The organism is Jeotgalibaca sp. MA1X17-3, assembly GCF_021513155.1.
In the GTDB taxonomy this organism is placed as follows: domain Bacteria; phylum Bacillota; class Bacilli; order Lactobacillales; family Aerococcaceae; genus Jeotgalibaca.
On the sequence record NZ_CP090983.1, the window covers coordinates 1950172 to 2065514 of the forward strand.

Below are 115343 nucleotides of genomic sequence, written 5' to 3' on the forward strand. Positions count from 1 at the left end.
CCTGTTTGTTGCGTTTGGTTAACTACAATTTTAGAAGTAGATTGATATTGTGGGACTGTAAGAAATAATGTATATCCTCCTACCAAGATAATACCAAGTAAACTCCAAATTATAATTTTACCCATATGTCTTTTAAAAATTGCAAATATATCACTTAATGAAATTTCTTCTTCCATAATTTCCTCCTGAATATAATTTTTTGAATCAAAAAAATTTAAAACAGAAAACCTACTAATTATAAAATTAGGCTAGACAAATAAATCTACAATTTCTGGTATAGTCAAAATGTAATTTTGCCAAAGAATACGTAAGAGTGACGAACCTTATCGAAGGCAGACCATTGTTAGTACTCGCCACCAGTGTAGTTGTATCTTTGGTAGAACTTTTGTTGAAAATGAACATCGTTTTAAAGCATACACGATATCGAAATTAATCTGAATCAATGGTTTGAATTGATTCTTAGACATATATTTAAATCGATAAGTACCGAATATGACATTACCATTTATTTTACTGATCTTAGCGCCCACATTAAATAAAAATTTTATTAGTTTGCTGCCAAAAGAAATGAACTTTAATCAAGAGAACCAAAACTTTATCTCTTTTATTATGAGTAAACGAAATAATATTCCAAGGAAACCTTGGCATAACATTACCACTAAAAAAATTGTCTTTTATTCACTATATAAATTCATAGTTCCCATTTTTTTACTATTGCTTTTACAGAGCCAAACATACCTTTATTTTGAATTAATATTAACTTGTAAAGTAATACATATTTTTTAGATAGTTTTTCCATTTCATCTTTAAAATAATCTAAGTCATCTAACTCAACTGCTTTCTTATATGAAATATGACTCTCAGTTGAGATTTCTTCTCTTAAATCTTGGACTTTTTTTCTTAAGAATGGAATATCATTTGAAGATTGAACTATTGTTAAAGGTCTCCATTTATTAACTTTGTCTTTTTTATATAAACGATATGCTAACTCATCATGTGTATGTCTATAGTGAGATTCTTGTGAACGAAAGATGGTTTCGTTATCAACCTTGTCTAGATTTAGCATTCCAGTTCTAATTCCTTCTTTTATTAAGTCATCAATCCTAGGATTTCTTACCACAACAACATTATTACCTTTACTATCTTGGGTATATTCAGGTAGCCATGCATCTCCTAGAGTAATATCAGCAGTCACATTCATCACATCATCAGTAAAATCTGATGCAATTGGCTTGAAAAAACCTTGTCCCCAATTCTGACCTAAAAGTTCTTTTGTTGGTTTAATTATTGTAACTTCTTTTTCATTAATCATACCCGTTAATTCAACACCATAATTATTAGCAGGTTTATCTAATAGTTTTTTCCTAAAATCTATATGTTTTAGATTACCTGGTTTGATTCCAACTTGCCAGGCTAATGATTCAGAAAACTTACTACTCTTTTGATGTCCACAAATCAACCCAACTGTGAATTTAATTCGCTCTTTAATAACTTTATCTTGTTCAGCTAATAGACGTAAAGCCATGATAAAGCTTGGAATACCTATAACAGCATATTTACCAGGTGTATCTTTTACTATTTTTAATACTTTTGATAATTCAACTGGATAGTATTTTGTTTTTGCTCCTGCTTTAATTTCATCTACTGATCTTGAAATATCATATTGGAACATAATTGGACTGCTTTTATCTGGATTTTTTTTACGTGTATAACACCATCAATTAGTTTTTTATCGAAAAGTTCTTTAAAAATCCAAGTCCCCATTCCCCCGGAACTTGCGTTTTCTCTATAATCCCCTTCATTTACATGCCCAGCATATAATGAGGTATAATATCCTATCCGTTTATCGTAATTTATTTCGTCTATATTCTCATATAATTTCTGAGATATATGTAATTCGTTTACTTCCTCATTTAGATTTGGGGAGACCAATTGAACTAATGGATTAAGCTCATAATCGTCCTTTTGTAATACTCTTTCTTCATACAACCCATATTCGTTAAGGTCCATTTTTATATTGTTATCCACTACTGCACAGATCCCACTAGCTTCGCTAAATACTTTCTTTGCATTAAATTCAGCTACTTTCATTATATCCCCCTATCTTCCTGTATTATCTATCTTTTTTTAATAATTTTTTTATTGGTTTCCCTAATAAATCCTTTTCATATTGATTCATTCCAAAATACCACATTGATATACTAAATATACTTACATAAATTATTCCTAATATTAAAAATAACAAAATACCTTTTATTTCGAAGAAGATATTTATTATTATTCCTATAGTTACAGGAATAGCTAATGCTGGAACAAAACTTAATATTTGTTTCCAAAAATACTTCATGTCTAGTCCAACTTTTACATGATTATACCAATTCATAATAAAACCATTTCCAATAATAAGTGCTACTGCTGTACCAACTGCAGCTCCAATGCCACCATATATCTTGGCTAAGGGAATCGTTAAACCTAAGTTTCCTAAAGCAATGAAAAAATAAACCCACGACCTAAATTGATGCATATTTTTTGCTCGTTGAATTTCTATCCCGATATTCTGAATAAGTGGTATTGTAACTGGAATAATTAAAATTAATACAATTGGGTAAGCACCATCGTAATTAGCACCCGCCCAAAAATTTATAAATGGTCTTCCAAAGAATACTAAGCCACTCGCAATTAACGATAACGCTATAAATTGTAACCTACCAATTCTTGTGAATAATTTTAATAATTCACTATTATCTGAGTTAGCCACTAATCGATGAACTCGAGGAATAAATACACTAGACATTGTAGAAGCAATTGATAAGTAATAAGTATTTAATTGTGCTGCAAGGCCATATAAAGCAACTGATGTTGTCCCATGGAATCTACCTAAAATAAATTTATCTACATTCCAATTAATTTGATCAATAAGTAAATTTATAAAAATAAAGGAAGTGAAGATGGTCATCTCTTTCATTAATTTAAAATCAAAGTTTTTAAAGGAAAATTTCATATGTAATGTATTAATACAGTAAATTGCGTTAATAAATTCAATCACTACATTTAAAAGAGTTGTTGCAATAACCATCCCTACTGATCCATATCCTAATATTAAAAGAGGCAATACTACAAAAGGGTTAGCTATTGTTTTTATCATTTGAACTAGTTTTTGAAATACAAACTTTTCATTAGCAGTTATATGAGAGGTAAATACGATATTAGGAAATGAAACACCCAAATTAATAACTAAAATAAACATTAACATTTTTGCTCTTGATATTTCCGTATTAGTTAATTCAGCTCCAAATATTACTTCAGTATTCAAAGTTAATATAGTTCCCGCAAATACTGCTATTAGACCCAAAAGAGAAAAGATAATCAAAAACATTCCATTCAAATTTTCAATTTTCTCGTTATCTTCTTTGGTTTTATACCTAGAATAGTAGCGCATATAAGCACTCCCGAACCCAAAATTCAGAACCCCTAGATAAGCAACTACTGATGCTACTAAATTATATAACCCGAATTCACTTTGTCCTAATAAACGTAACATTATTGGAGTATATATAATAGATACTAAATAACCCAGACCCATTGAAACATAGGACAAAACTGCTCCAACCTTTAACTCATTAACATACATTTTTTTTTTCAATGTCTTCCACCTTAACTAACTCATATAAGTTTAAATCTATTTAAAAACTTTCCTTTTTTATTCTTCATTCGAATTTTACAAGACCTTAATTTTATTGTCCAACCAAATATAACCTATCTAGTGCTTTTTGTTTTTTGAAATAAAATAAAGTGATAGATGAAAAAAGTAAATATATCAAAAGATAGGTGTGCTCAGTTATAGGATTACCAAAAAAGCCATAAATTAACCAAAATGTCTGCATATACAATGAAGAACTTAATATATATATCATCTTTTTGTCTTTATTTTTAAGCGCATACTTAGTAGTCTTATACGCTAAATAGTAATTAAACATAAATAAAAATAACAGTATTACAGCAAAAAACAATCCTAATTCAGCTAGCATTTGAATATAAATATTATGCATTTGCTGTAATTCATATACACCAAAATTGTTAGAATAAAATGTTGGAACACTATCTATTCCATGCCCAAAAAACGGCTTAATCAAGAACATTTTTATACCCAAAGTATATATTTGGTCTCTTCCTGAGGTATCAATCCCTGTTTCTGCTAGTCCAAATCTGTTTATAGTATCTTGAATTGTTGGTACAAATGGACTTATTATTAAAATAATGGAAATTACAGCTGTAATACTAGTTATAACTTTAAATATATTACTTATCTTATTATTTTCTGTTCTATATTTAACATAAGTTAAGACTATAAAACTCGCAAGATTCGCAAGAATAAATGACCGTTTCAATGTCATTGATAAAGCTAACAAGTATATTATTAGAGCAACTTTTGTCAATACTTTTAAATCTATTTTAGAATAGATACGGCTATACAAGAGCGCAATTCCTATTGAAATTAGAAATGCATTTGGAGCAGTTTGATTAGTTAAACCCGTATGTGCTCCCATTCTAATGAGCCCTTCCATTACAATTTGATTTTCCAAATTAAAAAGTGGGAAAATCAAATTTTTATATATATTAGGAAATAAAAAAGAAAAATAGGTTCCAGAAACAATCACTATTGACCCAAAAAATAAAGTCCTTAAAAAAGTTTCATGCCATGAGTTGACTTTAGATAAAATAACATATATAAACAAAAAGACTAATAAAAATAAACTATACCTATATGCCCTTGTAAAATCATAACTAAATAACATTGAGATTAATGCATAGATAGAAAATAAAATAGGTATAAATATTTCATTCCCGAATTTTTTATCTTTTATTATAACAAAGAGCAGTAACGAACTTAATAAAATCACAAAAAATATTAAATAAGAAAACTGTATTTTATCTGTAGCAAAAACATAGATATTAATAGCTAGTATCACACCAATTATTGACAAGAAATATTCTGATTTTCTTTTCAAATAATCACCTCCATTATTATGTATACTTTTTTTGTGCATAATTATTTTCAAATATATTTTTGTTTCTATTATATCATTGAGTTTTTTTGGTAACTTCTAAGGCTTCATTTAAGAAGTTTAACGATTTTAATCGTTCTTCTTCTAATAGTAATGAAGTATCTGTGTACTCAATATTAAATGCATCTTTATTTGTCTTAATATTTTCAATTTTTCTAGAGTTTAAATTAAATTTATCAAGTAATGTATTAATTCTTGAATACATTGAGAGAGAACTTCCCTCTCTTTCATAAACAATAAAAGGTTTCTGCATTAATATTGCAAATACACAACCATGAAAAGAATCAGTACAAAAAATACTACATGAATTAATATAATCTATAAATTCGCTGGGGCCTGTTTTATAAGTTTCTATATCTCCTACATCCCCTAAATTAATAATATCTAAATTATTTTCTTTAGCAATGTCATTTATTCTTTTTGAATATTGTTTCGGTACTCCACCTAAAAAATATGTGAGTAAATATCCTTTTTCAGGTTTATTATTTGCTCTTTTAGCAATCGATAACCACGTTTCTTTTGTAATCAGTAATGTTGGATCTACTAGTACGGGAGCTGTTTTCCCTGTTAATTCCTTAATAATCTCGGCACCGTCATCTTCTCTAACAGAGATTTTATCAAAGTTCGTAAGCCATTTTTTATAATTACTTTTATATTCGTTTGATAGTTCAGACACTCCAAAACTAGGTGCATAGGATACCCTTTTGTTTTTTTCTGTAAATAGTAAGAAATAAAGTGATGTAACCTCTCTGAAATTAGGATTCCAAACTTGATCACTACCTACTACAAAATAATCATATTTTTCTGACAAGTCATTTGGAATGTTTTTATCAGAAATCGAATAGTTAGTTTCTTTTATATACTTATGTGTAAAATCTTTGAATGTTTTAGTTCTTATATTACCTGAATTTATAACTTTTTTTTTATTTAACTTATTTAAAATTATTTTTTTTAAATACTTAGGCCCTTTTTTTATAATTTTGTACATCTTTAATGGATATGCCATTTGTACTTCTTCATTTTGTGTAGTATTAACTATAGTTTCTACTTCAAAGCCTAAATTTCTTATAACTTCTTGTAGTGCATAGTTTTGTAATCTATTTCCATAATTAAAATATCCATTTAACGTTAATATTGCTACTTTTTTCATGATTCTCTCCTTTTTATTTATTAATTTTTTTAAATAAAATTTTATAATATAAATAAAGATAAATACTCCATTTTCTTTGTATAGCTAATAAAATTATTTTCTTTCTCAATAAATATCCACTTGTATCTACACTCTCAATAATTTTCCTTAACCTTTTATCAGAACACATATTGCTTATTTCTTTTAATTTTAAGATGAATTTTTTGGGATTATTATCACTTACTTCATTTGCAATTGAAGTTAAAAACCCTTCTACGTATCTCATATTTAAACGGAATTCGTACACTTCATCAACTTCATTTTTAATTAAAATATTGCTTATTTTGTTATGAACATCCATTTGCATTTCAAGCATATTTTCCCTATGTTTTCTAATTGCAGAATTATCATTTGTCATATAATGATAATATATCCCCTGATCAATAGATACTTTTTCAGAATCCAAAAAAACTTTTAGACAAAATATCAAATCTTCCATTAGTGGGACATTCTCAGGAAACCTAAAGTAGTATGGCTTAATTTTTTCCCTATCTATCAATAATCTACACGCACTCCCCATTATTGTTTGTGCGTTGCTATTCAAATTTGGTGGACCTATCATATTAGAAATAATTTCATTCATTATTTCATGATTAACTAAAATTTCTTTTTTCGTAGGTAACATTACCTGAATTTTTTTTTGTTTTTCTCTTTTATATAATTGCAAATGCACACATCCGATTTAGTTTTTTCTATTTTACTGTACATTTTTTCATACATTTCCGGTTCTATCCAATCATCAGGATCAATAAAACCAATATATTGACCAGAAGCTAATTCTATTCCTATATTTCTGGCTGAAGAAACTCCACCATTATTTTTGTCTATGACTTTTATTCTAAAATCTTTTTTTTCATATTGTTTACAAATAAATAAACTATTATCTGTAGAACCATCATTCACTAATATAATTTCTATATCCTTTAGTGTTTGATTCATCAGACTTTCAATACTTTTTTTTAGATATTTTTCCACATTATAAACCGGGACTATTATACTTACTTTAATCATTAAAAATCTCCTTTTTTAGTAAAAACTACATCATTTGTGTTTTTTACTATCGTACAAACTAATAGGAGCTTTTATTTTTAAAAGTTTTCGTTTTCTTCCTAAAGTTTGAATTTAAAATAAAATTAAATAATTTCGGATGTATTCGAAATAACATAATTTTTATAAGTAATTGCCTATCACGAACGTTATTATTTTTCATCATACTTGATACTTTTTTGTTTAATCCTGGATATTTTCTTTCTATTTCACTATTTAGTTTTAGAATATTTTTATTTTCCATATTTTGTAAACATGAACTGTAATTTACTAAATAACTTTCAATTAATTTATCATTTCCAAAAATATATGATACCCTATTGTAACCTTTACCATGTTTTTTTAAATATTCTGAAATTCTATACATTGCACTAACTGCATCAAATTTGTTGATATCATAAGAATTTGAAATTGAATCTATTCTACTAGTATAATAAGATAATGTTTTATTTATAAATAAAACATTATCAGATTTTGCTAATGCTTTGATTGAAAACTCTTGATCTTCTCCACTTTTGCAACCCTCTGTATACTTAATTTCATTCTTTTCCAATATTTCTTTTCTATATATTGCACTTCCAGTCCATACGTTTAACGATTTTTCTAATGCTATTTTTTCAATTGCCTTTATGCCACTTATTATAAATGGTTCTTTAATGTGACTATTAAAGTAATTCAAAGTATTCTTCCCTGTATTATTGATTCTATTATATCTCCAACAAAGAACATCCATTCTTGTACTACTTTGATCTATGTAATGATAAAGTGTATCTATAAAATCTTTGCTTACATAGTCATCACCATCTAAAAAGAAAATATATTCCCCTTTTGATTTTAATAAGCCAACATTTCTTGCTTTACTTACCCCTCCATTATTTTGTGTTATGACTAAAAAATTATTAACATTACTTACTTGTAATGTTTTTAGAGCAACTTCTTTAGTGTTATCAATTGAACCATCATCTATAACGATAATTTCGAAGTTATTATTAGTTTGGTTTATTAGCGATTTTAAAGTATTTGATATTTGTTTTTCTAAATTATATGCTGGTATAATAACACTTATCATTTTATATTAAACAACCTTTCATTTACAAAAAATACTTAGTTTTTTGATTACTTCAATTGTAAAATTAAGCTAAACAAATGAATAGGCCATTCGTGGTACACTCAAAATGTATTTCCAAATAAAGAAAACATAGGAGTGATCACGAATGACCCACACCCTTCTTACCATGAATAAACTAGTGATGATAGAGGCTTACTACCCCGTGAAAAACCATATCGACCCTGTTGAAACGTTCCAGAATGACCATCTACAGGAGATCAATTGCTTGAAGAAAGGTCATACAGCTTTGGGATACTACAAACGGTATAAGGAAAGTAAGAAACGTTGCGGAAGACCTAAAATGGTTCTACCACTCGAACAACAGATCTACTATATCAAAGAAAAAGTTGCACAAGGATGGACACCAGATATCACCTTAGTGGAACGTCTATCAAAAGTCATCATCACTTTGAAGCCCAAAGGGCGGAATGCGAACGATATCAAGCATATCTGATATCATGGTTTGAATCAATCCTTAGACATTTATTCAAGTCGATTACGGGAAAAAATCCTCCAATTGGAAATCTATACGGAACCAACATGATCTTGTGCTCTATTTCACTGACTCTAGAACCCCTTCACAGCGAGCATTAAACAAAAAAATTATTGCTCTGCTGCGACAAAACGAATTGCCAAAAGAAATGGGCTTCAATCAAGTGGACCAAGCTTTTGTTACTTCCGTTGAGAATGAACGAAATAAGATCCCACGAAAGCCCTTGGCCTACTAAACACCACTAGAAGTATGCTTGAGTTACCTATATGAGGCCATCATGTCTAGCTTAATTTGACAATTTTTTTGAATCATCCGCCCTTAATTCATCAAGTTTTAAATAATTTTGTACATAAAATTCTGATTGGCTTTTATATTCTTGTGCTCCATTAATTTCAAACTTTTCGAATAAATTCATTTATTCGAAAAGTTTGAGCACTAGATAATTAAGATTATATTCTCCAACCTAGTGTAACCTATTCATATACCTATATCTCTTTATAAATATTTTCTAATTTTTCTTTATAATATTCTTCATTGTTTATTTCCTTAAATTTTTTCAAAGTTTTCTTTGACATTTGTTTATTTAAATCTTCTTTTAAAATAAGATTTATTATTGATTGAGCCAGAAGATTATCGTCATCTGATAAAAAACCAGTTTCATTGTTGGTTATCAAGTCTTTCATCCCATCTGTAGGTGTAGATACAATAGGTATACCTAAAGCCATTGCTTCCAATCCTGCAATAGGTGTTCCTTCAAATCTAGAACAAAATAACATACATTTAGATTGTTTTATTGCTTTATATGGATAAGATAAGCTACCAGTAAAGGTGACTCTATCTGACACTCCTTCTTTTTCGAATATGTTTATCATATTTTGTTTGAGTTCTCCTTCACCAATTATCCCAAAACGTGCATTTTTTATTTTTTTAGAACAATTGAAGCAACCATAGCTACTCTTTGAGGGTTTTTTTGGTTTGATAATCTTCCTAAAAATATGAAATCAAAATTATACTCCTGTAAATCATGAGCCATCAATTTTTGTACACGATTAACGTAAATTATATTTCTTAGTACTATACTTTTTTTTCTATAAACTTCTTATATACAAAATCATCAATACAACCTTCAGATACTGCTATGATTTCTTTTACTTTAAAAGAAGATAGTAAATACAAATTTGCTTTCATAGTTTTTTTCTTCATATCATCTTGGTTTACATGTAATTGTGAAACAAGAGGGATATCTCCTGCAACTAATGAAGATATAAATGTAGCCTTAACATCATGTGCATGAATTATATCAGGATTATATTTTTCAATTACTTTCTTTAACTCTTTTATTGATAACTTATTCGTAGGAATATAATTTATTCCTCTATTGCTTAGCGCATTCTCAATCTCACCCTTTAAAGAACAATAGTACATTTCATATTCACCATCAAACATCATACAAATATCAGCCGCAACATTTTCTGCTCCGGATAATTTTGAAGTATTAAGAACATGTAGAATTTTTTTCACTCAATAGCACCTCTTAAGATATTTTTTTAATACAAACTTATATTCAAAAACAATATTTTGATACCCTGGATAGGCTACACATAGTTGAACAATAAAATTAAGGTTGTCACAAAAAATACTCCTTTCAAAATAGCTATTAAATCTCTATTGTTTATAAATATACTCTAGGCTAGATAAAACACTATTAATAGAAAAAGATTTAATTTTTTTTAGATTGTATTGACTAAACTCTTTTTTTAATTTAGTACTATTTATTAATTCGTTTATACATTTTATATAGTCATTTATATTTCTAGGTTTGATTAAAAAACCACCTTTTTTATTATCAATCAGATCATTATTACCCCTAATATCAGAACAAATGACTGGTAAGCCACTAGCCATAGATTCCATTAGTGCAACAGATAAACCTTCTCTAAATGAGGGAAAGACAAATATATCTGAAACTCTACAAATTTCAGAGATATCTTTTCTTATCCCTATTAAATGTACTTGTTTCTCTACTTCTAAGTCCTTACTTAAATTTATTAAATATTTTTTTAATTGCCCTTCCCCACAAATCACATAATGAATTTTATCATTATTTAACTTTGCTATAGCTCTGATAACAGTCTCATGATTTTTGTTTTCATTTAATTCACCTATAGATAATAAAACTTGTGATTCAAATGGAATACCTAATTCTTCCTTTTTACTTTTCTTGTTAACTATCACTTTTTTAAATTTGTCTATATCAAGTCCTACACCTTTTATATATTCAACATTTTTTGTATTAAATTTCTGCTTAGCAGTTCTATAATCCTCTTTGTTAATAGTTATTAAGGTATCAGTATATCTTGATAACCATTTTTCAACTGGATAATATGTTAACCAGTTCTTAATTGGTGCACCGTTATAAAAATGAAATCCATGGGCTGTGTAAAATACTTTTGTTTGTTTTATATTTTTACATGCCAATCTCACAACGGCAGACGCTACTGGTGTATGAGTATGAACAATATCATATTTTTTTCGACTAGTACTTTCTTCAGTTTATTAAATGCTTTTAAATTATCTTTTTTGATCGGTGACCTACTAAAACTTATATTATGAATTGAACATCCAAGCTCCAATAAACTATGATCAATTTTTTTTTCAATATTGCATGCAATATCTACAGTATGTCCATTTTGAATTAACATCTGAATATGAGGTATTAGAAATGCATTTATAGTGTTTGATAGTGTTGAAACATATAATATTCTCATATATACTCCTATTTCTTAAAAATCTTTACTTCATTAAATTTCATCATATAAATATTGTTTTCATAATTACCTATTACATCTTCATTTACTTTATTATCCAAATTATTAATTATCATATTTGGCACATTTACTCCACACTCATACCCATGTGGATAGCCTCCACCAAAACGAGGATTTACTTCAGAAATATAATATTCATCATCTTTTTTGAAAATATCAATATCTATAATTCCAATAAACCCTGTAACTTCTACAAACTTTTTAATTAAATCAAATAATACTTCATCTTTTATTGAAACTGACTTATCTGTTTCTCCAGCTCGCATTTTAATTTTTTCTTTTGCAAAAATCGAAACTGTTTCCTTGGTTATCATATCAATATATGTATCTGCACCAATCTCAATTCCATCCATAAATTCTTGAATCATTAAATTATCAAATTGCTCGAAGAGAAGTTCGATTTCTTCTTTTGTATTCACTTTACTAATGTTAACACTTGCACTACCTCTCACAGGTTTTACAAAAACAGGATACTCCATATCTCCTAATTCAACATCTTGATAAAATACTTCTTTATCTATATAACTTCGTATAGTTTTAATATTATTTTTTATTAAAAATTCATAGAAATTATATTTATCAAAGCACATCTCAACTAATTCATGATCCGAAACAATAGGCGTTGTTCCTATTGCAAGAAATGCATCTCTGTTTTTTGATAATAAACTTAATTCAGGATCAATTAAGGATAGAACTCCTTTGATATTATTTTCTTTACAAATTTCTAATATAATATCTAGATAATCTTTCTCGTTTATTTTTGGAACAATAAAATACTTATCTGCTTCATAAATTGCTGGAGCAAGCTCACTCGAATCAGTAGCCATAACTTGACCGCTACCTCCTAGTTCTTTTTTAAAGTATTGAACTATTTTATTTCTAGACCCGCAGCTGAGTATTAGTATATTCATAGGTTTAATCATTATTTATTGCCTCCAAATCATCAAAAAATAGTGGTGTTCCACCTGTATGTATAAATAAGATATTCTTTCTTATTATTTGATTTTTCTCTAAATATTTTTTCATCCCCCAAAAACCTTTACCTGTATAAGTCATATCAAGAGGAACCCCATCTTTAACTAATATTTCTCTAATTGTTTTCATTACTTCATCATTAGAAGAACCATAACCATTTATTATATATTCATCGACAAAATCGACAACTTCTAGACCAACTGTTATATTACCTATCGATTTCAAATAGCTATTAACACTATCCAAAACCACCTGACTTCCATTTGGATTTTTCCTTGCATTACTAATCCCTATTATTTTCCTACGATCTTTATTTAATAAGCTACCACAAATAAGCCCGGCTTGTGTTGTTCCTGTACCTGAAGTGTGAAATATATAATCAAATTTTATTTTATTTTCTATTTCATAAGATAAAATTTCTTCAAAAGCGTTTACATAAGCTTTTGTGCCAATATCTCCGTGTCCTCCTCCTTGTATAAAATAAGGTTTATACTTTTTTTCCCGAAGTTTATCTAGTGTACTTTCTATAGTTTCTTTAACATCGGAGATTTTGCAGTTAATAATTTCGGCTCCAAACAAGTCCATCATTTTTCTATTATATGTATTCTCTTTTTTCTCATTTGGTGTAATGATAATACATTTTATCCCTCTAGCAGCTGACATATTTGAAACGATCCTACAATGATTAGAGCTGCTACTTCCATAAGTAACTATGCAATCGCATTTTTTGTTTTCTATATCTTCAAAAAAAAGTTTAGCTTTTCTTACTTTATTGCCACCAAAAGAGAATGGTATTAAGTCATCCCTTTTAATAAATATATCATTATTACTATATTGACCGCTCATTTTTTGAATGGGTGTATTCATAAAGGTATCACCCCTTTTTATTTTCTCTATTAAAATATTCTTCAATAAGCAAAATGTACATAAATATTTCTTCTTTTATTCCATCTGCAGTCAAGTCTTTTTTTAGAAATCCTATTGATTCAAATAATTTTTGTGCTATTTTATTTTCTGCTTCTGTGTATAAATAGACTTCTTTCAATTTAAATTTTTTATAGCTTTCTTCTATTAATAATTTTGAAGCTTTTTTAGAAATGCCCATTCTTTTAAATTTATAATTACCTAATAGAATATAATACTCTGCTTTTTCATTTATATAATCTATATTTAATAATCCTATTAAACCAACAGGCTCACCTTCGTATGTTATTGTGTAATCTATTCTATCTTTTCTATTTTTAATAGTGTCAAACCATATAATCGTTTTATCCTCACGAAGCGGCAAGTCATAATGAAGATACTTATTATTTTCTTTATTATTAACCCATTCTATTTTATATGGAATATCTTCTTTTTTAAATTGTCTTATCTCAATCATAATATTAAACCTCTATTCATTTAAATATATTATATTTAAACATTTTTTGATTCTGTATATATACTTTCTTTTGTAAATATCTTTATTACAGTCTTAAAAAGTATTTTAATATCCAACCAAACATTAAAAGTATCTACATACTTAACATCTAAAGGAATTCTTTCATCCCAGGAGACTGAATTCCTTACTGTAATTTGAGTCAAACCTGTTATACCTGGCTTCATTTCAAACCTTTTTCTTTGGAAATCCGTATATTCTATATATTTATATGGATGATGTAGTACTGGTGGTCTTGGACCCACCAAACTCATATCGCCGATAACTACATTCCATAACTGAGGTAATTCATCTAGACTCGTTGCTCTTAGGAATTTACCTACTTTAGTTATACGATTATCTGTTCCTGTCTTTACAAATAAGCCATCACCAATATTCTCAGCATCTACTATCATTGTTCTAAACTTGAGAATTTCAAATACTTTTCCATCTTTTCCAAGTCGTTTTTGTTTAAAAATTATAGGTCCATCCGAAGTGTACTTTATTAACATAGCAATTATACCGAGTAAAGGTGAGGTTAAAATAATCCCAACTAAACTTCCAAATAAATCTATTATTTTTTTAAAAATCAGATTTAGCTTCAACATAATAAAACATCCTATCTATTTCCATAATGATTTAATTACCATACAAACTCTTCTAAGTTCAACATCTGTCATTTTCGTATCAGAAGGAAGACAAATTCCATTTTCAAATAATTCTTCGGAAACATTTCCACCTACATAATTATATTCATTGAAAAATGGTTGTAAGTGCATTGGCTTCCATACAGGACGAGACTCTATATTTTCAGCTTCTAACGCCTCCATAACATCTAGCGGACGAACTTTTCCATTTAATGTAATGACACTCAACCAATAGTTTGGTTGATCCCATACATTACTTGGCATAAATTCAATCCCTTCTAAATCACTTAATTCTTTTTTATAGAAATCATAAATGTATGTTTTTTTAGCTACTCGATCATCAAGTACTTTAAGTTGTCCTCTACCAATCCCTGCAGCTACATTACTCATACGGTAATTAAATCCAATTTCTTTATGCTCATAGTGTCTTTCTTTTTCTCGTGATTGAGTAGACCAGAAACGAGCTTTGGAGATTCCTTCTTCATCATCTGAAACAAGCATTCCTCCACCAGAAGTCGTTATGATTTTATTTCCATTAAAGGAAAAAATTCCATAATCGCCAAATGTACCTGTATGTTGACCTTTATAAAATGTTCCCAGTGATTCTGCAGCATCTTCAATTACTGGAACGTTATATCGATTACAAATTTCCATAATAGCATCCATATCAGCTGATAATCCATACAGATGTACAACCAGTACGGCTTTTACATCTGGATATTTCTGGAATGCTTCTTCTAGAGCAATGGGATCCATATTCCACGTTTTTGAATCACTATCAATAAACACAGGTGTCGCATGTTGATACATAATTGGATTTGCAGTAGCAGAAAAAGTTAATGTCGGACAAAAAACAATATCTCCTTCTTCAACTCCAACAGCTTTTAAAGCTAAATGAATCGCTGCAGTACCTGAAGATAGTGCTGTGGCATGTTTAGAACCAACTTTTTGTGCAAGTTCAACTTCAAAGTTATCTACGTTTTCTCCTAAAGGAGCAATCCAGTTTGTTTTGAAGGCTTCTTCTACATATTCTTTTTCATAACCTTCATCACTCATATGAGGAGAAGCTAAAAATATTTTATCAACCTTTATTTTTTCTGCCATATTCAAAACTTCCTTCCTTTTATAAGAATCATTCCTTTTTAATTTAAAATGATACTTTCTTTACTATAATTTTATCTATATTGGAATATATCTATACCTATAGTATCTTAACATTACATCATAAAAATATGTATAGAAAATCATAATAAAACACATTTTTTAGAATCTTCTTCACCTTTTTGTGAAATCTATCTAATGAAAACGATATTTTTATTAACGGCACAATAGTTCCTTCACAATTTAGACACAAATACTACTTTTTCAAATTTTTGATTTTATAACCTTTAACAATAATTCCTTATTGGTAGGAAAAGCAGTTCATACTCTACATAAAAACGCTCTTTAGCCTATTGAATGCTAGAGAGTGTTGTTTTTCTCATTAACTCTGTGATGGTTTGAACAACTCCACATTTTTCAAAGAACTTCCTGATTTCTCTTTAAACAAACATCAGAAAATACGATATAGCATTTTTTTTAAGTTCAATAAAAGGTAACATATTTTTAATATACAACTTTCATGGACTTTTATAACAGTTTCCCTGATAGAATTAAAGTTTTTTCTAATTCTATCAGGGAATTAGCTGATTTTTAATACAGTCAAATTTTTGTACATGTAACTCTTTTTTCTACTTCTTGTTTATTTAATCGCTAATGAATATCATGAGCATATATTGTAAGTTATCAATCACTTGTGTGATTAGATAAAAAAGTCTACTAGCGTTTAAGATGAGCCACTTAACTTTGAATAGCACCAGTCATGAGCCAACGTCCTTCTTGCTAGAAAACACTTTTATTATAAAAATATACCTTTATTTTCTGTGCAAAAATAAGAGTGGTAAACCCTCCTTGCTTTGTTTCCAATACGTTTAGGCAATCCAAAGCTGATGAATCTAAAAATAAAATTCAAGAGAAAGATTTAGCGAGTTGTCATAACATTAGCCCAACGACCACATCACGAGTAATTCAAGTCATTTCCTCTCACTTTCAGTTCTTTAAGTTGTTATGAATACTCTTTACTTCACTCCTATCCACGAATGTTTTCTACAGGCTAAAATCATTAGTAATCTGCTTCATGTCTTCCAGCTAATCAGTCACTCTTTGAATCAAACAAGAATGGCATATATAAACCCATTTCGAACATCATCCCTGGAATACTACAAACTCCAGCGATACTGGAATCTTGGATTGAAGAGGGCATCTAGCTAAAGATAAAAAAATACTCTCCAATGGGTCATTGGAAAGCATTCATCATGTAACTATCATTTTTCATCAGATTTTGAAGGAATCAACATAATCTAACGGAAAATATTTTCTTCTTTAAATAGTTGGTTATTACATTTCTATTTCAATTGTTCTAACAACTTTACTGTCTTTTCTACAGAAACCGCATAATCAATTTTTCCATCTTCTTTAATAGAAGATCCAACAATCGCACCGTCTGCATATTTCATTAATTCTTTAATATTTTGATTGTTTACTCCACTACCGATAAGAAGTGGGGTATCTTTTACTAGTTTTTTTAATTCTTTTACTTCTGATGCGGAAGGAGGCTTACCTGTCTCTAAACCAGTCACAATAATTGCATTCGCACCTGCTTTTAATGCTTCATCAATAGATACTTCAATATCTTGTGGAATGACTGTGCGGGACTCTTTGACGTTCACATCTGCAAAAATTTTAACGGATAAATTCATCTCTTTTTTCTTTCTTGTTAATCTAGCTGCCATCGGATGTAAGAACCCCAACGTCATGGCACGTATTTCTACAAATAATTCTGCTCGAATGAAGTCGGCACCACATATTGTTACGACAACCATTTCTTCAATCGAACACATATTATTGGGTGATGCTGGTAAAGCTTTCAAGTGAACCATTCCAATTATTACTTTTTCATTCACTGACTCGCTGCCTGCCTTTATTTAACCGCCTTATTGCCATCCGCTATTTCTCTTAATTGACGAATAAAATGAGCTTGTTCTTCTTTAATTTCTTCTTTTTTAATGACGATACTTCCTAAGAAGGAACCATCCGCACACTTTCATAGACTTCTTGAAGACGTTCGGGTGAATGCACTCCAATACTACAGTAGATATGTTTATTCTCTCCAATGGTTTCTCTGACTACTTCTACATAATCTTCTAGAGTAGGATATACCTTACTGTTGTCTTTTTCGTCTCCAAATGTTTTCATGTATACAAAGCCATTTTCTTCAGAGGCAATCTCTAAATTTTCTTTTAATACTTCTCGTGTCATAAAACTACTACAATATAAGTTCCTTTTTTTAAGTTCTTCTCGGACTTCAGGATATTCTTTTCCGGCAAGAAGAACTTCATTTTCTTCTTTTATTTCAATATATTGTCCAAGCAAGTGTAGCCTATCCAGAGATGATTGTTATCTGTATAAATGGTAGAGAGATTATAAAGTCTTTTGAAATGTATGATTTAAAAGAAGTGACTAGAGGATAAGAAATTGGTTTTCTTACACTTCAATCATAGTTTTTTTATTTTTTCAATTTGCAATCTGATTTCTGTAGATTTTCTTTGCAGGATGATTCTTTTTTCTTTTAGACAAAAAAATCCGCTTATCCCATTCAGAGTTTTGATTTTTTCTCTGTCTACAATAAGCGGAGTATGTTATTTTCTACTTCATCTAATTAATACTATTTCTTTTCTAATTAATTCGTGCAGGTCTGTACTTAGCTTTCATTGCTTCTAGTTCTGTTTTAAACCAGGCTCTTGGATTTGTTGTTTGATTATAGTGCTGAGAACCTGGTATGTGGTAGATTCCACTATTAGATCCTTTTATCGTCCCATTACCCTTTTTATCTACATATAATCTATTTCCATCTCTATAGGCATTAAGAGTAGTACCAGGAGGGTTATTACCTTTTGGCACTAATTTAATCTCGATTCCTTCTAAACGAAAACCAAAAGCAGAAGTGCCTGCTGGCTCTCCATTCTTCGCCCAACCCATCCAACCAAACGTTTGTGCATGCACACGATAATGGATATCGTAGAATTCAGCTAGTCGATCTGTTAGTTTTATCTCAATTGCTTCTAAGCGTTTTGCTTGTCCTTGAGTACCACTTACTTGATTATTGGAAACCCATCCTTGCCATCCATAGCTTTGTACATGAGTCCGATAGGTTACTCCGCCTATCATTTCTGGGTTAGAAATATTTATTTTAATTCCTTCCAATCGTTTTGCTTGCCCTTCTGTTCCAGACATTGCACCATTACTGACTGGCTTTTGCCATCCATAGCTTTGTATATGTGTTGTATAATTTACTTTCATTGGTACTTGAGGTTTTACATATTCCATGTAGGGACGATCGGTTGATCCTGGAGCTGGATATCCTTTTGGAACAATTTCAATTCTAATTGCTTCTAGTCGATAGGCATATCCGGCACTTCCAGCTGGTTCTCCATTCATTGCCCAATCAAGCCACCCAAATTTTTCAGCATGGACTTGATAATAAATATCATGAGTGTAGGCCAAATCACCGGTTAGTTCTATTTTGATTGCTTCCAATCTTTTTGCTTGTCCTTCAGTACCACTCATTTGTCCATCAGATTTAAAATCTTGCCAACCAATCGATTGAATATGTGTTTGATAGGCGATTCCTCCATTAGAAGTGTTCGGTATATTTATTTCAATTGCTTCTAGACGTAAAGCTTGATTACTTGTCCCACTTGTCTCACTATTTGTAACAAAGTTTTGCCAACCTTGTTTCTCCACGTGTGTCCGATATTGCACAGTTACATTCTCATTTGCCAGAGCGACGGAACTATTTAAAAAGAAGAAACTAAAAATAATTCCTAATAAAGAAATATTTTTAATTATTTTTTTCATTTTGATAAATTCCCTCCTTAAGATGATTCTATAATAGCATATACCTTTAAACATTGAATGTATTTTCACAATGTTAGACAGTAGGGTTTCATTTGACTATTCTTTCTTAGTATAATCAAAAATTTTTACATATAACTCATTTTTTGATTTATTTATGAATATATATTGTAAGCTATCAGTCAATCGTGTCATAATCACGTCTTAATCATATCTAGTCTTTTTTGAAAAAGATTTCATTTATTTAGATAATTAATTGGAAATTTTGAATAAATAAAGGCAAACTCAAAATGAGTTTGCCTTTATTTATTTTTCTTTTACATAAGCATTTTTTGTATCACCCGGAGCAGAAGCTCCTTTTTCAACAATTTTGATTTCTATTCCTTCTAGTCTGTATGCTAATCCAGAAGTACCAGCATGCTCTCCGTTTTTAGCCCATCCAAGCCATCCATATTTTTGTGAGTGCACTCGGTAGTAGATATCATATTTTTTTGCTAGTTCTCCAGTTAGTTTAATATCAATCGCTTCTAAACGTTTTGCTTCTCCACTAGTTCCACTCACTTGATTATTCGATTTCCAATCTTGCCATCCATAAGATTGAACATGGGTACGATAAGTTATATCACCAGAAACTTCTGGTTTTGTGATATTAATTTTAATTCCTTCTAAACGTTTCGCTTTACCTTCCGTACCTGACATCTTCCCGTCACTTACTATTTTTTGCCATCCATAAGATTGAACGTGTGTTGAATAGTTAACTTTCATTGGTTCTATGTATTCTTTAAAAGAGTTATTTGTAGAACCAGGTGCTGGATCTCCTTTTGGAAGAACCATAATTTGAATTCCTTCTAAACGGTAGCCAAATCCCGCAGTTCCTGCGGATTCACCATTTTTAGCCCAGTCTAACCAACCAAACTTCTGGGCATGAACTCTATAATAAATGTCATAGTTCTTCTCTAATACTCCAGTTAATTTTAGTTTAATAGCTTCAAGTCGTTTCGCTTGTCCTTCCGTTCCACTAGTTTCTCCATTACTTACCCAATCTTGCCATCCATAAGTTTGTACATGAGTTTGATAGGTAACTCCACTTTCAGATCCATTGACATAAGGAAGAGATATTTGAATTCCTTCAAGTCTTAATGCTTGCCCTTCCGTTCCACTTACTTGTCCGTCCATAGAAAAATAAGATTCCCATCCTCTTTTTTGTATATGCGTTCTATATCCCACGTTTATATCAGTGATATAAACATTGACTTCAATACTTTCACTTAAATTACTATCTTTGACGGCAGCTGTAATTACCGTGTCTCCTCTTTTTAATGCTTTTATATTTCCTTTTGAATCTACTGTAGCAATTTTAGGATTTGATGAAGTCCATATTATTTCTTTTTCAGTCGCATTTTCTGGGTAAACAGTTGCGGTAACTTTTTCTTCAGTTCCTTTGTTTAATGTCAAATAACCAGAATGAGATAGATATAGTTGCTCCGCTTTAATAGGTAACACTTTGACAACAATCTCTTTACTTATATCAGTCTCCTTTACAGTAGCTATAATCTTAGCAGTTCCTTCATTTACCGCAGTAATTTTACCATTGATATCTACAGTAGCTACTTTAGAATCTGAAGATTTCCAAAGAATTTCTTTATCAGTACTAGTGGCAGGTAATATTGTTGCTTTAATAATTTTTTCTTCTTTTATCTTTAAATCTACTAAGTCAGAAGTAGACAACGATATAGATTCAGCTTTAACAGGAAGAACTGTTACTATTACGTCAAAAGGAATATAGTCTTCTTCTGGAACTGTTGAAAATGAATAGTAATTTTTTGCAATCTCATATTTCAAAGTGTAATTGCCAGGCGTTTTTATATCCAATCCTGATTTATCTACTCTATAAACATAAGGTGATTTTATATTTTGAAAAGGTACTTTATAGTCAAATGTCTGATTACCTAATATAGTATGTTCTTTTATTAGTTCTACTGGAAGAATTTGATTCTTAATATTTATTTTAAAATCTATACTATAATTTATTTTCCCAAGTGATCTTTTGATTTGTGGAGCAATAGTATTTTGATAAGAGTCTAGTTTAGTAATAGTAAACTTGCCATCCTCAAAATATCCATTCGCAGTATTAGTTTCTAAACCACCATATGATATTTTACTACCGTCATGTAGTAAGATACCACTTAATTCAAAAGAAAAAGGAACTTCTTTAAGGGGATGTGGAACGTTTATTGCAACCTTTTGATCATCTAACTTGAAGTAAGAAATTTCATTATTTTTTGCGGAATCATAAATTTGAGATAGTGGAGAAAAGTCACTAATATTGTTGCTATTTAGGACAATAGTTTTATTGGTAGTATCATTCATCTCAAAAAAAGTTATCAAAGGACTGATATCAGTAATGTTACTATAACTTATCCAAAGTCTTTTTAATTTTTGAAGGTTAGTTATATGCGATATATCTGAAATAGTTGACCGACTAACTTCAAAAGCAGTTAAATTTTTTAAAAATTGTATTCCTTCAATTGATGAAAGATTTGAATAATTGTTATTAAATTTTTCATCGATTATATTTATTTGTAATAAATCCTCTTTCGTCACATAAGCATCTGAATTATTTATCGGTATGCCTAGTTGTTGCAACTGTTCAGTTATTAGTCGTGCAAAAGAAGGATCAGGAAAAAGTTCTGATAATTTAAATTGTTCCACTAATTTTTCTTTAAAAGTTGTATCGGTGGGTTCTTCAGAAGTATTTTCGTTAAGTAGTTGAGTGGATTCTTCAATGGACTCTTCAGTAAGTATCTCAGTCGATGATTCAACAGATTTTTCAGTTAGTTCTTCAATCGGTGTTTCAGTTATTTCTTCTGCAAATACATGATTATCATTTAAAAATAAAAAACAGCTACATACTCCCAATATAGTTAGTTTTTTCACAATGTTATTCATTTGCTAGCCTTCTCTCTTAATATTATAAATAGATATTACCATGAATAATCTAATATTGTTACATTTATTACATTAAAATACACTTTTCAAGTTTAAGTGTTATTAATAAATAGAACTTAATTATTTATAAGGTTCTAGTCGGTTTCCTTATTACAGATAACTTACTACATTTTTGTTATATGAATCAGAATAATTTTCATAATTATATTTTCTGTTATTTTTATGTCAATTATATATTTTGATTACAATTTTCAATTATATTATATAACTAAGATAGGAGAAGTAGGCATTGGACTTCTGCTCACTCCTCCTATCTTAGTTACTATTTTTTTACTTTTCTCTCATTGGAGTCTGATTCTCCTTCACATAAACACTAGGAGACATGGCATAGCGTTTTTTGAATGCTCGATAGAAGGTTACGTAGTCTTTAAATCCACAACTTTCATGTACTTTTGTAACGGCTTCTCCAGAAAGAATTAGTGCTTTTCCTAGTTCTAGTCTTCGAATGAGAATATATTTATAGATAGATATACTCATCTTTTCTTTGAAAATATGACTGATGTGGTACTTACTTAAGAAAAAGTGATCGGCTATTAAATCTAAAGATAAATCTTCAATGAGATGATCTTTAATATAGTCGGAAATTTGTACATGTAACTCTTTTTCTTCTGTTTCTTGGTTTACTTGGTCCTTTTCATAAACAAGTTTATTTAAACGATAAAACACATCATAGAAAATGGAAGTTTGTTTGATAATATGACCAAATTCCGCATGAAGTTGTTTTTCCATTACTTCAGCAAAAGATTCGATGAAACTCAAGACATCTTTAGGCATTAATTTTATACGATACGTTTGAAGTCTTTCCATGTATTCAAAAATATAATTCATAGTAGAGTCTGCTTCTAATATTTGATTGATAAACTCTTCTTTCAGCCACAACACATATCTTCGATAATTTTTATCTACTTTAATGGTTGCTGCATGAGTAGTGTGAGGAGGAATTACGATAATTTCTCCGTAAAATAAATTATAAATCTCTTCTTCTACTTTATATTCTACATCACCACTCATATAAAATAAGAACTCATAAAAATCATGTTGGTGTTCCTGTACTTGCTTGATTTTATGATCTCCAATATAGGTTAGATAATAGAATGATTCAAAAGAAGATTCATTTTCTATACCGGTTAGCACCGTTTTGTCCATTTATACGCCTTCTTTCGCAAGAAATGTAATGCTTTACACAATTTACGCAATGTTTATCTATTTAACAGTACCGTAGTATTAGAACTAGGTTTTTTATTTGTATGCGCATACAAAGATAAACATGTCTAGATAAATGAAAAAGAAAAAGGTGAATGATATGGATCACTCCGTGAATAGTAGTTCTTCTAATCGTGCTCAATTAAACCGTGCTAAAATTTGGCAAATCGCATTTTTTGCAGCCAATAATCTTGCTACAAACTGTTATGCCGTATTAATGATTTATGTTTCTTATTTTGCAAATGGCGTAGCTGGTTTTGCTATTTCAACCGTTGCTATTTTACTTACTTCCTTACGTATTTTTGATGGAATTACCGATCCAATTGTAGGCGCTCTTATAGACCGTACCAACGGAAAGTTAGGGAAATTCAGACCCTTTATGATTGTAGGAAACTTAATTCTGATGGCGAGTATTTCTTCCCTCTTTTATATTACTCCTACCATTACAAATGGAACAACTCGTTTACTATTTTTCATCATCATTTATATGATTTATGTGGTCGGTTACACGTTACAAACCGCTGTAACAAAAGCTGGACAAAGTGTCTTAACTAGTGATCCAAAACAACGTCCTTTGTTTGCTCTTTTTGATACCTTAATGGTATTAGCCGTATTTGGATTAGTACCTGTCTACGTTTCTACTGTGCTTGCTAAAAAATATGGTGGCTTAGGAACCATCGAACTTTTCCATGATATGGTCCCCAAAGTCATTATTTTCTCAGCTATCTGTACCGTTATTGCTGTGATTGGAATTTGGTCCAAAGACCGAAAAGAATTTTTTGGAACGGGTGTTAATCCAAAAGTAAAAATGAAAGATTACTTAGACGTTATCAAAAAGAACCGTGCATTGCAAATGCTCATCATTGCTGCAACTAGTGACAAACTAGCTCTTGGTGTCGCAACGAACGCTACAGTTGGAATCATGCTTTATGGAATCTTCTTTGGGGACTATGCCCTTGCAGGTCTTCTATCCTTAGCTGGTCTAGTCGGTGGTGTCTTGATTACAATTGTTGGGGTGACGATTGCTAGGAAAATTGACCAAAAAAGAGCCTATGTTACGTTTACTAAATTAGCTTTGACTTGTTATTCGATCATTGCTGTATTGCTGCTTTTCTCTAACCCGGGTGATATTTCTTTTACAAACTTTGGACTGCCAACTATTTTATTCTTAATTTTCTATATTGTTGGATATGGTAGTTACATGGTCGCAGGTAATCTTTCTATTCCGATGATTGCCGATTGTACGGACTACGAGACTTATTTAAGTGGACGCTACATCCCTGGTATGATTGGAACGTTGTTTTCTTTTGTAGATAAATTATTGAACTCCTTGAGTTCTTCTATTGTAGGATTCTCTGTAATCTTAATTGGTTTCAAAATTTTGCCTGACTTAGATACTCCCTTTACAAATAGTATCAAATATTTAGCTATTTTCTTATTCTGTGGATTACCAATCCTTGCATGGATTACTTCTATCATTGCGATGAAACATTATCCATTGGATCAAGAAATGATGGAAAAAGTACAAATCAAGATTCTAGAAACAAAAAAACAAGCGCTTGCTGAGGAGGAACTATGAGAATTAAAAAAAGTTTAAACCAAGATTGGTCGTTTACGAAAGAACAAGCAACGATGGACACACTAAAAGACATCGAAACCTTTGAATCTGTGAAGATTCCCCACACCTGGAATAATCTAGATGGTCAAGATGGTGGTCTAGATTATTATAGAGGAGTTTGCTGGTATAAAAAAGAGTTGGACCTAGGTGAAGAAGCAATAGGTAAACGAGTTTACTTAGAGTTTGAAGGTTCAAATAGTATTACAGATGTATATGTAAATGGTAAAAAAGCAACCCATCATGAAGGTGGATTTTCAACGTTTCGCGTTGAGCTTACTCCATTTTTATTGGAGAATGAAGTAAATGAATTGGCAGTTAGCGTAGATAATCGTGCCAATGATTATATTTATCCTCAAATGGCTGATTTCACTTTCTTTGGTGGAATTTACCGGGCTGTCAACTTGATTCTAGTAGAAGATAGTCATTTTGATTTAGAGTATTATGGTTCAAAAGGAGTCAAAGTTACACCTGATCTAAAGGATCAAACGGCAACGATTAGAACCGAATATTTTGTTACGAATCCAAAAGAAAATCAAACACTCAAATGTACGATTTACACACATGACAATCAAGTCGTTTCAACACAAACGGCTTCTGTATTAGAAAAAGAAATTTCGATTACCGTTGAAAACCCTCATTTATGGAACGGAGTAAAAGATCCTTATTTATATAAAATGGACGTTATATTGAAGTCAAACGACCACGTGTTAGATAATGTTTCTGTAAAGTTTGGAATTCGAAATTTCCACGTAGACCCTGAGCAAGGCTTTTTCTTGAATGGAGAAAGTTATCCCCTTCGAGGAGTTTCTCGTCATCAAGACCGTGAAGATATGGGCTGGGCTCTTACTGGAAAAGAACATAAAGAAGACATGGAGTACATTGCAGAAGTAGGCGCAAACACGATTCGTCTTGCACACTATCAACACGATTCTTATTTCTACGATTTGTGTGATGAATATGGAATGGTCGTATGGGCAGAAATACCATTTATCTCTAGTTTCATGGAAAATGGTTATCAAAATACGATTACTCAAATGAAAGAATTAGTCATTCAAAACGATCATCATCCTTCTATTTGTTTCTGGGGAATTTCCAATGAAATCAGTATGGGTGGAGAGCCAGATATCTTACAGCAGAACTTGAGAGAGCTGAATGACTTGACTCATGAGTTAGACCCAACTCGTCTAACAACCATTGCCAATGCTTCTATGACGAAGTTTGATTCTGAACATAACTTTATTACTGATATCGTTGCTTATAATCATTACTATGGATGGTATGGTGGCTCTGTAGAAGATAATGGGACTTGGTTTGATTCCTATCACGAAAGTAACCCTAATCGAGCAATTGGTTTGTCAGAATACGGAGCAGAAGGAATTCTCGCTTATCACAATCATGATCCGAAAATACGAGACTACTCAGAAGAATATCAAGCCTATTACCATGAACAGATGCTAGAAATGTTTGAAACCAGACCATATATTTGGGCTACTCATGTCTGGAATATGTTTGACTTTGCAGCAGATGGACGTGATGAAGGTGGAGTAAAAGGAAGAAATAATAAAGGACTCATGACCCATGATCGCTCTACGAAAAAAGATTCCTTCTTTGTTTATAAAGCTTATTGGACTACGGAACCTTTTGTACACATTTGTAGCCGTCGCTTTATCGACCGTCCAGAAGAAAACACTCCTGTTAAAGTCTATTCGAACTGTGATTCGGTTACTTTACTAGTCGACAATCAAGAAGTAGATACAGTAACCGCTCATAAAATCTTTGCCTTCCCTACTGTTCCTTTAGCAATGGGAGAAAATACGATTACAGCTATCGGTTATAAGAACGGCGAAGAACAATTTATAGAAAGCATTACTTTAAACCGAGTAACGGAACCGAATCCAGATTATACTGTAAAAGATGAAGCGGAAGGAGAAGGCGCTGATAATTGGTTTGTAGAAAAAGAAGATGGAACCGTTGGCTTTTTCGAATTTCCAGAAGGATTTTTCTCCATTCATGATACGATTGAAGAGATTACCGCTACTGATGAAGGAATGGATTTTATGTTATCTCTTCTGAGTACAACTCCTATCCAAGGAAACCAGAAAGAACTTCTGGATTACTTAAAAGGATATACGGTAAAAGCTCTCTTGAAATTAACAAGTGGCGATGGAGCAAAACCTGAAACACTACTGATGATTAACGAAGCTTTAAATAAATTACCAAAAGCTCCACAGAACAAATAAAATAGTAGGCATTGGTGACTTCAAATCACCAATGCCTATTTTTATACAAAAAAATGCTCTCCAACAGATTGTTGGACAACATTCATAATTTAACGCTATTTGGAAGTCTTCCTATTTATAGATACTTTATTTAGATTTAAAGAAAGTATCAAATCGATCGTTATACCTATAAAACATGTAAACCATCAAGGAAAAATGAGTCAATGAATAATCTTTCGGATAGAATACAGTTGTTCCAACTTTTCCTTTTTTCATTAATTCGAGTGCTTTTTCTTTTTGAGGATTATCAGCTGCATATTTCTTGAATACTCTTGTGGGTACACCTAACCAAAATTTCTGATCATCGTTTCTACGTCCGTATACCGTTCCTGTAAAGGGTGTTTGATACACAAATTCATCTATGATTAGTTTGGCTAAGTTGATACCATTTAACGTAACAAAGAAACTACTTCTTCCTTGACGCAAGTTAATTTCAAACAATTTGAAGCGACCGTCTTTGGGATCATATTTCATATCGATATTAGCAAAGCCCGTATACTGAATATCTTCCAAAAACCGTTTTAAGTTTTGGTATATTTCATCATGATCGTCCGGAAGAATGGCTACATAATTTCCAATAGAGGCTGGGAAAGGATCTTCCAATAAAGGTTGTCCCAAGAACATCATCCGTACCTGATGATTAGAATCCACATAAGCGTTTAACACGCGCATGTTACTATCATCACCGGCAACAAATTCTTGAATGATTAACTCTTTGGTATAGCCCGATTGATAAATACGGTCTACAACCAAATCATATTCTGCTTTACCTTCTATAATATACGCTTTCTTTTTACCTTCAAAATGAATATTCAAATACTCAACGCTATCCGTTGGTTTAATCGCAATAGGAAAATCAAACGGCAAAGGATTCAAGTACGTCTTCTGATCATACATTTCTTTGTCTACAATATACGTTGTCGGATAAGGAAGACCATACTCTTCACAAATATTATAAAAACTAACTTTATCGCTCAATTTTAAAAGAAGATCATGATCAATCGCTGGGAATGAAAACCATTGAGAGAGAGTTTTTTGATATTTAGAAACTAGTTCTGCATAGCTATCCCCACAAGGAATCAACAAGTAGGTTATGTTCGGATCGTTATACCGATTAATCGCAAGGTTGGTAAGAGTTTCAATAAATACCTCTTCTTCATTAAAATCAGGAACAATCTTTACTTTTACGATATGGCTGAATCGAGTTGCAGCTAATTGTTTGGAACCGATGGCTTCACTTTTAATCTTGTACTCTTGATGAAAAGAGCGTGCCATGCCATATGCATTAATGTCACTACCTAATAAAATTGGTATGAACTTTGGGCTGTCTGCCATAGTCAATCATCCACCATTTCTTTTTTTCATTCAAGGTTCTTACATTTCTAATACGAATGAGCCCATTCAATCGTTCGATCTACTAAAGTACTCTGAGCATCTACTATTAAACAAGGTTCGATCATTCCTTCTACATCATATAGAAGAGACAGCTCCGTACAGCCCAAGAGGACTGCTTGACACCCTGCTTCTTTTGTTTGTTGTAGAATATCCAAATATAGTTCCGTATTAAGAAAACCATATTTTTTTACATCTCGATAAATGAGGTTGTTCACCTTTTCTTGCAAAGCACGGTCTGGAATATATACTTCAAATCCGCTCTCTTGTAATTCTTTTTCATAGACGCCTGAACAAATGGTTCCCTCTGTTGCTAGAACGGCTACTTTGCCTTTTTTCATTTTTTTCTTTAATTCTTTCACCGTTTCCCTAGGCATATGCAAAATGGGAATATCAATAGCTGCTTGTAATTCATCATAAAAATAATGAGCCGTATTACAGGCTAAGACGATAAATTGTGGATGTAAAAGTTTCTGTTGTTCCAAATCCTCTAGCAAAAACTGAAGAGGACTTTCTTTTGTAGAATCCATTATATAAGCAGTCCGATCAGGAATAGTCGCATGGTTAAACAACACATAATTCAAATAGTCTTGATCTACATATGCATTGGTTTTTTTATTCAGTTGATGAATAAAACTTTCAGTCGCTAGCGTTCCCATGCCACCTAAAATCGAGAAAAATTTCTTCATCGTTGTCTTCTTCCCTCCCGAAAAACGTAGTCAAAAAAAAGCCAGTTCTCAAAAATTAGACCACAAAATCTAATTTTTTGAGGACCCACTTATCTACCACCCTATATTACTCTTGTTCATTCGCAAATGCCAATAATTCTTCTTCATGATGTCATCTATTTTGGATAAAGAAAAAAAGCTAGAATTTTTGTCCCAGCCCTTTCCCTATTTCTTAACTATTTTCTTAAGCGCGGAATAAGAGGAAGACCCGACGTCCATTCACGATTCATACTCAGATAGTCTACGTTTGTTCGCTCTAGTGTTCGGGTCTAAACGCCTTTTTATTCTGCTTTCTTATTTTATTTAGTCTTGTTCGGTAGTAATAACAGGACCCTCTTTTGTAATCGCAATGGTATGTTCAAACTGACAACTTAAGCCAGCATCTTTTGTGCGGGCCGTCCAACCGTTTTTATCCATTTTTGATTTCCAAGTACCCGTATTTACCATGGGTTCGATTGTAATGGTCATTCCTTCTTTCAAACGAAGACCTCTACCTGCTTCGCCATAATGAGGCACAGACGGACTTTCGTGCATCGTAGGTCCTATTCCATGTCCAATGAATTCACGGACAACAGAAAAGCCTTCTCCTTCTACATAAGTCTGAATGGCATGGCTAATGTCCCCAATTCGATTTCCTGGCATTGCTTGTTCAATTCCTAGGTACAATGCTTTTTTAGTAACGTCCATCAAATGTTTCAACTGGTCATTTGGTTGGCCTACAACATAACTCCAGCAAGAGTCGGCCATAGCGCCTTTGTAATTCACAACGGTATCGACTTTGATCAAGTCACCGTCTTTTAATACTTCATCTTTTAAAGGGAAGCCATGACAAATTTCATCATTGACACTCGTACAAGTCGCAAATTCATATCCTTCAAAACCAATTTGCTCAGGAATTGCGCCTGCCTCTTCAATTCTTTTTTGGACGAAATTATTTATTTCCATCGTTGTGATACCTGGTTTAATAAAGTCTCGTAAAGCTACATGAATATCGGCAAGAATTTTCCCCGATTCTTTCATCGCTTCTATTTCGCGTGGTGATTTTAATGTGATCATCTATTCTATTCCTCCTATAATTAACTCCTTTTTAGTATACTACAACAATCCGCCGAGGACTAGATTAGGAATTAGATCTATTAGAAATGAAACAAAATTTAATAATTCAATGTAACTATATTTTTATTTTGAATAGTAGTATATACTGATACTATCATTGAAAATGGAGTTGAGATAAATGAAGAAAAAGATCAAGAAAAGTTTGGCTGGTTTAAGTATACTTATTTTATTATCGATTGTGAATGTTAGAACAAACTTTCCAGGATGGTTATCTGCTGATTTAAAGCCAGTATCTGTATCAGCTGCTAACACAGAACAACCATTCTTACAATATTCTACACATGTTCAATCATATGGTTGGCAAAAACCTGTAAATAGTGGAACTAGCGGTACGACTGGTAAGGCTAAACGGTTAGAAGGAATTAAAATGGCTATAACAGATACTACCCTTTCTGGATTAATTGAATATCGTACCCATGTTGAAAAATATGGTTGGATGAACTGGAAGAGTAATAACGACTTAAGTGGTACAACAGGTGAATCAAAACGATTAGAAGCAATTGAAATTCGTTTGACAGATGACCTTGCTTCTCAATACGATATCTATTATCGTGTTCATGCAGAAAAATTTGGCTGGCTGGATTGGACTAAAAACGGAGAAGCAGCTGGAACTGCTGGCTATGCTTATCGCTTAGAAGCAATTGAAATGAAACTCATTAAAAAAGGAGAAACAGCTCCTTCTACTAACGGTAACTCTTTTAAAGAATATGTAAAAGTTCCTTCTGTTTCTTATCAAACTCATGTCCAATCTATTGGATGGCAAAAATCTAAAAAAGATGGGCAAATGAGCGGTACATCGGGATTAGCAAAAAGACTAGAAGGGATCAAAATTGGCCTATCTAATACACCTTACACAGGTGGAATTAAATATCGCACACACGTTCAATCATATGGCTGGATGAACTGGGCAAATAATCTTTCTATGAGTGGTACTTCAGGACAAGCAAAACGACTAGAAGCAATCGAAATTCAATTGACTGGTGAAATGGCACAACACTTTGATGTTTACTATCGTGTTCATGCACAATCATTCGGTTGGTTGGGTTGGGCTAAAAATGGTGCCCCCGCAGGAAGTGCTGGCTATTCAAAACGTCTGGAAGGGATAGAAATTAAATTAGTCACAAAAGGTGGCCCTGCTCCAGGAAGTACTTCAAACCAATATAAAGACATAAAAGGAAAAATTGAAAAGAAAACAATAAAAGTAAAAGAAAAAGAAGTGGATTTCAAAGTAACAGAAGAAAAAGACGCTGACTTATTAAAAGATGAAAAAGTTGTTTCCAAAAAAGGAGTAAAAGGTTTCGATACTGTATCCTACCAAGTAACTTATCTAAATGGGAAAGAAACTGAACGGAAAGAGGTTTCTAGAAAAACAACAAAACCAATCAATCAAATTATTAAAGTTGGAACGAAGGTAGCTAGTGTTAAAAATGAAATAAAACAAGAAAATCAATTAGAATTCAAGGTTGTTGAAGAAGACGATGATACTCTTCTAATAGGCAAAACAAAAACTACTCAAGAAGGTAAAAAAGGTTTTGATACAGTTATTTATAATGTTACTTATACGAATGGAAAAGAAACTTCCCGTAAAGAGGTTTCTAGAAAAACAACAAATCCTATCAATCAAATTATAAAAGTTGGAACGATGACTATTACTACAAAAGAAGAAAATAGAAATGAAAATGAAGTAGCTTTTGAAATTATCGAAGAAAAAGATAATACTCTTGAAGTAGGAAAAACTACAATAGTTCAAAAAGGTAAAAATGGTTTTGATACGGTCGTTTATGATGTAACCTATACGAACGGAAAAGAAACGAGCAAAAAAGAAATTACTAGGGTCACGACAGAACCATTAAATCAAATTGTTAAAGTAGGATCAATGGTGATTACTCTAGAACAAGAAATCATGCAGGAAAATGTAGTAGATTTCCAAGTTATTGAAGAAGAGGACAATACATTAGAAACAGGCAAAACAGTTGTTACTCAAGAAGGTCAGAATGGCTTTGATAAAGTAACAATCGAAGTAACTTATAAGAATGGAAAAGAAACAAATCGAAAAGAAATTAGTCGAGAAAAAATAAATCCTATCAATAAAATTTTACGAAAAGGAACTAAAATTCTTGTCGATTCAATTGAAATAAAAAATGTTACAGATACAATTCACATTGGTGATAGCGTACAAATTGAGTCTAAAATACAGCCAGATAACGCTACTGATAAATTAGTAGTATGGAGTTCTTCTAATGAAAATATCGCAACAGTAAATAATCAAGGTCTGGTTTCAACATTAAATATTGGAACTGTAACAATTACTGTGTCTACAAAAGACGGAACAGTTTCTAATTCTATTGTTTTAAATATTTTACCAATTGAAGTAAAATCAATTGCTTTAGATAAAGAAGCAATTACTTTGACTGAAGGTGAAAATTTCACATTCATATCAACTGTTCTTCCAGAAAATGCAACAAATAAATCATTGACATGGACTTCATCAGATGAAAATATAGTAAAAGTGGATCCTTTTGGATTAGTAACAGCCCTTAACGCAGGAGAAGCTACTTTATCAGTTTCATCATATGATGGAAAAATAGTTACTCATGTAAAGGTAACTGTAATTGAACCTACTGTTTCATCTGTCGAAGAAATGGTTGTATACTTAATACAATATGACACTTATACTTTACCAACAATGACACACGCACTAATGAGTAATGATACATATAAAGAAGTTTTTGTTGACTGGAGTACTACTGAAATCGATACAAACACATTAGGTGAAAAAGTTTATACTGGATTAATAGATGGCTACGATAAAGGCTTAATTCTTAAAATAATTGTTTCAGAATATGATCCAAATATCTATACAAATGCGTATTCAGGTATTACTATAAATAATCTTAGCAAGTCTATTTCAATCTCTCTACAAAATAATGGCCAAAAAGAAATACAAATAAATAAAATTGAACTATATGAACGTGGGAAACTCTATTCAACTTATACTCCTGAACGTTTAGAGCAGTCAGGAATCGCAAGTACAGTTCTCTCTGGTCAGAATTGGGGCATTACGATTTCATCTAAATTAGGAGTTTGGATTGATAATAGTTATGTGAAATTTTATATAGAAGCAAATGGTAAAGAGTATACATATGAAAATCATTTAGATAGATAGTATAAATTTACTAAAAAAAGCAAGGAAGTCAAAACAGACTTCCTTGCTTTTACTATTCGCCGATTGTAAAATTAAGCTAGACAAATAAAAGAGCCATTCGTGGTACACTCAAAATGTAATTCCGTCTAAAGAATACATAGGAGTGATCACGAATGACCTACACCCATCTTACCACGGATGAATTAGTGATGATAGAGTCTTACTACCACCAAAATATCAAAGTTTCCGAAATAGCTGCGTATCTAAAACGATCTCGAACACCTATTTACAATGTCATCCATTTTTTGAAAGAAGGCCACACGGCCTTGGAATACTACCAACAATACAAGAGAAACAAGAAGCGTTGCGGACGGCGTAAAATCGTATTGCCAGCGGAACAACAGACCTACATCAAGGAAAAAATTGCACAAGGCTGGACTCCTGATATCATCAAGGGTCGGGAAGAGATGCCGATTGATTGCTCCATGCGGACTCTTTATCGTCGCTTCAAAGAAAAGGTGTTTGATGAAACCACCTTGCCCATGAAGGGAAAGAGAAAACCGAACGGTCATCAAGAACGTCGCGGAAAACAGGCCTTCAAGCGGAATATTGCTGAAAGGAAGGTTGATTACCCGACATTCAAGGAAGAATTCGGCCACATCGAAGGCGATACGATTGTCGGTGCCCACCACAAGAGTGCCGTTATCACCTTAGTGGAACGTCTATCGAAAGTCATCATCACTTTGAAGCCCGAGGGGCGGAAGGCGAACGATATCGAGAAAACGATGAACCAATGGTTTGAATCGATCCCTAGGCATTTATTCAAATCAATCACCTTTGATTGCGGGAAAGAATTCTCCAATTGGAAAGCTTTAAGCAATCAACAGGACATTGCAATCTATTTCGCCGATCCCGGAACGCCTTCACAGCGTGCCTTAAATGAAAACTCCAACGGCTTGTTGCGAAGAGATGGGTTGCCAAAAGAAATGGATTTCAATCAAGTGGACCAAGCCTTCGTCTCTTCCGTTGCGAACAAGCGAAACAATATTCCACGAAAATCTTTAGCATACCGGACGCCACTGGAGGTATTTTTGAGTTACCTAGATGAATCTATTTTGTCTAGCTTAAATTGACAAATCAAAATTTAAAAAAACATCTAGTATCATAAAAAATTATTCTGAATCAAAATTTTAATTCTCTCATAATTTCTTTTAAGCTCTTTATTTTTTTATCTGCCAAATCTTGTTGGAAAGCAAATCGATTATCTTCTTTTGCTAGGACAAACATTTCCGCAGCTTTTCCAGCTTGAATTCAAAGGTAGAATCTTCTACCGCTAAACATTCTTGAGGACGAACCGCTAGTTTTTCGGCACTCTTTAGATAAATTTCTGGATGTGGTTTGGACTGTTCGAACATTTCACCACTTAAAATCGTTTCAAAGTATCCAGTGAGTTCACACTCTTCCAATACACTTTGAATATTTTTGAAAGAAGACGAGGATGCTAAGCCAACTTTGTATTCTTCCTGTTTCAACCAATCTAGAACTTCAAAAATATCTCGGTCTAGGATTTCAGGATAAGGAATGGGTTCGTCTTTGTAGAAGGAATGATAGGCTGTGTCATAGTCATCTTGGATAGACCCTTTCCCCCAAACTTCTTCAATCCATTTCCAAGTGTCTCCACTCGTCAGGCCTACTGTTTTTTTCAATTCTTTTTCATCGGTTTCTACTTCGTAGTGTTCTAGGAAACGTAACAAGCGCTCATAATAAATCGGCTCGGTATCGACAAGAACACCATCCATATCAAAAATTACTGCTTTAATCATTTGCTCCACCTCTTCTTAGTCAGTATTCATAGTTTACCATTTATATTTGAAATTTTATCGAAAAACCGGTTGGAGTTTCTAGTTACTTTTTTTAGGTGTTTCTTTTCCAGAATAATATTCTACAAAAGTAATCGCAGGATGAATATAATAGATTTCTTTTTTTATTTGTTTGATATCTTTATTTTCAGGAACCTGAAGGTAATACCTCACTTGATCTTGTAATTTTACAAAAGAATCCAAGTACTCAACCCGACTGATGATTAGATTATTACGCTTCATAAATGCAAGTAATTCTTCTAGTACATGGTCGCTTTTTTTGAAGGATATATCGAGCTGAACATTATAGAAACGGTTGTTAAGACGCGTTTGGTAATAGGTTACGACATACAGCGTGGTGAAAATAAATAGGGCACTTATGATAGAAAGTAAATAAAAGCCCATTCCAATTGCTAAGCCTACTACCGCAACGGACCAGACCGAAGCCGCAGCTGTTAGTCCCACAATCGTATTTTCCTGATGTAGAATCATTCCCGCACCAATAAAACCCATTCCTGCTAAGGCTTGAGAAGTTAGTCGGGCAATATCAATCCCAAAAAGAAAGGCATGTTCTGGATCACTAATCGCTAACCCGACCATATACTGATTCAATGAAATCTGGATGAGCGCAACGATGGTCATAGATAGCGCCACTAGAATATGAGTTCGTAAACCCGCTCCAGCTTGACGCCTATTTGGTTCATAGCCTAAGAAAATACCAATGATAAGAGCTAAACCAAGTCGAGTAAAAATAGTTACTATAGTCAATAGAATTCCTCATTTCGTATTTGATTTGGGTTTAAGTTTGATAGTGCAGCATGTATCATATCATGAAGCAGTTTTTTAACCCATTTTAAGCTTTTATTGTTTATTTGAGGGTTTGCATCAAGTGGAAGCAGTTTTTTCTTCTACTTGATGCGTATCGGCGCTTGCGTATCAAGTGGATGCAGTTTTTTTCTTCTACTTGATGTGTATCAGCGTTTACGTATCAAGTGAGCGTGGTTTTTTCTTTTACTTGATGCGTATAGGCGTTTACGTATCAAGTAGGTACCAATTTATACCTATTCTACTAAAAAGCCCTTTTCCAAAGAAAAAAGGGCTTCATTATGTACTTATTTGTTTTGAATTTTTTCCAGGTATGACTCCCCATGTTGTGGAGCTTCTACTTGGAAGTATTCTGCTGCAGTTGCGGCGGTATCGGACATGTTATCGCGTATGCCAACTTCTTGTCCTTCCATTCCTTTTCGATAAATTAGCAACGGTACATATTCACGGGTATGCTGGCTATGACCAATCGTAGGATCATTTCCATGATCGGCGGTGACAATGAGAATATCTTCTTCATTTAAAAGAGGAATTAATTCTTTGATTCGTTTATCACTTACTTCTAAGCGGTCTGCATAACGATCCACATTTTCAGCATGACCCGCTAAATCGGTTTCTTGAATATTTAAACAGAAAAAGCCAGTATCTATTTTCTTTACTTGAGAAATTAAGCTATCGAATAGATCATCACTATCTACTCCTAAGAAAACATGTGGACTAGTAGTTTGTACGATGTCCCCTACTTTTCCAACTAAGGTAACGGATATATTTTCATGGTCTAGTATCGTAGGAATCTGGACTTCAGGATCAATGCCATACCCTAAATGAATCACTTGGTATCCAGTATTGTAGACACCGGACTCCGGAGCATCCACTCCAGCAAATTTATTTTCTTTCACTTTACGAGCATTCAATAAATCATTTAAATCGATTTCTTCTCCACCAAATGCAATCACACGAGAGACTTTTACGACTTCTCGGACTGCTTTCCCTAGTTTCTTTACTTCTTCAAAAGGCATCAGATCGAGGCAGGCAGATACATTGAAAACTTGTCCCAAGTCAGTTTCTAAGTTATCTCCTACCGTTGCGGAGTCATTTACTACTAAAATTTTTGGTTCGTCTTCTGCTCCTTCTTTGCGAACCTCATATCCTTTTTCTTTTAAGTGACGTTCTACTTCCTCAATCATGTCATTAAAAGCTTGGTTAAGTGGGATAGGTGGGGTTGTTCCCATTATTTCTTGGTGTCCTAAAAAAGAATCTGCACCTTGGTGTCCTAGGTTTGCTTTTCCCCAATTAGCTTTGGGAGAATATTTCAACCGGTCTGTTTCTTGACCGATGGTATTCATCAAACCTAGTTCTACTAAGGTATCGATCTTGATATCTGGTTTTCTTTCGATGATATGGAAAGCAGTATTACTGCCTCTATCAGCAGGTCTTACTTCTGGAACGTCTTCCATTGCTCCCACTCCAAAGCTATCTAGTACAATTACAATATATCTTCCCACACTGCTCATCCTCTCAAGTATTTCCCTTGACTATCATAAATCCCCATTATTTCTGGTTTACCTGCTTGGATTCCTCTTACAAGAGCTACCTCACTTCTTGTTACAAAAATCTGAGTGCGTAATGCCATAATGGCTGTTGCTCCTATTGGCTCTTCTTCATTTACTTCTAAGTAATAATCAATATTTTCTTCTGGCAAAGATTTCATAGTAGACTGCCAGCGTTTGCCTTTTTGGTCAAATAGAACATATTTTAAATTCCCACGGCGATACAATCCGCCCCCATACAAGTACGCATGTCCTTTAAAGTTATGAGAAACTTCACTGACATATACGTAAGCTGGGATTTCTGGTAAATCTTTTTCTGCATGCATAGGGGTTGTTCCAGTTAATGCATGCCCCGGCTCCCCTTGCGTTCCTTTTAATTCATTGATAAATGGTAACGTATATACAGAAGTTGTGGAAGGCATATTCAATTCCTTTGCTGGAAAACCAGCGTCCAGTAATAGATTTTGTGCTTTTAAAATCGTATCTGCATTATTTGTTTTTTCCAATATATCTTTTTTTGTATTTTGAAGGAAACAAGGAAATGAAGTTGCTCCAGCAATTTCAATATGGTCCAGTTCTTTAAAGGCATCAAAATACTCAGGCAGCTCCTTTAACTCAAACCCTCCATATTGCCCTGGATACAACGCATCCCCTTCATCGACTACACGGACTAATATTTTTTGGGTAATTGCTAATTCTTTTGCTGCTTGATTAATTTCTTTCAACTTATCTAGAGAATAAATGGTTATATATTCAGTGCCATATTCCATAATTTCTTTTAGTAAATGACTCGGAATCTGCACCAAATGACCTACGTTTCCTAATGGAATATGATTGGCCATCATCGTTTTCGCTTCACGAAAATCTACGACGACTGCTGCTGGAAATCCAGTTTTAATTAGTAATTTTGCTAAATCAGGATTTCGTCCAATTTGTTTAAGCATAAAGTACAATTCTATTCCTTGTTTGTCGGCTTCATCCAAAATAAGACGAGCATTTTTCAAAATAGCATCTACATCTAATACATACGTATCCGGTTGAATTTCTCCTGATTGATGCAGTTGAACAGCTGTATTAATTAGATTCGGATTTCGTTCTTTTGTTTTCTGCATAAACATAGGGTATCACTTCCCTTTCTTGTTTTGAAGGAGCGTTACCAAATGTAGATAAAAGTAATCATCTTCATTTTTGGGGAAATCTACATTAATTTTCTCAGATAATTGCTTCCATACGGAAACAGCTTTTTCATATTCTATTGCTGCTTCAATTTCTTGTTTAATCATTGGATCTACAGAATCTACTTGTTCCTCATCTTTCCGTTGACGAGAAGTCGCCATCGCTAAATGAGTAATAAACGTATCTGCTTCATCTTCTTCTGTGATGACATTTTCTTGCTTCAAATAATTCAACGCTACTTGCATATCTTCGTATGTGGTCTCATCAATAACATCATTTTCTTTTAAAATGGTTAACTTTTCTTGAATCATCTAAATTCTCCTTTGTTCACGTGTTTTAATACCGTGGGGTCATTTGTCCATTTTTAACTTGTGATTGAATATCACGAATTTGTTTTGTATCTAATGTGCGTTTTAAAGTGGAAGAAACGAGCGTATTATCTTTTTGACAAATAATAACTGCTTCACTCATTTCTCGATGATGGTTCTTGACTGGTAATTCAATAAAGTACACATCTTCTAAACGTTTATCGATAATTTCATCATAGTTCCAAACTCCTGCGTCGATTTGTGATTCACGCAAACCATAAATTAATTGATTACTCGGCAAATCAACCTTTTCAACATCAAAACCTTCAATGATTTCATTGGTTAACAGCTTATGATCTAATGAATCCGTATCAATTCCTACTCGTAGTCCATCTTTCATTACTTGTTCAACACCTTGACGGAAAAGTAAGACATGACGAGATAAGTACGTTTGTTCACCAAACTGCATAATTACTTTAATCGCTCGGCCTTTATCGATTTCATGCTGTGCTGCGAATCGTGAGACAACCGCAAAGTCAAAAACCCCTTCTTCAACTGCACGAATTCGTTCTTCCGATCCACGTATATAAGCCAAATTTAATTTAATATTTTTATCGCGAAAAGCAGTATACAATCCTGTAGCTAATCCTTCATATAATCGGGAATAGGGTAAAGGCATCGTTGCAGAAAGTTGACTAGACGAAATATATTCTTGTAGAACTTGATGGTTGATCATTTTCAGAAAGGTTCCCAAATGTCCTTTACTTTCTGTTTCGATTGCTTGTTCTTCTTTAAGAAACTTTAATGCATTTTGTACCGTTCCTCTGGATAGTAAAAAAGTCGTTTGAAAGTCACTAATATTCGGCATACGGTCGCCTGTTTTTAATTGATAGAGTTCGTTAGCAATCTGTTCAATTGCCAATCCTTTTTTTGGTAAAAGTATTTGTTCATTTTTTTATCTACTTTCGTTTAAATTACACTTCCATCGCTTGTTTGAGAATTCGTATAATGGTATCTGCTCCAGCACGCATAGGATTGATACGAATCGTATTAGTCTCTACATCAGGAATAGCAGCACGGAACGTTCCGGATACTCGGTAGAACATCGGTACGATTTCATATTTTGATTCTGCTCCAACTGGATTGGGTGCAGCTCCTAATTTTTCGGCCTGTTCCAGCACTTTCTGTGCAATGGGCTCATTAAAGGTTACTAAAATAACTTTTGATTGTGCATTCGCAATAAAGGCTTTTTGGATACCGGGTACTTCCCCTTCATTCAAACGAGTAAATACTTCATCTGTAACTTTTGCAGACAAGGCAAGTGCTACTGGAGCATAGGTCATTCCACGTAATACATCTAGTGCTTCGAATCCTTGTACTTGTAGCCCGCCGGAATAATTTTCTTTACGAAGAAGGTCGATGTACTTCTGATCTCCTACAATGCACCCGACTCCTTCTGGTCCTAATACTTTAAACGTCGAGAAGCAAGAAAGGTTTGCTCCTTGCTCGCAGCCAATTTTAGGAATTTTCATAACGGCATAATTATCATCCGTAATGATGGGTCGATTGGGTGCAAATGTTTTAATGCATTGAATAACAGCTTGACTATCATAGGAATCATCTGGTTTCTGTCTCGTTAATTGAACTAAAGCACCATCAATTGTTTCGTTTTCTAATACTTTTTGTAACGCTTCTAAATCATTGAAATTGGCAACAACCGTCTGAATCCCTAACATATCTAACGTTACTTGTGTGGTTGGATAAACAGGTGCTTCATGAACTAATAAAGTTGCATTTCTTGGCAAAGCTGCATGTATGGCCAAACGAATTGCCATCGTTCCGGCTCCTCTAATGAGCATCGCCGCTTCCGCATCAAAAAATTGAGCGAGTACTTTTTCTACTTTGTGCGTAGTGATCGGTTGATTGTAACCAGGGACGACACCTAAGTCTCCTCGAGTTAAAATATCTTTTCCTTCAAAGACTTGCGTGATGGCATCCACTAAGCCAAATTGTTTTTCTGTTGCTTCTTCTACGGTAATGCTCTTTAATGGATAAGTTTTCATTTAGTCAGATACCTCCTATTTAATAAGATGGATAAAATGTACGAGGATTGTCGACTAACATTTTTTGGATAAACTCTTCTGATAGTCCACCTTCACGTAGCAAGGGAATAAAGGAGTCTAGTAAGAAACTGTAGCCTAATCCATCTTTATACTCCAAATGTGATCGACGAGTAATATCCATTGAAAGGAAAACTCTATCGGTGTAGCCTGCTTTTTCGATTGCTTTTAACATCTCTAAACGAGTTGCATCGGGCATATAGTTTTCTTTTCCAACCGTATCAAATTCTACGTAAACTCCTTCTTTTAAAAGGTCCAATACATATTGCGTATCTCCGGTAAGATCAACATGACCAATAACAATTTTAGAAAGATCTGCACCTTGTTCTTTAAAAAATTCAACTTGTTCTTTTCCATACGTACCTAGTGTCGTATGAGTAGTGATTGGAACTCCTGTTTCTTTTTGAGCGAAGACTGCAGCTTCAAAAACTTTACGTTCTCGTTCAGTCATTTCATTTTTACTCGTTCCAATTTCACCAATAAGTTCCGCCTTAATAGACGTTCCATCGATTCCTTTTTGGATATCGTCCATCATCATCTGTGCTAATTCTTCTACAGACTTTTCATAAATGTATTCTGGCAAGAATTTATCTTGATACCATCCGGTTGATTGTAAAATATTCATTCCAGAAGCTTCTGCTACTCGTTGTACATATTCAGGATTGCGTTTCATCCCTCGTACGGTAACATCAACCACGTTTCGAACACCTTTTTCGTATAACTTCTTGTATTCTTTAACGGTTTCCTCAAAACAGTTTAGATTGGTATCTTCGGTATGTTTTAAGGAAGAGAGATCGATTGTTGTATGCTCATGTGCATAGGTGATTCCTTCAACTAGAGGCATTTTATCCATTCCTTTCTCTGTGTTAAAAAGGGAAGGTGCCAAACCATTATGGTCTAGCACCTCTGTTTAATTTTTAAACGACTGGGGCAAATAGTCCCAGCACATAAAGAATATTTACAATAATTCCTAATGCGATTGCGGCAACAGGTCCAACTGCCATATCTACTAATGGTTTCTTAGCAGTACGGTTCATCAGATAAGCTCCGAACACCCAGAAGAATCCAATTCCAGGAGCAATTTGTTCACTTGCCATCGCTCCACCTACTAGAAGAGCAATTTCTAAGACACGATTCATCGCGGTACGGATATGTTCACCCATGTCACGAACTCCAGGGAAACGATCCAATCCTTTTGCAGCTGCATTCAATAAGTTTACTTCAATAAACATAATCACTGCACCAGCTAGGAAAGCAAAGATAGGATTTCCGTGCAACAAAATTCCAGCAACATAAACAAAAGTTGTTCCAGCTGGACTGTATACACCGGTAACAATAGCAGTAGAGAATACTAATGGAATAAAACCAATTCCTCTAGCAAAAGCAGCAAGTGCTGCTTCTCCAAATTTACCTTCACTTAATAGATTCAAGGATATTGGGTCACCAGCAATAATCGTTAAACTGGTTGCAGCAGCAACTAGTCCACCTGCAACAGAAAGAATAATCCAGTTTTTCTTAATACGAGTAACCCGTTCAACGAAAATACTAACTAAGTTTTGATTGTCGTCGGATTGACCTTTCACTTGGACTGCAAAGATAAGCATGAAGATCATTCCTACTAGAAGAGCCATTCCTTCTGCAGATAAAGTAAAAGAAGTTTGTTCGTTTAATTGGAATGTTCCGAAACGTTTTACAATAAATAATACCAATGTACTGGTTGCTAATGTGATCGCACCTTTGTTAAATCCATGTTGATACGCAACAGCAACTGCTGGGAACACTGCAAATCCAATAACGATTGGGGTTCCAACTGCTCCAAGAGCACCTAATACATCAACTGGTAACATTGCGAATAAGTCAACCACTGCTTGTAAGCCTAATGTTAATGCGATACCATAAACGGCACCGATGACTCCGGCTATGATCATTCCTTTTTTACCATCTGGAGTCCATGTACCAATAATATCGGTCATCAATAATAAACTATGAACTAAAATAATACTTGCTCCAATGGAAACCGGAATACCAAATCCGATTACCAATCCAAAGCTGACTGCGAAACTGGTTGCTGCCAATTCTTTTTTACTAATGACCCCATCTAAGTATTCTGGCATAACGGGACGGAGGCCATCGTTAAATACAGCAATCCCCGTATTTGATAAGATAGCAGCGAGAGCACCTAATGCCCCTACAACAACTAATTGTATAATATCCAAACTCACTCACTCCTTAATATTATAATATTATGATAATTTCAATAACTCATCCATTAGAATTGGAATTACATTTTCTTTGTGTTGTGCAGTAAATCCAAATGCAATTTTTCCTGAAGTAACTTGCTCCCGAATTTCTTCTTCTGCCATAATTTTTCCTGGCATAGAAACCGTTGCCGTTTTCGGTCTACCTACAAGTGCGATTGCCATCGCTAAAGCACCGCCGCCTCCTGTATTACAAGCGCCAAAGTAATAATCAGCTGTACCATTTTTAAGTGCCATCGCTGCTTCCAAATCACTTTTGGTTTCAATCTCGAATTTCCCTTGTGCATACTTCTCTACTAATTCTGCAACTTCTTTTTTGTCAATCTGGCCGCCTACTACAATTTTTTTCATTTTTTTCCTTCCTTTCTTTCTTTTTCAAACGTACCAATGTACATTTTTTTGTATATTGGCATATATTGAAAACCTTTTCTTATAAGTAAGTTTACCCCATGTATTTTTAGATTGCAAGGGTTTTCTAAAAAAAATAAAAAAGTGTCAGTATAGGTCCTCTATTTTTCTGACACTTCTTATGCTAATTTTTTATTTTTTTATCGATTCGTATACTTTATTGGATATATCTTGAGATAACTGCCCCGTACTAGCATAGGAGCTATCTTCTTTTTGTCCGTTATTTTGTTTATTGGTTAATATAATAATTTGTACGTTATATTCTGGATCAAAGATTACTTGAGTTCCCGTAAAACCAGTATGGCTAAACGTTTGGTCAGAATGTTGGTCACCCATGTACCACTCTTTATTCAATTCCCATCCATATCCTTGTTCGAATCGTTGTGGGCTAATAAATGTTTGGAGAACTTCTTGACTATATAGTTCTACATCTTCATAAGTTCCTCCATTTAACATGGTCTGTCCTAAAACCGCTAAATCCTTAGCAGTAGAAAATAATCCTGCATGACCAGCAATTCCTTCATTTGCGTAGAAACCATTTCCATCATTTATTTCACCAACTAATGTATACTCTCTCCAGCCATCAAACATTTCTGGATCTTCTTCTACTGTATAGCCGAACTCATCATCTTCAATCATTTTATACTCGTAAGGATTTCCCCATGACGTTGCGGCAATCGGTTGCTCTGTATTATCGGCAGCATTGAATAAAGTATCTTCCATTTGAAGCGGACCATAAATTTCATCTTGTAAATATTCATCTAAACGTTTATCTGTAACACTTTCTAAAATAAAGGCTAGAGTCATAAAACTGAAATCACTATATTTTCGGTCTGTTCCAGTTTCATATTCTAGAGGTAAATCATTAATGTAGTCCAGTACTTCTTCTCGATTTTTCGCAGTTAGATAAGTAGGTTCCCATGGCGTCAATCCCGATGTGTGAGTCAGTAAATCGGCAACCGTAACCTCTTCTTTTCCATTTTTACTAAAATCAGGTAAATACATAGCTACTTGATCGTCTACAGATATTTCACCTTCAGAAACTAATTTCATAATACCTTGCGTAGTTGCCATTACTTTTGTAACAGATGCTAAATCAAATATTGTATCTGTTGTCATTTCAATTGGTTCATTTAGTTCTTCACCCATGTCATATTTTTGAGCATACCCATAGGCCGTTTCTTTTACAATCATATTATCTTTTGCAATAAGTACGACTGCTCCTGGAATAATTTTTTCTTCCATAGCAGCTTCAACAATTTGATCAATTTCAGCAAGTGTTTCTTCATCCATATTTGCTTCTTCAGCTGAGCCGTCTTTCAATTGGTTATCAGCCACTTGTTCTTCTGAAGATTGACTCTCCATCACTGAACTTTCTGTGGAAGAATTTTCTATTATAGAACTTTGTGATTCACTGTCCGTTTGATCTGTCGTTTGACATCCCGTTAGGAATACTGCCCCTGCAAGAATTGCTCCTGTTGCCATTCTTAATTTCATATTTTATCTTCCTTTCTATTTGTACATGATTACGTATCAATATACAATATTTTATATATTGATGCATAAACTATGTTCTATAATTTATACTAAAGTATATAAAATTCGATTGCAAGGGTTTACATCTATTTGACAAAACCTCATTAAAAGTTGATAGTGGGTTATAAGATAAATAGAGAGGTGAAAAATATGGAACCCAGTGAATGGATTAACGTGGCAAATCAAACCTTTATTGCTATGAAAAACCCTTACGAAAGTGTAGAAAAAGTATATCCTCGTGCATTAGAAAAGTATTCAGTGGGAAGTCGTTACATGGGCGTAAAAAACAAAGTTCAAATTCCACGTCATTTGATTGAACAATTAGAAACCTTTGGCTATATCCTCCATACATTGGATAAGGCTAGTATGGGAGGTCGAGCTATTGATGTATCCTTAACCAATCCAATAAGTGGTCGCCCAATGACCGGTTCATCTAGTGGAACAGCTATCAATGTTCTATTAGGAATCAATGATTTAGGGATTGGTACAGATGGGGGCGGCTCAGTACTCGCACCTGCGATGGCAGTCCAACTATTCGGATTTATTTGCCCGATCATTGAACAAGAACATTTGGAAAATTTTTCCTCAACCTCAACCGATGGAATTGGTTTTCACGCTTCTATCGGATTTATGAGTCGAGAATTTGAAGTTATTTTACATGCAATTCAGTGTGTTCTTCCATTGGAAGATACAAAAACCATTGCTTCCCCTAGGATTTTTGCAACAGGTTCTTTTGATGATTTAGATGTAGCAGAAAATGTAAAAGTCGTTCAGACTCCTAACCTATTTGGCGAACGCGAGCCTCTTATTGATTTCTTGAAAGAAAATTTACCACAGTGTGACTTCTTGATTTCCAAAGAAGGTCCTGCAGATTTTCTAGGTTTTGGTGATACTGTGCTAGGGCATTTAGGCAATGAAGCTACCCGTTTACAACAGTCCTCTGGAAAAGGTCTGATTCGTGTCGCGAATATGGTTGATGCTACTGCGCTCGTCGTACCAACAAAAGATTTCGCTTGTGGATATGTACTCCTTTGCGAATCAACCTTACCAAAAGTGAAAGCGATGCTGGAATTTGCAAAAACAATTGCCCTTCCTCAAGATCCTCTATTGAAAAAATATTTTCAAAATATAGAGAATTACTTTCCTGATGAATTTATTTAATAGTGACATTTGCGAGTGAAGTTCGTTTAGATTTTTTTCTACTTGATAAGTAAATTTACTAGTATACATAAAAGAGAATGGGATAAAAGGCGTTTAAACCCGAACACTGGAGTGAATCAACGGAGGATGGTCGCAGACCATCTGAGGATAATTCGCGAAGTGGACGTCGGGTCTGCCTAGGTATATTTTCTAGCCATAGAAAAAAGCCTCCTTCAAAGTAGTTTACTTTTTACAGTGTCTACTTTGAAGGGGGCTTATCACTTTGTCCCAACCTCTTCTTTGTACATTTACATAGTAATTTCGTCGCTATTAGTGACTTTCATGAATATCAACAAGGAAACGACAGTGAAAAGAGTTAAAATGGTAGATAATGCTGCGGCAATCCCATAGTTCCCACGAATAACTTCCGTATAGATGGCAACAGTCATGGTTCGGGTACGCACATTATACAAGAGAATCGAAGTGGAAAGTTCGCTAAGCATTGTGATCCAGCTAAGGATTGCACCGGAAATAATTCCAGTCATCATCATCGGAACTGTTATCCGAAAGAATGTATTGACCTGTCCGCTTCCCAAGCTAGCTGCAGCTTCTTCTATTGAAGGCGATATTTGCATAAGCGCCGCAACAGAGGAACGAATCGTATATGGTAAGCGACGAACTGCTAATGAAATAATTAGAATCGATGCTGTCCCAGTAATGGCGAGCACACCACTTCCCCCTATACCTGTGTTAAAGGAGGTTAAGAAAGCAATCCCCATTACCGTTCCCGGTACAATATAGGGAATCATACTGAGAGAATCGATTGCATTCGTAACTGGATTGCGTTTTCGTACTGCTAAATAAGAAATAAAAATAGCAAAAATTACGACTACAACCATTGCTAACAAAGGGATACGAATTGTGTTGAAAATAGCTGATCCCATTCGAGTAAAGGCTTCACGGTAACTATTTAATGAATAACCTGGTTGGAATACCATTCCTTTCGTATTTAAGAAAGAAGTATAAATTAAGTATCCTTGGGGTAGAATCGCTAAGAATACGATGCCATAAGTAACTAGGTATACTATTATTTTTTTCAATCCGCTAATTGGTTTCACCACAACTGGATGCAAAGAGCTCATCGTTACTGACTGTCTTCGTGAAACGGAACGCTGAATTAAAAATATAATCAAAGCAATAAAAATAGCAATAATAGCTAACGCGGACGCAAAGGCAGCATCTCCCCCTACCTCACTCATGAATTCTGAGTAAATCAATACCGGGAAGGTTCGATATCCTTCTCCAATTAGCATTGGTGTCCCAAAATCGGAAAAGGCACGCATAAATACAAGTAAGGCTCCAGCTAAAATAGTTGGTACTAGTAAAGGGAAAATCACTTTAAAAAAACGATTCAACCCTGTACTCCCCATACTTTCAGCTGCTTCTAGTATAGAATTATCGATATTGCGGAATGCCCCATTTACATAAAGAAAAATTAGTGGAAATAACTGTAGAGTGAAAACCAAAGTAATTCCAGTGAACCCATAAATATCAGGCATTTGGAAACCAAATGCATTACTTATAAAACGGGTGATCACTCCATTTCTTCCCAATAATAAAATCCACGAATAGGCTCCAATAAAGGGTGCTGACATAGAAGCAATAATAATGAGGATTCGTAATACCTTTTTCCCTTTAAAATCGAACATTGCAAAAAAGTATGCCAACAAAATTCCTAATACTAATGAAAAGATAGTAGCAGTCATCGAAACTTTAAAACTATTCCAAAGTGTATCTGAATAATAACTTTTAGAAAAAAAAGTAATAAAGTTTTCAAAGCTAATTCCCTGTTCGGTCATAATAGCTTGGCGTAAAACATTTCCTACCGGATAAACGAGAAAAATCAGATAAGTAAATAAAATAAACAAAGAGGAGCTATTCCAAAGATTCAAGTTCCATTTCTTTTTGTTCACTCCGTCACCCCCTGTAGGTTCCTCGTCCCATCAGCGGTAAATACATTAATTTTTTGCGTATTAATATTCAAATAAATTTCATCACCTGGGTTAAGATTGACATGGAAGGTTGATTCTTCACTAAATTGAACTCGTTCTCCAGAATCCAAATGTAAATAGTACTCGGTATTTTGCCCTAAATAAATACTGTCCAAAATTTCTGCATGAATATCACCTTTTTCATGTACACGGACAAATTCTTCTGGACGAATACTGATACGAATATCTTGTTCTGGCTCATCCTTTAACGCTGGGAAAGGAATTTTATATCCAGTTGGTAGTTGAAGATGCGTCACACCATTTTCTTTTACTAACTTTCCATCCAACATATTCGTACGACCAATAAAAGTCGCTACAAATTCATTGCTTGGACGATGGTATAACTCTTTCGGATTTCCAATTTGTTGAATTTCGCCTTTAAGCATTACAGCTATTTTATCGGAAATAGCCATTGCTTCTTCCTGGTCATGGGTTACATAAACAGTAGTGATACCAACTTCTCTTTGGATTTCGCGAATAGCTTGTCGCATTTCTACACGCAACTTTGCATCCAAATTACTCAGCGGTTCATCCATTAACAAAACATCTGGATTAATAGCTAATGCTCTTGCAAGAGCAACCCGTTGTTGCTGACCTCCACTAAGTTTATCTGGTTTTCGATCTTGATATTCATCAATTTGCATTAATTGTAAATACTTGTCTGCATTGATTTTAATACTATCTTTAGATAATTTTCGTTGTTTTAATCCAAATTCAACATTATCTCGAACGGTTAGATGTGGGAAAATAGCATAGTTTTGAAAAACCATTCCAATATTTCGTTTACTGGGATCTTTATCATTAATTCTGGTTTCATTGAAATAAAAATCTCCACCTTCTATGGTGTTAAACCCTGCTATCATACGCAGCAGGGTTGTTTTTCCACATCCAGATGGTCCCAAAAGAGTAAAAAGAGTTCCATCTGGGATTGTAACAGATAAATCAGCAATAACTGGTTGGCCGTAATATTCTTTTCGGGCATGTTTAATGATAATTTCACTCATATGACTACCACCTACCTATCTATTGGATTCGATGTCTACAAAAACATCCGTGTAGTGATCTACAATTTTTTGTTTATTTTCAATCACATAGTCCATATCTTCTTCCAGTATCTTAATATCATCTAATGGTTTCATATTTTCACTCGTTTCAGCATCTTTACGTACCGGTCTATTCGTCGTTGTTGTTCCCAATACATTTTGGATATCTTCAGAAATAACAAAATCAACAAATAATTTAGCATTTTCCATATTCTCAGCATCCTTGATAACAGCAATGCTTGCTGGTAAGAACACGGTTCCTTCTTCTGGATACACAATTTCTACATTTGCCCCATCATTTAACAGCTTAACTGTTGGATCTTCATAAGAAAGACCTACTGTCATTTCTCCATCCGCTACTGTTTTGTAAACATTACTGGAGCTTGAACTAATTTTTCCATCAACTAAAGTGAAAACGTCTTTTACATAATCCCAGGCTTCGTCACTCTCATATCCACCTTTTGCAGCTAACATATTCGTTAGTTGTGCAAATGCACTCGAGGAATTTGCTGGATCAGCCGTAGCAATCTTTCCTTTTAATTCAGGATTCAACAAGTCTTCATAACTTTTAATTTCAATATCTCCAATTAAATCTGGGTTTACGACAATCACACTACCATCAATCGTATATGGTGTGTAAAAACCAGTTGTATTTTGATATTCAGTTACTAACGCATCGTTCTCTTCAGGAGTATATTCTTCAAATAATTCTGTACTTTGTGCATATTGAGAATACGCACCTCCAAAAATAATATCTGCTATAGGAGCATTTTTTTCACTTTCTAATTTTGTAAACAGTTCGCCTGTTCCTGCTTGGATTAATTCTACTTTAATATCATATTTTTCTTCAAAAGCAGGAATCGTTGCATTTATTAAGCCTTCTGAGTTTGGAGAATAAACGACAAGTGTACTCGATCCAGCAGTAGTATTACCCGTTGAATCTGTATTTGCTTCGTCACCATTCCCACATGCGCCTAAAAATAATAACGTTAATGCTGCAGTCGACAAAACTTTTCTTATTTTACTCATTTAAAATTCCCCCTTACTATTTTCTCTATCTTACCAACAATGACAGCGCATACATATCCGAAAAACAAACATTTTAGGAGAAAATCCTACATTTGAGAAAGATTCATAAATTCACTAGCACTCATATTAATATATTTTTTAAAAACTTGATTAAAATATTTGTAGTCGTTGAAACCACACTGGGTTGCTACTTCATACAACTTCACTTCTTTATTTTTTAACAATTCAATCGATTTTTGGATCCGATATCGGTTTACATAATCATTAAATGTAAGGTGCATGTATTCTTTAAAACGATTGTGCAACAAGGTCGGACTATATCCAATTGTCTGAGCTACATCTTGAAAAATAAATCGTTTGTCATAATTTTGTTCAACGTAGTGGATCATCTGTTGAATGACACCATCTTGAATAGAAGTAATATGTCTACCAATTAATTCAGGGTTCATTTGCGCTTCTGTCTTTTCTTTTTTTCTGTGAAGTGTTGATTGATTTCACATTGTTGCTGGGCTCTTTGGAGAGCTTTTTCAAATTGTTCTGATTCAATCGGCTTTACAATAAACTCACTTACCCCATATTGTATGGCTTTTTGAGCATTAACAAATTCATCATATCCTGAAACAATAATAGCACTGTATGGAAATTCCATTGTTTCTTCAAACATTTGAAAGGCATTTTTGATTGGCATATTAATGTCGGTAATGACAATATCAGGTTGCAATTCTTTAATCTTTTGAATGCCTTCCTGTCCATTAGATGCTTCTCCTACAACTACACAATCCCATTTTTCATAGTTAAATCCATATATCATTCCTTTGCGAATAATGTACTCATCTTCCACAATTAATACCCGATACATAATAGCTACACTCCTATCCTAATCTCTACAATAGTATATTGATTTTGTTTTATCAGATTAAATTTTGTTTTTGGGTACATAAGTTGAATACGCTTCTTACTATTAATTAATCCATGGTGATTACCCATGGGAATATTATTTTGAAGGTTATCATTGATTTGGAAACTTTTTTCCCTCGTCAAATTATCTCCATTATCCTTTACTTGAATCAAGAAAATTCGATCAGTTTCTTTTTTTCCTGAAATCGTAATGTGTAAATCAGTACGTTTTTGAAAGCCGTATTTCAGACTATTTTCAATGAGTGGCATTAAAAATAATTTGGGAACAAAAATTTGTTCACACTCCGTATCTAAATCTATTTTATAATCAAAATGCTCAAATCTAGCTTTATTTATTTCGAGATACTCTTCAATAAAAACAATATCATTTAATAATTTCACTTCTGGATTTTCTTCGTTGATACTATAACGTAATATTTTATTCAGTCGGATAATTAGTTGATTAGCCAAATCTTTGTCGAAATAAAGCGAAGCACGAATGACTTCCAATGTATTGTAAAGAAAATGTGGGTTGAATTGTGCTTCTAGTTTTTTTCTTTCCGCTAACAAATTAGCTTGCAGTAGTGAAATGTTGTTGTGATGCACGGAGGAAAGTTCTTCCAACATCAGATTGATACGTCTTGATACGATTTCAAATTCGTCCTTTGTATGAATATTTAGACGATGCGTGGGATCTTTTCTAATAATTTTCATTTCATTAATTAATTTTTCTAAGGATTTTGCATTTCGTAAAGAAATTCTTTTCGAAAATAAAAAGGCAAATCCAAGCATCATACTAGCAATTAATAGTACAATCATTGTACTAATGGTTAAGAAATACGGATACATCAAACTTTTTTGATAAACCGTTAGCGTAAGAGCCGGTGTGAGGGATGTCGTTTGTGAATAGAATAAATCATTTCTGTATTTAAATTGATTTTCAAACAAGGTGCTCTCTACTCTTCCAAGAGTTCCCGTAATGAAATCAGAAGAGCTGGAGGATAAAACATTATCAAATTTATCAGAAATAACATATTGGCTTTGCGTTTGGTTGAGGTTCGATCGAATTTCCTTACCATTAATAATAGTCACAGCATATCCTTTGGGAACAAATAAATTCCGGATAGGTGTGGTTAAAATTAAGTAGTGTTCCTTGTCATTGTCCATAAAAATTTTTTGAGTAGAATCCATATGTTCTTCTTTCATTTTTTCTGTTATAACCGACAGGAAATTCATAAATATCCCGGAATCGTCCCAATATGGATTACTGCTGAATTCAAGTTGCATATTTTGATTTACAATCATTAATTCACTTTTTAGTTCATTTTTAGAATTAAATGCATAAAAATTAGAATATATGGTAGGATCATTGCTTTTACCATTTAAATAATCTAGATAAATCGTTTCTGCATTATCTTCCATTCGTTTTTCATATTCTTGAAGATTCTCTGTAAACAGTTGTTGAATGTTACTCTCCGTATGATTGAGTTGCATGCGTGTCGTTGTAGTATTTAGCCAATAAAGAATCACACTTAGAATAATAGTAACTAATATAGTCATACCAAATGAATACATAAGGATTTCCTTTTGTAATTTTTTTTGAAATGGTATTTTTTGCATCAACAACCCTCCCTTCCACTCACTTTTGGAGCGCTTACACTTTATTGTTACTTTTAGTTTAGCAGAATTATGGTGTTAAATCACTATACGTTTACCAGTACAAAAATTTATATTTGTGATTTTTTGGAATTTGTTTTTCTCTTTTTAAAATAATACTCCTCATCATGCTGGTTTACTTTTCGAAGAATACGACATGGATTTCCTACTGCTACTACATTGTCCGGTAAATTTTTGGTTACTACGCTTCCAGCACCCACTACGACATTTTCTCCGATCGTGATACCCGGAAGAATGATTGCTCCGGCACCGATCCAGCAATTTTTACCAATATGCACAGCTGCATTATACTGGTATGCTTTCTCACGAAGGTCTGGCAGGATTGGATGCCCGGCAGTAGCAACTACGACATTTGGGCCAAACATTGTATAATCTCCTACATAAATGTGTGTATCATCAACTAGTGTTAGATTAAAATTTGCATAAATATGTTTTCCAAAATGGACATGTTTCCCACCAAAATTGGAATGAAACGGCGGTTCAATATAGCAGCCTTCTCCAATTTCTGCAAACATTTCTTTTAACATCTGTTGTCTTTTATCTTGTTCAGCTGGACGAGTTTGGTTGAAATCGTAAAGGCGGTCCAAGTGCTGTAGTTGTTTTTTCATTAATTCTTCGTCATTCGGTAAGTATAAATCGCCAGTATGCATTTTTTCTTCGTGATTCATGTAAAGGTACCTCCATTTTTTTGTTTTATACTTTTATGATACTACTAATGGGATGAGAATGGATAATTTGTGGAGTGCGTTGGTAATTTTTTGGTTATACTTGATGTGTATATGGCTTTGCGCATCAACTGAGATAACTTTCCAACTGCTACTTGATGCGCATCAAACTAAACCCTACATACACAAAAAACAGAGGGGGAGCCCTCTGTTTTCTTATTCATTACGCTCAGATAGATAGACATAATACTGTGTCCAGGTTGCATTTTGATAAGGGACGGCATATAAACCGACTAAACCGAATGTTAACGCACTGGCAATATTCCATAAGACAAAAGAAAAGTCCATAATGAATAAATCTATTTTATATCCGTACGTCATATCTTGACTTAATTTGATAGCATCTGCAATTCCTATCTCAGGGTCATCTGCTAGGATATAGGGAACCATCGAGTAGGCATACCCTTTAACAACTCCAGGGATGATAAATAAGAACGTCCATAGAACTGTATAAATACCAACGATAATCATAGCAGCAATATCGCGAACCCATTGTGCGTTTCGGAATAGACTATCGGTAGCATTTTGGTAGACACCATCGGTTAAATCAATAGCGACTCTTGTTAAAGGAACCGTTAGAATCAATTGTAAGAGATTTAACCAGCGAACACGAATATCAAAAAAGGAAACTGGATCAAATTCGGATGATACTTGGCTTTGAGAATTTGCATAAGATAAAATAATGGTAATGATTCCTACTAATAACCAGGGGATGTAATTGCGTCGAACGATTTCTTTAGCATTTTGTTTAAGATGGACCCTATTCATTTTTTCACTCCTTTTATCTTTCCTCTTATTGTAGCAAATTATATATGATTTTTATATACCAAAAAAGCACTACAAGGGCTCAGCCTTGTAGTGCTTTACTTTATACGAGTTTAGATTAAATCATTAATGTCTGCGTAGTCTAATCCAAGTGATTCAGCTACACCTTCATTAGTAACTTTATTTTTGTACGTATTGAAACCTGTTAGGATTGTATCGTCTCCTTCAGATGCTTCCAAAATACCCTTGTTCGCAATTTTCACTGCATATGGCAAGGTTGAATTTGTTAAAGCAATCGTAGAAGTTCTTGCTACGGCACCAGGCATATTTGGTACTGCATAATGCAATACGCCATGTTTTAAGTAAACAGGATCATCATGAGTCGTTGTGTGGTCTTCTGTTTCAAAGATTCCACCTTGGTCTACTGCGATATCAACGATAACAGAACCAGCTTCCATTCCTTTTACCATTTCTTCCGTTACAAGAGTTGGAGCTTTACGTCCAGGAATAAGTACCGCACCAATTACGATATCTGCATCTTGAATTGCGTTAGCAATATTTACTTCGTTAGACATCAACGTAATAACTTCATTACCGTATAATTCTTCAATTTCGATTAAAACTTCTGGTTTTACGTCTAGAACAGTTACGTGAGCACCTAAACCAAGTGCAATTTGTAATGCGTTTCTTCCAGAAACTCCGCCACCGATAATAACAACTTTTCCATTTTTAACTCCAGGTACTCCACCAACTAAGACACCTTTACCGCCATATTGGTGTTCAAGGAAATGTGCACCAATTTGTACAGATAAACGTCCAGCAATTGCACTCATTGGGTTTAGCATTGGTAAGTCGCCGGTTTCTCCAACCATTGTTTCATAACCAATTGCTGTTACACCAGAATCAACTAATGCTTTTGTTAGTTCAGGTTCGTTTGCTAAGTGCAAGTATGTGAAGAGGATTAATCCTTCACGGAAAAACTTGAATTCTTGTTCCAGTGGTTCTTTTACTTTAATGACCATATCTGCAGACCATACTTTTTCAGCAGATGGTTCCATTGTTGCACCTGCTTCTATATATGCGCTATCTTCAAAGCCAGCATCTGTTCCTGCGTTCGTTTCAACCATAACATCATGGCCATTTTGAACCAGTAACTCTACTCCTAATGGTGTAATTCCTACACGACTTTCATTATTTTTAACTTCTTTTGGTATACCAATTAACATAAATTTTCCTCCGATTTTTGTTTTCAACTATCCAATTAGCAAATCATTCTGATTTTTCTTTGCAAACACGCTTTGTTCAAAATAAGTATTTTATCAAGTGGCTGCATCCAGACGTCCCGTCGATCTAGTATTCGAAACTTTTACGTCTTATTGCTTGTCCTGGATAACCTAATCATTTTGTACCACAACACTGCTTTACTCATTCTGGATATTTAATATTGATTCAAAAAATTACATGCTTATTCGCAAGTCATTGCATCGGATAATTGTGAATTTAATAACTTTACTTTAATACTATACCATCTTTTGGAAAAAACTCAAAAAATAACCCCTGTTTTTCATTGTTTTTTATCAATAAAAAAGTATATTGATACATATTTATACAATATTTGTCCTTTTCAAAGACGCTTCCATCCTTAGTGTTTACCAATTCCCTATATACTATTAATTTATTATCTTATTTTTCCAAAAATGATGCGAGTGCCTACTATTACAACAGTCACGGTCTCTATTCATCAATCAAAAATCAAAAGATAGAAGCTAAATATCCTTTCAGTCACACTATTTTCACCTATAAAATTGATAACCATTCCTACACTCAAATAATAATGTTGTTTATTTTAATAATTTATCATAAAACACTTAGATTGTAGGAGCTCTAGTCTAGTAAGACTAAAAAATATAAGATAAACAGAATAAAACTGTTTACCTTATACTTAAAGTATCTTAATTCATTGTTGCGTGCCAAAATACCAATCTGGAGATTCCTTGATACTTCCCCATAGTCCATCTGGGATGAGTAGCTGGTCTTTTGAGAGCTCTTCGACTGTCTTTGGTAGATTGGTATCAACTGGGAACGTTGGATGCAGAACAAGGGGTCTTGCGATAGAAACTAAGGGAACAACCTCTAGTGCTTTCGCAATTTTTTCTTCTGTATCTACAGATCCATTGCCAATCAGACAAATTGAATGTTCCAGCCCTTTTTCTATTACCGATACTTTTATCTCTTCATTTTGTATTTCAAATAGATCATTCTGATTAAAATGAATATAATCTACCGTTAATTTGGAAATCTTTTCAGCAAGCCGACAGGTTTCTTGAAAAGTAATTCCATCTGCTGCATTTTCTTCCATAGCTAGTCGAACTCCAATAACGAATGAAGGACTGGCAGTTTTTTCTTTGATTTCGTTTGCTAATTTTAAAAGCGCTTCTAAAAAACGAAATCGTTTTTGTGCGTTTCCTCCCCAAAAATCTTTTCTTCGATTCGTTCGAGGAGATAAAAATTGTTGGACTAAGAAAGGATTTCCCCCATGAATCTCAATTCCATCAAAGCCTGCACGAATGGCACGATGAATTGCCTTTCCAAAATCATTTATGGTTTGCAGAATCTCTGTTTCAGTCAATTCATGATAATGCTTTTCTTTGTCATACCGCTCATCAAAAAAAGTACTAACTGTATAAACGTCCTTTTGACTCGGAAGAAATTGGGTTGCACTTCCTCCATGATAAAGTTGGATAATAGATTTAGCGCCCGTTTCATGAATCTCCTTATTATAGGTTTTTAAATTAGGAATCGCTGCATCATGAGAAATCGTTACATTATGATCATAAGCTTTTCCTTCTTTAGAAACATTCGCAGAACCTAAGATGACTAGTCCCATATTTTGTGCACGTGACTTATAAAATTGAATTTCTTTGTCACTCAACAGACCAATATTGGAGCTGGACATCGTGGAAATAGGTGCAAAAACTAATCGATTACGAAGTTCTAATCCTCCAGGAAATACATAAGCTGTTTCCCACTTTTTCATTTTTTATCCTCCTTTGTTAGGTCCTCTTTAAAGAATACTAAAGGAGCTTTCAGCATACTTTCCCATAGAGGAAGAGGGATTGCTAGATTCTTTTGATCTTTCATTCCCATAGAAGTTTTTATATCATGATTTCCTTGTAAAATTTTCTTTGCCCACAATGGATCTGAAAGGGTAGCATTTCCCACTGAAAATAAAGAAACTATTTCAGAAATTTCTTTTACTTCTTTTGGCGTTTGAATATTTCCACAACCGATAAACGGAATGGATGGTGGAATCACTTGATTTAATTCTTCGATAATATTTAGACCTTCTTGAGACTTTTTCTGGTAATTGCTTAAAGAGATATGTACATAATCTAACGGCAATTTTGCCAGTTCTGTCAATAATATTTTAGTATCTGTCATTCTTATTCCTGGGGTCTCTAACTCTTCAGGTGAAAAACGGTAGCCTAATAAAAAAGGTCGCTTCGCTTTTTCTTTTATCCCCTTCATACAAGCATCCACTACTTCTATCAAAAAGGCCATCCGTTTTATTCTACTGCCCCCCATCTATCTTGTCTTCGATTTGAATGAGCAGAATAGAATTGTTGAAGCAAATAGGTATTAGCCCCATGTAATTCAACACCATCAAAGCCTATTTCTATAGCAGTCTCACAAGCAGCACGAAAGTCTTTTATGGTTTGTTGAATTTCAGTTTCTGTCATAGCTCTAGGATAGGAAGCAAATTTTCGATTGGCAGGTATTCGACTAGGCGCGATTGGTTGCTTTCCTTCAATAAAAGCTGGTTGTGCCAATCTTCCTGCATGATATATTTGTATAACAACCTTTACATTTTTCTCATGTAGCTTCTCTACTAATTTTGTTAAAACAGGAGCGTTTGCAGGGTTATAAATATTCCACCCCCGTTTAAAAGCATTCCCACTTGGAGATACACTGTGAGATCCTAAAATAACTATTCCAAATCCTTCACTTCTTTTTAAAATGAAATCAACGTCTTCCGTAGAAAATCCACCTTTTTCTGTTCCACTATCCGTTGACATAGGAGCAAGCACAAGTCGATTCTCAATGTTCAATCCACAAGGAAATTCTAATGCTTCCTTTATTTTTTCATTTTGCATGCAGTCACTTCCTTTTTTATTAAAAAAGCACAAAAACCAGAGCAAATCTGCCCTGGCTTTTGTACTTGTTCATCCGATGAATTCATCGGCAGGACTAGACTTTTTTATCCGTTCCAATCAGCTGGATAGGTAATATAAATAAAGCGCGCTGTTCCTTCAACTGAAAATTGAATATCAGAGTCTTTAGGAATATACATGATTTCTCCCGGTCCGGCGGTTACTTTTCTGCCATCAATGATAACAGATAAGGTTCCTTCCATCATATAGTCGATTTCGTCGTATCCTAAGTGCCAGTCAAAGGTTGTATCTTTCATAACCATTAACCCTAGCCCTAAGCGTGGACTTTCTTCTACCGTTACTAAATCTCTTGTATAGACTTGATGTTCTGGATTACCGGTATCTAAACGATGTTCTTCTGTTACATCAAACATAGGTAGTTTGATGGACATCACGCCGCTCTCTTTATCAAGATGACGACCGGTATCTCCTCCTCTTGAATATTCTTCTAAAATAACTTCACGAACGAGTCTCTCAATATCATTTCTATTTATATCCTTCATACGAAACCTTCCTTTACGCTACGTCTTCTATTACAGGTTCAGTTTGTTTCATGTTTTTCGTAATAAGAATAGCTACAAGAACTGCAGAAATTCCTCCTGCTAGTTTCCCAACAATCATTGGCATGATAATTTCAGGTGCAACACCGGCAGTAAAGCCTAAGTGATCCCCAATAGCAAAGGATGCTGAAACAGCAAAAGCAATATTAATAACTTTTCCTTTGTTATCCATGTTCTTAACGGTTTGGAACATCGCAATATTATTTGCTAAAGAAGCAATCAATCCTGCTGCAGAAATTTCGTTGATTCCTAATAGATTACCAAATTTCATTAGTGGTTTTTTGAAAAGTTTTGTAATAATTAATACCAATCCATAAGCCCCTGCTAAGGTAATCGCAATACTTCCTACTGTTTCAAAAGCTACTCCTAGAGAGTCTTGATTTTCGAATAATTTGAAGCCTACAAGCCAATCTAAACCACCAACTGCTAAACCAAGTGTTGCAACAGCAACAATCAATTTACCAAACATGGTAAAGCCATTGATCATTTTGCTAGGGAATTTCCATAATCCTAATGCAATCAAAATTGCAACAATAATAATTGGGATTAAGTTTACCAAAATTTTGCCCATACCAATTCCCATCAACAAACCAGATACCATTGCTCCGAATGGGATGGTTACAATTCCACAAAGGATTCCTTGTGCTAAATAAGGACGGTCTTTTATTTCAATCAAACCAAGTCCAACTGGAATAGAAAATACAATCGTTGCTCCCATCATGGATCCTAAGATTCCTCCTGAAAAGAGAACAATTTCTGGATCTACAGTCATCTGTTGAGCCAAGAAGAAACCACCCATATCATTTGCAAGTAACGTACCCGCAAACATCGCTGGATCTGCTCCTACTAGTTCATACAATGGAACAACAATTGGGCTCAGCCAATCAGAAAGTTTTGGTGCTAATACAATGATACCGGCCATGGATAGTGCTAAAGCACCCATTGCCATTAATCCTTCTTCAAATTGTTCACCTAACTGAAACTTATTACCAAATGCTTTATCAAAAGCACCTAAAACCATGATAATAGCCATAATCCAAATAATTATTTCATTAATACTCATGCTTTATATCCCTCATTTCTATTCTATTATTTGTTATTCTTCTTTTGGATATTCAACGGAATCAATGATTCCAACAATGACCATGTCAACAGGTAATGTACGATTTTCAAAAGAAATCCGTGCAGAACTTCCGGTCGTGATGAGCACTTGCTCACCAACACCGGCGCCTACATGGTCTACCGCCACTACTAATTCAGGGCTGACTTCGGTTTCGTTCAATTGTTTTTCTACTAGTAAAAATTTTAAGCCATTTAGTTTTTCATCTTTTCGGGTTGCCCATAGACTTCCTACTACTTTTCCAACAAACATTAGGCATCCCTCTTTTCAATCAAAATGTTTTGATCCTTCAAGTAATCCTTTGCTAAAGCCGTTACAATCATATGAGGGGTTACTTCAAAAATATCTCCTTCATGTAAATTCAAGCTTTGGATGGTTCTTGCCGTAACCAATTGTTTTTTCTTCGGTGGAGTACTCACTTGCTCGTTTCGAGCAGTTACAACATCATTTTGAAAGTATTGAGGTTGAACAAACTTAACGCCCCATTTTTGTAGTTCTAACTTCGCTTTTTCAAAAGAAGGAATCATGCTCTTGGAAATGTGTGATTTCTTTTGCATGTATTCGATTCCTTCTTCCAGAACAATGATCGGTTGCTGTTTTAATAACCGATTTAATATTGCTTCTTCTGTAGGATTATTTGGAGTTAGGTGAGAAAGTCTTGTTAACATAAACAATGGCATTTCTGTTATTACCAAAACTTCTGGAGAATCAAAATCTGTTCCCATTTGGTTTTGGTAACCCCCTTGTTTATAATATCTTACAATGTAGTCCTCTGATTTACCCAGGATCGTAAAAGCCGGTCCTGTTGTAATTTGCGTTTTTGTTTGTGATAACTCATCCATTAAGCGATCAGTGACAAGTTGGATTATTTTTTCAATTTGTTCCATGTCATCAGTCCTTTTTTATGATGCGCCCTTTTGTACCTTTTTTAAATCCACAAGCATTCGCTTCGTCAAAATCAATATGCATAAATGTTTCAAAATGAGGGCTGACACGAATCGTCACATCATCAAAAATCAATGGTCGCTCGCTCATCACTTCCACTTGTACAATTTCTTTATCTTTGACACCTAGTATACTTGCATCTTTATCTTGAACATGAACATGTCTTTTCGCTACGATTAATCCTTTGTCTAATATAACTTGTTTGGTTCCGTTCATAATCATAATTCCTGGAGTCCCGTCAATATCCCCACTATTTCGTAAAGGTGCTTTTACTCCCAATACGTTTACATCTGTGTAAGAAATTTCAACTTGACTGTGACTACGAGCAGGTCCCAATACGATAACGTTATGTAAGACTCCTTTTGAACCAACCAAAGTAACTCGTTCTCTCGAAGCGAATTGACCTGGTTGAGATAGGAATTTAGCTGGGTTTAATTCATATCCTTTTCCAAATAAAGTATCAATATCTTCACGAGAAAGGTGTACATGTCTTCCACTAGCTTCTATCTCAAATGTTTGTTGCATACTGCTTTTAATTTTTTCTGCGACTTCTTCTACTAATTGATCAAATGAAATATTCATTCTCTCCTCCCATTCCCTTCTATTCGATTGATCATCAAGGACCAAATATATTCTGCCATAAATCGACATCTTTCTACTAAACCACAATAGTCATCGAAGAGTAGGTAATTTTGGAAACAAGATGAAGCATACAATTCTAACTCACGAACATCCGTATACAATCCATAAAGCATCAGTACAACTTCTCCATCTGTATACTTCGGAATAAAGGTTCCGGGTGAAAATTGTTCTTTTATCTTATCAAATTGTTTTCCAAATTTTTCTTCATCTATGTGACATTTTTCCCAGTAATTTTCATAAAATATTAATCTACGGAAATCTTCTAATACAGTGACAATCGTGTCCAATTCTGCAGTAAGTTGGATTTCTTTTTTGGTATGACTAAGTTGCTGTCCAAATAGGACTGTGCTCAATAGTTTTTCCAATTTTATATTCCAACTTAATGTAAAGTGATTGTGGGCAACTTCTTGTCCTTGTCGGTTATATGATTTGAGTGAATCTTTCGTTGTATCTATCTGATCAATGGTTTCGTGAGCAGATCCCTCTACTTCTTCCAACAGATTACGATAGATCACTGTAATATCATTCAAATAACTTTTTGCAGAAGGAGTAATAATTGTTCCTGGCTCTAAATGCAACACTTTTGTTTGCTTTAAATCAGTAGTCCGTAGTAATTTTCGGATCGTACTTTCTGTTAAAATTGCCATTTATTCACTTCCTTAGTTAAAGAAAAGGCTGGGACATATTAGATATGCCTCAGCCTTCTATTTTAGGCTCCTGATAAGGACTGAGTGCTCGCTTCTCGATACTTGTTACTTTCTCGGGAACGGCTCATTCCATTTACCGTTACACCTAACGATCATTCTCTAACATTCGATTTGCTGTGTCCTTATTATCCTTCGTACTTAGGTAGAATTGCGTCTACTTCCATATGTGGACGTGGAATTACGTGTACAGAGATTAATTCTCCAACTGCTTCTGCTGCTGCTGCTCCTGCATCTGTTGCTGCTTTAACTGCTCCAACATCTCCACGAACCATTACAGTTACGAGTCCGCCACCGACTTGCTCTTTTCCAACTAACGTTACGTTAGCTGCTTTCACCATTGCGTCTGCTGCCTCTACTGCTGCTACTAATCCTCTAGTTTCGATCATTCCTAATGCGTTTGTACTTGCCATTTTATTTTCCTCCTAATATTTGTTTGTTTTTTTATTTTTGAAGCCATCTGTTAGGTGTTGCTTATTGTAACTTTTCTAGGACACGTTTTACCAATAGATCTACTAACTGATCCTTGTCCATGTCAGTTTCATTGATATCTTTTGAATCTTCTTCAAATACATCTTCTCCTCGAAGGTCCTCTAACTCACGAACTCCCCAAGCAATTCTTCTCATATTGAACAAGTTTTGTGGTCCAATATTGTCAGAAGTAGAACTTCCACCAACTGCTCCACAGCCTAATGTCATTGCTGGGAAAATATTAGTTGTTGCCCCAATTCCACCTAAAGTTGCTGATGTATTTACTAATAAGCGTGAAACTGGTTTACGAAGAGCAAATTCTTTGATCACTGCATCGTCTGTAGAATGGATTGCCATTGTATGTCCGGCACCCTCTTGCATCAAAATCTTAATAGATAAATCGCAAGCAGCTTCCCATGTTTCAGCTGTATAGAATGCTAAGATTGGTCCTAATTTTTCTCTTGAATAAGGTGCATGGAGACCCACACGTGTTTCTTCAGCAATCAACACTCTTGTATTAGCTGGTATCTTAATTTTAGCTAAGTCTGCAATAGTCTGTGGAGTTTGGCTAACAATTTTAGCGTTCATTCTACCATCTGGACGGAGTATGAATTTCTCAAGTTTCTCAGCATCTTCTTTAGGTAGGAAATAAGCTCCTTGCTGTTTAAATTCATCCACAACTTTTTTCTTGCTAACTTCTTCTACAATAATGCTCTGTTCAGATGCACAAATGGTTCCATTATCAAAAGTTTTTGAATCCATAATCTGTTTGACAGCTTTTGGAATATCTGCAGTTCGTTCAATAAATGCTGGGCCATTTCCGGGTCCTACACCAATTGCTGGTGTACCAGAAGAATAGGCTGCACGTACCATCGCAGAACCGCCAGTTGCTAAGATAAGGTTTGTATCTTTATGAGTCATCAATTCATGAGTTGCTTGCATCGTCACTTGAGTAATTACTCCTAAAGTTCCTTCTGGTAAGCCAACTTTTCTTCCTGCTTCATCCATTAAGCGAATCGACTCTCGAATACATTCCAAAGCACTTGGGTGCGGTGAGAATACAATCGAATTTCCTGCTTTTACCGAAATTAACGCTTTATAAATGGCAGTGGAAGTAGGATTTGTAGAAGGGATTAATCCAGCAATCACTCCTACTGGTACAGCAACTTCCATTACTTTTAGTTTTTCATCATGATTGACCATACCAATGGTTTTCATATCTTTAATGGCATTCAAAACATCACGGGAAGCAAAAGCGTTTTTCAAGACTTTATCTTGCCATCTGCCAAACCCTGTTTCTTTTTCTGCCATTTTAGCTAATTTCACACGATTATCATATGCTGCTTTTGCCATGACTTTGACAATCGTATCAATTTCTTCTTGGGATAGCTCTGCTAATTTTTTTGTGCTTCTTTTGCCTTTTTGATGAGATCTCTTGTCTCTTGAATGGACACAAGGTCTTTATCAGTTAGTTTCATTTATCCTCCATCCCTTCCTTTACTAATACACGGATTAATTCTGCTTTATTAGCGTATTTAATTTCTTTTTTCGTTAACGCTTGAATATTCCGCTTGTATGCAAGTGATCGTAAATCTACCACTTTCATCTCTTCTAACTCTTTTTCTTCAGGTACTTCAGGAGGATTTTCTGTATCTTCATTAGTTGAATCTTCTTCAGAATTTTCTTGGCTTTCTTCTTTAGTCGATTCTTCTTTTGACTCATTTTCCTCTTCTTCTACTGATGAATCAACTTCAGCTTCATTATTCTTCACTTCATATTTTTTCATCAACATCCGTTCTACTTGCTCATCCAATCGAGGAATCACATGACTGGATATCAACAAATTCATATCTTTCACTGAATCAACACCTGCTTCCACAGCTGCATATACAGCAGCAACATCACCTAATAATTCTACTGTGGTTAATCCACCAGGAATAGAATAATTTCCCAAAAGCTCAACATTTGCAGCTTTTAAGGCAGCGTCTGCTGCTAAAACAGCTCCTAACATTCCTCGGACTTCGATTAAACCTAACGCTTTATTTGCCATTTATTTCCACCGCCTACTAGTAGCCAGTTGGATTATCAGCTACAAATTGAACTGCTTTTGCGAACGCATCACAAGCTGCATTACAGGCTGATTGAGATCCCGTTAGCAAGGCACCTGCAAAGTTGGTCTCTGTAGGTGGTCCGTAGAAAACACCCATTTGAACATCCGCTGCTTTTAGAGCAGCATCTAATGCATAAAATGCTTCTAATGGAGGTGCAATCAAGTAAGCTACTGCTCCACCTTCAGCAATATTTGCTTCTTTGGAAAGGTGTAACCCCGTGCGGGAAACACAGTGTGCAAAGTAAACAATGGAATCATCTTCATTAGCACTATAGAAACTAGCACCATTTTCGATCACTTCAATCGCTGCATCCAATCCACTGCGAATTTCTGCAGGACTTGGTCCAGCTAAAATCCCAATTACTTCACCAGCTAATTTCGTATTTGCATTTGCTGCACCTGCGTACAAACTTTTTGCGTAAACTACGTCAACTGCTGCTTTTTTTGTTGCTTCATCAAGTGCTACATAAGTTACATCGTCACAATCTGAAGTAATAATTCCTAAACTTTTTTGATTGGGTTCTAGATTTAATTCTTTTGCTAATGCGTCATCTACATTAGGAATAATTTTAACACTTAGAACATTAGAGCCTAGACGATCGTTTTTCATCTGGAATCCTCCTTTATTTTTCTCTTAATTCAAGACCGGACTTCTTCACATCCAACATTTTTTTAATAATGTCAGCTATGTATGCACCCGCTTCAACAGCTGGGGTTCCACCTTGATGAATATTTGAAACAACAGTTCTACGTGATTCTGGCATTCCTACAGTTGGTTTGTATGCTAGATAAGCACTCATTGACTCAGCTGTTACTAATCCTGGACGTTCACCAATCAGTAGACAAACTACTTCTGCGCCAGTAATTTCAGCAATGGCATCTTCTGCTGGTACGCGACAGTGTGTAACAAATAGAATGTCACCAAAGTCTAATCCATGCATTTTCAATCCTTGACGAATAGAAGGGATAATATCTGGAATATTTGCTTCAATTGCTGCAGAACTCAAACCGTCCCCTACTACTACTACTACTTTAGAATTTGGTTTCACTGTATTTTTGATTTTTTGTGTTTCTTCTTCACTAAATTTTCTACCCAAATCAGGACGAGTAATATACGTATCTTTATCGCCACAAAGTGTTTCAGTTTCAACGAAGTTCATTTCCTTAACTAAGTCTTCACTTACATAAGAGAACACGGCATCTTGAGCAGCTGCGTGGTCTGCACGGAAACGAAGTGCTGGTTCTGTTTTATAACGTGTTCCAGCTCTCCATAAGCCTAATCTGGCAGGAGTGAAGGTCTTCATTTTTTTGTAACCTTCTGGATCCTCTGCATTTGGAACTAGAAATTGTTTCCGGATATTTACTTCAGTTATGTCCGGAATAAATCCTTCTTCTATCTCAGAACCTGATTTCATTTCTACTGGTTTTTCTTTTGTTGTTGCAATTGGTGGAGTCGGTACAGTTGGTGCTGCAGCTGGTGACTCTTCTACCATTTCACTTAAAATAGATTTAATCATTTCTTTCAAATTCAATTCTTCCACTAGATTTACCTCCTTTTAGAATATGATTATTTTTGTTTCAAGAATGCTGAAGCATCTCCAGCTCTTTCAGTTAGGCGACCATTTTCACTGAAGCCCATTTTTTCCATCCATTCATCAAACTCTTTTGTAGGACGTAAATCCAACATTTGACGGATCGATGCGGTCTCATGGAATCCAGTTGTTTGATAGTTCAACATAACGTCATCCGCATTAGGAATACCCATGATAAAGTTTACTCCTGCAACAGCAAGTAGAACTGCCAAGTTCTCAGCATCATTTTGATCAGCCTTCATATGGTTTGTGTAACATACGTCCACTCCCATAGAAATTCCACTTAATTTACCCATAAAGTGGTCTTCAAGACCTGCACGGATTACTTGTTGTGAGTCATATAAGTATTCAGGTCCAATAAATCCTACTACTGTATTTACCATGAATGGATCATATTCTTTAGCAAATCCATAACATCTTGCTTCCATTGTTACTTGATCGACATTGTGGTTTGCATCTGAAGATAATTCAGAACCTTGTCCTGTTTCAAAGTACATAACGTTTGGTCCAACTGCTGTACCCATTTTCAAGGCCATATCATTTGCTTCACGAATCATGCTGCCACTAATACCGAAAGCAGTATTGGCTTTTTCAGATCCAGCAATCGATTGGAAAACTAACCCGGTTGGAGCTCCTTGTTCCATTGCTTCCATTTGAGTAGATACGTGTGCTAACACAGTATGCTGTGTTGGGATTTCCCACTCATTCATGAAATCATCAAATTTATGCAAGATACGTTTTACACTTTCTGTCGTATCATCAACTGGGTTTAGACCAATAACGGCATCCCCAATTCCCATGGATAAACCTTCCATAAGTGTTGCCATAATTCCATCCACATCATCTGTTGGGTGATTTGGTTGGAGACGAGCAGAGAATGTTCCTGGCACACCAATGGTTGTATTTGCTGTTTTAGTAACAACAATTTTTTTAGCAGCCATGATTAAATCCATATTCCCCATTATTTTTGCAACTGCAGCAATCATTTCTGCTGTTAGTCCGTTAGAAATTCTATGAATATCATAATTTGTTGTATTTAAATCCAAGAGCCATTCTCTTAAATCAGATACCGTCCAGTTTTTAATTTGTTCAAAAGTACGTAGATTTGTATTATCTACAATAATTCTAGTTACCTCATCCTGTTCATAAGGAACAGCTGGATTATTGAATAAGTCATTTAGTGTTAAATTGGAAAGAACTACTTTAGCAGCTACTCTTTCTTCTGAGTTTTCTGCTCCTACACCTGCTAGTTGATCTCCTGATTTTTCTTCGTTCGCTTTTCCCATAACTTCCATTACCGATTTAAATTCATATGTTCGGCCGAAAAGTTTCGTTTTTAGAATCATTAATATATCCTCCTTTTTATCTAGTTAAATACAAGGGTTTTTACAACAATTGGGAGCACTGAACCGTCCCCAATTGGGTTACCAATGTCAATATAATCACCATTTCTTACATGAATACTATCTATACATACAAACGGATAATCTTTTGGAAGTTGGGCATATAGACTATGACCTAAGGCTTTCGCCATGTCTTCCTTTAGCAAGATAATAAGTGGATCTTTTTTATCAATTACCTTTTGTAATCCTATTATTAATACCCTAGCTAACTCTTGAATATAGAGATAACTTGGATTTCTAGCTCCATCTAATGCCAAACCAATGATTTGTTGTTCGCCTTCCATTTCAAACCAATTTAATTTAGATTCAATTATTTCTGGCAATTTGGACAAATCATCTATGTGTTCCTCTTCTTTTGATAATTTCAATACAGGAATATTTTGAAGGGGTAACACATTGTCTTTATAAGTAATGGTGCTTCCACTGATATCGGTCGTATGAGAACCTGCTCCTACAACGGTTGCACGAATCGTTTCCACACTTGGAATCACTTCAAATTGTTTGTGTAATTTTGAGTCGGCAATTTTTTTGCCTAATAAAATTCCAATATCTCCGTATTTAAAAATATCCTCTTTTATATCTGAGTGGATATAGTCAGCAACTCCACCTGAAAAGGAAATATATTCAATTTTACGATCTGTTTGCAAATCTTTATTGGTAATAAGAAGATCATAATAAGGGCTTTTTTCTCCTACACCCAAACTATTTTCTAAAACTTGAACCATAATAGATAGTAGTTTATTTAAATCAGTCAAGTCTATTTTGCTGTGAAGGCGGAGCTGTAATCCTTCCTTCTTAATAATTTCTGTCAATTTTGGCGAAATATAAGTGATTTCTTCTTGTTTGTTCACTTTGATGAGTCTTCCACCAATATCAAAGCACCCTGTATCCACAATATCTCCATCATGGAAGCAAACCATATTGGTCGTTCCTCCACCAACATCAAAGTTCACAGTGGTTGTATGATAACGAGTAGAATAGGAATGAGTTCCTGCTCCTTTACCCGCGATAATACTTTCTAAATCAGGTCCAGCCGTTGCGACTACAAAATCTCCAGCAAAGCCACTTAGAGCTTCTGCAACAATTCTTGCATTCTCTTTGCGGACCGTCTCACCGGTAATAATAATCGCTCCTGTTTGAATATCTTTTTTGCTAATGTTTGCTTTTTGATACTGCTCTTCTACGAATTTAGTGATTTTCTCACTATCAATTAGGTTATTTTCTAAAATAGGTGTAAAAAGAATATCACTTTTATAAATAACTTTTTTATCCGTAATTGATATCCTTGGAATCGTAAAAGCTGAAGCCATATTTTCGATATACAATTCTGATAAAACCAACTGAGTAGTAGAAGTCCCAATATCAATTCCAACGCTCAGTAACTTTTCTGCCATACCATCACTCCTTTTAAAAAAAGACGCTTAATAGAGGTACCCTAGTGGGTTCCTTATTAAGCGTCTTTGCTTTTCCCATAACTTCATCGTCATGAGTTTTTTTATTTAATTTTTAAAAGCGATTCTGAACCTTGTCCCTTGCGAACTTGAGTCTGTACTAATAATTCCATTTAGTTTACCTTCAACAAAACTAGTCACAATTTGTAACCCTAAATTATGTTGTGAACGTTCTTCAAAATCAAATCCAGAACCATTATCTTCGATAATAATTTGGATTAATTCGTTTTCTTGAGTGATTTCTACTTTTACATGAGCATTCTCTTCTATTGTATCTTCAAAAGCATGATCAAAACAATTCTGGATCAATTCATTTGTTACTAATCCTAGAGTTACTGCTTTATTACTCTCTAAGATGATTGAAGAATCAATTTCACTAGTTAATTGAACCGGTATTCCATTAGGAGATTCCGCATAAAAACGAGTCAAGTTATGTATGATTGCATCCAATACCATTTTCAGCTGTACATCGTCTTCCTTTTGTTTTGATAACAGTTCGTGTGTTGCTGCAATCGAAAGGACTCGATTTACGCTTTCATTTAGTACTTTTTTAGCTTCTGGACTTTCTGCTCTTCTCGCTTGCAGACGTAAGAGTGAAACAACGGTTTGCAAATTGTTTTTTACGCGATGATGAATTTCTTGAATGGTTACTAATTCTGAAATAATACGAGACTCTTTTGCTTTTTTATCACTAATATCTTTCATGATTTGAATAACAATCCCTCTAGATGGAAGATAAATAGTTTTAATTTTAAAATAATAAGCATCAAATTTTATCTCTTTTGACTTGAAATCTTCTGTTTTTCCGAGTGTTCCTAATTCACGGATATGCTCAAACGTTATTAAATCAAGGGCTAAATTATCGTAATGCATTCCATTGATCGCATTTAAATACCCAAAATTTTGATAGTATACATTTGCTGCCTTATTATGATGTTGTAAAAAACCATCTTTATCGAAAATAAGAATTGCATCATCAATATAATTAGTAATAGATTGATCAATGATTTCCATTTCTTCAATCACTGCACTCACTTCTTCATAGGAACGATCTCGATTAGATACCGCAAAATTTGCCTTAATATCATTACTAAGATCTTTTTCAACAATCAAAACAGCAATGGTCTTGTCTTTATATTGAATTGGGTACGTTGTTTGTTTAATCAATAGCCCTTCTTGGGTACGAGCATATAGGCCAATTGAATTTTGCGAAGTTTCTAAAGTACGTAATGGTCCTGGTTCATCTTTCCGATAAGCCGTTCTTCCTACTACTCGTTTTTCATAAATAGAAGAAGTATTGAAAGGTTTTCGATGGCATACTACAATTGCTTCACCCGTAAACACATTTCGTACATCAATAAAAACATCAAATTCATCGAAGGTACGGTTTGTTAATATAATTTGAGCTTGCTTTTCTAAATATTTAATTTCTGTTTGACTGAGCTGGGTATATTTTTCGCAAATTTTTTGAATATCTTCATCATAATGAATGTTACTCATCCAACATCACCATTAATTCAGCTACCTCAATCATTGGTACGCGCTTCTCCATACTAATATTGCGGATTTTCTTGTAAGCTTCTTCTTCAGTGATATTTTCTATTTGCATTAACTTCCCTTTTGCCTTTTCAATCACTTTTCGTTCTTCTAATTTTTGAGTTAATTTTTCTAACTCTTTAGAGAGATTTTGGACTTCTTTTCCTTTTGCCAGAGATAATTCTACCATCGGCAATAAAGATTGCTCATAGAGTGGTTTAACTAAGTAACCTAGCGCTCCAAAGGCTTTTGCTTTTGCAACATATTGTTTATCACTATACGCGGTTAGCAAGATAATTCCCGAGGTTGTTCCTTCTGCAATTATCTTTTTAGAAGCAGTTAAACCATCTAGCATCGGCATTTTAATATCCATAATAACTAAATCTGGTCTTTTTTCTTGACAGATTCGGATGGCTTCAAATCCATCTGATGCTTCCCCAACTACTTCATATCCTGAAGTTTCGAGCATATCTCGTATATCAAGTCTTGTAATTGGTTCATCATCGACTATAACGATTCTTCCATTCATTGTAACACCCCATTGTATTAACTAATTGTCATTTTTACGCGATTGAAGCCTAAGATATCTTCCATCGTTTCTAATACATCTTCCAATGCGACAATGACGGACGAAACATCTCCGGTTATGATTACTGAACCCGAAAACCTATCAACAAATCCTATTTCAATATCGGCTGCTTTTGTAGCAATATCTACTGCGATGATAGATGCTTCACTAGGAGTAATCGTCATAATTCCGATTGCATCTTCTTTCGTATTTACCACACCTAACTTGACATAAATATCAGAATCAGGTTTTGCGATTACGTGTGCAACCGTTATCTGTTTCCCCGGCACATATTCTTGTATAATTCGTTCTGTTTCTACCACCGAGTACTCCTCCTTTGCTTACATCATCAAAATGCATTTTCTAAAATAGATAGTGTATCTTCTACCGTTGGTTCAATAGGATTTGTAATCGTACAACGATCTTTAAGCGCATCTTCGGAAATTTTAAGCTTGTGTTCTTCAAAGGTTGCGCGGTCAATTCCCCAAGCTGAAAAGCTTGTTGGCATATTCATACGTTTTTCTAAGGATGTGATTGCATTCGTTAGACTACGAATCCCCATCCGTGGACTTCCCGCACTTAATCCTAACAGTTTCGCTATCTTCGTATACCTTTTGGCCGTCTCATTGAATGTATTAGAATTATTTCCTATCATACCACTATTATACCGTATTACATGAGGTAATAAAATACCATTCAAGCGTCCGTGAGCAATATGGAAACGTGCGCCAGCAGCATGAGCAATTCCGTGACTAATTCCTAAAGATACTAAATTGAAAGCCATTCCTGCCATGCAAGAAGCGATATGCATTTTTTCTCGTGCTTCCTTATCTTGTCCATCGCGGTAAGCTCTTTCTAGATAATCAAAAACGTAGACAATTGCTTTTTCAGCTAGCATATTGGACATTTCATTTGCTTCTGTAGAGACATATGCTTCAAGAGCATGTGTTAATACATCAATTCCTGTATCGGCTGTTTGTACAGGTGGAAGTCCCATAACGATGGAAACATCCAAAATAGCTTCTGTTGGTAAAATGTCATCACTAATTAAAGGATATTTCACCATTTTTTCAGCATCAGTAATAATAGAAAAATTTGTTACTTCAGAACCCGTTCCACTTGTGGTAGGGATCACGATGAAAGGTATTTTTTCAAAAATTTCACTTTGTAATCCAAAATAAAGAATTGCTTTTGCAGCATCAATAGCCGACCCTCCACCTAAAGCTAGAATCATGGTTGGATGGTATTGTTTTGTTTTTTCTAATCCTGAAACAATCGTGTCGATTGGTGGATCAGGAACAACTTCTGAAAACACCATTGTTTCCACACTTGATGAAAAATGATTCATTACAGTCTCCAGAATTTCTGACTGAGCAATAAACTGATCGGTTACAATCAATACTCTTTCATTTTCAAATTCTTCAAGACGTTTTAGACTATTTTCACCTGTGTATAAAGTAGTTCCAAATCTAATTTTATCCATTTTCAGCCTCCTTCCTACAAAAAAAGCCGCAAGTAATAGAGTATCTATACTGATACTTCTTTACTTACGGCTTCGTCGCTCGTATTTGATTAGCACGCCCTTGTGCTCTAACTACTTCTAAATGTACTATTACAATGGACACTTGTCAATACTTTTTTGAAAAACGCTTGCATGTTTAATCTTTTAGATCTGCTTTTGTGATTTCCGTATGGAAAACTCGTCCACTTCTTTCATATAGCACGTCTTTCACATTCTCTTCTGCATTTGCAACTCTAGCAATAGCAAAGAAATAATCGGAGAGACGATTGATAAATTTTAAAACTTCTCCATTCATATCATTGGTCCATTGGAAACTAACAATTTCCCGTTCTGCTCTTCTGGCAACCGTTCGAGCAAAATGAAGCACGCTAGCTAATTGCGTTCCTCCTGGCAAAATAAATGATTCAACGGTAGGCGGAATTGCTGCATACTCGTCAATTCTACTTTCTAGCCACAACGTCAGCTCTTCATCTACACGATACGGATTTTTCCCATGGGGAGTTGCTAGATCATTTCCACAATCAAATAGATATTGTTGGATGGTCATCAGTTCTTCCTTTAAATCAGAAGAAATTCCATCCACACTTGCAGCCATTCCTACGACACTATTCAATTCGTCTACTGTTCCGTATGCGATAACTCGTTCTGCATCTTTAGCCAGTTTCATTCCGCCGACAACACTGGTGTAGCCTTTGTCACCGGTTCTTGTATATATTTGCATCAGATTGCCTCCTCATTTAAATATTTTATTAGTACGTCCATTCCGATATCTTCTACAGCTGAGACTTTAAATATTTTATTTACTCCAGCTAGTTCTAGACGTTGTTCTGCTTCTTTTATTTGTTTATCATCACATAAATCAATTTGAGTAATAATTCCGATACTAGGCTTCATAAAGTTTTGAGCAAAACCCGGTGAAAAGACTTGTTCTTCTTCCACGCAGTTAGAGACCAAACCAATAATTTCTGCTTCTACTGCCATCATTTGTAAGGCATTATAAAAACGTCGATGTTGAATAAATTCTCCAGGAGTATCGATCATTTGCGGATAAAATTCTACTGCTTGTGTTTTATTATAATGAAGTTCTTTTCCAACTATTTTTTGGCAAAGTGTTGTTTTACCGCATCCAATTGAGCCAATGAACATGATTTTTTTCATTTAGTCACCCTCTTTACTTTAGGTGCGAGTTATTTTTGTAATACTAAACCCCATTAATTTTTCTAAATAATCGATTGACTCTTGCATGGCCATTTCTACTGAGGCAACGTCGCCTAAAATAAAAACTGAACCACTAAATCGATCTACGAAACCAATCTTTATTGCCGCAGCTTTTTTGGCAATATCCACGGCAATAATGGAAACTTCACTCGGAGTGATCGTCATGATTCCGATTGCCTGATAATACTCATCTTGTAATCCCAGTTTATCAAAAATCCGTTTATCAGGACTTGCAATAATATGAGCCAAAGTTACTTGTTTACCGGGAACAGATTCAAATATTTTTCTATCTTTAATTGTCATTTTTTCCGCCCCTCATTTTCAAGATGAAAGCGCAACACACATATTTATAGTATTTCTAAAAAAAAAGAAAGTCAAGACAGGAATAAAAAAACATGAGTCTAGGCGTTTTTTAAACAACAAAAAAGACCGTTTTCCGGTCTTTTTTCTTTGGAAAATATTAGTTGGTTTATTCTAAATTAAACTCTACGAAATCGTCTTCTTGAAGCTCTACATCAGCAGCACCAACCATGGACTCTTCCCCATTGATATCAAATAGCCAATATTTGTTAGCTTCATTATCTTGTTCCTGCCCATTGATTGAAGTTATAAAATCATTGTCTTCTTCAATATCAAAATTAGCTTTCATTGCTTCTAATAAAGTGGTTCCTTCTTCTAATTCTAGACTCTTTGTACCGTCCTCTATTAACTTTCCATCTTCCATTACACTAATCGTTACAGAAATTGCGTTTTCATTCTTTATCGATGAACTTATTTCTATGTTCGACTGAGTTTCTGCTGAATTTGCAGCATTATTTCCTGCATCAGCACAACCTGTTAAAATAAATCCTGCGGCGAATAGTATCCATAGTTTTTTCATAATTTACAACATCCTTATCCTTTTTAATTAATTAAAATATTAGAACTGAATAGGCGTCATTGCCCATTGTTATTCATCATTGAAAAACAGTTCCAATTATACTTGATAGAATTCCTCATTTTGCTAAAAATGAAGCTGTTTTGGGTATAAAAAAAGTCTATGCTCCATTACATAGACTACTACGACACTGTTTTACCTCGAAACAGGATGCGCATGCATGATTAGCAAGCTAAGATAAAGATCTGACTCCATATGTTGCCATATGATTACAGTGGCGGGACCGTCTTGGGATTGAACCAAACTTCCATATCTTAGTTGTCTTAGAATGGTACTTCTATCAATTCCTATAATAGTCCAATCCTTCTTCTTTTGCAAGCTTCTTCTTTTTTATTTTAAATAGAGATATATTTATCATAAAAAAGACAGAGTACATTCTTGGTAATGTACTCTGTCTTTTTATATTTTATTTCTTTATAAATGAGTTCGAAGTCGATCCTGGCGCATTTAAACTCTTTAAAACGAGTCGGACCTCAATACCTTCGAGACGCTTTGCAAGTCCTTCAGTTCCTGCGGATTCGCCATTTTTAGCCCAACCCAACCATCCATAACTTTGTGCATGGACACGATAGTAAACATCATAGTGTTGTGCCATTTCTTCGGTTAGTTTTATTTCAATCCCTTCTAGCCGTAATGCTTTTCCTTGTGTTCCACTCATTTTCCAGTCAGCTTTCCAATCTTGCCAGCCGACTTTTTCTACATGCGTTCTGTACTCAATTCCACCAGTCAAAGATGGATCATAAATATTCATCAAGATTCCTTCTAAACGAAGAGCTTTTCCAGACGTTCCACTCATGACACCGTTAGAAACTACTTTTTGCCATCCTTGTTTTTGTACGTGAGTAGAATAATTAACAATTGGTTTACTCTTTACATAACTTCGTTTGGTATTTTCAGGAGCTTTTTCACCTTTTTTGACTAAAATAATTTCAATTCCTTCTAGTCTTTTAGCTAAACCTTCTGTTCCTGCGGATTCACCATTTTTTGCCCAGTCTAGCCAACCAAAACTTTGTGCATGGACACGGTAATAAAGGTCATACTGTTTGGCAACTTCACCAGTCAAATTCAAACGGATTGCCTCTAAACGTTTTGCTTGCCCTTCTGTTCCACTCATTGTGCCGTCATTTACTTTCGACATCCAACCATATGATTGAACATGGGTTTGATATTCAATTCCACCGCTATAGGGTAGGTTTTCTAAAGACACTTTAATGCCTTCCAAACGTTTGGATTGACCAGTAGTACCAGCCATTTCCCCATTCTCAACTTCTTCTTGCCAACCAATTAATTGGACATGAGTGGAATATGTAACACTCGGTACAAGTGTTGTTACTTTAGTAGATACAGTCTTCATACCTACCTTTGCTGTAATTACAGCGGTTCCCTCTGAAAGAGCTTGGATATTTCCATTTTTATCAACAGAGACCACTTTAGGAGCATCACTGCTCCATATTACATTTTTGTTATCGGTTGTATCAACTGGATCATAAGTAACAACCAGTTTTTCTTTTTTACCTTGAAGAATTGAAAAGTCATTTTTATTTAAAATAATTTCTTGAAGAGGTGCTTTCACGGTTACTTCTATTTTGGAACTTAAAGTTCCTATATTAGCAGTAATGATTGCCTCTCCTGGAGCATGCGCCACCATGTTTCCTTTTTGATCAACTGTAATTACTTTCTCATCGCTACTGTCCCACTCAATCGTATAATCCGGATTGTCTTGAGCCGTTACGGAAGTTTTTAATTGATAGGTTTTCCCTTTATTCATCGTTTTAATTTTGTTACTAATTTCAAAAGTCAGAATTTCGGGATTATTTTACCGTAATCGTTGCTTGTTTTTCTACTGTGGCACCATCAGAGTCAATAATCCGGTAGGTAATAAAGTACGTTCCTCGCTTGGTATAGTCAAGGCCACTGTCATCTACTTCAACTTTTTCTGTAAGGTCGCCATCTTCTAGATCCGTAGCCGTTACATTTTCAAATAAATCAATTTCCTCTCCAATAGAAAACGTTAGATCCTTTACTCCCATTAATTCGGGAGCATGATGAATGACACCAGATGGAGACATAATGTGAGGGTCCACTTCAAAAGACTTCTTAATTGTGTGACCAAAAACAGTTGCCCAGGTTACATCGAAAGTAGTTGCCTTTTGAATTTCAATATCATTCACAATAAAACTTCCGTCAGGGAGAACCTCAACTGGATGACCGTTCACAAACATATCTGCGATAGCCAAAGTATGTCCTGTCATAGTAAGGATACCATCTACCGATTTTACAGGTTCTTCTCCAAATTCAATCGGAATATTTGTTATGACTTCATTTGTAGAGGTAATATTTCCAAAATGATTGTTTCCCAGAACAATCGCTATTCCATTAACAAGTTGGGGATGGTCTTCAAAATAAATGGAATGATTAAATAGTGTTCCTTTACTCGTTACTTCATTTGCATACAAAGCACCCAATACATAAATATCCCCTAAAACCGTAACATTGGATAAAGTAAGTACAGCTTCTGCCCCTATGTAAATATCACCATCAATGGTTTGATCGGTAAGGGAAGCACTTTTGTGAAAGACTACACCAAAATCCGTTATAGAAAAAGGTGTGTCTGTTGTCTGCTCACTACTAAAAGTACTGATTGATTTAGGTTGAATTACTTTAAAATCTAGATTGCTGAAAGGATTGCTTTCATCACTTACAGAAACTCGTACAGATTCTTCTTCATTTAATGCAATTATAATTTCAGAAATTTGCCAATCTCCAGAATAATTAGAGCCTTCTTCTAATAAAAAAGAGCCTTCAAACAGATGAACTCCTTTCTCAGGAATTAACGGTACCTCGGTTTCTATCATTCCATTTTCAAGTATCATATTGATAGAAAGTGCTTCTATATCTTCAGGAAGCTTCCACTCAAATATTACTTCTTCACCCACTAGAAATATATTTGATGAAATTATTAAATCTTGATTTGCTAGTGATTTTAAAAGTTTTTCTTTAACTTTAACTTCTACTTTATTTTCATTCGTTAAGCTAACCTCTTCTGATGGTACATCATCAACTTCTGATGCCCACACTACGAGAGGAGTAAAATAGTTTAAAAATAAAGAAAGTGCTAAAATGCTTTTCATTTTTTTCATTCAATGATCTCCTATTCAAATAATAAGTATATTGCTTCTTTATTTTATACTACTTTTATCTTATTTAATAGACTATTCTAGATTTAATTTAATTATATTTTGGGAAGAAGCTACTGAACTCGAATTTTATAAGTGAGTCAGAAGTAGAAAATACAATAATAAACCACCTCCTAAAAAATAAGAAGTGGTTTATTATACTCTATATCAACAATCCCTCTCGTCGTTGTTGTAATCGATAAGCAATTTCAGGAATATTCGAAATGGCATAATCTGCAATCCTTTCAGCTGAGGCTGTTTTACCTTCTTGATCGATTACTTTTACTCCACCATGAATGGGTTTTGTTTTCCAATACATGGCATATTCAAATTCATCTCGTTCGGCCCAGATGTAAGGGGTTGGTAAAAATCCAGAAGCAAAAATCGTATAAAAACCTTCTGCCGAATAAGGATCTGAAATATGCGTTTCAATTGCTTGCAATAGAATTTGAACATCTTTTACTAGTTTTTTTGTCCGTTCTAGAACATCTTCATTTTGGCTCATATCTTCTATCAAGCCTGCTCTACGTAGTTTTCGATATTCTTGAATAGCATACTGCGTAATTTGTACGCTTTCATTGATGATCGGTGGATTGGCCAAATGAGATGCTTCAGAATAACTTACTACATGAAGAAGCGGTGGACTCTGCTCATTGTGTGGCTCAATGTCATCAACCAAGGCAGAAACAGCTGCTAATTGAATCCTTGCCTGCTCCAAATCAGGTGAAAAATAATCGAGACCGGCTCGTGGTTGAAGCAACCCTCTAAAATTTTCATCTTCTAACTGTTTGACCAATTGAAGGGCCGCTCGTGCTTTGGCTAAATCCTGAACTCCCCACGTATATCGAGGTGTGTTTAACATCACTTGTAAAATAAAAGTGTGTATCCCATTTTTTTTAGCCAACGTAGCAGCAAGCACCGCAGATAATACATAAGTTGTATCGTCGGAACCACGAAAAGCAAAATGATGGGGCGTATTCGGTTCAAATGGTTTTCCTGTTGAAGCAATGTATTGAATGGTTTCAATATGTGCTTTTAGGTTTGCATAAACATCTAGCGGTCCACGGCCATCCATTTTATTAAACCACCATAAAGACAAAGCATGCCAAGCAATATTTAAATGGCTCTCGTAGATCATTGCCATTGGAGTAATATTTTGTGTGCCAGAATACGTTCGCACCAGCATCGGACTCGCTGCTTCAGCAATTTGTCGAAATTCTTCTGGACTATTTACCGGTACTCCTCCCCCATTTGAACGTCCTTCCCACTCTTCTCCAAAATTTGATTGAGACAACTGGGAACTTCCAATGGAAAGAATATCTAGATATTTCGTATCCGCTAAATGTGTACACCAACTTAGAAATTCTTTTACATTTTCCTCTCGGCTAACCATAGAAGAATAGGGACCCACGTGGGCTCGCATAAGTGGTGGAAAACTTTCCGTCATCGTCGCTTGCACTCGTTTCAAAACGGAATCATCCATCGTTCCAAATTCTGGATACGAGGCTCGCTGAACTGGTTGAAAGTCTAGGTAGGCTTTCTTTTTGACTAATTTTTTTCCAAATTGAAGTAAGGCTTCATCGTATTTGCTGCCTTCTTTCATTTCTTTCGGAATCCGTTCTGGTGGTACACCATATTTTTCCAGCGTTTCTTGTGGTGTTTCACTCCCTTGAAAGGTTAAAACGAAACGATCATGCTCTTCTTGAATCATCTGACACGATTTAGGAAGTCCACCAAATGAAACTCCATTGATTGGACCCCCTTGTATCGCGAGCATATGATGGCTTTTTAAGGCATACATTACATATCCCACTAGATGGACGGCTTCATCTTCATCCAACCGATAACTCAATCCGACGTAGGTAACTTTGTTTTCTTTTAACCATTTTATTAATTTTTCTTGATTAGAAGGATAACGAATATCATTCATGATTTGTGATAGTCGAGTATCTCCGGTCAACACCTCATAGCCACAATCGCGTAGCAACTCTGCGGCGGCATTCACCCCCAGTGTATGAGCATCTAAAGATGGTTTCAACAAAGCAAATAGTTCCTTTTCTTTGATAGCCATTAGGCGTCCTCCTTCAATGGATTCATTGTAAATTGAAGCATCGCACGAGGATTGAGTAGTTGTTTATCAATAAGATTATGCAAGTTACGCCCTTCTTTGCGAAAATCAATTTCTAATAGCGCGGAAGCCAGATCAATAATTAAACTGACATGGGTCATTTCCAGTCCTAGTTCTTTTCCTACAGCTTCCAAAGGAACCAACCCTGTTGGGATATCTTCTGTAATATATCGGTGTAGCAAACTTTTTGGACCCAAAATCGTTTCATACGCATCATTATTCTGGATTACTTCATACAAATTTTCACCGGTTAATTTATAGGTACGTTTCATCCAATCCTTGGCAGATTCAACTGGATTGCCTAATACCATTGCTACCAACTGTCTTTCAGCATCCATTTTTTCAATAAAATGGGCAATAGTCGGACTAATCCCTTCTCTGTAATAGTAAAAGGAGTGTGCTTCACTTTCTACCCAACCTGTATTTAATAAAAGGGGAGCACAATGCAGAACCATGCCTACATTTCCAATAGATGTCTCAATCATAGACTCTGCTGGAATAAACTTATCGCGTAAACAGGCTGGTAATTGATTAATTACTAACTGATTTTCTTCTCCAGTAACGGTTGAAAGAAGTACATCATTTTTTAAGGCATACATTTCAACTTCATTACAAGTGATTTTTCGGCACGTATATAAAATGGTTTGGGTTTCAGCAATGAGAGGATGGACACCTGCGTTCACTCGTTTAAATTCATGTTTGAATTCAAGTGCTCCAAAGGTTCGTCCGGGACTTAAGATAATGGTAGTAGTTTTTTTTAATACGAGCGCGATCTGAGTAGCTAATTGTTTGTGAGAAAAAGCGGGAGTGGTTACGAATACTATATCAGGATTTTTTAGTGCTTTTGCAAGATTGGAGGTGACCAAATGAATGGTGGCATCTCCTTCTACGGCTCCTCGACAATGAATAATCGGGTTTTCTAAGAGTCCTTCAATATTTTTACGTGTGCGATTCCATAACGTTACTGTGTTTCCTGACAAAGTAAGATGAGCTGCCATTGCCAAACCGGAATTACCAGCTCCAATAATTGTTATGTTCATCTCGTCACCTTCCATTCTTTTATGATAGCATTTGTTTAAAACAATAGGTTTGATAACGTTTACAACTTTATTTTAACATATACGAGCCCCTTTCTGCTAGGAGCTCGTATCTCGAAAGAAATTCTAATACCGTTGGCGATATTCTTTCAGTAGTTGATCAAACATTTTAATTCCGTTGGCTGCACTTTCAGCATCGGCTGGACTTTTCCCTATTCCTCGTATTTCATCTACAATGGTTTGAATCAACGGCATTGTAATATGTTTTGGAGAATCAAAATCGTACGTCTCTTCTTGCCCTCTCTTGATTAACGTTACGGATTCAACATTCATCCCTGCAAAAACAAGTCGCCCATTCGTTCCGATAATCGTCACTTCATCCAAGAAAACGTCTGCTACATAACTCCACGTTGCCGAACCAATTACGCCATTTTCAAATTGAAAACTCGCAGAAATTGTATCTTCTACAAGGTATAATTCTCCACGATTATCAACAATTCCTTTCATCTCTTGAATATCACCAAAATAAGATGCTAAATAATCTAGGACATGTACTTGTAGATCCAAAGCTTTCCCACCACCAGCTTCTGGTGTTAAACGCCACGGAATGTTTTCTTTTTGCAACTCTTCTTTTTGAGGAGGTTGGAATTGGCGAATTTCAACTAGAATCGGTTTGCCGATTGCTCCATCCTCTAGTAAAGTATGTATTTTTTGGAATTTATCAAGGGCTCGTCGATAGAAACTTACATAAACAGGTAGATTTTTCTCGTTTGCCGCATCGATTATTTGACGGCATTCTTCATAGGTACTAGCCATCGGTTTTTCGATAAAGGGAATTTTCCCAGCTGCAATCACTTGCATCGCATAGTCAAAATGACTGGCCGGAGGAGTTGCGATGTACACTGCCGTAATTTCTGGATCATTCATTATCTTCTCAACAGTGTCATACACAACACCATGTCCATGACGCTCGGTCCAACTTTCAGCTCGTTCTTGGGTTCGATTGTAGACTGCCTTCAAACGAGATCCTTTTGCCTTGTACAAACCGGGACCACTTTTCTTTTCGGTCACATCTCCCGTTCCAATCATTCCCCAAACTACTTCTTTCAAATTCATCCCCCTCTTTCACATTCTTTGCTCCTTCATTATATCATTCCTTTTGCTAGTCCACTCATTTCGTACTGTAAAAGAAGGGAATGTTTGATATACTTTATTTATAGAGTTTTGAGACAGACAGAAAGAAGGATGAATATGGCACAAGCATTGATTGTCTTTGCGAGTCTGACCGGAAATACAGAAGAAATTGCTGATATTACAGCAGAATTATTAGAAGAAAAAGGGGTAGATGTGGACGTAGTCGATTGCGTTCAATCTGATCCGATTGACTTTGAAGGGTATGACTATTGTATTGTCGGAAGTTACACGTATGGTGTGGATGGTGATTTACCTGATGAAATCATGGACTTTTTTGATGAGTTAGAAGAAGTTGATCTTACTGGAAAGGTTTTTGGAGTCGTAGGATCTGGCGATACATTTTATGAACAATTTTGTACAGCTGTAGATGATTTTGAAGTTCAGTTTGCAAAAACGGGTGCAACTAAAGGGGCTACTGGTGTAAAAGTTGATTTAAATGCGGAAGAAGAAGATATAGAAAACTTGAAAAAATTTGTAAATAGTATGGTTGATACACATGCATCCATGACTAATTCATAGCAATCGATTGAGGGGGATGGCCGACATGAAACCAATGATGCTTACACAGCAAGGGGATATGCCGATGGATTTAGGAATGGAATATGAGGTTTTGTTATTGCAACTAGGTTCTTTGTCACGAAAATTTTATTATGCCGAAGAAATTTATAAACTTCAGCAAGAACAATTAGACTTGGCCATTCAACGTCTGGAAAATAAAACCCTCGATTTGGAACGATTACAAAAGGAAACCTTCTCGACCGCTTTATTGAAATTAATTGGTACATTTGATCGAATTGTCAACAAAGAATCCGAAGAAATTATTGGAGCTAAACTGGAATTCGACAAAATATATGCCTTAAAAATTTCCTCTCAACGACGGTTGATGGAATTAGAAAGTGAAATACAAGAAAAGAAATATCGTTTACGCAATATTAAAGAAGATTTGTTACGCCGTAATCCTGATTTAGGTAGTGTTCTTTCTGAAAAGGAAAAAGAAAGTGCCAAAATCCAATACGAATATATGCAAACGGTAGAAGCAGAAAATGCCTGTTATCAGTTATTAGAATCAATTAGTGATATTTTAACAAGCTTGGATACTTCTGAAACCATTATCCGTTGGGATTTAATTAATGAAATCGACTTTTTATTAAAATATGTTAATCGTAGTCAATTGGATGCAGCAGAAGCAATGATTTTGGAAATGGAACGTAAAATTCAAACGTTAGAACGAGAATTGCAAGATTTGAATTTTATTTATGAGGAACAGTATCTAGTACTCTCCTCCGCACGTCCAGCGATTGATGAATTTTTTACTACCATTTTTTCTGAATGGTCTACAAAAGATATTGTCGAAAAAAACATTCAACATTTAAAAGTGCTGGAAGATACCGTCTTTCAAATTATGGAACTGTTAATGCATCGTAAACGTGAGTTAGAAGAAATTTATTTAGGATTACATTAGAAGTCATTTTTATTCTCTATTTTTAAAAGTGTATTTCTATTGTCTCATCCTTTTCCATGTTATAATTAGATTACTACTTCTAATAAAGTAGTTGCATAATTAAATCCCCCAAGATTTAATTGTGTCCCTCAGCCCAGTGCTGGGGGATTTTTTCGTTTGTTTATAATGGGGAAGAAAACTAATAAACCTTTATAATAGAATATAAAAAAGAATGCAACATACTGTTTTATAAGAATGGCATATGGTATGATAGATAAGAATTTAATGAGAAGGAGAGATTTATTTATGGTATTAGAAAACTTTGAAGAAAATCTACAAAAATATGCAAAACTATTGGTTTCAAAAGGAATTAACGTTCAAAAAGGACATACGGTTCTTTTGAATATTGACGTAGAACAAGTACCACTTGCACGTCTGTTAACAAAAGAAGCATATGCTTTAGGAGCTACAGAAGTAATTGTAAAATGGGCAGACGATATCGTTACCCGCGAAAAATATTTACATACTCCTGAAGAACGTTTAACTGATATTCCTCAATATAAGATTGATGAATCTATGGATATGCTAGAAAAGAAAGCAAGCAGGATGTCTGTACGCTCTTCTGATCCAGATGCATTAAATGGCGTAGACAGCAAAAAATTAGGCGCAGTAATGAAAGCCAACAGTATGGCTTTGAAAGAACAGAGAATTGCTACACAAGCTAATAAAGTTTCTTGGACTGTTGCTTCTGCAGCAGGTGCTACTTGGGCTGCGAAAGTATTCCCAGATTTGGAAACAGAAGAAGAACAAGTAGACGCTCTATGGAATGAAATTTTCAAAACTTGTTTAGTATATGAAGATGATCCAATCAAAGCATGGGACGAGCATGAAGCACGCTTGAGGTCTAAGGCTGATGTATTGAATAAAGAACAATTCGATGCTTTGCACTACACAACTCCAGAAGGAACCGACTTGACTGTAGGAATGCCTGAGAATCATATTTGGGACTCCGCTGGTGCAGTGAATGCACAAGGCGAAGAGTTCATCGCAAATATGCCAACAGAAGAAGTATTCTCTGCGCCAGACGGTAGTCGAATTGAGGGGGTTGTTAAATCAACTAAACCATTAAGTTACTCTGGTAATATTATTGATGGCATGACCTTTACTTTCAAAGACGGTAAAGTCACTGATGTTTCTGCTGAACAAGGCGAAGAAGTCTTGAAACACTTGGTAGAAGAAAATGATGGAGCACGTAGCTTAGGTGAAGTTGCTTTGGTACCTCATGAATCTCCAATTTCTCAATCTGGTTTGGTATACTTCAATACTTTATGGGACGAGAATGCGTCCAACCACTTGGCTTTAGGTTCTGCTTACGCATTTAGTGTTCAAGGTGGTACCGAAATGTCTCAAGAAGAGTTGGCTGAAGCTGGCTTAAACAGATCCAACGTACACGTTGACTTCATGGTTGGTAACGAAAAAATGAATATCGATGGAATCCGCAAAGATGGTTCAACTATGCCAATCTTCCGCAATGGTACATGGGCATTCTAAACTAATATATTTGAAAAAGCAGTGCTCCCCTCTTGGGATGCACTGCTTTTTTGTGTTTAGGATGATTGATTGTTATTGTATCTGGTTAATCGGTTCAAATAGTGATTATTTTTTCTATCAGTGGAACTAAAAAGTTGAGGTACGGCAACTGAGTAGTTTGCTTGATTGCGCTGTGACTACAAGAAGTCGAGGTACCGCAACCGAGTAGCTATCTTGATTGCGCAATGACTACAAAAAGTTGAGGTACCGCAACCGAGTAGCTATCTTGATTGCGCAATGACTACAAAAAGTTGAGGTACCGCAACCAAGTAGCTATCTTGATTGCGCAATGACTGCTAAAAGTCGAGGTACCGCAGCCGAGTAGCTATCTTGATTGCGCAATGACTGCTAAAAGTCAAGGTACCGCAACCGAGTAGCTATCTTGATTGCGCAATGACTACAAAAAGTTGAGGTACCGCAACCGAGTAGCTATCTTGATTGCGCTGTAGAACCGAATAGCTCAATCAGACGTTAATTTATAGTAAGAGCTCGTGTGATTATAGGGATGGCATTTCTTACAAGTAATTTCTTTTTTAAAGATATTTTCATTATATATGCACAAGTCTACATAAAGAAATACTGGATTATCTTATCAATGATTTTTTGAGAGGACTAGACGTTCAATTATAATCGGAATCATGTATAATGGTTAAAAGAACAGTAGAAATGAAAGGAAAGGTGGATGACTATTCTTGGAAAAAAAGACCGCAAGAAAAGCTTTGGAAAGTATGAGACCAGACCCTGAGAAAGAATCTCCGCGTAGAAGTTGGCTTTATATTTTTTTAGCTGTTTTCATTATTTTTGGGTTAACATTCTTATTTCAAAAATTAGATAATCCGACTACTGAGACCATTGATCCGTATAATTTTGATCAGTTGAAGGATCAAGTTCAAGAAATGCGTATGGATATAGAATCTTTAAAAAAGAAGAATGATCAACTTGAACAACAAATTGAAAATTTGCAATAATTATTTTTGAGCAAAAATAATAAAATATACATGGTAAAACCAAAAACTCTTTGTCGATTAACATAGATGGAAACTCAGCTACAAGCGTAAGAGTTAAATTACTTTGGGTTCTTTCCCTTTTGTATTTGTGATTATTTTAATGGCCATCCTTTTCATGAAGAGGCTCACAAAAGAAGTTCTTTAACTGATTTTAAAACTAGTAAAACCATCGAGTATATGCTCGATGGTTATTTTTATAAAAAAAATGCTCTCCAACGTATTGTTGGAAAGCATTCATCATGTAACACTTAATGTTCATCAGATGTAGGAGAATCTTATTCGCCTACTCCGTTTGTCCATTCTGCTACTTTATCTTCATTTGCATCAACCCAAGTACGAGCAGCCTCTTTAGGCTCAGTACCTTCTTGAATATCTAACATAACAGATTCCATGTCTTCAGTAGTCCAATTGAAGTTTTCTAGAATTTGGTATGCTTCTGGCATATCTTCTTCTAATCCTTCACGAGCAAAAGTATCAATTGTTTCAGCATCGCCGAATGAACCTTCTGCATCTTCAAGATATTTAAGGTCATATGATTGGAACATCCAGTGTGGAGACCAACCTGTTATAACAATCTCTTCTTCATTTTTGATTGCTTGTTTCAACTGTGTTGTCATAGCTCCAGAAGAAGAAGTTTGAACATTCCAGTCTGCTAGATTCTCATAATCTTCAAGTGCTTGTTCCGAAGCAGCTACAACACCAGCACCAGCTTCGATACCAGTAATCGTTTGTTCAGCTTCATCACTTAGATCAGCAATAGAATCAACATCCATATATTCAGGAACAACTAAACCGATTTTAGCTCCTTCAAGGTTCGTACTTACATGAACCATTCTGTCTCCATATTGTTCAAATTGAGGTGCGTGAGTTCCAGGTAACCAAGCAGCTACCATTGCATCAGCATCTCCACTTGCAACAGCTTCCCACATGATTGCGTTATCTAGCTGAGTTGTTTCAGTATCGTATCCGTAATCTTCAAGAACCGTTGCAATTACGTTTGTAGAAGCAATTTCAGTATCCCAAGCAACATATGCTAGATTAATTTCACCTGATACCCCGTTTGCTTCTCCTGAAGCAGCTGTGTCTGAATCTGAGTCCGTTCCACAAGCAGCCAAAAGTAATGCTGATGCAGAAACTGCAGTTAGTCCGATTTTTTTCCAATTAATTGTCAAAATAAATCTCTCCTTTTTTTCATCTTTAAACTAATAAAGATAGTTATTAATAAGTTTAGGTATATAAAGGGAGTTTTACGAGTAAGTTATATACCTCACTCGATTGTAATGATTATTTTTTGTTAAATCCTTGCATGATTCTATCTAAAATGATTGCTAGAACTACTAGTGCAAGTCCAGCTACGAAACCAGGTCCAACTTGGGCACGTTGTAATGCGTTGATTACACGTTCACCTAGTCCAGGAGCACCGATCATTGAAGCAATCACTACCATAGATAGTGCTAACAAGACTGTTTGGTTTATACCAGCCATAATCGTAGCTTTTGCTAGTGGTAATTCTACTTTAAACAAGCGTTGTGAGCCTGTACTACCAAATGATTCAGCAGCTTCTACCATTTCCTCTGAAACTTGACGGATACCTAGGTTAGTAAAACGAACGGTCGGTGGTAAAGCAAATATTACAGCTGAGAAAACACCAGGAACCATACCTATTCCAAAAAATGCTACAGCCGGAATTAAATAAACGAAAGCTGGCATGGTCTGCATAAAGTCTAAGATGGGTGTAAGAATCACATTTGCAACTTTACTTTTAGCCATTAGAATACCCGAGGGTACACCAATAAGAATGGAAAGTAAGCTTGCCACTAGTACTAACATGAATGTATACATGAGAGGTTCCCATAGCCCTTGGTTTTGAATATAGACCAAACCAATTGCTGTAAAAATAGGTAATCCGATTTTTTTATTCGTTGCAATGAAAGCTAAGGCTACCATTATAAGAATAAATACAATAGGTGGAATTAACAGCAATAAATCAGTTGCTGTTTCCATAAACCATTTTCCTCCATCTTGGATTGCATCAAATAGGAACGCTAAATTAGCTGTTAACCAGTCGATTACATCTGTTATCCATTCAGAAACAGGTACGCGAGGAATAAAGTCTAATATACTATTCTCCATCAATTGTTACCTCCTCTCGTTCTTTTGCAAGGGCACCAATAACTAATCCACGAATAACGATTCCTAATAGTTTATCATTTTCGTCGACAACTGCTACAGGTGTTTGCGCTTCATGAATGACATCATACAATTCATGAAGTAAGGTTTCTTTTGATACTTTAGGAATATCTGTGCGAATAATTGATTCTAATGTTGCCACGTTCTCTTTAACTAAACGAGCAGCATCATCCGCTACAACATAACCTAATAGTTTTTGATTTTCTCCAACAACTAATAGACTAGACAAGCTTTCTGTTCTCATACGGTTTAAAGCAACTCTAGGTCCACTCTGTCCTAATCGTACCGTTTGTGGACGCACCATAATATTTTTGGCAGTCAATACTTTAGAACGATCAACATCTTCAACGAAACGTTCTACGTAATCATTAGCCGGATTCGTTAGGATTTCCTCTCCTGTACCAACTTGAACGACTTCTCCGTCTTTCATGATTGCGATACGATCACCAATTCTAAGAGATTCATTTAAGTCATGAGTGATGAATATAATTGTTTTACGCATTTTTTCTTGCATTTCAAGTAACTCATCTTGCATATCTCTACGTATTAATGGATCCAACGCTGAGAATGCTTCATCCATTAATAGTATTTCTGGATCATTAGCAAGGGCACGTGCTAAACCAACACGCTGTTGCATACCACCAGATAATTGGTTAGGATGTTGATCTTTATATGCAAGAAGTCCTGCATTATCAAGAGCTTTTTCAGCTTTCTTCTGACGTTCCTCTTTATCAATCCCTTGAACTTCCAAACCATACTCCGTGTTTTCTAAGATTGTACGGTGAGGGAAAAGACCAAAGTTTTGGAAGACCATCGAAATTTTTTCACGACGGACCTTACGTAGTTCTTTTTTCTCCATTTTGGAAATATCATCACCATCAATTAATATGCTTCCTTCTGTGGGTTCAATCAATCTGTTTAACATACGGACCAAAGTTGATTTACCACTTCCAGATAATCCCATGATGACAAAAATTTCGCCTTCCTGGACTTCAAAATTTACTTGATTAACACCGACTGTTGCTCCGGTCTTTTCTAAAATCTCATCTTTTTGTTTTCCTTGATGAATTAACTCAAGCGCTTGATGTTCTTTCTTACCGAAAATTTTAACTAAATTTTGCACTTCTACTTTTGTAGTCAAGAAATCATTACCTCCTTAAAAATATTGTTCTTACTGTTTACAGCTAATTAGGGTTTCACTTACGACTTGTAACAAAAAGCTTTATTTACAAAACATCACTTTTTGAATATTTTTTTTGCGCATCTACAATCGTAACAAACCAAAAGGTTACTGTAAAATGGTTTGCCCTTCTTGCAAATAAACTCTTTAAATGTAACCGTTTCAATAGTTTGTTATGAAGGCTTTCTAATAATTTGATTAAAAAATGGATAGTAATACTTAATATGTGCTGCTATTCTAACTCAAGTAAGTGATAAGTCACGTAATATAGCTTACAGTATACGAGTGAATACGCCTTAATCGAATAAACTAATCAATACGCTGGTTCTTTTTTGTTACTCTGAAAACGACTGGACAAAGGTGCTTAAAAGTGAGAAAATAGGAAACGTTATTGGTCCCGTAGCTCAGCGGATAGAGCACTCGTTTCCTAAACGAGGTGTCGGAAGTTCGATTCTTCTCGGGACCGTATAAAATAAATAAAATCAGGTAGTCATTCTTCTATAGACTACCTGATTTTTTCAATTAAAATAGTAAAATAAAAGTCAGCTTGTTCATTATCTATTCTTTTAAGTAGTATCATTTGACGAATGTACTCTTTCTCATGGTATCATAAACCATTGAAACTAGGTAAAGGAAGGTACAATTCTTATGTTACAAATAGAACCCTTTGCGAATGTTATTCAAATAACAGTCGCACAAGAAAATAACTTGTTTTTAGTTAAAGAAAATGATGGTTTTATCCTTATAGATACTGCAGTAGATTCTTCTGAGATTAATGAAATTATTGCTCTTATAAAACAATCCGGTCTATCTTTAAAAGCAATAGCATTTACTCATAGCCATGATGATCATCTGGGTGGATTTGTAAAATTTAAAACAGCATTCCCTGATACTCCCGTTCTGTTTCCTCGAAGAGAATATCAGCTTATTTTAAAAAAGAATTACTTAGAGAAGATAAGCAAGTTCCTCTAAAAGAAGGAATTCCAAATTCACTTCCTTATGAACCGGACTTTTTTCTAGAAGATGGTGATAAAGTTGGTGAACTAGAAGTTATTTTTACACCCGGACACACACCAGGCCATATTTGCTTTTATCATCGAGAACAGAATTACCTACTCGTTGGTGACGTTCTACAGACGCTTGGTGGAGCTGCGATATGTGGAGTACATCGAGATGCTTTTCCAAAACCAGCTCGTTTGAATTGGGATTTAGCTCAGAGTATCGAAGTAGTAAGAAATTTCCTTAAATTGGAACCTTTCTTCTTAGGGACCGGACATGGCGAAGTATTGAAAAACGCAATGAATATTTTGCCAGAAGCGATTCTAGAAGCAGAAAGTCTATTACAAAAAAATAATTATATTTCCTAACTCCTACTAACATAAAAGCGACTCTTCTCTGAATTTGAGAAGAGTCGCTTTTTTTGATAAATTTTCCTGAACATTTTTCCATAACCAACCAGTTTTGAGTGGGGGAAATATTTCATGAGGATCATCATATAGATGTAGTTTTTATTTAATTATTTTATAAGGAGGGTTGGTTGCATTAATAATGTCTCAGATTCTAGGTTGCGGACAACTGGTTCACGATTCACTACAATAACTTAATTCCTCCCTTTTCCTTTCTTTTAGCAAACCATTTTCAAACAAAAGTTTATAATGCAGGTGGAATAATCCTCCTATAATTAATATTTTACTATGTTTTTATCATTTATGCGAATGAGTTTTTTTGTAAAACCAATTAGATTTTCTAAATATATTCGTAGATTATAGAACAATTTTAACGTATTTGGATTTTATTGCCTAATATACGGTCCCATATTGTTACATTACGATTGATGACTTCAATCGTAATCATAATATAGTTGTCCCGTATTAAGCTTAATTGACTAACATTACAATAGAAAAAGTACATAGTTAGACACCACAATGTTGATTATATAGGTAATAGAGTTTTTTCTTTTTTACACTTGTATATTCTTTTATGAAAATATAATTATTTTTTACAAAGTTTATGTATGTACCATTTTACTATTTTATATATAATAGATACTACCATCAATCATTCAATATCTAAAACAATAGTTTAAACACAAAAAAGCCACTTCTACGGAAGTGGCTTTTTCTATCTTTTTTTATTTAGCTACTTGAACTTTATCTGTCCATGGACTTGCTGATTCTGCAACTGCCACATTCAAGTCTTCAATATTTTTACGTCCTTCAGAACGTAACCATTCCTGAGCCGCTTCTGCACCCTCACGTGCGAAGATTGCTACAGAATTACTCCATGTTGCACGGCCACACAATACGCCGTTAAACGTTGATCCTGCTTCTTTAGCAAAACGAACCGTATCTTGGAACAACTCAGCTGTTACTCCAGCACTTAAGAAGATAAATGGTAGGTGTGTTGCTTCTGATTGCTCTTTGTAGTAGTTCATTGCTTCTTCACGAGTGTATACAGCTTCGCCTTCTTTAGCGAATCCTTCTACAAAGTTCATGTTTACAGGAACTTCAACTTTTAATACATCTACTCCGTAACGCTCATCAGAGAATATTTTCATTGCTTCATTTACTTTGTGAGGTTTTACTTTTGCATATTCTGCTGATTTTACATCATCATTATTTGCATCATAAGTCACAATTTCTAAGAAGTATGGAATTTCTTCTGCCATACATTCGGATCCAACACGCTCTGTGAAAGCAAGTTTTTGATCATTGATTGCATCATCTTCATCTACGTCAAAGTATAAAAGAATTTTGACAGCATCTGCGCCTAGTTCTTTGATTCTTTTTGCAGACCAGATAGGAAGTAAATCAGGTAAACGTCCTACTTCTGTTGCATCATATCCTGTTTTTTCATAAGAAATCAAAAGTCCAGCATTCTCATCACGTGCTTCTGCTGCTGGTAAACCATACTCTGGGTCCAACAAGATTGCTGAAGAGAATTGTGTTAGTTCACGAGAAATTTCAATTTTAAAATTAATAATTCCTTCGTCCCCAACTTCTTTTGTACTATTCGCAGCAATCATTTTTTTCAATGATCCTCGTTGGTCAATTGCAAGTGCATTAATCATTTTGTTTTTATCGGAAAGTTTCTCTAGGTATGCATATTTCTTCTTTGATACGGTTAACATTCTTTACCACTCCTCTAATTTTGTGTATACAATATTTAATCAGTTAATTCAGTTACAATCACTTTAGCATAGTATTCGTCAAAATTTTCTGGATTAATGAAACCAGTTTGAGCTTCCATTGTATTCAGCATACCAGTTGTCATAGCTGTTTTCAAAAGTTTCTCATCGCTGTCTTTACTTTCTAAGCTTACAGCAATTCCAGCTACGGTAGAATCTCCAGATCCAACCGGATTGATTACTTTTATCTTAGGAATTTCAACTTGATAGAATCGATCATTGTGTTTAGCGAAAGCTCCATCTGCTCCCATTGAAATAATAATCCATTCGACATTCTTAAATCTTGGTCCATTCAAAATACGTTTCCAGTCTTCTGGATTGTCTCCTATTTTGACGTTTTCCAAAGCACTCAACTCATCAAAATTAGGCTTGATTGCTGTAATCTTTAAGGAGTGATCGTCTAGAACGGCAGCTAATGTGCTACCGGATGTATCCAATACAACTGGAATATTTTTTTCGTTTGCTAAGGTAATGATTTTCTTATATATATCTGCAGAAAGTCCTTTTGGTAAACTTCCAGAGATTGTTAATACAGAAACATCATTTGTTTCCAACAGATTTTTAAAGTGATTCAAAAATCCGTCTCCCTCTTCTACTGTTAGCGTTGGACCTGATTCCAAAATCTCAGTTTGTTGTCCATCATGCAGAATGGCTATACAGTTTCTGGATTCTTTTTCAATTTCAAAAAAATCTTGAGTAATCGTATTTTCAGCAAGTTGCCCGGTTATAAAACTTCCAAGAGTACCGCCTAGAATACCTGTAGCAAGAACTTGTGAATCTAATAGATCCACTACCCGAGTTACATTTAACCCTTTTCCACCAGCTGTTTTTCCTACATTTTCCACTCGATTCACATCATCCATTTTTAAGTTGTCAACCTGATAGGAAATATCTACAGATGGATTTAACGTTACGGTTACAATCATTCTTTTTTATCACCTCTCTAAAACAGCCCCACAGTTCTTGGACCTGGTCTCATTTTAAAAGACTTCTCTTCATGAGTGTACGGGCCAAAGAATCTGCAGAGCCATTTTTATTTTGCTACTGCCAAAAATTTTCTATCCTCATTCTTTTTACCAAATAGAAGGCCATAGTCCGAATCCGGATCCTATTAGACCAAGTACTAGTAGGAAACCAATTGCTTTCAATGGAGTCCAGTTTCTCTTAATGAACAAGACGTATAGAAGTAATGTTAGAGTCAATGGAATCAATTGTGGCAAGATTCCATCTAAGATTTCTTGAATATTAATCGTTACAGGTACTTCATCATATTCATTATAAGTGATTTGGAATTCGCCATTGGATAACTCACGAATCGTAGTTCCTTCTGCTAATACCATTTCACCTGTTTCTTCATCTAACAAAATATTGTTATTTTCATCATACGAATACAGCTGTTCATTATAAGCTTCCATATCGTTTTCTTGAACAACGGTTGTAATTGGAGTTCCTTCAAATGTTGTACCATTTGGAACTTGGATATTTAAAGAAGTTGCTCCATAAAGACTGGTCAATGCTCCGACAACAAAGATCCCTAAAATACTTGCTGCTCGCGTGAATTCTTTTGCATTTGCCGTCAAGACTCCAATTGCATCTGTTCCTAGTCTGTAGGACTGATGCATTAAGACATAACGGATAGCGAATTGCGCGATGTTGAAGATACCTAAGAATATAAATGGTGCAGCAATATTTCCAGTTAAAGCCATATTAGAAGTAATACCAGCTGTGATTGGAACTAATGTAAACCAGAACAAAGCGTCTCCGATACCACCTAAAGGTCCCATTGCAGCAACACGTACCGCACGGATCATAGGAATATCTGCTTTATTTTGCTCCAAGGACAATACAATTCCCATTACGAACGTAACTAAGAATGGGTGAGTATTAAAGAACTCCAAGTTATGAGACATCGATGCGCTTAAATCGTCATCATTATCATGGATTTTTTCTAAACCTGGAAGAATCCCGTACAACCAACCACCAGCTTGCATTCGTTCATAGTTAAACGAAGCTTGCAAGAATAGAGAACGCCATACCATTTTGTTTAATGTTTTCTTATCTAATTGTGGAGCAGGTGTTTGATTTTTATAGTGATCAGGAATATTATATGCCATCTTCGTCACCTCCATTGGATCCAGCAGTAACTGTTACATTTTTAAATTTCGTTTGTACTTGGAAATCCCAGAATGCGAATCCAAATCCTACCATTGCAAGTAGTAAAAGTGCAGAACCACCAAGGCTAGGGATTCCAGCTACAATATTTGCCAATGCAAATCCCATAAAGTAGAAGCCCCACATTTCGCGTGAAACCATAACTTTTAATAGAATCGCAAAACCAACATAACGCATCATTCCACCAGCAGCACTCAAACCGCCCATTAACCATTCAGGTATTTTCTCTACAAGCGTTTGACCAAATGTTGCTCCTCCTACGAAGAACAAAGTAACAATTGTCGCAAAAATCAATCCGATTCCTGCCATCGCGAGTAAATTCAAATTCACAATTTTTTTCGGATTTGCTTCATGTGCAGCTTTATCCGCATAAGCCATAGCTGGTGACATTAGGGAGAAAATTAATGTTACTCCATATTGTCCTAATAGCGAGAAAGGTACTGCGGTTGCAACTGCTACAGTAGGCTCTAGTTTCAGTGTAATTGCTAAGATTGATGCCATAATCCCACCGATAACAGCATTTGGAGGCTGTGCTCCTCCTACTGGCATATTTCCGATTGTCATTAGTTGATATGTACCACCGACAATTAGTCCCGTAGTTACATCCCCAAGAATAGCTCCAATAACAGGACCCATTACGATTGGCTGATATAATGATTCTAAGAAACTGAACTGATCAATTCCAGCAATAAAGGTTGCTACGAAGACCAGGATGATTTGAATAATATTTACATCAAAACCCATCTTTTATACTCTCCTCTCATATGAAAAAAATTATTTAAATAATTTCGATAGTTCTTCTGCAGGCATGGAAGGTACACGTCTGATTTCTAACTCTATTCCTTTTTCTTGTAATGCTTTGAACGCTGCTACATCGGCTTCATCAACCGCTACTGAAGTCGCAACTTGTCTTTTCCCTTCAGACATGTGCATGTTTCCGATGTTTACTTTTTTAATCGGTACACCTCCCTCAACTAATTTTAAAACATCAGTAGGATCTTCAACAATAATGAAAATCTTCTGACGGTCGGCTGCTTTATGAATAATTTCAATGGTCTTATCAATCGTAAAGTAACGAGTCGCTACTCCATTTGGTGCTGCCATATCCATCAGGCCTTGTCTCATCTTATCTCCTGCAACATTGTCGTTCGCAACCAAAAGTAAATTGGATCCCACTGAAGAATTCCATTGTGTTGCTACTTGACCGTGGATTAAGCGGTTATCAATTCGGGTTAATAGTATATTTGCCATGATTGTTTCCCCTTTCGATTTGGACCCATTTGGATCTTTTCGTTTTATATGTTTTATATAATGAATGTGTTTATAAAACTGATCATTACTTTATTTTTTGATGATATCAGATACAGCATAACGTGAAACGGTCATGACTGCACCGGATTTCACTTGGATATCTACGGTATCTTCATGTACAGCTTGAATTGTTCCATAAATCCCATTTGAAAAGCTTACATTTTGTCCTTTAGATAAATTTTGATGTAAGGATTCAAAATGTTTTTTTCTTTGCTTCATTCCTCTTGAACTAACGATGTAATAGACAAGAACAATTAGAATAATAAATATAAGAAGCACAATCGATGCGGCAAGAATACTTTCCCACATATTTAAATTCCCTCTCCGTCATCATCTAACTGATCATCTGCTTCATTCATTGCATCTTCTAATACTACGTGCTGAATTCCTTCTGTACCGACTTCTACTGCACGTTTTGCAAGAGATTTTACATCTGATTCAAATGTACGCATTAAACCAATTTCAATAAGCATTGGTAAATTGGTTCCTGTTAATACTTCTACATTTTCGAATGAACTTGAAGCCATCATCGCTGTTCGGAATGGAGTTCCACCTAATAAATCAGTAAAAATTAAAACACCTTCTGTTTCTTTCAATAATCCTTCTAGGGTTGCTCGGATACTTTCTTCATAAGTATCCAAAGCAAGTCCTTCTTCAAATGCAATGACTTGGAAATTTTCTTGCTTTCCTGCAATCATTGTCAGCGCTTTTGATAGACCTGGAGCAAATTCTCCATGTCCTGTTACGATACATCCTATCATTCTTTTTTCCTCCTTGTTATGTATGGTTATTTTTCGTAAACAATTTCCCCATCCATATATGTTTTTTCTAGTTGTAGATTTGGATCAAGAACGATAAAATCAGCTGCATATCCTTCTTTAATCAATCCACAAACATCATCGATATGAACACTTTCAGCTGGTACTCGACTTGCCATTTGAATGGCTTCTTGAGGAGTTGCAATTCCCCATTTGACAACATTTTGAACGGCTTGAATCAACTCTAATACACTACCAGCTAAGCTACCATTGGATTTCAAACGTGCAGCCCCATCTTTTATTTCTACTGGGAATTCACCTAACATAGAATCGCCTTCTCCCATACCTCCACCACGCATACAATCGGTAACAAACATCGTTTTTTCTCGCCCATGAGCATCCATTACCACTTTAGCTGCTACTGGATGAACATGATGTCCATCACAAATGAGTTCGGAGAAAACATCCTTCAAACTCATCGCCGCTCCAACTACACCTGGTTCACGGTGATGAAGACCGCGCATTCCATTGTATGTATGAACAAAGATATTGGCACCGTGTTCAACTGCTACTTCACAATCATCAAAAGTAGCATCCGTATGAGCAATCGCTGTACGAATATTATTTTTAGTTGCATAATCAATGAATTCCAATGACCCCTTTCGTTCAGGAGCAATCGCAATTTTTTTAACATGTCCTTGAGATAATTCTTGCCATTTCGCTAGTTTTTCAATAGAGGGATCTTCCATGTATTTAGGATTTTGTGCTCCTTTATACTTCTCATTAAAGAATGGACCTTCTAAGAATATTCCACGAATTTTTGCACCTTCCAAAGAATCGGCATGTTCACCAACGGTTTGGCAGACCTCATTTAGAAGTTCTGTTGAAGCTGTTAAAGTGGTTGGTAGAAAGGAGGTTACTCCACCTTGCCAAATTCCTTTTGCAATGATGCTTAATCCCTCTACATCATTATCCATCACATCATATCCCTTGAATCCATGAATATGTGTATCGACTAGTCCTGGTGCAATTTGTTTGCCACTATAATCGATTACTTTTCCATCTTCTGGTTTTTCTGTGTGGAATGAGCCAAAGGTTCCGTTATTTACTTCTAAATAACCAGGTCCCTTAACTTCGTATGGAAAATAAAATGTTTCTGCATATATATACTTTTTCATTCTAAAACCTTCTTTTCCTTGTTTAGTTGAATTAGAGAGGCTTTATTAAAGTCTCCGAGCTGTTATTCATTTGGATAAGAATAACGAGGGGGGCATTTGCCCTACACCTCGTACCCTTTTTTATTTTTTTATTTTTTTTATAGATTTTCGTGAATCGTGACCCCTTTAACAACACGATTTACTGTACCCGTTGGACTTGGAGTATCTGGCTTGTTGCCTACTTTAATTGCAGTCATCAAGGAAATAATCTGTCCAAACATGGTGTACGGTAATGCTAAGTATGCATCTGGTAAGTCTGCATAGCTCTTATCAAATGTAAAGTTTGAACCATCAAAATTATTATCTTGCTCTACGCTGATTCCGTAAACAATTTTCGCAATTTTATCTGCATTCAATTCTTTTAGCATATCTACATCATATTGTCTGGTATACGGATCATTAGATACGTACAAGAAAGCAATTGATTTATCATCAATAAAGGATTTAGGTCCGTGACGGAAGCCTAATGAACTATCAAAAGCAGTTGCTACTTTTCCAGCTGTTAATTCTAGGATTTTCAATTGTACTTCGCGAGAAATTCCAGCTTGTGGACCAGAACCTAAGTAAATCACACGATTAAAATCTTGATCGATTAAATCTTGTAGCTCTTGTTCTCTCTTCATTAAGTCTTCTGCCATCGCTCTCATTTGTGAAACATATCCTGCTTTTTCATCGACAGTTTTTGGATCAAACACTAAAATTGCTGATAAGGTCATACAAGTAAAGCTTCCTGTCATTGCAAATCCTTGGTCATTTGAACGAGCTGGCATTAATAGAAGAAGATTTTTCTCGTCTCCTTGTGCTTTCTCAGCTAATTTCCCTTCTGGTGCACACGTAATGGTAATTTGATAGAAATCATCAACCAAATTCTGACCATGTTGAACAGATGCAACACTTTCTGGACTATTTCCACTACGTGCAAAAGAAACTAAGATCGTTGGGAAATCTTTTTTAAAGTATGATTTTGGATTTGATACGATACTTGTTGTTGGAACTGCTTGAAATTCGAATGATTTCTCATCGCCTACTTCTTTAAGGTAAGGAACAACCGTATCTCCTACATATGCAGAACTTCCTGCTCCTGTAAAAATAACACGTGTATGTGGATGTTTTGCTTTAATTTGATCAAGAAAATCTTTGATTCGATTTTCTTCCTCTTTATAATATTCAAAAGCCTCTTGCCATAATTCTGGCTGCTGCTTAATCTCTCTTGTAGTAATTTCTGCTCCTAAGTCGGTCAATTTTTCGCTTGATAATTCAAACATGTATGACGTCCTCCTTATATTTTTTTATTATAGTTGGGAATTTTTATTTTTTTCGGACGTGCGCCCTTTTCTAGAGTGACGGATCTTATAGACAAACTGATCACCACGAGCCACACTAATCGTAAATTCAATAATTTTATTATCTTGATTGTATGAAGAACGGAAAATCCGTAAACAAGCGGTTCCAGTTGGAACAGATAATTGCTTGGCTTCTTTTTCTTGAGCGATTGAAGCAAAAAACTCTTCATCAGCATACTTGATATCCTGATTATACAAAGTAGGATATAATTCATACAACGGCATGCTCTTCAATTTTTCTTTCGTTAAACCCTGAAAAAGGTACTTGGGAATATAGGTAGTTTCTAGCATCATCGGCGTCCCATCCGCACAACGCAGACGTTTCACCTTGTATACTTTCTCTCCTTCAGACATTCCTAAATTTTTAGATACATATGGATTAGCTTTGGTGACTTCAAATGAAAGAAGATTTGTTCGGGGTGTTTTCCCCAATTGTCGCATCTGATCCGTAAAACTATAAGAGTCTGTTAGATTTTTCATTTCTTTCCAAAGTCCTGAAACGTAGGTTCCTTTTCCATGACGTTTGTAGATAAAACCCATTTCCTCCAGCTCATTTAAAGCAACACGTACGGTAGTTCGACTCACATTATACTTATCGCAAATTTCTCGTTCTGATAACATCTTATCATCCACTGAAAGAGAATCTTTGATATAGGCTATTAGAACACTAATTAGCTGATTATATAGTGGGATTGCACTATCTTTATTTAACAGCTCCTTTCACCTCATTTCCTTTGAAACATTCCCATTCATATACACATTTTGTATTCGACACATCATTACTTGTCATTACCAGTTACACCTTTATATTACTGGTTTTATTTTTATAAGTCAAATCTTTTTTGTGTGAAAATGGAAAAACTAACAAAGTTTTTGACGATGACGAAGCATTTTGTTTTACATCTCTTTAAGGACATTAATAGGGTGCGAAATAGTCTGAAGTTTGCCTTTTTTCACAAACCTTTCCTCTCGATTAGATAATTCTTGTATGAGATAATCTCTCAACTTTTGTTGCACACCTTTATATTTTTCTTCAGCAATCAAATTGAAGCATTCGTCTGGATCTGTTTCTAAATGGAAAAGTTGTTCTTGTCCGCTGACCGAGTACCAGATGTATTTCCATTGTTTTGTAATGATGAACTGACTGGAATAATCTCCTAGTTGATGTTCTCCATGTAAATACTCTCTTGTATCGGCACCAACATCTCCTTTAATAATAGGAACCATACTCTTCCCGTCAATTCCGGCTACTTTGTCACCCGTAGCTAGTTCAATCAACGTAGGGAAAACATCCCGAATCTCAATTAAGTCATCAAATGTTTTTCCATTGGCAGTACTTACTAACTGATAAGGATCGTAAATCATCATCGGAATGTGAACACTTCCTTGGTAGGGATATCCTTTTCGATATAAACCATGTTCTCCTAACTGGTCTCCATGATCAGAAAGAAAAACGATTAAGGTATCCTTATCTAAGTCGTGTTCAATCAGACGCATCATAAATCGTCCGATTTGATGATCAATGTGCGTTACCAATCCATAGTAAGCAGCAATACTTCTTTTCAAATCCGCTTTGGGAATAAGTCCTCGTAAGGCTACAGTACTGTGTTCTTCTTTAAAATAAGGTTGTTTTTTTTCCCAATCTCCTAATTCTGATAGCGGTATATCTTTTATTTGATCCATATACATATCAAAATAATAACGAGGAGGATCTAAAGGTGAATGAGGTCGCACATACGACATTTTCAAAAAGAATGGCATCGTTGGATCTCTTTTATCTAAAAAGTCTATCGCCCGGCTCGTCAACCAATTCGTCGGATGATATTCTTCTTCAATCATCCATGGCCGTGCTACCCATGAATTACAATCCAAGCCACTATCAATTAAATCCGCATGTGATCCTTTTTTCTGCTTCAACCAATCTAGATAATCATCTGTTTGTTGGAATTGTTCCCCGTACGGTCGAGAGGTTTTTCGAGAAGCATGTAAGTAGCCATCGTGCAACTCAATATGATGGAATCCCATCAGTTTTCGTTGAGGATGAACATGCATTTTACCAATTGCTTTTGTATAGTAACCTTTGGAAGCAAACTCAGAAGCAATGGTCTTCTCATAGTCCCAAGGTACATCATCTTCATAACCAACTCGTTTATGATTTTCTTGTTTTAAACCAGTCAGTAACGCTGCTCTAGCAGGAATACACGTAGGGGTTGCACTGTAAGCATTGCTAAAATTATATCCTTCTGCCGCTAACATATTTAGATTTGGCGTAGAAATCATTGAGTTTCCATTGATCCCTATACAATCAAAGCGCAACTGATCCACCATTATTAAGACAACATTTCGTTTCTTTTGCATCTGTTTGCTCCCTTCCAGTTCTACCACTTATTCTTCATTCATTGCGTGAAAAACTCGCAAACCTGCTCCCACTAGTCCCGATAGATTTTCATAATGACTGATACTTATTGACGATAAGATATGTCGTTGATCAGGTAGCAACCATTTATTCATTTTTTCTTTCATCAGATCAATGAAAAAAGGATTATAAGTAGAAATACTTCCGCCAAACGTAATATGGTGCGGATCTAGAAGTGTGACAATCATGTGGACACCCTCCGCTAACGTAGCCGCTGCTTTATCAATAATCTCTATCGCAATCGGATCTTGTTGTTGATACTTTTCAAAGACACCTTTGGTAGTGATCTGGTCATCTTGATATATTTTTTGACTTGCTTTTTCGATTCCAGGTCCTGCTACTGCTTGTTCTAGTGTGACATGTTCTTGGGTAAAAGGAGAAGTGATTGCTACTTGTCCTACTTCTCCCGCAAATCCAGCACCACGAAGGAACTTTCCATTTTGAATGGATGAACTGGATATTCCTGTACTAATGGTTACAAAGGTAAATAATTCTTCTGTTTTCATTTCTGCCTTTTTCCATTCTGAAAAGGCAGCCATATATACATCATTGTCAAGTACTACTCGTTGAATAGGGAAATCCTGACGCAGTTTTTCTGCTACTGGAAAGTTAGGCCAAGGAATATTATTTTGGAAAACAGCAATGCCATTTTCAATATCTACTTTCCCTGGTATCCCCGCTCCCATTCCTTCAATTTGATCCCACTGGATTGTAGAATCTTCCATTAAGCTATGAAGAGCTTGTTTAACAGAATCATACATTTGGTCGCTTCCAGTCACATCACTTTTTACTTCTGTACGATGAATGAGTTCTCCTTCTTCAGAAATAATTCCTGCTGCAACTTTTGTTCCACCAATATCTAGCCCGATTGCATATTTCATTCTATTCTCCCTACTTTCACGAAATGAATTAATTGAAATCTTTATACATACTTACGATTATAGTCCCACAGTAATCCCAACATACCAGCAAGACCTAGGATTTCCATGAGAAGATATGGTTTTCCAATTGTTTTTTGCCCAACCACTGTTAGAACGATACAAATGATTAATAAGATAACCCTAATGATGTTTCCACTATTTTTCATCATGATACTCCTTCCATCTCAGTTCACTTGGTTTAAGGACGATTGATTCTTTGTTACCTGTTCCATCAAAGTATTCGGTTTCTTGAATTTCTAAAGAATTATTCACAATAGCTGCTTTTTTAATCTCTGGGTAATAGTGAACTTCACAATATGGATTCGAAACATTCCATTTTTCAAACTCCTCTTCTTTATGTGCCGCATAATAAAGGGAGCGATAAAGTAGTCTTGTATTTTCGATGCTGAATGGCAATCCTGCCATGTATACTCCTCTTCCTTTACCAAATTCATGACTGGATAGATGAATTTCTTCATTTGAGTATTCCAAAATTTCAGTAGATTCATTCAAAGAGTAAACATTTTTCATACTTTCTCCAAAATCAAATTCCGTTTTATCTTTCGTAATAAAATGTTCCGGGGTTACTTGGTCAAAATATTTATCAGTAGATAAGCTGAATCCTAGTTCTTTATCCACTCCAAAAACTCGCGAAAGTTGGAAGAATTGACCTTGATGATGAACAGCTGTCGGTTCTCCAATTCCTATTAGTCCGCCACCGTTATAAACCCATTCACGAATCGTCGTAACTAATTTGTCATTCAGCCAATAGTCTCCTCCAGAAAAGGAAGTCTCTGCATCTCCAGCATTAATGATGACATCTATTCCTTCTGGTACACCAGATTCAATCACTTCGTCAAAGCTGATGAAAGTAACATCAACTGGCATTCCACTTAAAGCTTCTAAGATCCCTTGGTACGAATAAATCTGTTTATAGCGAAGAGCATGGGCGACCATATGACTTTGCCAGCTACGTAAAGCTCCCCATGAATTTAGTACGGCTACTCGTAAAGCGGTATGTGGTGTTACTTCTTTAATCGTGCTATGAATATCACGGAATTCATCTGCTATTTTTTCAATATAAGAAATAAAATCTGGAAATTGATAGGCCAAGCTCAAGTAGCCACCATATCCAATGCGATCTAAAGGTTTTCTCATAATAGCCCTTCTAGCGGTCAACCAATTTTCATTTGCTTCAATAACTGGATTATTTCCTTCGTAAAAAGTATCTGGGAAAAAATAAGGTAAGAATCTGCCTTCTGTATATTTTACATGAGGAATATCACTAATCATTCGCAACGTTGCTCCGCCGCCAACGCTTCCTACAACGGCATCCATTCCAATACGTTCAAAATATTTTCCATAAGGTTCGGTACCAATCCAGTTGTCTCCTAGGAACATAATTGCTTCTTTTCCTGCTGCATGAACCAAATCTACTAAAGCCTTTGCTTCTTTTGCTACGAACTCTTGAATAAAATCAATATAATCCAAATATTCTTTTGAGGGGTTTCGGAATGTAGAATTATAATAGCCTTGATCGATAAAATGTTCCGGGCGCAAACGATAGCCTTTTGCTTCTTCAAAGTCTATTAAAGCTTTGACAGAAACGGTTCCCCCATAGCCAAACCAATCAACAAATTTTTCTTTGCGTTCTTCGTTAAAAAATAACGTAAAATGATAGTAGAAAGTCGTAAACCGAACAACATCTGTATCTGGATGATCAATCAACCATTGTTCTAGATAGTCTTTCATATATTGATTCGAGTTTGGCTGGCGAACATCAAAGGGAATATCATGAGGGATATTTTTCCAGTCATTCGTAATTTGATTGTACATTTGAGTTGGATCCCAAATCATATACGCTAGAAAACTTACTGTATATTCATGGAATGGAGTGGCATCTTGAATGGTGACTTGATGAGTTTCTTTGTCTAAACCCCATTGATCAGTGGCAATAACCTCACCAGTTGTGCGATCAATTACTTCCCACCACTTTTTTTCATTATGAAGGTAATCGGGTTTGATTTGTTCCTTCAAATAGCCTTTCATAAATGAAATTACTACTGTTCTACTTGTAGCTGTCGTCCGTTCTGAGAGTAAATAAAGTTGCTGGGTTTCTTCTGGGTGCTCTTCAGCAAATTCATTGTGACCGCGCGCTACAAAGTAGGTGGAGTAAATATTAACGGGTAGACTTTTTACTTTTTCATCCAAAGTCGTTCCATCACTATCACGGATGGCATCAGCTCCCCACCTTTCCATTATTTCCTTTGTTTCTTCATAAAAATTTTCTTCACTTGGTAAGGTTAGTCTTCCTTTTTGCATGATAATCCTCCTACTATATTTATCCTTTAATTCCGCCTGCAGTCATCCCTTGAGTCAATTTCTTTTGGACAATGATATATAAAATGAGGGTTGGAAGCATGACGATAACCATTCCTGCATACATCATTCCATAATTGGTAGCGGCTCTTTCCGCTGCCATTAAGTTCATTAACCCTACTGGCAATGTCTTTTTAGTGCCGGGCATTAACGTCAATGCTAAGATATACTCATTCCAGAATGACAAAAAGTTAAATAAGATAACCGTGACAATACTTGGACGTGCCATCGGAATAATAACTGAAGTCATGGTTTTGAATAAACTTGCTCCATCAATATAAGCTGCTTCTTCAAAATCAAAAGGGATCGTTTCAAAATAACTCGATAATAAATGAATGGTAAAAGGTAAGGCATTTGTTGCATACACGAGTGCTAAGATAAATCGATTATTTAGGAAGAAACCTGCTCCTCCCATTCCTCTTAAACCATTATCCCATTCTAAAAGCATGAGGAAAATTGGTACAACAATGTAACTGATATTAATGAAAAGACCTGCTCGTACAAAGGTCCGAATTGTTTTTCGAAACGGGAATTCAAAACGCGCTAACACATAGGCAGCTGGTAAAGCTAATGCGAGTAGCATCGTAATTCCCATACCTGTAACCAAAACAGAATTTAGTAAATACCCACCCATCTTCGCTTCTTGAAAAGCATCAATAAAGTTTTTCCAATAAAAACCTTTCGGCATCGCCCATGGGTCTCCATAAAATTCTGAACTTTGCTTGATAGATGCTATGAATACCCAAGCTACTGGTATAATAATAGAGATAGCAAGGGTTATCATGGCTACATAAATGAATATTTTATATAAGCGGTCAACACTTTTAGTGTCTTTTGTTTTTTTCTGTAAAGCTCCCATTTATCCTTACCTCCCTTTAGTATTGAAGTACATCGCGCTTGGTAACTGCATTAACGATTGCAGATAATAAAAACGAGAACAAGAAGACGACTACACCAATGGCCATTCCATATCCGTATACTGAGTTGGTATATGCTTGGTTATACATATAGAATAGAAACACATTAGTCGATCCATCAGGGCCTCCGCCGGTCATCGTTTGAATCAGTAAGAAACTTAAATTGATTGTACTGATGATAAAAAATGTCAAAGTTGTTCGAATGTTATTCCAGACTAACGGTAAGGTAATACTGAAAAACTGAGTAATTCTTCCCGCTCCTTCTAGTGAAGCTGCTTCATAAAAGCTCTCAGGAATACTTGCCATACTGGACATATACATCACCATGTAATACCCAATCGCTTGCCATATTAAAGCTCCTGCTACACTATAAATAACAATACTCTGATCTCCGAGCCACAATCGTTGAAGACTCTCTAAGTTCAGCATTCCAAAAACACTATTTAACAATCCATTGGTTGGATTATAAATAGCAGAAAAAATACCTGCGATAACAACAATAGATAAAATATTCGGTATGTAGAAAATAATCCGGAAAAAATTTGCGCCTTTTAATTTTTCTCTTGTTAACAAAGCCGCAAATAAAATGGATAATACTAAAGTAACTAACGTTACAACTACAATTAATAGAATAGAGTTTTGGAAGGCTTCAATAAATTTCATATCATCCCATAAAATTTTAAAGTTGCTAAGTCCTACAAACTCTTTGTTATTGGAAAATCCACCCCAGTTATAGAGAGACATCCGAAACACTTCTATCGTTGGATAGAGTAAAAAAACAGCTAGTAAAATTAAGGCAGGCGCTAAACAAATAGCCGCAAATATATTTTTTTGTTTGGTTCGATCCACTTTCATTCACCTCTTGGTATACCATTTTTTTAATTATTTAGATTGTATACATTATTTTTATTTAAAAAAAGATAACGGTGAGGGAGTATTCTCCTCACCGTTTAGTTTTGCTTGTTTATTTAAAAAGAATAGGTTTGAAAAAAATTATTCTTTTGCATCTCGTAATTTACCACTAACATCTTCAACATCTTTTTGCCATTGCTCTACAGAAGTATTTCCTGAAACTACACTGTCCATTGAGAAGAATAGAGTTTCTTTCATACTTACTCCAGGAACTGGTTTTGTAGATGCAAATCCACCTAGAGCTGGAAGAGTTCCTTCATCATAAATATTATAGTAAACTTGATTTTCTGGAGACATTTTTTCTACCATACCTTCAATAGGTTGCATCGCCCCTGCTTCAGCAAAAATTTCTGCTGCTTTATCAGAATATACAAAAGTCATAAATTCTTTTGCTGCATCAATATTTTCAGCTTCAGAAGGAATCCACATTTGTTCAAAGAAAGTATACGCGTATGTGTCGCCACCATCTATCGCTGGAGCTGGAGTCATCGCCCACTCAAAACCATCTGCTCGAGGAGCTTCTGCCATTTCGCCTACTACCCATGTACCATTTGGCATGAATAACGCTTCGTTGTCTAATAATAATTGTTGGTTTTTGATATAGTCATTTGGATTAGCATTTGCAACAGTAGTTGGGTGTGTGTATTCCCCAAGTTTACCAAGAGTATCAAACACTTCTGTTGCTTCTTCAGACACCCAAATACCTTCTTCATAGTTCATAGCTTTGTCGTAAAAATCAGGGCCACCAGACGAGTATAACAGGGAATTTACTAGCGTATCTAAATAACCAGCTACAGGGTATGTGAATAGAGAAATCCCCTCTTCGGCAGCTTGATCACCCAATGTCCACATTTGATCCCAAGTCTCAGGTATTTCCCAACCTTTTTCTTCAAATAATGCTTTGTTGTAGAAAAGCCCTGTAGGACTATAGAACATTGGAGCTAGATATGTTTTGTTATCTCCATAAGGATTCGTTACTAACGTATCTGTAAATCCAGGTAGCATTTTATCTTTTACTTTTACATCTTCACCAAAAACGTTCATATCTAGAACATCAGTAATTTCTTCTATCCCTTTTTCTTTAATCAGTGTCTCTGTAAGACCTTCTTCTCTAGCCACTGCAAGAAGCATTAAATCTGGGTATTCACCCGCTTGCATATTCGGACGAACGACTTGTTCGAGATTTTTTTCAAGTGTCAGGTCAATCGTTACGTTGTCATTTACTTCTTCATAAGCCTCTGCAATTCTATCCCATACTTCATTTCCATAAGCCGACTCCAATGCTGCGATATGTAGCGTAACATCTTCTTTGGCAACGTCTGTACTGGTAGAAGCAACATCTGATCCAGTTGTACCTGTATCAACTGTACTATCCGCTGTGTCTCCACCTGTTCCACATGCTGCCAATGCCAAGCTCAATACTAATGTACTTCCAGCTAAAAGATATTTTTTATTCATTACTATTCCTCCCCATTTTTTGTTCGTTTATCTAATTCAAGTATACAAAGAAAAAAACGCTTTCACAACGTGATTGTTGTCCATTTTTTTATATTTATTGCTTTCTATATAAATTAAACATAAAATAGAAACCAGTTAAACATTAGAAAGGGAGTATGATTGTGTCTACTCAAGTATATGAGGTCAAAGATAAAGAAGTACAGCATTTACCTGTTCAACTACTGTATGTCACGGAATCAATTTATGGAGACGATTGGCATAGTACTTTCCATAGTCATTTCTTTACAGAAATGATGTACATTACTAAAGGAAGTGGTCACTTTGTTTCTACTACTGGACAAATTCCTTTCGAAACCAATCAAGTTATTCTAGTCAACGAAAACATCCAACATACAGAAAGATCAAATCCTAACGATCCAGTTGAATACATTGCGTTAGGATTTCGAGGATTATCTTTTAAAGATGCTGAAAATGGAGAACTCATTCCTTTTTCTATTTATGACATAAAAGAAGATAAAAAAGAAATTCAATTTATTTTAAAAATATTGCTAAGTGAAGTAAAAAAAACACGATATCAAGATTCATTAATCAGTCATAATTTACTAGAAGTTCTTTTAGTTCATTTATTCCGAGGAAATCGAATAGAGTTAGAAAAAACTACCTTACCTTTATTTAACAAAGACATCTCTGTTGTCAAACATTTTATTGATCGGAACTACCATGATTCAATTTCTTTAGATCAATTAGCAGAAATCAGTCACATGAATAAATATTACCTAGCTCATTCTTTTAAAAAAAGTATGGGAGTTTCACCTATTGAATATCTAAACAAAATCCGTATTGGTAAAAGTATGCACCTACTTGAATCAACAGACCATCCCATAGCCTTTATCGCTTCTTTAACTGGCTTTTCTTCTGCTTCTTATTTTTCTCAAGCTTTTAAACGAATCACGAAACTTTCACCTCAAGAATATAGAAAAAGTAAAAAGGAAGATTTAAGTAAGCAATCTTAACTTTTAGTTTTTATAATCAAAAGTACGACTTACGTTAAAAAAAGTAAGTCGTACTTTTGATTGTTTTATAGAATTGTGTCGCCTTCACCATAGGAAGATCTTCCGGCTTCGATGATGGCTTGGTTTGTGCTATCTCCATTATAGATGGAGTTTTTCACTAATACATAATCACATTTACGGATGGCTGCTAAGTCGCGTCCACCTGCATAAGAAATAGAAGACTGTAAATCTTGTTGCATTTCAGTTAGTGTATCCATAATCGTACCGCGGTAAGGTGTCAAAATCTTCTTACCTTCCACGTTTTTTCGTTCACCTTTTTGATATTCAGAGGCACTACCAAAGTACTCTTTATACAGGTTTCCGTTAATTTCTTTTGTTTCACCTGGAGATTCATCGTGTCCTGCTAATACAGATCCAACCATTACCATCGTTGCTCCAAAGCGAATTGATTTTGCAATATCTCCATTTGTACGTACGCCGCCATCTGCAATGATTGGTTTACGCGCTGCTTTTGAACACCAACTTACCGCTCCTAATTGCCAGCCGCCCGTACCAAAACCAGTTTTAATCTTGGTTGTACAAACTTTACCAGGGCCAATTCCTACTTTCGTAGCATCTGCTCCTGCGTTTTCTAATTCACGTACCCCTTCTGGAGTTCCTACATTTCCTGCAATCAGGAATGTTGTCGGGATCACTTGTTTAACATATTTTATCATTTTAATCACTTGATCAGAGTGTCCATGAGCTACATCAATAGTGATGTATTCAGGAATGGTATGATTCGCAGCTAGTTCATCAACGAAGCCAAATTCTGCTTCTTTGATTCCTAGACTAATAGAAGCATACAAATCTTTTTCGTGCATTTTTTTGATAAAAGGAATACGTGCTTCCTCATCAAAACGGTGCATAATGTAAAAGTAACCTTCTGCAGCTAGTTTCATTGCTAGCTCCTCATCTAAAATGGTCTGCATGTTCGCTGGAACTACAGGCATCTTAAAAGTGCGTCCACCTAATTCAACTGAGGTGTCGCATTCTGAACGGCTTTTCACGATACATTTATTCGGAATCAACTGTACATCTTCATAATCAAATATTTTCATTTATCAAAATCCCCTTCTGCTAGTGCACCATCTTAGGACAGCTTTACACAGATATCAGAACACGAACATTTTTTAGTAATTCTGTCCGTAACGTCCTGTCCCTTTAGTAATTTACACTATTTTCACCTTATTGTCAAAGTTCCAGTCAGTAAAAAGGAATAATAAAATGAGTGGCGCTTTATTTTTAAGTAGTTTATCTTTACAAATAAATTAGCCTTTACTTATTGAACGTGTGTTCGTATAATGAGTGTAAACTGATTTCAAATAGGAGTGGAGAATGATGTATCAAAAAGGAGGAAATAGTTATTATACGCCAGATGAATTGGGATATCAGGATCGCGGAATGTTAAAATGGCAAGGATTTCTTCTTTCAGATCACAATGAACAGATGGAACAAGAAGTGAAAGACCGTGCATTTATTCCGCCTAAATTAAAGCAGTCCAAAGAAAAGCGAGCTAGTATTTTAGCAGATGGATACCACTTAAAACGAGAAGTTGCGATTCAGATGAGTATCTTAGAAAACGGTCATTACCCTAAAGACTTCGTTGGATATATTCTAGGAGTGGACCATGAACAGCTTTTTCTACAAACTGAAGATGGAATTCATACACTATCTATAGAAACGATTCGAAATGTTAGTCTCACTACTTTAACAAAATGGTATGAATAGTGACTTTCTATGCACATAAAAAAACACCCCAACCAAATATCTAACGTTTTGGTTGGAATGATTTTTTATTTGAGGAATCCGGCGTAAAAATTACTTCCGTCTAGCTCCTTTGTTCTTTTGTTTTTTAGCTCGAATCTTCTTTTTCATTTTTTTCTTTTCAAGAGGCTTCTCTATCTCTGTTTTCCTTACAGAAGCTGTTTCTGATTTTTTCTTTTCTCTTACGGGTTTTACTTTTTCAACTGTTTTGTCTTCGAAAGTACGTTTAGGAAGTTCATCAACTAAATCGCCGCCGTATAAGTACCATTCAGTAAAAGTCATTGCACCTGGAATAAATTTACGCACATCGCGCACGCTGCGTTCCGTTACAATGGAAAGAACTCTTCCTTTTTTACCCATTCGTCCGGTTCGACCTGATCGATGCAAATACATTTCTTTAGTCTGTGGCAAGTCATAATGAATCACATAAGGCAAATCTGCAATGTCAATTCCACGAGCAGATACATCCGTCGTTAGTAAAAAGACTGCATTTCCTTTACGAAACTCTTCCAAGGCATGTTGACGCTGTGACTTTCCATATTCACTGTGTAACATACGGACTTCGATACCTTCAAACTGTAATTTTTCAGCTAAAAAATCAAGTTCTTGGGTTGCATTTACAAATACTAATCCTTGCATACCAGGAATATTACCTAAACGACGTAGCATTTCTGCTCGTTTTCGATTATCAATGGTTATATAGCCATGTTCCGTTTGCTCATGTAAATTCCCTTGATCAGAAGCATCAAAAAATTCTGGTTCAGTATTGAACCAGCGATCGATGTTTTCCAATACTTTACTAGAGGTAGCAGAAAAGAACGCCATCTGTCTTTGACCAGGCATTTTTTTAATAAAGTCGCGTAATAGTGGCAGATGCTCTTCTTGCAAAAGATAGTCTGCTTCATCTAATACAACTGCTTTTATTTGATGTACTTTTAATTTTCTTTGGTTTGCCAATTCTAATAATCGTCCTGGTGTTCCGACTACTACTTCTGGTTTGTCTCGCAGTTTTTCAATTTGGCGGGTTGTATTCGCTCCACCAATAATGGTTTGAACTCGTAAATCTTTCAGCTTTCCCCACTCTTCTAATACACTTCCAACTTGAACTGCTAATTCTTGTGAAGGTGCCAGTACTAATACTTGCAACCCTTCATTGGGAATTGCTTTTTCTAACAATGGTAATGCATATGCCAAGGTTTTCCCTGAACCAGTAGGAGATAAACCCACAACATCTTTTCCATTTAATAGCGGTTGATACACACTCTCTTGAATCGGAGTAGGTAGCTGAAATTCCATCCCATCCCAGTATTCTCTAAAACGGTTGTCCAGTTTTTCAATCATCATTTTTATTACCATTCCTTTTTTACAGTCTACTTCTTTATTTATTCTTTTATTTTTACTGATCTGCTTTAAAGATGATATCTGCTTCTTTTCGCAGTTTTTCTAGCCAGAAGGTTACATCATAACTTAGTTGTTTCCACTCTGCATAGTCTTTTTGATTTTCTGTATGGTCGGGATTTTTTAAAATACGCGCGAACTCTTTTGCCTCATCCACCATTACATGTTCACTTGGAGGAACAGCTAACTGGATTTTTCCTCCGATTTCACCGTTATACCATTGAATCGAAGCTGGAGTACTAACAGAGTCAATGAGTAATGTTTGTTGGCCAGAATGAACTTCTGAGCCTAACAATAGATTATTCATTTTGGATACATGCAACGTAACATCGAAAAATGGGTAGCGCAAGACTGCTGTACCGGCTCCATCTACACCTGTTTGAATTTTCTTTGCAAAGTATTCCCCTGATTCTGGGACACCAAACCAATCAATGGCTGCATAAAGAAGGTATATCCCCAGATCCATCCAGGCTCCTCCTGAAAAATCCAAAGAAAATATATTGGGCTCTTGGCCTTCCAGCACTTGGTCGTATCGAGAGGAATATTTGCCAAAATTTAAAACAGCACTATCTAAGCTTTCCATTTTAGCAATCTCATTTTTTATAAGCTTATAGTTGGGATCG

At 35.0% G+C, this 115343-nt stretch carries 107 protein-coding genes, 1 tRNA gene, 4 pseudogenes and 1 riboswitch (2 of these 113 only partly in view); of the genes and pseudogenes, 15 read left to right on the forward strand and 97 right to left on the reverse strand.

From position 1 onward, the window contains the following. The 9 genes from LZ578_RS09790 to LZ578_RS09830 form a co-directional block, all read right to left on the reverse strand. A protein-coding gene (locus LZ578_RS09790; RefSeq protein ID WP_235144998.1) for a YveK family protein crosses the window boundary here: on the reverse strand, positions 1-176 show its beginning. Its footprint begins 571 nt before the window's first position; only the first 176 of its 747 coding nucleotides appear in the window; its start codon is at positions 174-176; the stop codon falls past the left edge of the window. Positions 177-691: 515 nt separating this feature from the next. Beyond that, complete coding sequence (locus tag LZ578_RS09795) at positions 692-1672, reverse strand: Coenzyme F420 hydrogenase/dehydrogenase, beta subunit C-terminal domain (protein ID WP_235144999.1); 981 nt, start codon at positions 1670-1672, stop codon at positions 692-694. After that, positions 1642-2091 (reverse strand): coenzyme F420 hydrogenase/dehydrogenase beta subunit N-terminal domain-containing protein, encoded by a 450-nt coding sequence (locus LZ578_RS09800; protein WP_235145000.1) that lies wholly within the window; start codon positions 2089-2091, stop codon positions 1642-1644. Before LZ578_RS09800 ends, LZ578_RS09795 begins: the two co-directional genes overlap by 31 nt. Before the next feature lie 22 nt (positions 2092-2113). Next, the gene (locus tag LZ578_RS09805; RefSeq protein ID WP_235145001.1) at positions 2114-3643 is read right to left on the reverse strand and encodes a lipopolysaccharide biosynthesis protein; all 1530 of its coding nucleotides are present in this window, start codon (positions 3641-3643) and stop codon (positions 2114-2116) included. Positions 3644-3734: 91 nt separating this feature from the next. Next, on the reverse strand, positions 3735-5009 hold the full coding sequence (locus tag LZ578_RS09810; protein ID WP_235145002.1) for an O-antigen ligase: 1275 nt from the start codon (positions 5007-5009) through the stop codon (positions 3735-3737). A gap of 73 nt (positions 5010-5082) precedes the next feature. After that, a complete protein-coding gene (locus LZ578_RS09815; RefSeq protein WP_235145003.1) occupies positions 5083-6216 on the reverse strand; it encodes a polysaccharide pyruvyl transferase family protein in 1134 nt (377 codons plus the stop codon). A 13-nt stretch (positions 6217-6229) separates the two neighbouring features. Then, positions 6230-6922 (reverse strand): hypothetical protein, encoded by a 693-nt coding sequence (locus LZ578_RS09820; RefSeq protein ID WP_235145004.1) that lies wholly within the window; start codon positions 6920-6922, stop codon positions 6230-6232. Then, a complete protein-coding gene (locus LZ578_RS09825) occupies positions 6880-7266 on the reverse strand; it encodes a glycosyltransferase (protein WP_235145005.1) in 387 nt (128 codons plus the stop codon). Before LZ578_RS09825 ends, LZ578_RS09820 begins: the two co-directional genes overlap by 43 nt. A gap of 58 nt (positions 7267-7324) precedes the next feature. Continuing rightward, complete coding sequence (locus tag LZ578_RS09830) at positions 7325-8371, reverse strand: glycosyltransferase family 2 protein (protein WP_235145006.1); 1047 nt, start codon at positions 8369-8371, stop codon at positions 7325-7327. A 145-nt stretch (positions 8372-8516) separates the two neighbouring features. On the opposite strand from LZ578_RS09830, the pseudogene LZ578_RS09835 reads away from it, so the two are divergent. Further along, positions 8517-9138 (forward strand): annotated as a pseudogene (locus LZ578_RS09835) (IS30 family transposase). 250 nt (positions 9139-9388) lie between these two features. Here the strand turns inward: LZ578_RS09835 and LZ578_RS09840 are convergent. The 14 genes and pseudogenes from LZ578_RS09840 to LZ578_RS09900 all read right to left on the reverse strand — a co-directional run bounded on the left by LZ578_RS09840 (position 9389) and on the right by LZ578_RS09900 (position 23878). Continuing rightward, complete coding sequence (locus LZ578_RS09840; RefSeq protein ID WP_311198621.1) at positions 9389-9898, reverse strand: glycosyltransferase; 510 nt, start codon at positions 9896-9898, stop codon at positions 9389-9391. A 79-nt stretch (positions 9899-9977) separates the two neighbouring features. Beyond that, positions 9978-10424, reverse strand: a complete 447-nt coding sequence (locus LZ578_RS09845) for a glycosyltransferase (protein ID WP_235145008.1) — start codon at positions 10422-10424, stop codon at positions 9978-9980. A gap of 144 nt (positions 10425-10568) precedes the next feature. Continuing rightward, positions 10569-11138 carry a glycosyltransferase gene (locus LZ578_RS09850; RefSeq protein ID WP_255763981.1) on the reverse strand — a complete coding sequence of 190 codons (570 nt, stop codon included), beginning with the start codon at positions 11136-11138 and terminating at the stop codon, positions 10569-10571. Positions 11139-11201: 63 nt separating this feature from the next. Continuing rightward, positions 11202-11671 (reverse strand): annotated as a pseudogene (locus LZ578_RS12730) (glycosyltransferase); the annotation flags it as partial. Positions 11672-11679: 8 nt separating this feature from the next. Continuing rightward, positions 11680-12654 carry an ATP-grasp domain-containing protein gene (locus LZ578_RS09855; protein ID WP_235145010.1) on the reverse strand — a complete coding sequence of 325 codons (975 nt, stop codon included), beginning with the start codon at positions 12652-12654 and terminating at the stop codon, positions 11680-11682. Then, the gene (locus LZ578_RS09860; protein WP_235145011.1) at positions 12647-13573 is read right to left on the reverse strand and encodes a 1-aminocyclopropane-1-carboxylate deaminase/D-cysteine desulfhydrase; all 927 of its coding nucleotides are present in this window, start codon (positions 13571-13573) and stop codon (positions 12647-12649) included. The genes LZ578_RS09855 and LZ578_RS09860 overlap by 8 nt, the downstream gene beginning before the upstream one ends. Before the next feature lie 7 nt (positions 13574-13580). Beyond that, positions 13581-14087 (reverse strand): GNAT family N-acetyltransferase, encoded by a 507-nt coding sequence (locus LZ578_RS09865; protein WP_235145012.1) that lies wholly within the window; start codon positions 14085-14087, stop codon positions 13581-13583. Positions 14088-14122: 35 nt separating this feature from the next. Continuing rightward, complete coding sequence (locus tag LZ578_RS09870) at positions 14123-14731, reverse strand: sugar transferase (RefSeq protein ID WP_235145013.1); 609 nt, start codon at positions 14729-14731, stop codon at positions 14123-14125. 15 nt (positions 14732-14746) lie between these two features. Next, positions 14747-15874 (reverse strand): DegT/DnrJ/EryC1/StrS aminotransferase family protein, encoded by a 1128-nt coding sequence (locus tag LZ578_RS09875; protein ID WP_235145014.1) that lies wholly within the window; start codon positions 15872-15874, stop codon positions 14747-14749. Between the two features lie 1340 nt (positions 15875-17214). Further along, entirely contained in the window at positions 17215-17772 is a 558-nt protein-coding gene (locus tag LZ578_RS09880) for a BtpA/SgcQ family protein (protein ID WP_235145015.1), read from the reverse strand. A gap of 115 nt (positions 17773-17887) precedes the next feature. Then, a complete protein-coding gene (locus tag LZ578_RS09885) occupies positions 17888-18241 on the reverse strand; it encodes a hypothetical protein (RefSeq protein ID WP_235145016.1) in 354 nt (117 codons plus the stop codon). A gap of 303 nt (positions 18242-18544) precedes the next feature. Beyond that, a complete protein-coding gene (locus LZ578_RS09890) occupies positions 18545-19726 on the reverse strand; it encodes a hypothetical protein (RefSeq protein WP_235145017.1) in 1182 nt (393 codons plus the stop codon). Between the two features lie 303 nt (positions 19727-20029). Continuing rightward, positions 20030-22672, reverse strand: coding sequence for an Ig-like domain-containing protein (locus tag LZ578_RS09895; RefSeq protein ID WP_235145018.1), 2643 nt, complete (start codon positions 22670-22672; stop codon positions 20030-20032). A gap of 330 nt (positions 22673-23002) precedes the next feature. Beyond that, positions 23003-23878 carry an AraC family transcriptional regulator gene (locus tag LZ578_RS09900; RefSeq protein WP_235145019.1) on the reverse strand — a complete coding sequence of 292 codons (876 nt, stop codon included), beginning with the start codon at positions 23876-23878 and terminating at the stop codon, positions 23003-23005. A gap of 133 nt (positions 23879-24011) precedes the next feature. Here LZ578_RS09900 and LZ578_RS09905 point away from each other — a divergent pair, with 133 nt between their 5' ends. Then, complete coding sequence (locus LZ578_RS09905) at positions 24012-25514, forward strand: MFS transporter (RefSeq protein ID WP_235145020.1); 1503 nt, start codon at positions 24012-24014, stop codon at positions 25512-25514. After that, complete coding sequence (locus tag LZ578_RS09910; RefSeq protein ID WP_235145021.1) at positions 25511-27793, forward strand: glycoside hydrolase family 2 TIM barrel-domain containing protein; 2283 nt, start codon at positions 25511-25513, stop codon at positions 27791-27793. Before LZ578_RS09905 ends, LZ578_RS09910 begins: the two co-directional genes overlap by 4 nt. A 126-nt stretch (positions 27794-27919) precedes the next feature. On the opposite strand, the gene LZ578_RS09915 is transcribed toward LZ578_RS09910, so the two are convergent. The 3 genes from LZ578_RS09915 to map all read right to left on the reverse strand — a co-directional run bounded on the left by LZ578_RS09915 (position 27920) and on the right by map (position 31008). Beyond that, positions 27920-29167, reverse strand: a complete 1248-nt coding sequence (locus tag LZ578_RS09915) for a carboxylate--amine ligase (RefSeq protein WP_235145022.1) — start codon at positions 29165-29167, stop codon at positions 27920-27922. A gap of 47 nt (positions 29168-29214) precedes the next feature. Beyond that, complete coding sequence (locus LZ578_RS09920) at positions 29215-29913, reverse strand: amino acid racemase (RefSeq protein ID WP_235145023.1); 699 nt, start codon at positions 29911-29913, stop codon at positions 29215-29217. A 342-nt stretch (positions 29914-30255) separates the two neighbouring features. Further along, positions 30256-31008, reverse strand: a complete 753-nt coding sequence (gene map / locus LZ578_RS09925; protein ID WP_235145024.1) for a type I methionyl aminopeptidase — start codon at positions 31006-31008, stop codon at positions 30256-30258. Between the two features lie 178 nt (positions 31009-31186). On the opposite strand from map, the gene LZ578_RS09930 reads away from it, so the two are divergent. Beyond that, positions 31187-34234, forward strand: a complete 3048-nt coding sequence (locus tag LZ578_RS09930) for a G5 domain-containing protein (RefSeq protein ID WP_235145025.1) — start codon at positions 31187-31189, stop codon at positions 34232-34234. Positions 34235-34386: 152 nt separating this feature from the next. Beyond that, positions 34387-35346, forward strand: a complete 960-nt coding sequence (locus LZ578_RS09935; RefSeq protein WP_235144342.1) for an IS30 family transposase — start codon at positions 34387-34389, stop codon at positions 35344-35346. A 141-nt stretch (positions 35347-35487) separates the two neighbouring features. Here LZ578_RS09935 and LZ578_RS09940 read toward each other — a convergent pair whose 3' ends face one another. The 11 genes from LZ578_RS09940 to LZ578_RS09990 all read right to left on the reverse strand — a co-directional run bounded on the left by LZ578_RS09940 (position 35488) and on the right by LZ578_RS09990 (position 46214). Further along, positions 35488-36036 carry an HAD family phosphatase gene (locus LZ578_RS09940; RefSeq protein WP_235145026.1) on the reverse strand — a complete coding sequence of 183 codons (549 nt, stop codon included), beginning with the start codon at positions 36034-36036 and terminating at the stop codon, positions 35488-35490. Positions 36037-36114: 78 nt separating this feature from the next. After that, the gene (locus LZ578_RS09945) at positions 36115-36840 is read right to left on the reverse strand and encodes an MgtC/SapB family protein (RefSeq protein ID WP_235145027.1); all 726 of its coding nucleotides are present in this window, start codon (positions 36838-36840) and stop codon (positions 36115-36117) included. Between the two features lie 344 nt (positions 36841-37184). After that, positions 37185-38402, reverse strand: a complete 1218-nt coding sequence (locus LZ578_RS09950; RefSeq protein WP_235145028.1) for a phosphopentomutase — start codon at positions 38400-38402, stop codon at positions 37185-37187. Positions 38403-38407: 5 nt separating this feature from the next. After that, entirely contained in the window at positions 38408-39565 is a 1158-nt protein-coding gene (locus tag LZ578_RS09955) for a YhfX family PLP-dependent enzyme (protein ID WP_235145029.1), read from the reverse strand. 6 nt (positions 39566-39571) lie between these two features. Further along, the gene (locus LZ578_RS09960) at positions 39572-39934 is read right to left on the reverse strand and encodes a PRD domain-containing protein (protein ID WP_235145030.1); all 363 of its coding nucleotides are present in this window, start codon (positions 39932-39934) and stop codon (positions 39572-39574) included. A 25-nt stretch (positions 39935-39959) separates the two neighbouring features. After that, complete coding sequence (yhfZ, locus tag LZ578_RS09965; protein ID WP_311198622.1) at positions 39960-40874, reverse strand: GntR family transcriptional regulator YhfZ; 915 nt, start codon at positions 40872-40874, stop codon at positions 39960-39962. A 31-nt stretch (positions 40875-40905) separates the two neighbouring features. After that, entirely contained in the window at positions 40906-41994 is a 1089-nt protein-coding gene (locus LZ578_RS09970) for an aminotransferase (protein ID WP_235145032.1), read from the reverse strand. A 19-nt stretch (positions 41995-42013) separates the two neighbouring features. Then, positions 42014-42895 carry a phosphotriesterase gene (locus LZ578_RS09975; protein WP_235146448.1) on the reverse strand — a complete coding sequence of 294 codons (882 nt, stop codon included), beginning with the start codon at positions 42893-42895 and terminating at the stop codon, positions 42014-42016. A 73-nt stretch (positions 42896-42968) separates the two neighbouring features. Then, positions 42969-44267 (reverse strand): YhfT family protein, encoded by a 1299-nt coding sequence (locus tag LZ578_RS09980; protein WP_235145033.1) that lies wholly within the window; start codon positions 44265-44267, stop codon positions 42969-42971. A 27-nt stretch (positions 44268-44294) separates the two neighbouring features. Then, positions 44295-44660, reverse strand: coding sequence for a DUF2620 domain-containing protein (locus LZ578_RS09985; protein ID WP_235145034.1), 366 nt, complete (start codon positions 44658-44660; stop codon positions 44295-44297). A 189-nt stretch (positions 44661-44849) separates the two neighbouring features. Next, positions 44850-46214, reverse strand: a complete 1365-nt coding sequence (locus LZ578_RS09990; RefSeq protein ID WP_235145035.1) for a serine hydrolase — start codon at positions 46212-46214, stop codon at positions 44850-44852. Positions 46215-46403: 189 nt separating this feature from the next. Between LZ578_RS09990 and LZ578_RS09995 the strand changes: the two genes are divergently transcribed. After that, the gene (locus LZ578_RS09995; RefSeq protein ID WP_235145036.1) at positions 46404-47414 is read left to right on the forward strand and encodes an amidase family protein; all 1011 of its coding nucleotides are present in this window, start codon (positions 46404-46406) and stop codon (positions 47412-47414) included. Positions 47415-47701: 287 nt separating this feature from the next. Here the strand turns inward: LZ578_RS09995 and LZ578_RS10000 are convergent, their stop codons facing one another. The 37 genes and pseudogenes from LZ578_RS10000 to LZ578_RS10185 form a co-directional block, all read right to left on the reverse strand. Continuing rightward, positions 47702-49366 (reverse strand): iron ABC transporter permease, encoded by a 1665-nt coding sequence (locus tag LZ578_RS10000; protein ID WP_235145037.1) that lies wholly within the window; start codon positions 49364-49366, stop codon positions 47702-47704. Continuing rightward, the gene (locus LZ578_RS10005; protein WP_235145038.1) at positions 49363-50448 is read right to left on the reverse strand and encodes an ABC transporter ATP-binding protein; all 1086 of its coding nucleotides are present in this window, start codon (positions 50446-50448) and stop codon (positions 49363-49365) included. Before LZ578_RS10005 ends, LZ578_RS10000 begins: the two co-directional genes overlap by 4 nt. A 15-nt stretch (positions 50449-50463) precedes the next feature. Then, positions 50464-51516, reverse strand: a complete 1053-nt coding sequence (locus LZ578_RS10010; RefSeq protein ID WP_235145039.1) for an ABC transporter substrate-binding protein — start codon at positions 51514-51516, stop codon at positions 50464-50466. 86 nt (positions 51517-51602) lie between these two features. Beyond that, on the reverse strand, positions 51603-51965 hold the full coding sequence (locus LZ578_RS10015; protein WP_235145040.1) for a helix-turn-helix transcriptional regulator: 363 nt from the start codon (positions 51963-51965) through the stop codon (positions 51603-51605). Continuing rightward, positions 51962-52375, reverse strand: a complete 414-nt coding sequence (locus LZ578_RS10020; RefSeq protein ID WP_235145041.1) for a response regulator — start codon at positions 52373-52375, stop codon at positions 51962-51964. Before LZ578_RS10020 ends, LZ578_RS10015 begins: the two co-directional genes overlap by 4 nt. A 5-nt stretch (positions 52376-52380) precedes the next feature. Continuing rightward, complete coding sequence (locus LZ578_RS10025; protein WP_235145042.1) at positions 52381-54033, reverse strand: sensor histidine kinase; 1653 nt, start codon at positions 54031-54033, stop codon at positions 52381-52383. A gap of 107 nt (positions 54034-54140) precedes the next feature. Continuing rightward, entirely contained in the window at positions 54141-54758 is a 618-nt protein-coding gene (locus tag LZ578_RS10030) for a sugar O-acetyltransferase (protein ID WP_235145043.1), read from the reverse strand. 213 nt (positions 54759-54971) lie between these two features. Next, positions 54972-55583 carry a DUF975 family protein gene (locus tag LZ578_RS10035; protein ID WP_235145044.1) on the reverse strand — a complete coding sequence of 204 codons (612 nt, stop codon included), beginning with the start codon at positions 55581-55583 and terminating at the stop codon, positions 54972-54974. A gap of 110 nt (positions 55584-55693) precedes the next feature. Beyond that, entirely contained in the window at positions 55694-56806 is a 1113-nt protein-coding gene (gene ald / locus LZ578_RS10040; RefSeq protein WP_235145045.1) for an alanine dehydrogenase, read from the reverse strand. Positions 56807-57537: 731 nt separating this feature from the next. Further along, positions 57538-58617, reverse strand: coding sequence for a hypothetical protein (locus LZ578_RS10045; protein ID WP_235145046.1), 1080 nt, complete (start codon positions 58615-58617; stop codon positions 57538-57540). Then, positions 58614-59734 (reverse strand): annotated as a pseudogene (locus LZ578_RS12735) (NADH-dependent flavin oxidoreductase). Before LZ578_RS12735 ends, LZ578_RS10045 begins: the two are co-directional and overlap by 4 nt. A gap of 104 nt (positions 59735-59838) precedes the next feature. Beyond that, positions 59839-60294, reverse strand: a complete 456-nt coding sequence (locus tag LZ578_RS10060; protein ID WP_062532499.1) for a cupin domain-containing protein — start codon at positions 60292-60294, stop codon at positions 59839-59841. Between the two features lie 13 nt (positions 60295-60307). Next, entirely contained in the window at positions 60308-61414 is a 1107-nt protein-coding gene (gene eutH, locus LZ578_RS10065) for an ethanolamine utilization protein EutH (RefSeq protein ID WP_235145049.1), read from the reverse strand. Positions 61415-61447: 33 nt separating this feature from the next. Beyond that, positions 61448-61723, reverse strand: coding sequence for a EutN/CcmL family microcompartment protein (locus LZ578_RS10070; RefSeq protein ID WP_235145050.1), 276 nt, complete (start codon positions 61721-61723; stop codon positions 61448-61450). Then, a complete protein-coding gene (locus LZ578_RS10075; RefSeq protein WP_235145051.1) occupies positions 61723-62358 on the reverse strand; it encodes a hypothetical protein in 636 nt (211 codons plus the stop codon). Before LZ578_RS10075 ends, LZ578_RS10070 begins: the two co-directional genes overlap by 1 nt. Positions 62359-62362: 4 nt before the next feature. Then, the gene (gene eutD, locus LZ578_RS10080) at positions 62363-62992 is read right to left on the reverse strand and encodes an ethanolamine utilization phosphate acetyltransferase EutD (protein ID WP_396326754.1); all 630 of its coding nucleotides are present in this window, start codon (positions 62990-62992) and stop codon (positions 62363-62365) included. A gap of 2 nt (positions 62993-62994) precedes the next feature. Further along, the gene (locus tag LZ578_RS10085; RefSeq protein ID WP_235145053.1) at positions 62995-63705 is read right to left on the reverse strand and encodes a hypothetical protein; all 711 of its coding nucleotides are present in this window, start codon (positions 63703-63705) and stop codon (positions 62995-62997) included. 185 nt (positions 63706-63890) lie between these two features. Further along, on the reverse strand, positions 63891-64175 hold the full coding sequence (locus LZ578_RS10090) for a BMC domain-containing protein (protein ID WP_062468390.1): 285 nt from the start codon (positions 64173-64175) through the stop codon (positions 63891-63893). Positions 64176-64236: 61 nt separating this feature from the next. Then, positions 64237-65711: pseudogene (locus LZ578_RS10095) on the reverse strand (acetaldehyde dehydrogenase (acetylating)). After that, positions 65708-66283 (reverse strand): BMC domain-containing protein, encoded by a 576-nt coding sequence (locus LZ578_RS10100; protein ID WP_235145054.1) that lies wholly within the window; start codon positions 66281-66283, stop codon positions 65708-65710. The pseudogene LZ578_RS10095 and the gene LZ578_RS10100 overlap by 4 nt, the downstream one beginning before the upstream one ends. A 16-nt stretch (positions 66284-66299) precedes the next feature. Continuing rightward, entirely contained in the window at positions 66300-66953 is a 654-nt protein-coding gene (gene eutL / locus LZ578_RS10105; RefSeq protein ID WP_235145055.1) for an ethanolamine utilization microcompartment protein EutL, read from the reverse strand. A gap of 13 nt (positions 66954-66966) precedes the next feature. Continuing rightward, on the reverse strand, positions 66967-67884 hold the full coding sequence (gene eutC, locus LZ578_RS10110) for an ethanolamine ammonia-lyase subunit EutC (protein WP_235145056.1): 918 nt from the start codon (positions 67882-67884) through the stop codon (positions 66967-66969). 26 nt (positions 67885-67910) lie between these two features. Beyond that, positions 67911-69281: an ethanolamine ammonia-lyase subunit EutB gene (locus LZ578_RS10115; protein ID WP_235145057.1), complete on the reverse strand. Its 1371-nt coding sequence runs from the start codon at positions 69279-69281 to the stop codon at positions 67911-67913. 20 nt (positions 69282-69301) lie between these two features. After that, positions 69302-70732 (reverse strand): ethanolamine ammonia-lyase reactivating factor EutA, encoded by a 1431-nt coding sequence (eutA, locus tag LZ578_RS10120; protein ID WP_235145058.1) that lies wholly within the window; start codon positions 70730-70732, stop codon positions 69302-69304. Between the two features lie 105 nt (positions 70733-70837). After that, positions 70838-72289, reverse strand: coding sequence for a sensor histidine kinase (locus tag LZ578_RS10125; RefSeq protein ID WP_235145059.1), 1452 nt, complete (start codon positions 72287-72289; stop codon positions 70838-70840). Further along, complete coding sequence (locus tag LZ578_RS10130; RefSeq protein WP_235145060.1) at positions 72282-72854, reverse strand: ANTAR domain-containing response regulator; 573 nt, start codon at positions 72852-72854, stop codon at positions 72282-72284. Before LZ578_RS10130 ends, LZ578_RS10125 begins: the two co-directional genes overlap by 8 nt. A 17-nt stretch (positions 72855-72871) precedes the next feature. Next, positions 72872-73216, reverse strand: a complete 345-nt coding sequence (locus tag LZ578_RS10135; RefSeq protein ID WP_235145061.1) for a BMC domain-containing protein — start codon at positions 73214-73216, stop codon at positions 72872-72874. Between the two features lie 26 nt (positions 73217-73242). Further along, the gene (locus LZ578_RS10140; protein ID WP_235145062.1) at positions 73243-74376 is read right to left on the reverse strand and encodes a 1-propanol dehydrogenase PduQ; all 1134 of its coding nucleotides are present in this window, start codon (positions 74374-74376) and stop codon (positions 73243-73245) included. A 175-nt stretch (positions 74377-74551) separates the two neighbouring features. Beyond that, on the reverse strand, positions 74552-75136 hold the full coding sequence (locus LZ578_RS10145; protein ID WP_235145063.1) for a cob(I)yrinic acid a,c-diamide adenosyltransferase: 585 nt from the start codon (positions 75134-75136) through the stop codon (positions 74552-74554). After that, complete coding sequence (locus tag LZ578_RS10150) at positions 75136-75573, reverse strand: EutP/PduV family microcompartment system protein (protein WP_235145064.1); 438 nt, start codon at positions 75571-75573, stop codon at positions 75136-75138. Before LZ578_RS10150 ends, LZ578_RS10145 begins: the two co-directional genes overlap by 1 nt. Positions 75574-75591: 18 nt before the next feature. Further along, a complete protein-coding gene (locus LZ578_RS10155) occupies positions 75592-75936 on the reverse strand; it encodes a BMC domain-containing protein (protein WP_235145065.1) in 345 nt (114 codons plus the stop codon). A 166-nt stretch (positions 75937-76102) separates the two neighbouring features. Further along, positions 76103-76513, reverse strand: coding sequence for a DUF4430 domain-containing protein (locus LZ578_RS10160; RefSeq protein ID WP_235145066.1), 411 nt, complete (start codon positions 76511-76513; stop codon positions 76103-76105). Between the two features lie 177 nt (positions 76514-76690). Further along, positions 76691-76845: riboswitch (adenosylcobalamin (AdoCbl) riboswitch) on the reverse strand. 131 nt (positions 76846-76976) lie between these two features. Continuing rightward, on the reverse strand, positions 76977-78374 hold the full coding sequence (locus tag LZ578_RS10165; RefSeq protein WP_311198623.1) for an Ig-like domain-containing protein: 1398 nt from the start codon (positions 78372-78374) through the stop codon (positions 76977-76979). A gap of 7 nt (positions 78375-78381) precedes the next feature. Next, on the reverse strand, positions 78382-79710 hold the full coding sequence (locus LZ578_RS10170) for an immunoglobulin-like domain-containing protein (RefSeq protein WP_235145068.1): 1329 nt from the start codon (positions 79708-79710) through the stop codon (positions 78382-78384). A gap of 199 nt (positions 79711-79909) precedes the next feature. After that, positions 79910-81817, reverse strand: a complete 1908-nt coding sequence (locus LZ578_RS10175) for a hypothetical protein (RefSeq protein ID WP_235145069.1) — start codon at positions 81815-81817, stop codon at positions 79910-79912. Beyond that, positions 81817-82914: an NAD/NADP-dependent octopine/nopaline dehydrogenase family protein gene (locus LZ578_RS10180; protein ID WP_235145070.1), complete on the reverse strand. Its 1098-nt coding sequence runs from the start codon at positions 82912-82914 to the stop codon at positions 81817-81819. The genes LZ578_RS10175 and LZ578_RS10180 overlap by 1 nt, the downstream gene beginning before the upstream one ends. Before the next feature lie 123 nt (positions 82915-83037). After that, complete coding sequence (locus LZ578_RS10185) at positions 83038-84021, reverse strand: Gfo/Idh/MocA family protein (RefSeq protein WP_235145071.1); 984 nt, start codon at positions 84019-84021, stop codon at positions 83038-83040. 141 nt (positions 84022-84162) lie between these two features. Between LZ578_RS10185 and LZ578_RS10190 the strand changes: the two genes are divergently transcribed. The 4 genes from LZ578_RS10190 to LZ578_RS10205 all read left to right on the forward strand — a co-directional run bounded on the left by LZ578_RS10190 (position 84163) and on the right by LZ578_RS10205 (position 88104). Next, the gene (locus LZ578_RS10190; RefSeq protein WP_235145072.1) at positions 84163-84624 is read left to right on the forward strand and encodes a flavodoxin; all 462 of its coding nucleotides are present in this window, start codon (positions 84163-84165) and stop codon (positions 84622-84624) included. 25 nt (positions 84625-84649) lie between these two features. Beyond that, a complete protein-coding gene (locus LZ578_RS10195; protein ID WP_235145073.1) occupies positions 84650-85567 on the forward strand; it encodes a hypothetical protein in 918 nt (305 codons plus the stop codon). A 285-nt stretch (positions 85568-85852) separates the two neighbouring features. Then, on the forward strand, positions 85853-87097 hold the full coding sequence (locus LZ578_RS10200; protein WP_235145074.1) for an aminopeptidase: 1245 nt from the start codon (positions 85853-85855) through the stop codon (positions 87095-87097). A gap of 731 nt (positions 87098-87828) precedes the next feature. Then, on the forward strand, positions 87829-88104 hold the full coding sequence (locus LZ578_RS10205; protein ID WP_235145075.1) for a hypothetical protein: 276 nt from the start codon (positions 87829-87831) through the stop codon (positions 88102-88104). 314 nt (positions 88105-88418) lie between these two features. Here LZ578_RS10205 and LZ578_RS12740 read toward each other — a convergent pair whose 3' ends face one another. The 3 genes from LZ578_RS12740 to LZ578_RS10215 form a co-directional block, all read right to left on the reverse strand. Beyond that, positions 88419-89315 carry a glycine betaine ABC transporter substrate-binding protein gene (locus LZ578_RS12740; RefSeq protein ID WP_396326673.1) on the reverse strand — a complete coding sequence of 299 codons (897 nt, stop codon included), beginning with the start codon at positions 89313-89315 and terminating at the stop codon, positions 88419-88421. Between the two features lie 112 nt (positions 89316-89427). After that, positions 89428-90276 (reverse strand): ABC transporter permease, encoded by an 849-nt coding sequence (locus LZ578_RS12745; RefSeq protein WP_396326674.1) that lies wholly within the window; start codon positions 90274-90276, stop codon positions 89428-89430. After that, the gene (locus LZ578_RS10215) at positions 90266-91474 is read right to left on the reverse strand and encodes a glycine betaine/L-proline ABC transporter ATP-binding protein (protein ID WP_235145076.1); all 1209 of its coding nucleotides are present in this window, start codon (positions 91472-91474) and stop codon (positions 90266-90268) included. The genes LZ578_RS12745 and LZ578_RS10215 overlap by 11 nt, the downstream gene beginning before the upstream one ends. A 432-nt stretch (positions 91475-91906) precedes the next feature. On the opposite strand from LZ578_RS10215, the gene LZ578_RS10220 reads away from it, so the two are divergent. From LZ578_RS10220 to LZ578_RS12750, 3 genes are all read left to right on the forward strand, one after another. Next, a tRNA-Arg gene (locus LZ578_RS10220) sits at positions 91907-91979 on the forward strand. 182 nt (positions 91980-92161) lie between these two features. After that, the gene (locus LZ578_RS10225; protein ID WP_235145077.1) at positions 92162-92485 is read left to right on the forward strand and encodes an MBL fold metallo-hydrolase; all 324 of its coding nucleotides are present in this window, start codon (positions 92162-92164) and stop codon (positions 92483-92485) included. 8 nt (positions 92486-92493) lie between these two features. Further along, positions 92494-92880: an MBL fold metallo-hydrolase gene (locus tag LZ578_RS12750; RefSeq protein ID WP_396326756.1), complete on the forward strand. Its 387-nt coding sequence runs from the start codon at positions 92494-92496 to the stop codon at positions 92878-92880. Between the two features lie 764 nt (positions 92881-93644). Here the strand turns inward: LZ578_RS12750 and lacD are convergent. The 17 genes from lacD to LZ578_RS10310 form a co-directional block, all read right to left on the reverse strand. Beyond that, on the reverse strand, positions 93645-94643 hold the full coding sequence (gene lacD, locus LZ578_RS10230; protein WP_235145078.1) for a tagatose-bisphosphate aldolase: 999 nt from the start codon (positions 94641-94643) through the stop codon (positions 93645-93647). 35 nt (positions 94644-94678) lie between these two features. Then, positions 94679-95626, reverse strand: coding sequence for a tagatose-6-phosphate kinase (gene lacC, locus LZ578_RS10235; RefSeq protein WP_235145079.1), 948 nt, complete (start codon positions 95624-95626; stop codon positions 94679-94681). Positions 95627-95773: 147 nt separating this feature from the next. Continuing rightward, on the reverse strand, positions 95774-96814 hold the full coding sequence (locus tag LZ578_RS10240) for a PTS system mannose/fructose/sorbose family transporter subunit IID (protein WP_235145080.1): 1041 nt from the start codon (positions 96812-96814) through the stop codon (positions 95774-95776). Then, positions 96804-97616, reverse strand: coding sequence for a PTS sugar transporter subunit IIC (locus LZ578_RS10245; protein ID WP_235145081.1), 813 nt, complete (start codon positions 97614-97616; stop codon positions 96804-96806). Before LZ578_RS10245 ends, LZ578_RS10240 begins: the two co-directional genes overlap by 11 nt. A 30-nt stretch (positions 97617-97646) precedes the next feature. Continuing rightward, positions 97647-98123: a PTS galactosamine transporter subunit IIB gene (gene agaB / locus LZ578_RS10250; RefSeq protein WP_235145082.1), complete on the reverse strand. Its 477-nt coding sequence runs from the start codon at positions 98121-98123 to the stop codon at positions 97647-97649. Positions 98124-98213: 90 nt separating this feature from the next. Continuing rightward, on the reverse strand, positions 98214-98492 hold the full coding sequence (gene yajC, locus LZ578_RS10255; protein ID WP_235145083.1) for a preprotein translocase subunit YajC: 279 nt from the start codon (positions 98490-98492) through the stop codon (positions 98214-98216). A gap of 2 nt (positions 98493-98494) precedes the next feature. Continuing rightward, positions 98495-98944 carry a PTS galactosamine/N-acetylgalactosamine transporter subunit IIA gene (gene agaF, locus LZ578_RS10260; RefSeq protein ID WP_235145084.1) on the reverse strand — a complete coding sequence of 150 codons (450 nt, stop codon included), beginning with the start codon at positions 98942-98944 and terminating at the stop codon, positions 98495-98497. A gap of 26 nt (positions 98945-98970) precedes the next feature. Next, entirely contained in the window at positions 98971-100119 is a 1149-nt protein-coding gene (gene nagA, locus LZ578_RS10265) for an N-acetylglucosamine-6-phosphate deacetylase (RefSeq protein ID WP_235145085.1), read from the reverse strand. Positions 100120-100256: 137 nt separating this feature from the next. Then, positions 100257-101423, reverse strand: a complete 1167-nt coding sequence (locus tag LZ578_RS10270) for an SIS domain-containing protein (protein ID WP_235145086.1) — start codon at positions 101421-101423, stop codon at positions 100257-100259. 27 nt (positions 101424-101450) lie between these two features. Beyond that, complete coding sequence (locus tag LZ578_RS10275; RefSeq protein WP_235146449.1) at positions 101451-102215, reverse strand: GntR family transcriptional regulator; 765 nt, start codon at positions 102213-102215, stop codon at positions 101451-101453. A 183-nt stretch (positions 102216-102398) separates the two neighbouring features. Beyond that, positions 102399-103859 carry an arylsulfatase gene (locus LZ578_RS10280; RefSeq protein WP_235145087.1) on the reverse strand — a complete coding sequence of 487 codons (1461 nt, stop codon included), beginning with the start codon at positions 103857-103859 and terminating at the stop codon, positions 102399-102401. Positions 103860-103886: 27 nt separating this feature from the next. Then, positions 103887-104798, reverse strand: a complete 912-nt coding sequence (locus LZ578_RS10285; protein ID WP_235145088.1) for an ROK family protein — start codon at positions 104796-104798, stop codon at positions 103887-103889. 41 nt (positions 104799-104839) lie between these two features. Beyond that, positions 104840-105007 carry a DUF6903 family protein gene (locus LZ578_RS10290; RefSeq protein ID WP_235145089.1) on the reverse strand — a complete coding sequence of 56 codons (168 nt, stop codon included), beginning with the start codon at positions 105005-105007 and terminating at the stop codon, positions 104840-104842. Then, entirely contained in the window at positions 104994-107159 is a 2166-nt protein-coding gene (gnpA, locus tag LZ578_RS10295) for a 1,3-beta-galactosyl-N-acetylhexosamine phosphorylase (protein ID WP_235145090.1), read from the reverse strand. The genes LZ578_RS10290 and gnpA overlap by 14 nt, the downstream gene beginning before the upstream one ends. Before the next feature lie 19 nt (positions 107160-107178). Further along, positions 107179-108075 carry a carbohydrate ABC transporter permease gene (locus tag LZ578_RS10300; protein ID WP_235145091.1) on the reverse strand — a complete coding sequence of 299 codons (897 nt, stop codon included), beginning with the start codon at positions 108073-108075 and terminating at the stop codon, positions 107179-107181. A gap of 16 nt (positions 108076-108091) precedes the next feature. Beyond that, positions 108092-108988: a carbohydrate ABC transporter permease gene (locus LZ578_RS10305; RefSeq protein ID WP_235145092.1), complete on the reverse strand. Its 897-nt coding sequence runs from the start codon at positions 108986-108988 to the stop codon at positions 108092-108094. A gap of 138 nt (positions 108989-109126) precedes the next feature. Then, positions 109127-110503 carry a carbohydrate ABC transporter substrate-binding protein gene (locus LZ578_RS10310; protein WP_235145093.1) on the reverse strand — a complete coding sequence of 459 codons (1377 nt, stop codon included), beginning with the start codon at positions 110501-110503 and terminating at the stop codon, positions 109127-109129. 161 nt (positions 110504-110664) lie between these two features. On the opposite strand from LZ578_RS10310, the gene LZ578_RS10315 reads away from it, so the two are divergent. Further along, positions 110665-111516: an AraC family transcriptional regulator gene (locus LZ578_RS10315; protein ID WP_235145094.1), complete on the forward strand. Its 852-nt coding sequence runs from the start codon at positions 110665-110667 to the stop codon at positions 111514-111516. A gap of 65 nt (positions 111517-111581) precedes the next feature. On the opposite strand, the gene LZ578_RS10320 is transcribed toward LZ578_RS10315, so the two are convergent. Then, a complete protein-coding gene (locus tag LZ578_RS10320) occupies positions 111582-112616 on the reverse strand; it encodes a GMP reductase (protein WP_235145095.1) in 1035 nt (344 codons plus the stop codon). Positions 112617-112893: 277 nt separating this feature from the next. Here LZ578_RS10320 and LZ578_RS10325 point away from each other — a divergent pair, with 277 nt between their 5' ends. Beyond that, on the forward strand, positions 112894-113286 hold the full coding sequence (locus LZ578_RS10325) for a hypothetical protein (protein ID WP_235145096.1): 393 nt from the start codon (positions 112894-112896) through the stop codon (positions 113284-113286). A gap of 90 nt (positions 113287-113376) precedes the next feature. Here LZ578_RS10325 and LZ578_RS10330 read toward each other — a convergent pair whose 3' ends face one another. Together LZ578_RS10330 and LZ578_RS10335 are read right to left on the reverse strand one after the other, a co-directional pair. Next, positions 113377-114666 (reverse strand): DEAD/DEAH box helicase, encoded by a 1290-nt coding sequence (locus LZ578_RS10330; protein WP_235145097.1) that lies wholly within the window; start codon positions 114664-114666, stop codon positions 113377-113379. A 52-nt stretch (positions 114667-114718) separates the two neighbouring features. Further along, positions 114719-115343 carry the 3' portion of a Gfo/Idh/MocA family protein gene (locus LZ578_RS10335; RefSeq protein WP_235145098.1) on the reverse strand. Its footprint extends 374 nt past the window's final position, so 625 of the gene's 999 nt are visible here — the last part of the coding sequence; its start codon lies off the right edge, out of view — the gene reads right to left on this strand; the stop codon is at positions 114719-114721.

Coding starts and splice junctions, on each gene's coding strand:
- LZ578_RS10180 (WP_235145070.1), bottom strand. CDS start 82,914: ATGAACATAACAATTATTGGAGCTGGTAATTCCGGTTTGGCAATGGCA.
- LZ578_RS10225 (WP_235145077.1), top strand. CDS start 92,162: ATGTTACAAATAGAACCCTTTGCGAATGTTATTCAAATAACAGTCGCA.
- LZ578_RS10060 (WP_062532499.1), bottom strand. CDS start 60,294: ATGAAGGATATAAATAGAAATGATATTGAGAGACTCGTTCGTGAAGTT.
- LZ578_RS10070 (WP_235145050.1), bottom strand. CDS start 61,723: ATGTTTGTTGGAAAAGTAGTAGGAAGTCTATGGGCAACCCGAAAAGAT.
- LZ578_RS09930 (WP_235145025.1), top strand. CDS start 31,187: ATGAAGAAAAAGATCAAGAAAAGTTTGGCTGGTTTAAGTATACTTATT.
- eutA (WP_235145058.1), bottom strand. CDS start 70,732: ATGGCAGAAAAGTTACTGAGCGTTGGAATTGATATTGGGACTTCTACT.
- LZ578_RS10025 (WP_235145042.1), bottom strand. CDS start 54,033: ATGCAAAAAATACCATTTCAAAAAAAATTACAAAAGGAAATCCTTATG.
- LZ578_RS10085 (WP_235145053.1), bottom strand. CDS start 63,705: ATGGCAATTTTAACAGAAAGTACGATCCGAAAATTACTACGGACTACT.
- LZ578_RS10320 (WP_235145095.1), bottom strand. CDS start 112,616: ATGAAAATATTTGATTATGAAGATGTACAGTTGATTCCGAATAAATGT.
- LZ578_RS10140 (WP_235145062.1), bottom strand. CDS start 74,376: ATGGATAAAATTAGATTTGGAACTACTTTATACACAGGTGAAAATAGT.
- LZ578_RS09975 (WP_235146448.1), bottom strand. CDS start 42,895: ATGCCTCTAGTTGAAGGAATCACCTATGCACATGAGCATACAACAATC.
- LZ578_RS09905 (WP_235145020.1), top strand. CDS start 24,012: ATGAAAAAGAAAAAGGTGAATGATATGGATCACTCCGTGAATAGTAGT.
- LZ578_RS10115 (WP_235145057.1), bottom strand. CDS start 69,281: ATGATTCTAAAAACGAAACTTTTCGGCCGAACATATGAATTTAAATCG.
- LZ578_RS10285 (WP_235145088.1), bottom strand. CDS start 104,798: ATGAAATATGCAATCGGGCTAGATATTGGTGGAACAAAAGTTGCAGCA.
- LZ578_RS10175 (WP_235145069.1), bottom strand. CDS start 81,817: ATGGCTATCAAAGAAAAGGAACTATTTGCTTTGTTGAAACCATCTTTA.
- LZ578_RS09800 (WP_235145000.1), bottom strand. CDS start 2,091: ATGAAAGTAGCTGAATTTAATGCAAAGAAAGTATTTAGCGAAGCTAGT.
- LZ578_RS09795 (WP_235144999.1), bottom strand. CDS start 1,672: ATGTTCCAATATGATATTTCAAGATCAGTAGATGAAATTAAAGCAGGA.
- LZ578_RS09890 (WP_235145017.1), bottom strand. CDS start 19,726: ATGAAAAAAATAATTAAAAATATTTCTTTATTAGGAATTATTTTTAGT.
- LZ578_RS10030 (WP_235145043.1), bottom strand. CDS start 54,758: ATGAATCACGAAGAAAAAATGCATACTGGCGATTTATACTTACCGAAT.
- LZ578_RS09940 (WP_235145026.1), bottom strand. CDS start 36,036: ATGATTAAAGCAGTAATTTTTGATATGGATGGTGTTCTTGTCGATACC.
- LZ578_RS10090 (WP_062468390.1), bottom strand. CDS start 64,175: ATGGCAAGTACAAACGCATTAGGAATGATCGAAACTAGAGGATTAGTA.
- LZ578_RS10240 (WP_235145080.1), bottom strand. CDS start 96,814: ATGGCATATAATATTCCTGATCACTATAAAAATCAAACACCTGCTCCA.
- LZ578_RS09990 (WP_235145035.1), bottom strand. CDS start 46,214: ATGAAATTAAGAATGGCAACAGGAGCAATTCTTGCAGGGGCAGTATTC.
- LZ578_RS10160 (WP_235145066.1), bottom strand. CDS start 76,513: ATGAAAAAACTATGGATACTATTCGCCGCAGGATTTATTTTAACAGGT.
- LZ578_RS09995 (WP_235145036.1), top strand. CDS start 46,404: ATGGAACCCAGTGAATGGATTAACGTGGCAAATCAAACCTTTATTGCT.
- LZ578_RS09860 (WP_235145011.1), bottom strand. CDS start 13,573: ATGAATACACCCATTCAAAAAATGAGCGGTCAATATAGTAATAATGAT.
- LZ578_RS09985 (WP_235145034.1), bottom strand. CDS start 44,660: ATGAAAAAAATTGTAGTAGGCGGCCAGATTGACAAAAAAGAAGTTGCA.
- LZ578_RS10010 (WP_235145039.1), bottom strand. CDS start 51,516: ATGAGTAAAATAAGAAAAGTTTTGTCGACTGCAGCATTAACGTTATTA.
- LZ578_RS10195 (WP_235145073.1), top strand. CDS start 84,650: ATGAAACCAATGATGCTTACACAGCAAGGGGATATGCCGATGGATTTA.
- LZ578_RS10045 (WP_235145046.1), bottom strand. CDS start 58,617: ATGAAAAAGTGGGAAACAGCTTATGTATTTCCTGGAGGATTAGAACTT.
- LZ578_RS10200 (WP_235145074.1), top strand. CDS start 85,853: ATGGTATTAGAAAACTTTGAAGAAAATCTACAAAAATATGCAAAACTA.
- LZ578_RS09935 (WP_235144342.1), top strand. CDS start 34,387: ATGACCTACACCCATCTTACCACGGATGAATTAGTGATGATAGAGTCT.
- LZ578_RS10150 (WP_235145064.1), bottom strand. CDS start 75,573: ATGAAAAAAATCATGTTCATTGGCTCAATTGGATGCGGTAAAACAACA.
- LZ578_RS10155 (WP_235145065.1), bottom strand. CDS start 75,936: ATGACAATTAAAGATAGAAAAATATTTGAATCTGTTCCCGGTAAACAA.
- LZ578_RS09875 (WP_235145014.1), bottom strand. CDS start 15,874: ATGGCAGAAAAAATAAAGGTTGATAAAATATTTTTAGCTTCTCCTCAT.
- LZ578_RS10170 (WP_235145068.1), bottom strand. CDS start 79,710: ATGAAAAAAATGAAAAGCATTTTAGCACTTTCTTTATTTTTAAACTAT.
- LZ578_RS10270 (WP_235145086.1), bottom strand. CDS start 101,423: ATGTTTGAATTATCAAGCGAAAAATTGACCGACTTAGGAGCAGAAATT.
- LZ578_RS09920 (WP_235145023.1), bottom strand. CDS start 29,913: ATGAAGAAATTTTTCTCGATTTTAGGTGGCATGGGAACGCTAGCGACT.
- LZ578_RS10005 (WP_235145038.1), bottom strand. CDS start 50,448: ATGAGTGAAATTATCATTAAACATGCCCGAAAAGAATATTACGGCCAA.
- LZ578_RS10100 (WP_235145054.1), bottom strand. CDS start 66,283: ATGGCAAATAAAGCGTTAGGTTTAATCGAAGTCCGAGGAATGTTAGGA.
- agaB (WP_235145082.1), bottom strand. CDS start 98,123: ATGGCAAATATACTATTAACCCGAATTGATAACCGCTTAATCCACGGT.
- LZ578_RS10280 (WP_235145087.1), bottom strand. CDS start 103,859: ATGCAAAAGAAACGAAATGTTGTCTTAATAATGGTGGATCAGTTGCGC.
- LZ578_RS09955 (WP_235145029.1), bottom strand. CDS start 39,565: ATGTTTATGCAGAAAACAAAAGAACGAAATCCGAATCTAATTAATACA.
- LZ578_RS10245 (WP_235145081.1), bottom strand. CDS start 97,616: ATGGGTTTTGATGTAAATATTATTCAAATCATCCTGGTCTTCGTAGCA.
- LZ578_RS10310 (WP_235145093.1), bottom strand. CDS start 110,503: ATGAATAAAAAATATCTTTTAGCTGGAAGTACATTAGTATTGAGCTTG.
- LZ578_RS09900 (WP_235145019.1), bottom strand. CDS start 23,878: ATGGACAAAACGGTGCTAACCGGTATAGAAAATGAATCTTCTTTTGAA.
- LZ578_RS10075 (WP_235145051.1), bottom strand. CDS start 62,358: ATGGAACAAATTGAAAAAATAATCCAACTTGTCACTGATCGCTTAATG.
- LZ578_RS09895 (WP_235145018.1), bottom strand. CDS start 22,672: ATGAATAACATTGTGAAAAAACTAACTATATTGGGAGTATGTAGCTGT.
- LZ578_RS10325 (WP_235145096.1), top strand. CDS start 112,894: ATGATGTATCAAAAAGGAGGAAATAGTTATTATACGCCAGATGAATTG.
- LZ578_RS10145 (WP_235145063.1), bottom strand. CDS start 75,136: ATGCAAATATATACAAGAACCGGTGACAAAGGCTACACCAGTGTTGTC.
- LZ578_RS09825 (WP_235145005.1), bottom strand. CDS start 7,266: ATGATTAAAGTAAGTATAATAGTCCCGGTTTATAATGTGGAAAAATAT.
- eutH (WP_235145049.1), bottom strand. CDS start 61,414: ATGAGTATTAATGAAATAATTATTTGGATTATGGCTATTATCATGGTT.
- LZ578_RS10290 (WP_235145089.1), bottom strand. CDS start 105,007: ATGATGAAAAATAGTGGAAACATCATTAGGGTTATCTTATTAATCATT.
- LZ578_RS10130 (WP_235145060.1), bottom strand. CDS start 72,854: ATGAATGGAAGAATCGTTATAGTCGATGATGAACCAATTACAAGACTT.
- LZ578_RS09830 (WP_235145006.1), bottom strand. CDS start 8,371: ATGATAAGTGTTATTATACCAGCATATAATTTAGAAAAACAAATATCA.
- map (WP_235145024.1), bottom strand. CDS start 31,008: ATGATCACATTAAAATCACCACGCGAAATAGAAGCGATGAAAGAATCG.
- LZ578_RS10015 (WP_235145040.1), bottom strand. CDS start 51,965: ATGAACCCTGAATTAATTGGTAGACATATTACTTCTATTCAAGATGGT.
- LZ578_RS09970 (WP_235145032.1), bottom strand. CDS start 41,994: ATGAAAACTTATCCATTAAAGAGCATTACCGTAGAAGAAGCAACAGAA.
- LZ578_RS10125 (WP_235145059.1), bottom strand. CDS start 72,289: ATGAGTAACATTCATTATGATGAAGATATTCAAAAAATTTGCGAAAAA.
- lacC (WP_235145079.1), bottom strand. CDS start 95,626: ATGATTGTAACCGTAACGTTAAATCCATCTGTAGATATTTCCTATCAG.
- LZ578_RS10330 (WP_235145097.1), bottom strand. CDS start 114,666: ATGATGATTGAAAAACTGGACAACCGTTTTAGAGAATACTGGGATGGG.
- LZ578_RS09915 (WP_235145022.1), bottom strand. CDS start 29,167: ATGGCAGACAGCCCAAAGTTCATACCAATTTTATTAGGTAGTGACATT.
- LZ578_RS10300 (WP_235145091.1), bottom strand. CDS start 108,075: ATGGGAGCTTTACAGAAAAAAACAAAAGACACTAAAAGTGTTGACCGC.
- yajC (WP_235145083.1), bottom strand. CDS start 98,492: ATGTGGGAAAGTATTCTTGCCGCATCGATTGTGCTTCTTATATTTATT.
- LZ578_RS09960 (WP_235145030.1), bottom strand. CDS start 39,934: ATGATTCAAGAAAAGTTAACCATTTTAAAAGAAAATGATGTTATTGAT.
- LZ578_RS10305 (WP_235145092.1), bottom strand. CDS start 108,988: ATGAAAGTGGATCGAACCAAACAAAAAAATATATTTGCGGCTATTTGT.
- eutL (WP_235145055.1), bottom strand. CDS start 66,953: ATGAAAAACGATCGTCTAGGCTCTAATGTTCTAAGTGTTAAAATTATT.
- LZ578_RS09910 (WP_235145021.1), top strand. CDS start 25,511: ATGAGAATTAAAAAAAGTTTAAACCAAGATTGGTCGTTTACGAAAGAA.
- LZ578_RS10035 (WP_235145044.1), bottom strand. CDS start 55,583: ATGAATAGGGTCCATCTTAAACAAAATGCTAAAGAAATCGTTCGACGC.
- LZ578_RS09855 (WP_235145010.1), bottom strand. CDS start 12,654: ATGATTAAACCTATGAATATACTAATACTCAGCTGCGGGTCTAGAAAT.
- LZ578_RS09865 (WP_235145012.1), bottom strand. CDS start 14,087: ATGATTGAGATAAGACAATTTAAAAAAGAAGATATTCCATATAAAATA.
- LZ578_RS10020 (WP_235145041.1), bottom strand. CDS start 52,375: ATGTATCGGGTATTAATTGTGGAAGATGAGTACATTATTCGCAAAGGA.
- LZ578_RS09870 (WP_235145013.1), bottom strand. CDS start 14,731: ATGTTGAAGCTAAATCTGATTTTTAAAAAAATAATAGATTTATTTGGA.
- nagA (WP_235145085.1), bottom strand. CDS start 100,119: ATGAAAAAGTATATATATGCAGAAACATTTTATTTTCCATACGAAGTT.
- LZ578_RS09815 (WP_235145003.1), bottom strand. CDS start 6,216: ATGAAAAAAGTAGCAATATTAACGTTAAATGGATATTTTAATTATGGA.
- LZ578_RS12745 (WP_396326674.1), bottom strand. CDS start 90,276: ATGGAGAATAGTATATTAGACTTTATTCCTCGCGTACCTGTTTCTGAA.
- lacD (WP_235145078.1), bottom strand. CDS start 94,643: ATGTTAACCGTATCAAAGAAGAAATATGCATACCTAGAGAAACTTTCC.
- ald (WP_235145045.1), bottom strand. CDS start 56,806: ATGTTAATTGGTATACCAAAAGAAGTTAAAAATAATGAAAGTCGTGTA.
- gnpA (WP_235145090.1), bottom strand. CDS start 107,159: ATGCAAAAAGGAAGACTAACCTTACCAAGTGAAGAAAATTTTTATGAA.
- agaF (WP_235145084.1), bottom strand. CDS start 98,944: ATGATAGGATGTATCGTAACAGGACATGGAGAATTTGCTCCAGGTCTA.
- LZ578_RS10190 (WP_235145072.1), top strand. CDS start 84,163: ATGGCACAAGCATTGATTGTCTTTGCGAGTCTGACCGGAAATACAGAA.